Origin of the sequence: Paenibacillus sp. NFR01 (genome assembly GCF_900111565.1) — a bacterium.
GTDB lineage: Bacteria > Bacillota > Bacilli > Paenibacillales > Paenibacillaceae > Paenibacillus_AQ.
Genome location: NZ_FOIK01000001.1, coordinates 1,993,380 through 2,108,722, shown reverse-complemented (window position 1 = coordinate 2,108,722; position 115,343 = coordinate 1,993,380). Strand labels below are relative to the sequence as shown.

The window sequence follows — 115,343 nt, the reverse complement described above, 5'->3', positions numbered from 1 at the left end:
CTGGTATAGGCGTCCTGAAGCCCCGTGATTGCAATTACCGGTCGATAGATGGCGAACGGGGAGACCTTTGCATAATCGCCATAGGTTTCGTCCTGTCCATCCTTATTGATCACCGCCAAATTGGCGGCTTTGGAAGTAGCGAATGCGAACTTCAGGATAGATGCCGGCGTAATGCTGGAATCGATGGCGGTCAGACTGGCCACGGGAACCTGAAAATCAAGGAAATAATCGCCGTTCGCATCCTCGGTGACCCGCGCGCCGGGAACATTGTTCCCTGTATTATCTGTTTTGTTCAGCACATGCACCGCCGAACCGCTCCCGCTTGCGACATAAATGTAGTCCTCATGCGGGGATTTGCCGTTCAGGCCAATGACGGCTTTGGTTGCGCTGCCATCGGATACCTTCACGAGCCAGACGGAGGAGAGAAACCCGCCTTTGTCGTCCCGCGGATCGCCTAACAGCCGCATCCGGAAAAAGAGGTTCGAACCGTCGCCCGCCACGTAGAACGAGGGCAGGCTCCCTGCACCTTTCGTCAGCCCGCTTGAAAAGTCAACGTCGTCAGGGCTGATCCCCGGCTCATTTGCCGGATCGCTGATCACCTTGCCGGCGCTGTCCGTGTAGGCTGTGAAGCTGGAGGGCCAAGGTTGAATAGGTACGTTTTCGGCCTGCAGCACCGGTGCGGCCCGGGTGATTAAGGGCGGTGGCAGAATCGAAATACATAATAATAAAATGGCCAGGAATAATGCGACTTTGGATAATACCTTCTTGTTCTCCATCGTTTGACCTCTCTTCTGTGGTGTTATGAATCTTTGAACAATGTGATATTATTCATAGACTGGATTATTTACAGAATCTCACATATTTCCGCCAAAAACAAACATTATTTGCTAGAAAGGACTTGAGTTTTATAAATACGTCCCTTATTGCGCATAGACTTAACGGAATTCCGAGATTCTTGCCGTTCCGCTTCAGGCGGAAAACGGCATTATGCCATATAATCCGGTCATTGGATGATGTCTCCCCTAAGAGGTTTGGACTACAATAATAAGGCAGAGAAAAGAACATGGAGGGGAATCGATCATGCGTTATGCATTCGTGACGGGAGCCGACCGTGGCGTCGGACTTGGATTGGCGAAAGGATTGCTCGAACGGGGATTATATGTGTTTGCCGGGCAATTTGCCGAAGCCGGAGGCGAGCTTGCGCGGCTGGAGGAAGCCTTCGGGGGAAGGCTTAAAGTGATTCCGCTTGATATCGACAATGCAGAAAGCGTATCCAAAGCGATAGCAGCGGTATCTGGCATCACGGACCGGGTGGACATTCTGATCAACAACGGGGCGATTTTGGGCGACATCGAGGCGACGATCGAGGACGGGCTGGATTTTGAAGAGATGGACAAGGTGTTCCGCGTCAATGCGCTCGGCTCGCTGCGGATGTCGAACGGACTGATCGGGCCCATTCTAAACAGCGACAGCAAGCTTATCGTCAACATCTCCTCGGAGGCAGGCAGCATCGGAAGCTGCTGGCGGACCGCTTGTATGCTTATTGCATGTCAAAGGCGGCGCTGAATATGCAGTCCAGGCTGATTCATAATCAGATCGTGCCACAGGGAGGCAAGGTGATGGTCATCCACCCCGGCCATGTCCGGACCTACATGCAGGGCAAGCTCGATGAGGCGGGAAAGCTGACGCCGGACGAATCCGCCGGACATATTCTCGGGCTGGTGGACCAGCGGCTGGACCCCGGTTATTCCGGTGAAGGGCTTGCGCTCATTGATAATGAAGGCAATACGTTGCCTTGGTGAGCGCGAAGGGCTGCCATTAAATAAGAAGGAGGCAATAAACATGACCATTCGTACACTTCTAATCGGCACCGATATCGACGCGCCCTATCATCCGCTGGGGGCAGTTAAAGCGCGCCTTCTGAATATTTTGCGGGATACGGCGGAAGTAACCTCGGCGGAAGGGACGGGCTCCCTGCGGCCAGAGCACCTTGCGCCATATGAACTGTGCATTTCGTATACCGATAGATGGAACAAGGTACCGGCAGCCGAAGAGACGGCGGGGCTTTTGCAATTTGTGGCCGGCGGCGGCGGGCTGCTGGTCCTTCATAATGGCATTTCGCTGCAGGCGAGCCCGGAATTGGCTCAGCTGATCGGAGCGAGATTCACGGGGCATCCGGAATATACCGCGCTGCCTTTTTGCATTGCGGCCGCCGGCCATCCCTTGACGCAGGGGCTGGAGGCTTTTTCGCTGGAGGAGGAGCCGTACCGCTTTGAGCTGGACCCGCTGGCAGAGCCGACGATTCTGTTGAACTACTGTCATGAAGGGCAGGACTGGCCGGCGGCATGGGTGCGGAATTATGGGCTGGGCCGCGTCGCGTTTCTGATGCCGGGTCATCATTTGCCCTCGTTCGAGCATGGGACCTACGGGGAATGGATCGTGAATGCCGCGAAGTGGGCGGCGGGGAGATTGTAACGGGAGGCAACGGCTAACCGGAGAGATGAAGAGACCTTGAGCGATCAAGGTCTTTTTGAGTTTGGCCGAATACCGGAGAGTTTGTGTCCCTAACGTTCCTAATATTGGATGGATGCTTTTTCCGGCCGGCGTGACCCCACGCACAACCCTCCACCGCAAACGGTGTATATTCGAAGTTGTAGATTTCATTCTCTTTTCCAAACTTTCAAAATTTGATTTCAATCCTCCTTTTGCCCCCGGTGCCCATTATAGAATGAGGGTGTTGATAAACATTATCATTTGGAGGGCGAAGAGAGATGACCATTACCGATATTCAGATTGCCAAAGATACGTATTGGGTAGGTAAAATCGACGACCGGGAGGTTCCGTTCCATCGGCTGATTCTGACGAAAGGGACGACGTATAATTCCTATTTGCTGAAAACCGGCAAGCCGACGGTGATCGATACCGTGGATATGGAGTTTGGCCGGGAGTATGCGGAGCGCGTAGCCGAGCTGATCGATCCGCTGGACATTGCGTACATCGTGATCAACCATACCGAGCCGGATCATTCCGGAGGGCTGGCGGCGCTGGCGATGAAGGCCACGAATGCGACGATGGTGTGCACGGAGATTGCCGTACCGGAGCTGCAGGAAATGTACAAGCTGCACGGCCGTAATTTTCTCGCGGTGAAGGATGGGGACACGCTTGATATCGGCGGCAAAACGCTGCTGTTTAAAGAAACGCCATATCTGCATACTGCCGAAACCATGATCACTTATTGCGTGGAAGACCAAATTTTGTATCCTTGCGATATTTTCAGTACCCATGTTGCCGTGGACAAACTGTTCAGCGATGAGGCCGGGTTCGACATTACCGAGGACTTCAAAGGTTACTATAGCGCCATTATCCACCCGCACCGCAGATATGTCCGCACGCTGATGGAGGCGGTCAAGGATCTGGAGATTGCCATGATCGCCCCTTCGCACGGGTTCCTGATCCGCCGGGACGTCCGCAAATACATTGATCTGTACGCCGAGCTGAGCCGGGAGACGACCCAAGGGAAGAAAGCGGCCATTGTGTATACGACCCTAAAAAATAACACGAAAAAAATGGCGGGCATTCTCCAGTCCACGCTGCAGGAGAACGGCATCGAAGCCGAGGTCTGGGATGCGGATAAACATGAACTGTCCGTCATCCTGGACAGCATCGCCGCAGCGGATGCCGTCTTCATCGGCAGCTCGACCCGCTACGCCGATATGATCGGCAACCTTGAGCCGCTGTTGAAGGAACTTCAGCACATGGATCTGGAAGGCAAGCTGGCGGCGGCCTTCGGTTCATACGGCTGGAGCGGCGAAGCGATTGAGGTTATTCAGGACTATCTGAACGGCACGAACATGACCGTCCAAAGCACGTCCGATGTCATCAAAACCACCGGAATGACGCATGTGGAATTCCCAATCCGCGTCCGCTTCTCGCCAAAAGAGGCCGAGAAAACGCAAAAGATCAAGAACGCGGCCGAGTTCGTCTCCGACCTGCTCTTGAGCGCCATCTAAGGGGGGACAGCGATGAATAAGCATTATGTTATCGTTGGCAGCGGCGTTGCGGCGGTTCATGCCGCCAAGGCGATTCGCGACCAGGACGCAGAGTCGGAGATTACGATCTTCGGCGAGGAAAACCATCTGCCCTACAACCGCATCAAGCTGACCAAAGGTTTGTTCAGCGATCTGCATAGCGAAAAGGTGCTGATCAAGAAGGAGAAGTGGTACCGGGACAACCGGATTACGCTGCATACCTCGAGCCGGGTGGCGGCGATCCATCCGGAACGGCTGGAGATTGAAACGGCGGACGGCAAGGTGACGGCGTATCATAAGCTGCTGCTCTGCATGGGCGCGCGGAACCGGGCACTGACGGTGGACGGCGCAAGCTTGAACAATGTCCACACGATCCGCGGGCTGGGCGATGCCGACCGGTTGAAGGCGGAGCTGACCGCCGGTCAGCGCGTCGTCGTCATCGGCGGCGGCGTACAGGGATTGGAGACCGCTTGGGCGCTGCATGAAGGCGGCTATCCGGTAACCGTGGTCGAAGCAGCCCCCCGGCTGATGGCCAGACAGCTCGATGAAACTTCGTCGGAACAGCTGCATCTTGTGCTGGAGCAGTCTGGCGTGCAAGTGAAGCTCCATGCAGGCGTCACTGCCATTACAGGCGAAGAGTCCGTCTCCGGCGTTGTGCTGGATAACGGTGCGGAAATCTCTTGCGAGCATGTGGTCTATTCCATCGGCATCATACCGAATACCGATCTGGTAAAGGAGACAGGCATCCTCACCCGCTCCGGGGTATTGGTGAACCAACATCTGGAGACAAGCGCTCCGCATGTCTACGCCGCAGGAGATCTTGCCGAGCTGGACGGGCGGGTAGAAGGTTTGTGGGGCGGGGCCATCGAGCAGGGCAAGGTGGCCGGTACCAACATGGCGGCCGCTGAGCCTGCCGATTACCGCAGACCCGTACCGGTGACGCTTTTCAACGCGTTCGGTATCTCGCTGTTTTCCATCGGAAATACGGACGAGCGCGAATGCGACCGGTCGGTGGCCGGCGAACTGGATGGCGTGTATACGCGGATTTACATCAAAGACAACCGCATGGCAGGGGCGCTTGCCTGGGACGGCGCGGCAGCCTCGCTGCTCTATAAATCGGCCGTGGAGCAGGGCGTAAGCCTGGAAGGGCTGGACAGCGAAAGCTTCGGTCTGGAAGAGATCATGGCCGGCGTTGCGGCCCGGATTCAGTAAAAATTTTTCTATGAGAGCAGATTGAATATCACAGGAGGAATAACCATGACCAAATACATTTGCAAGCCTTGCGGCTATATTTACGACCCGGCGGTCGGCGACCCGGATGAGGACGTGGCGCCGGGTACGGCGTTTGAGGATCTGCCGGAGGACTGGGTTTGTCCGGTATGCGGGGAAGATACAAGCCATTTTGAGCCGATCGCGGACAAAGGGGCGGCTTCCTAAGAAGCCTGCTCCCGGGAAGCCGACTCCCGGTACAGCCGGCAAAAGAACCAAGGAGGGATAAGCTATGGCGGAACATTCCTGCCGGGACGCAGCGGAGCCTTGTACCCGCAAGGTGCCAATCTTCGCTTCGTTAAGCGACGGGGAACTCGGGCGGATCAGCGCGATGATCCGGCACCGGAAATATGCCAAGGGCCAGGCGCTGATTCTGGAAGAGCAGCCGACGGATACGCTTTATATCATCCAGCAGGGGCAAGTGAAGCTGTCCAAAATGACCCCTCAGGGCAAAGAGCAGATTCTGCATGTGCTGAGCAACGGGGAGTTTTTCGGCGAGCTGAATATCCTCAGCAGCGAAGAGCTGAGCAACTTCAGCGCTTATGCGCTGACGGATACCGCCATTTGCATGCTGACGCGGACGGATATGGAGCAGCTGATGGCGGAAAATCCGGACATTACGATCAAGCTGCTGAAGACCGTCGCCAAGCGGCTAGCCCACACGGAGAACCTGGCCCAGAGCCTCGCAACCAAGGACCCGGAGATCCGCATTGCCTCCATGATTCTGGAGCTGAGCGACAAATACGGCAAGCCGCGCGGCGGCGGGATTGCGGTCAAACTCCCGCTCTCCCGCGAGGAGCTGGCGAGCTACGTAGGCGTTACCCGGGAGACGATCAGCCGGAAGTTCGCCCGATTCGAGGATTTGGGCCTGATTGAGCTGGTTGGCAACAAACAGATGATCGTCAAGGACCGTCCGTCACTCGAAAAATACACAGTTTGAATTGAAGCAAGTTTGGGGCCGTTTCCGAATGTAATATTCGGAGGCGGCCTGTTTTTTTGATATACAACAATAGGCATTTCAGAGGAGAAAAGTTAATCCTCATTTACCAAAACAATATTTGTTCTCCCAAATGGAAAATCGTGGTAGAATAGGTCGGATGTCTGTTTTTTGGGACAAAAGAACTAATACATAAGGCATCAGAACACTGGGGGAGGATTTGAAAGTGAAAGTATGTTCGAATTGCGGCACGGAGAACGAGAATAAAAATTTGTACTGCGGCACATGCGGGGGGAAATTCGAAGAAAGCAATGACAGCGTTATGGAAGTAAGTCTCACCGAAACAGCAGCCGCCGAAGAAGAAATCGGAATTGAACCAATTGCGGAAGGCACCGTTGCTCCTATAGTTGCAGCCAAAAAGCTTTCCAACACGGTTAAGATTGCCATTGGCGGAGGAGCTTTTGTGCTGATTCTGGTAATATTGGCATTTGTCTATTCCCATTTTTATACCGTAAACGCGAAGGCTGAAGGGGTTGTAAACGATTACCTTCACGCCATGAAAAATGGGGAGTCAACCGATGCTTACAAGGAGTCGGGTGTCGATGATTTTATCAATGTGCTGGATTACAAGTTCCTGAGTGTGAAAGAGAAGACGAGGGAACCGGATGAAATCACGGTCGACGAGGATATGTACGATATGTTCTATGCCGAGGAATATCCGACCTTTGAAGATTGGAAGCAAAGCTTGAAGGATGCGTTCCGCGATTGGGAGGTCGTTTACGATGATTCATTTGAAATGCTGCTCCGATCCAAAACGGATATGCACGATAAGTTTACCTTGCTGTACGACGTCGATTTGACCAACGGGTTAGGGCAGGCCATCTACAAGAAAGTCACATTTACCGTCATGTATAATGATAGCGAAGATACTTATAAAGTAACCTCTATCGATTACTAAGGAGGCCGCATGGCAACAGTTTGGCCTGCCAAAAGAACTAATTTTTACTGTGGTATACGATGATTCCAAGGATGATTTTAAAATGAGCTCTGTTGATTACTAAGGAGGTAGCCATGAGCCATTCTGTCAAAGCCGTCTTCTTCGATCTCGATGATACGCTGTACGACCACTTTACACCGTTTCGGGAGGCGCTCCAGAATCAGTCGGCCGCTGCGGATGGAGTTGGCTCTCAAAGATTTTGGGATCACGGTCGACAAGGCCCAAACCGAACGGTTTGACGCGGATTTCAGTGAACGCCAGAAGCGCTTCGACCTGATCGAAGGCGCTAAAGATTATATGAAGCAATTGATAGAGACTGGTTATCGGGTTGGCATTATCACGAACGGACCTGAGGATTACCAGTGGAACAAGATTAGGGGGCTGGAGCTCGACCGGATGATTCCGGAAGACCGGATTTTCATCTCCGGCGCCCTTGGTATTGCCAAACCGGACCCGGAGATCTTCGCTTATGCGAACCGGAAGACGGGAACGGAGGCTCAGGCAAGCCTGTACATCGGAGACGCTATGGAAAAAGATATCGCCGGCGCATTGGCTGCAGGCTGGCAGGCGTATTGGTTTAATCCGCTCGGGCTGCAGCCGTCCACGGAGCACCAGCCGCATTTTGAATTCAGCAGTTATGCGCAAATCATGCAGCGTTCGTTATTTTGAAGTATAGGAAATTTCAGTTATACAAAAGCTCCCCCGCTTGCTCTGCTGGCTCTTGTGGTAATCTGTAACCAGGAATTGGGAAAAACAGGGTAAGGGGAGATGTGTATTATATGCCTATTTTAGATCGCACGAGCTATGAGCTTGTCCGTCCGCTGGTGACCAGCCGGAACGAGCTTTCGGTGTTTGCCGTCCTGGAGGGACGAATCGAAGGTGAAGTAATGGTGGATTCGGCGGAGCATCCGACGGCGGTTCTGATCCGGACGAGCGAGACAAACCTGTTGGCCGGGCGCACAGATAACGCGGTATTTAATGCGGCGGCCTTCGCGGAACTGGATTTCTGGGATCCGGCCACCCCCGACGACGAAGCTTGGCGGGCTGCGATTCCGTCCGTTCACGGCAACCGCTTTATCCGGGAGTATACGCGGCACCGCTACACGTTGAGCCGTCGACAATTCACACCTGCGGAGCATACTTTGCCTGAAGGCTACGTGCTGGAGCGGATTGATTTGCAGCATCTGCGGGACAAAAATTACGTCAATGCGAGCCGTCTTCTGGAATGGGCGGCCGGATGGGGGAATGAGGAGATGTATATCTCAGCAGGCTGCGGCAGTTACATTCGTCATCAGGATACCATCGTCAGTTGGTCGGTGGCCGATTGCAGTGCCGGAGACCGGATTGCCATAGGCATTCATACAGATGCGCGTTATCGTAAAAAAGGCTTGGCGAAACAGGTGGTTTCCGCGGTCGTTCAGGACTGCTTTGACAAAGGGTTCAGCGTTGTGGAATGGTCATGCGTTTCAAGCAACGCCGGGTCCAACGCGCTGGCCCGTGCGCTGGGCTTCAGGCTGGCGAATACGTATCCGGCATTTACCTCTTATGCGCCGATCGAGAACGTAACCGATCTGGATGCTGCCGGCTGGCAGGATTGGGGCGCCTATCAGGAGCAGGCAGCGGCGGAAGAACCCCGCTTGTACATCGAAAGCGTGTACGCTTACGTGAAGGCGAATGACGCCGGAAAGGTTATGGAGCTTATCCAGACCATGACCCGAGCGGGCCAGACTCTTGATTTGGCGGATCTGGACGGAGCCATCAAGTTTTTTCAATGCCAGGGTTTGTGCTCTGCATTTACTGCTCCCGAGTGGGAGCAGTTTATGGAGAGGGCCGTTTAAGGATCATAATCCGAATTTTTTGTTAAAACGGTTGCATATCTCTGTTCGTACTGCTGGCGGGAACATCAATCTCCGGCAAAGGCAATGCCCGTGTGTATGTACTGAACGGCACAGGAGGCATCGGGGAGCCGGGGACGTATCTGAAATAACCAGCGGCTTTTCGCCAAGCAAGGCGGCGGCTGCCTTATGCAGGGCATTACAGCGACAATGCTTTATTGGCGGTGGCCACATCCCCGGCAAGCAGCTTGGGGAGGTCATAGGAGGGATACAGCCCGCGCTCGAGCATGAAGTAGTAGACTTTTGCATGGAGCGCAATGCCGGCGTTTAATTGCTTTTGCAGCGTTTCGCGGAGCTTCGGCGTAGCTGTTTCGGTTATTCCGATGGCGTAGCTGCGGACGGCCGTTTTGGCAAAGCCGAGCAGCAATCCGGCATAAAAGGCGGTTTTATCGGCTTCATTGACATGGGCACGGGTGCCTTGGGGCGCCAACGGGTAAAACTGCAGCAGCTCTTTCAAATTTTGCTCGGTCCCCTTGATCGCTTCCAAATACAGCGCATGAAGCTGCGGGTCCTTAACGTCGTCATGGACCATTTTAAACAACATTAGCTGATTGCTTTGAAAAGCCGTCAGTTCATGAAGCTCCATCGTTTCGTGCCAGGCCAGATGGGCGTACTGCTGATTCGGTTGATTGGAATACATTCGAATCCCTCCTTCACAATATGCGTTAGCCTATGCCGGTGATGGGCGCAAGGTTCCGGATCCGTAAAAGGCGGATAAAATACGGCGGTTCTTCCCATAATAGGCAGATAAGGAGAGGAATCGAATGTGGTGGAACCTGCTGATCGGTTTTATACTCCCCTGGATTGCAGGTTATTGGTATTTGCGGGAGGATTTAACCGTTATCGTTCGCATAGGCCCGGTCGCCGGGTTGATTGCTTTTGCTTTCAACGAGATCGGGTATCAATCCGGGTGGTGGAGCGTAACGCCTTCGGGGGCAGGCATCCTGGGTATTCTTCCGTATAACTTCGGGATTTTCCCCGTTTTGGCTTGCGCCCTGTTGTTTACTCTGCAAAAGATCGCTGTGCGGCCGGTCGCTCTGATTCCTCTGTTCAGCGTGCTCAAAACCTTGCTGGAATCCATTCTGGTGGTGACGGGAAAAGTGGTCTACGACAACGGCTGGAATCTGCTCTGGACCTATGTATCTTATCTCATTGCCTGTTCGCTGACTTACGGAGCGTACCGGGTCGTGCATAAATACAGCTTGATCTCGTTTAAGCGAAGAGGTTAAAAAAGCCATGTCCATCCTGAAAAATGCTCGGGAGGGACATGGCTTTTTTAGCGGTTTGCCGGAGCGTTAGGCATGCATATCCTGCAGTCCGGGGCTGTGCTCATTCGGCATTTCCGGCATGACGGGAACAGGGAAGCCCTGCGGCGGCGGGGTTACCTGATATTCGCCTTTATTGCGGCTTGGCGAAGGACCGTTCAGGATTTCAGCCATCCGGTTCGGGTCGAGACTGAAATTGAATTGCACGTTATGGTAGCCAATTTCTACGTATTTGCGGCATTCCGGATACTTATTGATATCGTAGTTAGGGATAGGGAAGATATTGCCCCAATTCACACCGAGAGTCTCCAGCGCTTTGGCGAACGCATTCTGATGGGCATTGTCGCGTACGATAAGGAATGCCAGCGTTTCGCGGAACGTCTTGTTGGAGCTCATTTCGTAAATCCGGGTCTTCTGAAGCACGCCCGTCGATTCCAGCACGACATTATCGAGCAGGTCACTGATCAGATTGCCGTGGCTGTAGACATAGTTGCCCAGCCAGGGATTGCCCATTGCATCCACGGGCAGCGAGGCCTGCGCTCCCATGATGAAATGATGGGGATTGGCATGTTTAATCGCTTCGTTAAGCGGAGCATGGTCATTGCCCGCATTTCCGGCCTGCTCTTCGCCGGAGCCGTTCAGCAGCTGGTTAATCGTATGCTGCACCAGATCGACGTGGGCGATTTCCTCCAGGAACACCCCGCGGAACAAATCGCGGAACTGGGTATCTTTTCCCCGGAAATTGCTGCTTTGGAAAAAGTACTGCATCATCGTGCGCATTTCCCCATAATGGCCGCCGAGAATTTCCTGCAGTACCTTGGCCGCCGCGGGGTCCGGCTTGTCGACTACGATGTTATTGATCAATCCTTCTTTATAGAAGTACATCCAGCCATCCTCCATCAATTTTGATGTGTGAAATTATCTTCCGTAGTTTCCTCTGCAATCATGCTCTTTATACCCGGCACGCCGTTTTTGCAGGCCTATAATCAATTGCAGCTAATATCTCGGCAGGTCAGATCATTATATTCCAAAGGGATCTTGCAGATAGTTATCAAGAATATGAAGGGGCTCGTGTAACGCCTGGTTTGGAAACTTATGCGCGACCTTATAGCCTATTCTAGGAGGCACGGATACCGATAGTTTTTGAAGCACAAAATCCCCCATCCGCACCATATGTGCGCCAATCGAAGCGGGAATCGTCCATTGTCTGGCATCCGTCAAAAAAGTCGTGATAATTCCTGAGTTTCCAGATGAACACGGGAGGGGCAAAGGGGGTCCCTAGCGCTCTTTTTATCAATACCGCACGCAGCAGGATTGTCAACGAAAGCAAGCTCAATCAGCTATAATCGTTTTGGTGCAAAAAAACGGAGCTGTCCTAGGTGCCTAGCGAGTCCCCCGAGTCATATTTTTCTATGCGACGGTGGGCAAAAACTAAAGATTACTCGGCCGTATATTTTCGGAAAAACCATCCACACTGAATAAAGCATGCTCTAAAGAGCATGCTTTATTTTTTGACGTATACGCATAAAAGGGAGGTTGGACACAACATGACTGCAGATCTGACGAACGCCGGGTTGTTCGGCATTGCGGTTGCCGTGCTTTATGCGGCAAAAAAATATATGGTCCGGACGGAAATCCGAAAAATATCCAATGCCACAGGGCATGCACTGCAGCAGGACAGCCTGATTTACCGGGCGGCTGAGGCTTTTGCTGCAGGTCAGCCGGCCGAAGAGGTCCGGCAAATGCTTACCGGCAGCTTCCAGCTGAGTGAGGAGCAAAACGACCGGCTGCTGGAGCTGGCATTGCCCCATCGCGGGCAGCCGGACGGCGGATACGCCAGCTTCTTAAAGGCTGCCAACGACGTGCTGGGCACGGAAATTTATCAGGGGGCCGCCAATCTTAATGAGGCGGAGCCTATTCCTACTGCTTGAGTACCGCTCTAGCGCGCTGCGGAAGTGTCTGCCATCAGCTCGCTTACATCGCGGCGCATGCTCAGCGGCGCTTCTTTTTCCGCCCGCCCCAGGCGGACGAGCATCTGAATCGTGCCTCCGCCGGAAGCATAGTCCTTATGGATGGCGCGGTAAGGGGCCGCCATCTCCGGATATTCCTCAAGAACCTGGCTGAGCGGCTGCATGACCAAGCCCAGCCGATGGGCCTGGAGAATAAAGCGGCTATACGCCATGCCGCTGCGGACCTGGCTCTCCCGGCTGTTGTCCGGGGTGATGAACAGGGCATAGGAAGGCGTATGCTCGACGCCGGCACGCACCGAATCCACAAGCCGGTCGGCTGCTGCTTTTCCGCTGTTAAGCGAAGGGAATAAAGTGACCAGACCTTGCAGCAGATGTTTGTTAATCCCCGTGGTGCCTTGTCCTTCCACAGAGAATCCGTACCGGTAGCGATTTTTGGTGTATTCGTTCGGACGGAAAATGTCCTCGGTTTCTTTTGCCACGCTAGCCGTGCCCGCTTCGATGGATGCACCCTGCATGGCGTAATCGCCCAGTTTGGCGAGATCCTCCGGGTCCTGGACGATCCGGACCGCTACGTTCTCGTTCCCGATTTGCTCCAGCGCCCGGATCTCCGATTCCGTCAGCGGCTCCGGCAAATAGGAGCCCCGGTTCGTGTCCGGCAGAAACAGTGCATCATACAGCGGTGTTCCCTGAGGCGCTTGGGGCGTCAGCGTGATTTCGGCAACCGGTTTGGCATCCATGCTCTCCGCCAGTTTGCTCTCGTCGTAGGTTCCTTGCGGAAACAGCCGCAAATTGACCTTGTATCCGAGCGCCGGTCCGGCCACTTGGACATAATCGAGAAAAGTCCCTTGCGAAATCATCAGTTGCCGTGCCGGCGGATCGGCTGCAGGCGACATCCGCGTGCTGTCGGCATACAGCTCGAAGCTCATCGGATCGGCAGGGTCAAGCATCACCTTCCACGGCTGCATGTTATGCCCGCTGGCGGCGAGCAGGCCGTGCGCTGCCAATTGAACCCGCGGATCGCCGAATTGCGCCGCATATTTTTTGCTCCAGGGCTCGAGATATTCCGCTTTCTTAAAAATCCCGCTGACGATAAGCAGCACGGCGGCTACAATGACCAGGAGCCCCAAAACGACAATAAATGTAATACGCAACGGCCGTCCCGCCATGATGGATCTCTCCCCCTCAACCTTCATTTTTATGTCCGGAAGCCTTAAGGGAGCGGAGCAGGAACAGAAAGGCCTGGCGCACAAATTCCCCGGGGCTGATGTTGTAGTAGCTCTCGATGTAATTTTTCTTGATCCGTACGGTACTGAAGATGCCCAGTATGCTGGCCCACAGCATGACCGCGGCCTGCTCCGGCGCCAAATCGGCGCGGAAATCGCCGTCCCGGATGCCTTTATCCAGCGCCGTCTTCACGAATTGGAGCGCTTCTTCCCCCAAAGCATAACATTCATCTCTGGAAGCATCCGGAATGCCGTTCTGGAAATCGGCAGGGCGGTTCTCGTATTCCATGATCGCCTGAAAATGCTCCGGCTGCTCGCAGGAAAAAACATAATACACATGGGCAATGGCCCAAAGCTCCTCTTCGGCGGACAACGCTTGGGGCGTTTGAAGCACCTGCTGCAGCCGAAGCTTGAGCTGGCGGTAGCCCCGGATCATCATTTCGAAATAAAGCTGCTCCTTACTGCTGAAATAAGCATATAACGTCCGCTTGCTGAATTCGGCTTGCCTGGCGACGTCGTCCATCGTGGACCGTTCATATCCTTTGCTGAAAAAGACAACCTCCGCCGCAGCGATAATGTCGTTCCGCCGGATCTCCATCTCTTTGCTGCGCCGTGCTTCATTTCCCATCTTCAAGCCTCCACATTTCTCGAAATGCACTACAGTGAATTTAATTACACTCTCAGTTTACTTTAGTCTATTCGAACGTTATTCTGCTGTCAATGCGCTCATGAAAGGATGGACCATGCGGCATAAAAAAGACCTCTGATCCCACCATGCAGTGGAATTAGAGGTCTTTGTTTGATTAGTTTGCTCCGGCTGTCGTTTAATCTGCAGCCAGCACCGGCGTTGCCAAGCCTTCCGCCGCTTTCTCTGCTTCCGCCGGAGCGGCTGCGGCATTGGAGGTGCGCAGCGGCAGCTCTTTCAGGAAGAAGACGAGCACGAAGGCGACGGCGAGCACGATGGTGCCGGTCAGGAACACGATGGACAGCGTTTGGCCGAGAGCATCGCGGATGCCGTCCAGCATCTGGTTGAAGATCGCCAGCGCATCCGCCGGCAGGCTTGCTTTGGTCTGGTTCAGCAGCGGCTTGTTCATCAGCGCCTGCGGATTGGCGAAAGCGGCCATCTGCTGTGCCAGTGCCGGATCAAGTTTCGAGAAATCCGGTGCAGACGGCGAAGTCATCGCATCCTTCAGCTGATGGGTCAGGTTATTGGACATTACCGTACCCATAACGGCAATCCCGATTGTACCCCCAAGGTTACGGAACAGCTGGGAAGAAGCGGTCGCTGCGCCCAGGTCTTTATGCGAAACAGCATTTTGCGTCGCCAGCGAGAAGACCGGCATCCCGAGCCCAAGCCCGAAGCCGAAGACGATCATACTGAGCACTGCGGTCGGCACGCTGTTCATGAAGATCATGATCGCCATGCCGGCAACCATGATTGGAATGCCGATCAGCGCGAACCGTTTGTATTTGCCTTTTTTCGCCATCAGCTGGCCGGTAATGGAGCTGGACACGACCATCACGATCGACATCGGCATCGTTACATAACCGGCGTAAGTGGCGGAAATGCCCAGTACGCCTTGCACGAAGAAGGACAGGTAGATCATCGCGCCCATCATACCGAAGTTCATAATGAACCCGATCAGGTTGGAGATCGTTACGACGCTGTTCTTGAACAGATGCAGCGGCAGCACCGGATTCGATGCTTTACGTTCAATCAAGATAAAGATAAATGCAGAGACGACCGATACCGCAAGAAGACCGATAATCTGTGTGGAGCCCCAAGCATATGTTGTTCCCGCCCACGAGAAAGCGAGCAGCAGCGGAACGATGGTCGTTGTAATGAACAGCGAGCCCAGATAGTCGATGCCTTTGGATTCGCCGCGTTTGCCCTTTGGAAACAAAGCCAGGATCATGACGAAAGCGACGATGCCCAGCGGCAGGAAAATCCAGAACAGCCAGTGCCAATCCATATGGTCGACGAGATAACCGCCGAGTGTCGGTCCAAGTACGCTGGAGAAGCCGAACACAGCCATCATCAGGCCCATCCATTTGCCGCGTTCGCGCGGCGGGAACAGGTCGCCGACAGCGGTAAAGGCGGTGGACTGGATAATCCCGGCCCCGATCCCTTGAATTCCGCGGTACGTGATGAATTGGAATACGTTATCGGAGGTCCCGGTCAGGAACGCGCCGACCATAAACAGCAATATCCCGATGAGCAGGAACGGCTTGCGGCCGAACATGTCGGACAGCTTGCCGACGAGAATCGTCGCGATGGTCGAAGTCAGCAAATAAATGTTGATCGTCCAGGTATAGTAGTCCATGCCGTCCAAAATCGCGATAATCCGCGGCATGGCTGTACTTGTAATGGTTTGGTTGATCGCGGCGAACAGCATTGCGGCCATAATCGCAATCATGATGGTAAGCTTGCGCTTACTTGATAAATGTTCCATGATGTTTTTCCCCCACTAATTATTTTTTATCTAACTCTGCAATCAAGGTGTTAAAAATCCGCTTCAGATGCGCGATGTCTTCATCCGGCAGCACGCTGAAATGCGAATGAAGAAGCTCCTTCTGGCTCTTCTCCACCTCCTTGATCAGGCTGGCGCCTTCTTCGGTCAGCGTAATGTTGACGACACGCCGGTCGCCTTCCGCCCGTTCCTTCTTCACGTAGCCTTCGGCCAGCAGATGGTCGGTCACGCCGGTGATGGCCGCGGAGGTTAAATCAAGCGCATGCGCCAGCTGCGATACCATTTGCGGACCTTCCTTCGACAAGACGAACAGCGTCTTGAACTGGGTCTGGGTCAGCGGGCAGCCATGCTGATTCCATTTATGGGCTATTCCTTTCAGCAGCGTCTTGAATAAAGTGGAAAGCTCGAAATAATCACGCTCGGGCACAGGCTCACCTCCAAACTTATTTTTAAATTGATTAAGCGTTAATTAATTAAGAGGTAAATAGTTAAGAACTAAATTATTAAAGCATGAATCAAAATATACCACCGCTCATGAAATTCGTCAAGAAATAAACTCGAAAATTTTCAGTAAATTTTTGCGGGATTCCATGAAAAAATCCGCCGCCCGTAAGCGGGCAGCGGATCGGGGTGCGGCGTTGTGCGGCGCGTGAATCTTTGATTGGCGTCAGAGTTGAATTATGCTTACAGCTCTTCCAGCTCGCTCAGCCACAGCGCGGCAGATGCATCGCTCGGCATGCGCAGGTCGCCGCGCGGCGACAGGCTGACGGTGCCGACCTTCGGGCCGTCCGGCAGGCAGGAGCGCTTGAACTGCTGCGTGAAAAAGCGGGTGATGAAGACGCGCAGCCAGTCCTTGAGCTGCTGCTTCGTATACGCTTCGCCGAAGGCATGGCGGGCAAGATACAGGATTTTGCCCGGGGTCGCCCCGGTGCGCAGCATGTAGTACAGGAAGAAATCATGCACCGTGTACGGTCCAAGAATGTTCTCGGTCAGCTGGACGATTTCTCCGGTTGCCGAAGGCGGCAGCAGCTCGGGGCTGATGCCGGTATCGATGATACTGTGCAGGAAGCCTTTGACATTGTCGTCGGCTTCATGGTCGGCATACCACTGCACGACATACTGGATCAGCGTTTTCGGGATGCCCGAATTGACGCTGTACATCGACATATGGTCGCCGTTGTACGTGCACCAGCCGAGGGCCAGCTCGGACAAGTCGCCTGTGCCGATGACGATGCCGCCGTTTTTATTGGCAAGGTCCATCAGGATTTGCGTCCGTTCCCGGGCCTGCACGTTCTCGTAGGTCAAATCGTGGACATCCTTGTCATGCCCGATGTCCTTGAAATGCTGCAGGCAGGCATCCTTGATATCGACGACCATCAGCGACGCGCCGAGGCCCTTGATCAGTCCCACCGCGTTGTCGTACGTGCGGCTGGTGGTGCCGAAGCCCGGCATCGTCACGGCCAGCACGTCGCTGGCCGGACGGCCGAGCAGCTCCATGGCGCGGACGGCGACGAGGAAGGCCAGCGTGGAGTCGAGGCCGCCGGAGATGCCGATGACCGCTTGCTTCGTTCCGATGTGGCGGATGCGTTTCATTAGGCCGGAGGTCTGGATGGAGAGAATCTCCCGGCAGCGTTCGTCACGCTGCGCCGGATTGCCGGGAACGAAAGGGTTGACGGCAATGCTGCGCAGCAGCTCGCGTTCCGCGGCAGATTCACCTTCCGGAGCCGCGAAAAGAATCTCGCGGTAGTTGCGCCCGCCGCGGCCGGCACGGAACGTGCCCATGACGGAGCGGGAGTACTGCAGCCGCGGCACGTCGATGTCTGCGGCGGTGAGCCTCGTCTCGTGGGTGAACCGTTCCGATTCGGCCAGCAGCTGGCCGTTCTCGGCGATCAGCGAGTGGCCGCCGAAGACGACGTCGGTGCTGGACTCGCCGGTATTGGCGCCGGCGTACACATAGGCCGCCACGCAGGAGGCCGACTGGGAGGATACCAGCTGGCGGCGGTAATCCGCCTTGCCGACCAGCTCGTTGCTGGCGGACAGGTTAAAGAGCAGCAAGGCGCCCGCCTGGGCCAGCAGGCTGCTTGGCGGCACCGGCACCCACAGATCTTCGCAAATCTCGACGCCGAACGAGAGATTGGCGTCGTTCTCGCAGGCGAAGATGAGATCGTTGCCGATCGGCACGGTCTGGTCGCCGAGGCGCAGCTCGGACACCTCCAGCTCTTCGGCGGCCGCGAACCAGCGCGGCTCGTAGAACTCGCTGTAGCCGGGAATGCAGGTCTTCGGCACGAGGCCGAGAATGCGGCCGCTCTGAATCACGGCCGCGCAGTTAAAGATCCGGCCTTTGATCGACAAAGGCAGGCCGACGGCTACGACCAGGCGCAGCCCTGCGGTCGCTTCTGCGATCTGCAGCAGCGCTTTTTGCGCGGCGTCCAGCAGCTTATGCTGAAGGAACAGATCGGCGCAGGTATAGCCGGTGATGCACAGCTCCGGCAGGACGAGGTATTCGACCCGCTGAAGGGCGGCTTGTCCGATCACTTCGATAATTTGCGTCGCGTTAAACGCACAGTCCGCCACCTTAAGCTCGGGGGAAGCGGCGGCTACGCGCGCGAAACCGTAATTTTGCAATGAATTCACCTATCCTTTAACTGACAGTAATGTGTGGGCGTCAGCCGAGGTTGCGCTGGAATTTCGTGATGTCCCGGGCATAATGCGAGACGGTTCCGTCAAATTTTTTCAGCCGTACAACGTCCTCCGAGAACTTCTCGATCACTCCAAAGCCCACCCGGGAGTACATCCCGTCCGGATCACGCTGCAGCGCAGAAACGAAGGTTCGCGAGAGGGCGGCAACAAAAAATTCGACATCTTTAACAAGGGTTTGCGGCATGGCTGGAACCTCCGTGATCAGTCGGATTAGCTCGAATAAAAGCTTACGGATTATTGTACGGCAGGCGGAGGATTTTGCAAATGAGTTTTCAAAATATATCCCCTTCGTCGTTCCTTTCTTTTTATCAAATTTTCAAGTTCAATCTATATAGTTTGGTCTGGGACTAAGCTGGAGTATACTTATCTTACCCAAAAAAACGAATGGGAATAAAGGAGCTGGACTAGTGGCGGAACCTCTCAAGTCAATGTACAATGAATCTTTTTTGAACGGGCTGGCGGACAAGCTTGGACGGGCGTACCCCTCTTTTAATAGAAAAGAGTTTGTAGCGGCGGCGATGCGGGAGCCGTGGGAAGCGCTGGAGCTGAAGGAACGGATGCGGCGGATTACGCTGACGCTGGGCGATTTTCTGCCTCCGCGCTATGAAGACGCGCTGGCGGTCCTGTTTGCGATCGATGAGGAATGCCGGGGATTTCCGTATTTGATCTTCCCGGATTTTGTCGAAGTGTTCGGGCAGGCGGATGAACATTTCGAACTGTCGGTGGCGGCGCTGGAACGCTTTACGCCGAAGTCGTCAGCGGAATTTGCCGTGCGGCCGTTTCTGCTGCGGGAACCGGAGCGGATGATGGTACAGATGCTTGCCTGGGCCGGCCATGAAGACGAGCATGTGCGCCGGCTGGCCAGCGAAGGCTGCCGGCCGCGGCTGCCCTGGGGCCAGGCGCTCCCGATGTTCAAACGCGATCCACGGCCGCTGCTGCCGGTGCTGGAACGGCTCAAGGCCGACCCGTCGCTGTATGTGCGCAAGAGCGTGGCGAACAACCTGAACGATATCGCCAAGGACAACCCGCAGGTGGTCCTGGAGCTGGCGCGGCGCTGGAAGGGGCAGAATCCGCTGACCGACTGGATCGTGCGGCACGGCTGCCGCACGCTGATCCGCAAGGCGGAGCCCGAGGTGCTGGCGCTGTTCGGCTATGCCCAAGAGGCGGAGGAGACGCCGCTCGTCGTCCATGCCGAAATTACCGCATCGCCGCAGGCGCTGTGCATCGGCGACAGCGGCGAGCTGTCCTACCGCCTGCGCGTCCGCGAAGGCGAGGCCGTGCGCGTACGGATCGAATACGGCATTTACTTTGTCAAATCCGGCGGGAAGACTTCGCGCAAGCTGTTTCTGCTGTCCGACAAAACGGTACCGGGCGGCACGGCCTTAAGCGGTACGCGTACGCACCGCTGGGCCGATCTGACGACCCGGCGCCATTACCCGGGCAGCCACCGGATCGCGCTCCTCGTCAACGGGCGCGAGGTGGCCGAAGCGGCGCTGGAGCTGGCGCCGCAAGCAGATTAAGCGGAGCTTCGCAGGCAAGAGCGAACAGGGCAGCGTTCCTCCATAATGGAAGGAACGCTGCCCTGTTGTCACGGAAGGACAATCTCCAGATGGCGATTGTCCTTCCGCTCGCGCGCGGCCATGCCCAGCGCATAGCTGCGCATGCCGCCGGGCGGGGCTTCCTGCCAGAGGCGGAAGCCCTCGGAGGCGGTCACGGCGGCCATGTCTGTGTCCGCCGTTCCGGCGAAATAGATGGCGTTCAGCGCCCCGACCGCTTCCGCCATCGCCTTCAGCTGCGCGTCGGAATACCGGCTGTACGCAGCGTCTTCTTTCAGCCGGGAATATGTGCGGTCCGCGGATAAGGACGTAAAGCTGTCCGCGCTGTATTGCTTGAAGTTCAGCAGGTTCGGATCGCTGCTGCCGGAAGCCTTGGCCCACAGCTCGACATTCAGCCGCTCCGTACCATATACCAGCTTGCGCGCAGCAGGTTCGTATTGCAGCACGCCGTACTGCTGCGGATATACGGATAAGGCGCTGTCCGCGATATCGTAGACCGTACGGCCGTTTTCGCTATAGGAAGCAATGTCCTGGATATGGATATGCCCGCTTAGCACGGCAGGGACGCCGATGCTCATCAACACGCGGCCGGCTTGCTCATTGTTGTTCAACGTGAAGCCTTTGCGGATAAATTCGCTGTGGTTCAGCAGGCTATGGTGCATGACTGCAAGCAGCTGCGCACCGTTATCACGGGCTTTCGTCCCGCATTCGGCGATCCAGGCGAGCGTTTCGGGCCCAAGCTGCCCGTCCAGCTGCGGCGAGCCGAGCTTGGCGTTATCTGCATATTGGCTGGTGTCCAGCATGAGCAGCCACAAGTCGTCGGACGGCGCCGCCAGATAGCTGAGCGAAGCCGGGTCCCTGGATATCGCCTCGTCGTATCCGAACTCCCCGTAAATGCTGCGGAACTGCTTCGGACTGACCGGCTTGACCTTCACCTGCTTCTGCCCGGCAAATTTGCGCGCCCAGGGATTATTGATGTCATGATTGCCGGGAATGACGTAGACTTTGGTTCCGGCTTCGGCTTCGATCTGCCGCAAATGCTCCGCCAGCCCCAAATGGCTGGCCTTCTCGCCGTTGTTCGTAAGGTCGCCGCTGAGAATGAGAATGTCAGGACGTTTGACGGCCACTTCATAACCGAAGGCGCTCAGGAGCGCATCGCTGTATCCAAGCTCTTTGCCGTCTCCGTCCTCGACAAAACGCTGGAAAGCCGGACCGGAATCAGTCAATTCCGGAGCCAGATAGTGGGTGTCGGTTGCGGCAAACAGGGTCAGCGCATGGCCGGATTGAATCCGGTATTCGGCGTTCCCGCCATGCCCGGAACGGGTGCAGGAAGAGAGGGGGAGCAATAGAATCAATGAAAGAAAGATCGATAAAGGCTTTTTCATAGGGACACCTTCTCCGGTGAACGACAAAAGGCGCACCCCGGCGACTGACCGGGGCGCCCCCTTCGGAATCCGTTATTTTTTGACTTCCGTCACGCCCGTAACCTTGCCTTGATCGGATGCGGTGTAAGAAGCTTGATATTCGTCGCTGGCAAAGTAGACATTGCCCTGAATGGTGGCGTTGATGACCTTGAAGCCGTTGGCTTCCACATAGACATCCCCGACGAAAGTACCGCCTTGAATTTGCGTGTTTTCACTGCGGATCGTGATTTTCGGTGCGGTAAGCGTAAAAGAATTGGTGATGTTGTGGTCCGCATCCTGCGTATACAGGGCGATTTTACGCGCCGGAGCACCTTTGTTCGTAAATTGCCCGTCGACGACCAGATCCTCGGTAAAGGTCAGGTCCTTTAAGGTTGCGGCAATCCAGTGCCCCTGTGGGCTGATGGCCGTCTTGAACGCTTCGTTGTTGTCTACGACGGATACCGAGGTCACGGCATCGGTCGTTTGGTTCCCGGCTGCAGCGTTATTTGCGGCATTATTAGCTGCATTATTGGCTGCATTGTTCCCCGCATTGTTTGCGGCGTTGTTGTTATTGTTGTTTCCGCATCCCACGGTCAGGGTAAGCGCAATGGCTGTCAGAAACGCTGCGAATTTTCTCATGCGATAAGCCTCCTTGGTAAATGCTTAAATTTAATATAGAATGAATGGTGCGGAAAAGTTGTGATTTTGTTCACTTCACCTCCAAAATATTTACCGATCGTTCTACAAATGTTAAGATAAAGCCAGGAAGGAGAATGATTATGGCGCGAAGCAAGGAATTCGATATTGACCATGTGCTGGGTAAGGCGATGGCGATTTTCTGGCAGCAGGGCTACGAAAAAACCTCCATGCAAGATCTCGTCACCGGTATGGGCATTCATAAGCGCAGCATGTATGACACCTTCGGCGACAAGCATACCCTGTTCATGAAAGCGATGGAACGGTATGCCGAGCAGGTTGCGTCCCGGATGGAAGGGCGGGTTGCGGATGCCCCGTCGGCCAAAGCGGCGATCCGCCTGCTGCTTGAAGCAACAGTCTACCGGCAGAAGGAAGACCCGTACGGCTGTCTGCTCGTAAATACAGCGGTCGAGCTTTCTAACCATGATCCCGAAGCCAAGGATAAAGTAAACTTCGCATTCGAGGGCACGGAAAGACTGCTGGAGCGGCTGGTCCGGCAAGGCCAGGCATCGGGCGAAATCACTTCGCATCTGGCTGCCGCCGATCTTGCCGCATTTCTCCATAATACGTTTGTCGGCTTACGGGTATTGGTAAAAACGCTGGATAAGGATTCGGACAAGCTGCAATCCATAATCGATACGACGCTGGCGATGCTATAAAGACCTGGCGGGCTCCAGCGGAGCGGTGCTCCTGCGTTCCCTTGCGTATATTATGGCGCCTGCCCGGCACAATTATCCGGTGAAAATGGGCACATTTTGATATACAATAAATGTTTAGGCAAGATGAGCGTAGAAAGGGAGCGTTCGAGCATGGCAAAATCAAAATATTACGTAGTATGGGAAGGCAAGCAGCCGGGCGTTTACGCAACCTGGGCGGAATGCAAGGCGCAGACCGACCATTATACCGGGGCAAAATATAAATCCTACGAGTCGAAAGCGGAAGCGGAAGCCGCGTTTAAAGGCGGCTGGAAAGGCCGCTGGGGCCAAAGTCCGGCATCCGGTGCTGTTACTTCCGGCAAGAGTTCGCGCTTCGGATCGAAGAGCGCCTCTGCGGCGGACCCGGGCGAGATCGATTACGACAGCATTTCGGTGGATGTCGGCACCCGCGGCAATCCCGGGCCGGTGGAATATAAAGGCGTGGACACGCAGACCGGAGACGTTATCTTCTCCTGCGGGCCGATTGCCAAAGGAACGAACAATCTCGGCGAGTTTCTTGCCATCGTTCATGCGCTGGCTCTGCTGAAAAAGCAGGGAAGCTCTAAAACCGTGTACAGCGATTCCGCCAACGCCCTCAAATGGGTCAAGCAGAAAAAGGTGGCTACGACGCTGCCGCGCGACGCCTCGACACAGGAAATTTGGATGCTGGTCGACCGTGCGGAGCGCTGGCTTCAGCTTAATACATATGACAATAAAGTGCTGAAATGGCAGACGAAAGACTGGGGAGAAATCAAGGCGGATTATGGCCGCAAATAATGCTTTACCGGGTATATGGGGTAATAACCGGTAAAGAATGATATTACAGCAGATGCGGGGGAGACGGACATGTTGTTCGGCAACGATTGGGATGAAGTGCTTCAGGAAGAAACGCAAAAACCGTATTTTGAGGAGCTGCGTTATGCGCTGGCCCGCGAATACAAGCAGTACACGGTATATCCGCCGAAGGACCTGCTGTTTACGGCGCTTAAGCTGACGCCATACGGCGCGACCCGGGTAGTCATCCTGGGACAGGACCCGTATCACGGACCGGGCCAGGCGGAGGGGCTGAGCTTTTCGGTGAAGCCCGGTGTGCGCATCCCGCCGTCCCTGCGCAATATTTATACCGAGCTCCATGACGATACGGGAGCGAAGATTCCGAACAACGGCTCGCTGCGTCCCTGGGCGCAGGAAGGCGTATTGATGCTCAATGCGGTGCTGACCGTGCGCGAAGGACAGCCGAATTCGCATAAAGGGCTGGGCTGGGAGAGGTTTACGGATGCGGTCATGGAGAAGCTGAACGAACGCAAGGAACCGCTGGTCTTCATTTTGTGGGGCAGCCACGCCCAGGCGAAAGGGGCTTTTATCGATCCCGCTCGGCATCTGGTCATCCAGTCGCCCCATCCCAGCCCGTTTTCGGCACACCGCGGATTCCTCGGCAGCCGGCCGTTCAGCCGGGCCAACCGGTTTCTGGAATCTCATGGTATGACGGCCATTGACTGGTCCATTCCGGATCTGTAGTCCTAAGGCAATTCGTGAAAAGGGGTGGAGCCATGAAGCATTGGGTAGGCAGACCGGTAATTATGTATTGCGGGGACGAACCCTACACGATTATGAGAGGCGTGCTGCGCAAATGGGACCAGGCGGGTTCCATGGCGGTAATCGGGCATCAGGAAATCGCCGTGCCTTTTCAGGACATCGTCTACATCAAGGCGTTGGCTCCGAAGGAGCGGGCGTTCCCGCCGAAGCTAAATGCGGTAGGTTATGTCATGAAAGAACGCCAGCAGTTCGATAACGCTGTTTATTTCAAGTCCTCGGTAACCGTGTGGAAAGGCGATCAGCTGGTGGCCTTCAACACCACGATCATTTCGCATACCAAAGGCTCCGTTACCCTTGCCAGCGGTCAAAGCGTGCTGAAAGGCAACCATGTATTTGTGGTCCGTTCGCTCCGCGGGTAATTACGAAAAATTGATCGCTCATGAAAAGCTCATCCGAAAAGCGGAAAACCGCTTTAGGAGGGCTTTTTTATTATGGACATTTCGTGAACATGAATGGCTTTTGGCCTATTTTTCGGCAAATAATTCGCTGTTTCGGGAGGAAAAAGATCCCATGGGGAAGAATATATTTTTCTGTATATTATTGTAAAGGGATGATGGAATTGAGTTCTGTGGTAAATGTTAATGTACAAGGCTACGAGCAGTATGGCGGACCGCAGCAATCTTATTTTGACGGGGGATTGGCGCAGTACATTGGATGGAGAATTTTAGGGTTTCTGGTTACGGTGTGTACGCTGGGATTCTGTTATCCATGGGCATTCGTCATGATTTACCGCTGGAAGGTTGAGCATACCGTCATTGACGGCCGGCGCCAAACGTTTGACGGCACCTCGCTGCAGCTGTTCGGCAACTGGATCAAATGGTGGCTGCTTTGTCTGGTCACGCTTGGCATTTATTCATTCTGGCTGTTTATCAAACTGGAACAGTGGAAGGTCAAGCACACTCACTTCTAGTACATACAATTACAATAGCCCGCCTCCGTTCAAGGAGCGCGGGCTATTCTCTCTATCAGAGCGGCATTTCATCATCCTTTAGCACAGGCGCGGGGACCGGAGCGGCCTCCTCTGTCCGCTGGTTGACGATGATTTCATAGACGCGCAGAAAGATAATCTTGATAATCATATAGACCGGAAGGGCAATCAGCACGCCGATAATGCCGAAGAAATCGCCCCCCACCAGCACGAGCACCACCGTTGTCAGCGGATGCACATCCAGCGACTTACCGTAGATGATTGGGGACAGCACATTATCCTGAATCTGCTGGGCGATAAAAATCACGACGGCAGACCAGATCGCCATGGTCGGTGAAGCGATGAACCCGACAATGATGACCGGAATCGCTGCAAGCAGTGAGCCGACATACGGGATGAAGTTGAGCGGCACGGAAATGACCGCCAGCAGCAGCGAATAAGGCAGCCCGATGATGAGAAAGCCGATATACAGCATTACGCCGAGAATCACATTCAGCAGCACGCGGGTGACAATGAAGCCGCTAAGCGCACCGTCGATGGAACTCAGCATCTCATCGGCTTCCTTGCGGTATTTTCGCGGCACGAGACTGAGCAAAATGGGCGACAGCTTGTGGCCGTCCTTCAGCATATAGTAAAGAATGATAGGCAAGGTGGCGATCACGACGAAAATGCTGGATACGACGCCGATCAGGTTGGACATCGAGTTAGTGATCCAGTTAATGGCGTTGTTCAAATAATCCGAAAGCCGCTGAACGATGTCCGAATCGCTTTGGAAAAAGCGGGATAGCGACGGGTCATTCTGCAGCTGGTTAAACTGATTCTGCAGCCCTTGCACCAAATAGGGAGCATTGTCGATAAAATTTTGGAACTGCTCACGCAGAGTCGGCCAGACCAGCACCCAGAAGAGCACGAACAGCCCGGCAAAGCAAAGATAAATCAAGAGAATCGACAACGCACGGTTCAGCTTGCGGGCGACCAGAAAGTTGACCAGCGGGCGGAGCAAATAATACATAAAGCCGGATAGCATCATCGGAACCAGCAAAAGTTTGATGATGGCAACAATCGGGTTGAACAGAAACAGCACCTTGGAACCCAGATATAAAATCGTCAAAAATGCAATGATAGCCAAGCTTGTCCGAAAATACTTGCTTTGCAGCAACGAAAGTCCCCCCGTTTCACCAAATCTTCTATTCTATTCATTCTAACTGTATAACCGAAAGAAAGTAAAATGATTCAGCCGGGGTTTATGGTCCCTCCACGGCGGTTAATACGGCTGTACAGGAGGGGATGAACCATGACAGAACTGGTAGTAGGGGTATTTGGACATCGCAGCGACGCGATTCTCGCCATTGAATCGTTGCGTAGTCACGGGATTAAACCAGGGAGGATTTCGGTAGTGACGCGGCAAAAAAACGATGTGAAGGCCATCAGCCGCGATACGGGAATCGGAAAACCGCTGAGCGGTATCGGTAACGGAGGGCTGTTCGGTACGGCGCGGGAAATCGGCGTCGGTCTGGATATGATCGACGACACCGCTGTCGCCGCAGGACCCGCCGCCCAGAAGTTAGCCGGGGCGGACATGGAGACAGATGGGCTTGTTGTTAGTCTGATGTCGGTCGGCATCCCGCGGGCGGATGCCGAGCGGTATGCGGGACATGCGGAGCTGGAGCATATCGTAGTGATTGTGCAAGCGGACGCGGATGACCGCGAGGCAATCATTGAACTGCTGGAAGCGCACCATACGCTTCCGGCCGATCCCGGCGAAGCGCGATAAGCCTTGGCAGCGTTCCCGAACATTCAGCGCTGCGAACGGAGCCTGCGGCGTTTCGCCGCTTTTTTTCGCCCCTGGACAAACATGACGGGATCAATGGTGAGCGGGTCGACAGCCCCGCCGGTTTCTTCCGTGACCTGCTTAGCTTTCACCAGCGACAAGAAGGCGAAGAGCTCTCCGAGGACACTGAATCCCGCAGCGATAATTGCATAATCCTCCGAGGAGAGCTCCTGTGATTCCACGGGATTGCCGCTGCCGGATGTGCCGTTGCCGCTTTTTTTGGAATTGCCGTTGCCAATGGGACTAGGGGCCATCTGAGTTCACCTGCTTTTCGCCATATGTACTATAAAATATGTAGCACCCGGCGGAGAGGAAATAGGCGATTCGGTTTTATTTCGGTATAATTGAAAATATACATACCAAGAAGGCAAAGGAGCGAGCGAGATGATTCTGCACAAGGGGGAGATTCTGTTCCGCCAGGGCGACGCCTGCAATCATTTGTTCAGGGTAAAAAGCGGGCTGTTCAAGGTGACAAGACTGCACGAGAACGGAAACATGGTCTTGTTTAATCTGTTGTATTCCGGCGAGACGGTTCCCCACCATTCCCTCATTTCGCCAAAGGAGGCGCATGGCACGGCGGTGGCGATGATGAAAAGCGAGGTTGAACTGATTCCGGCGGCGGAATGGTACCGCGAGCTTCGCGAGGACCCCGACAAAGTGATGGAGATTGCGCTTTTACTGCAGGAGAAGGTACGCTTCATGCAGACGCGGATCGACCATTTGACCGTCGGGACCCCCGCAGAACGGCTGGCGCTGCTTAACCGCTGGATGAGCGAGCATTCACGCGGAGCACTGCTGACAGACCTACTGACCCAGGAAGAAATCGGCCAGCTGATCGGAGTACGGCGGGAGACGGTTAACCGGCTGCTGAACCAGCACGGTTAAATTTTTTGCTTTTTAATGGAAAGCTGTTTAGCCTTAGCTGTTTGCGTGGTATAATTTACTCAGTACCTATCAACTAAAGAAAGGATCAGGATACCATGTGTCCCCGAAGGACGAATCCCCAAAGGACGATTTGGAAACGTTATGATCTGTCTTATACTTAGCTTCCCTGTCAGAGTGTGCGCATAGCCGTCAGCTTATGGACAGCCGCCTCTAGACCGGGAAGGAGTACTGATTATGCGAAGGACCAGAACCTCATACCTTACCCGTCGTAGAGGCCGGTGGATTACGTAAGCCGCCACCACGATAAGGGGAGACTTGTATGAGGAAAGAAGACGGCGGTTTGAAATGGCCGCTGAGATTGACCGTCATTTTGTCCGGAACTTTGCTGCTTGCCTTTACTTATTATCACATTAACTATCAGTTTCATTTAACCGAGGGCGGTTTCGTCGGACTCTCGCTGCTCGGCAAGTATGTGCTTGGCGTTTCGCCTTCATTATCTATGTTGATTCTTGATATTCCGGTGCTGCTCATCGCCATGTTCTTCAAAGGAAGAGCATTTGTGATGAACACATGCATCTCCGTCGGAGCGTTCACGCTGTTCTACAGCCTGATGGAACGTTATTCCGGCATCGTCATCCCTCTTCACGGCAGTCTGCCGCTTGCGGCGCTGCTGTCGGGCCTCTTTACCGGGCTCGGTGCAGGGCTGGTGCTGCGCGGCGGCGGGGCCAGCGGCGGGGACGATATCCTGTCGCTCTTGATCAGCGAATGGAAAGGCATCAAGGTGGGTACGGTCTTTATCCTGATGGATGTAGCCGTTCTGGCATTGTCGCTCTTCTATATGCCGCTCAAGGAAACCTTGTATACGGTGATGGCTGTCGTTGTGGCCGGGTACGTGATTACCCTGACTACAACCCTCGGCAAACCCAAGCTCCGCAAAGCGCCGAAGCTCGGGACCGCGCTACGCGGGCCGCAGGATGGCACAGTAATGTGAATATAACATAAGCAAAGTTCCCCCCGGCGTATCCGGGGATCTGCAAAAAGATCAGTCCGGATATTCCGGCTGATCTTTTTTGTTGTTCCTGGCTGAAACCAAGGCCGCCGGAGCAGCGTATGTATCTCAATCAAAATGATCAATCACGATGAAGGTGGAGGTATGCAAATGGGAGCGCATGAAATCGATTATGTCATTAAGGGCGAGGAAATCCAGTGTGTCGAGGTGCAGCTTGATCCCGGGGAGAGCGTGATTGCCGAATCCGGCAGCTTTATGATGATGGACCAGGAGATCACGATGGAGACCGTTTTCGGGGACGGCAGCGGCCAGCGCGGAGGCGGCGGGGGCCTCATGGGCAAGCTGATGGGTGCAGGCAAACGGCTGCTGACGGGCGAAAGCCTGTTCATGACGGTGTTCACGCACAGCGGGCATTACGGCCGCAAGAGCGTGACCTTCGCCGCACCGTATCCGGGAAAAATCATCCCGCTCGACCTGACGCAATATGGCGGTAAGATCATCTGTCAAAAGGATGCGTTCCTATGCGCGGCCAAAGGCGTATCGATCGGCATCGAGTTTCAGCGCAAGCTCGGCGTTGGCTTCTTCGGCGGCGAAGGTTTCATTATGCAAAAGCTGGAAGGCGACGGCCTCTCCTTCGTTCACTCCGGCGGGTATGTATTTGAACGGACGCTGCAGCCGGGCGAAACGATCAAGCTGGACACCGGCTGTCTCGTTGCGATGACCGCAAATGTGGATTACAATATCGAATTTGTCAAAGGAATCAAAACCGCCGTATTCGGCGGCGAAGGCCTGTTCTTCGCGACGCTGCGCGGCCCCGGGAAAATCTGGGTGCAGTCGCTGCCGTTCAGCCGGATGGCGGACCGCATCCTGTCGGCGGCGGGAAACGCCGGCCGCAAAGAAGAGGGCAGCATTCTCGGCGGGCTGGGTAACCTCCTGGACGGACGGTAAGCTCGCTGCCGAACCTGGGAACGCCATAGCTTACCAACGAAACGCTCCTACCGGTGTAAACCGAGGGAGCGTTTTTTTACGTACGGACCGGATTGGGGTGGAGCTGCTGCGTTCGGTTGCAGGCAAGCTGGGCGTTCAAGCCGCTAAAAGAGAAATAGTAGCGAGGAGATGTCTTTGGCGTCGTGTTGAGGAACTGGTATCGCATGAACCTGAAGCTCCTTTCGGCGAGACTGGAGGGAGCTTTTGCCGTGTGCTGGGCTGTTTAGGTGGAGAATTTATGAGGGAGCTTGCAGAGATAGGGGTAAACGGGGGCTTTCTGGACCTGTGCTGCAAAAGGCCGGCGTTAACGGACACAGGAGCCGTTATTTTGGCAAATAGCCGCGAATCTGTAAAATAACGGACCTGAGCGCCGTTATTCATAACTGGAAGCACATACATAGCGGTTTTTCCATACAATAACGGCCCTCAGGTCCGCTAGTTTGGGAAATACCGTGTTTTTTTGCAAATAGCGGCTCTCAGGTCCGTTAGACTTGCAGCGATGATGCAGGCACCGGCTAAACGCGACTAAGTATAACTAAGCACAACTAGGCATAACCAAGCGCAACTGAGCACAGCTAAGAGCAACCAAGCATAACTAAGCACAACCAAGCGCAACTAAGCACAACTGAGCATAACCAAGCGCAACCAAGAGCAACTAAGCACAAACAAGCACAACTAAGTAAATCCAAGCAGGTAGCCAATACCGTTTATTCCCGAACCGCGCCTACCAGTAAAAACATCGGCCGGCGCAGCTCATCGCGCCATTCCGGATGCCGTTCCAGCGTCTCTGCCGTCAGCTTCAGTTCGGACATTCCGGTGATCCGGAAGCCGGCGTCCAGCAGGGCAGTGACGTAAGCGGAAACGGTGCGGTGGTATTTCACCACGTCATGCTCCAGAAACCGGGCGTTTCGCGGGCCTTCCTCGTGGTAATGGTCGACCGGCCAGTGGACCTTTTCGCCAGCTTCGTTATAATGCCAATCCTGCGCTGCCCGTGCGGTGAAGATCGGGTGCTCCACGGAGAAAACGAAGCTTCCGCCGGAACGCAGCATGTCGTAGACTTGCCCGCACAAGCCGGCGAAATCGTCGATATAATGCAGCGCCAGCGAGCTGAGCACCACGTCAAATTGCCCCGGCGGGAAGCGGACATCCTCCAGGGCAGCCTGAATATACTGAACGCCGGGGTCATCGGTCATCGCCTTCGCGCGGCCCAGCATGTTTTCCGACAGGTCTACGCCGATCACGCCCGCGGCTCCCTGAGCACGGGCGTAGCGGCAGTGCCAGCCGAACCCGCAGCCGAGATCGAGCACCTGCTTTCCGTTCAGTTCCGGGAGCAGGCTGCGAAAAACCTCCCATTCGCCTGCCGCCGCCAATCCGCCGGTCGAACGCGGCATTTCGCTGTATTTGCCGAAGAAATCCCGATCGTCGTATTTATTTTGCTTCATGGCCGTTGGCTCCTCCTCGATAACGCTTGCTTTTTACAGCGATTATACCGCAAATTTGACTCTCCCTCATGGACTGTATATATTATTGGGCAAAACCGCTGCCCTGCTTCAGGCGGCAACCGGAGGCCATTATGTTTAAAATCATGATCATTGAAGACGACGGCGGGCTGGTCTCGCTGCTGGAGGAGCATCTCCATAATTACGGTTACGAGACCCGCGCGGCTCAGGATTTCTCGGCGGTACGCGCGGAATTTGAAGCTTTTTCGCCGCATCTTGTGCTCCTGGACGTCAATCTGCCGAAATTTGACGGGTACTATTGGTGCCGGCAGATCCGCGCCGTATCGACTTGTCCGATTGTCTTTATCTCCGCCCGCGACGGTAAAATGGACCAGGTGCTGGCGCTGGAGAACGGCGCGGATGATTATATTACCAAACCGTTTGATTACGAGCTGGCCACCGCCAAGATTCGCAGTCAGCTGCGGCGCGCGTACGGCTCCTATGCCTCGGGCGGCAATGAGCGGGTGCTGAGCGTGGCCGGATTAACGCTGGATGTGGAGCGGCTGACGCTCTCAAAAGGCGAAGACCGGGCCGAACTCAGCCACACCGAAGCAAAAATCCTCGACGAGCTGATGAAAAAAGCCGGCATGACTGTCTCGCGCGACAGGCTGCTGGAGAAGATTTGGGACGACCAGGTGTTTGTCGACGATAACACGCTGAACGTATACGTTACCCGCGTACGCAAAAAGCTTGCCGCTCTCGGTGTCGACGAAGGTCTGCAAACGGTGCGCGGCCAAGGCTACCGGCTGGTGCAGAACTGGGGGAGCGAGGCATGAAGCTGTTTATCCGTGAGCATGTCCCTTTGATTACGGTGTACGCGGCGCAATTGCTGCTCATTACACTGGTGTACCGGTTGGACGGAGGCAGCGGCCGGAGCGTCAGCTTATACGCTGGGCTGCTCAGCCTCTGCCTGCTCTTGGCCTATTTGGCGTACCGCTACATGACGCACCGTGCCTTCTACGAGCGGCTGAGCGAAACCCCGGCATCGCTGGAGGACTCCGGAGGGCCGGCGCAGCATGCGCCGCTTGCGGAAAGCCTGCGCACGCTGCTGGCACGTTATTTTCATCTGTACCAGAACGACTTGCACAGCTACCGGCACAAGCTGGAGGAGCATATCCATTTCATCAACCAATGGGTGCACGGCATGAAGACGCCGCTCTCGGTCATCCATCTGCTGATCCAGGACAAGGACGGACCGCCTTTTGCAGCGATATCGGATGAGCTTGACCGGCTCAAGAAAGGGCTGGAGACCGTGCTTTATACGGCGCGGCTCGATACGTTCGAGCATGATTTCTACGTGGAACGACTGGAGCTTGGAGCGGTGGTGCGCGCGGTTACGTCGGAGCAGAAGCGCCTGTTTATCCGCAAACGCGTGTTTCCGGCTGTGGATATCGAGGAGGGGCTGGACGTCGCCTCCGATGAAAAATGGCTGTCGTTTATTCTGACGCAGCTGATTACGAACGCACTGCGCTACACGGTCGACGAGGGCAAGGTTGTTACATTCCGCGGCTACAAGCGGGAAGACGGGATAGCTGTGCTTGAAGTCCGAGATGCAGGCGTCGGCATCCCGCCGGGGGATCTGCCGCGTGTCTTCGATGCTTATTTTACCGGAGTGAACGGAAGAAGCTTTCAGGAATCGACGGGTATGGGCCTTTACTTGGTCAAACAAATATGCGACAAGCTTGGGCATCACGCGGAGATCGAATCGGAGATGGGAGTGGGCACAACCGTCCGCCTGCTGTTCTAGTCGGGGTTAACATAAAATACATGATGATGCTTAAAGCCCAAAGCCCCGCTTTGTGGCGTTATCTATGGCTTACAATACTGTAAGCTGACTGTAAGTTTCTGAAATGGCGGGCAGGCGTGACGCATCGATATACTAAAAATAATCCAAGCGGAAGGGGGAGCGCCGTTGTCCCTGCTGGACGTTAGGCAATTATCCAAAATTTATGCGGGCAAGGTTGCAACACGCGCGCTTCATCATATCGACTTCACGGTGGAGCCGGGCGAATTCGTCGGCATCATGGGTCCTTCGGGCAGCGGCAAAACGACGCTGCTCAACCTGATCGCCACCGTCGATGAGCCCACCTCCGGCGAGGTGCTGATTGAAGGCCGCAACCCGCACCTGCTTCCGCGCCGGGAAAAGGCGCTGTTCCGGCGCAGCCGGCTCGGGTTTGTCCATCAGCAGTTTAACCTGCTGGATACGCTGACGATTGAAGAGAATATTCTCCTGCCGTTAACGCTTGCCGATACGCCGCTATCGGAGATGGCGGAGCGGCTTGGCAGCGCGGCGGAGAGGCTGGGGATATCCGGCCTGCTGGCCAAACGAACGCGGGAAATCTCCGGCGGGCAAATGCAGCGGGCGGCAATTGCCCGGGCAGTTATTCACCGCCCGGCGCTGATCCTGGCTGACGAGCCGACCGGCAGCCTCGATTCGCAGGCCGCGGCTGAGGTGATGGGGCTCCTTGCGGAGATCAGCGAAGCGGAAGGACGGACGGTGCTGATGGCGACGCATGATGCGGTCGCCGCCAGCTTTTGCCACCGTGTCATCTTCATCAAGGACGGCCGGTTCTACAACGAGATTTACCGGGGCGGCAGCCGGAACGCTTTTTTCCAGAACATTATCGACATGCTGTCGCTCCTGGGAGGCGCGGGTTATGACCTTTCGGCAATTCGCCGCTAGAAACGTCCTCCGGAACATCCGCAAATATGCCGCGTATTTCGTCAGCAGCGCGTTTTCGGTCATGGTGTTTTTTCTCTGTGCCCTGTTTGCCTTTCATCCGGCGATTAAAGGGGACTTTATCCTGCGCACGGCGGCAAATACGATGCTGGTGGCCGAAGGCGTTATTTATCTCTTCTGCTTCCTGTTCGTGCTCGTATCGGTCGGATCGTTCCTGCAGTCGCGGCGGCTGGAGTTCGGCTTGCTGCTGATGCACGGAATGACGAAAAGGCAGCTGCACGCCATGATCTTTTTGGAAAATATGCTGATCGGCAGCGCGGCAATCCTTACGGGAACGCTGCTTGGCCTGCTGCTCGGCAAGCTCTTCCTCATGATCGGCTCCGCTTCTCTCGGCATCGCGCCGATGCCGTTCTACCTGACTTGGCAGGCGCCGGTACTCACCGTAAGCAGCTTTGCGCTGCTGTTCGTGCTGATCTCGCTGGCCTCCTTTGCGCTGCTGCGCAGCGGCCCGCTGCCGAAGCGGATGCACGAGAGCCGGGACAATGGGGCCCCGGCGCCGCGGGCTTCGGGTCTTGGTGCGGCGGCGGCCGTGCTGCTGCTGGCGCTGGGTTATGTCCTGGCGGCCCGTACCGGTGCGGCGCTGGTGGAGTTTATGATGTTTCCGGTGGTGGCCATTACCGTCGCCGGAACCTATCTCTTTTATACGCAGCTCAGCTTGTATGCCGTTCAACTGCTGCGGCGCATCCGCCGCTTCTATTACCGCCGGATGAACATGGTGACCTTCTCCGGCCTGGCACACCGCTGGAAAGATAACGGCCGGATGTTCTTCCTGGTGACCATCGTGTCGGCGGTGTCCTTTACCTCGGTCGGCGTTTTTGCCTCGATCCACACCTTGTCCGGCGAGCTGGAGCTGGATTATCCGGCGGCGGTCGGCTATGTGGCAAAAGGTGAACAGGACAAGGAGGAAACGGAGCATCTGGCCCAAATCCGCAGCGAGCTGGAAGCGCGGAAGCTGGCATTCGAGACGCTTAGCGTTGATATCAAATACGCCGCAGTCGCTTCCCAAACCGGGCCGGACCGAACGGAGCGCCTGCCGCTCATTGCGTTCAGCGCCTATAAGCAGGCGGTGGAGGCGGCGGGGTTTGCCTCGCCCGCCGCCGGGCCCTCCGGTACCGACGGGTGGGTGATGATCGGCTCCCAGCGCGACAAAAGCCTGGTTCCGGTCCGGCACCGGGCGGTCTACACGCTGGAGCAGGGCATTTCGGTCCGCGAGAGCGATTATACGCCGCAGGTGCCGATTGCCGAGTATTTGCTGCCCGAGCTGGACGGCCGGATCGGCGGCGATTTCAGCGGGCTCGTCGTCAGCGATGAGCTGTATGCGGCGGTCCGGCCGCAGCAGACCGACCGGTATACCGGCTTCTACACACCGGATCTGCATGGCACGGTCGGTATCGCCGCAGGCCTGGCGCGAAGCGGCAAGTCGGCTTATGAGGAAACCGCGCCATATGCGCTGGTGGTCAGCGGAACGCTGTTTGAGATCCAGCGGACGCAGTACAGCGCGATGCTGCTGGCATCGCTGCTTGCCGGCACTGTCTTTTTCATTGCGGCGGGGAGCTTCCTGTATTTCCGGCTGTACATGGATTTGGAGCATGACCGGCAGGAATACGCGGCGTTGTCGAGGATGGGGTTGACCGACCAGGAGCTGGACCGCTCGGTTACGCTGCAGCTGGCCCTGCTGTTTTTTGTGCCGGTGCTGCTCGCAATCGTTCACAGCCTGTTTGCTTTTATCGCGCTGCAAAAGCTGTTTTATTTGTCCATCGCGGCGCAGACGGGTACGGTGCTCGGCGGATATCTCGCCGCTCAAGGCTTGTATTTTTGGCTGATCCGAAACCGGTACTTGCGCAATCTAAAGAAAAACCTGATCTGAACAAGGAGGAAAGACCATGGACTTGCTGAACCTGATCAAAGCCCTGATTCTGGGGATCGTGGAAGGACTGACCGAATTTGCTCCCGTATCCTCGACGGGTCATATGATTATTGTCGACGACATGTGGCTGAAGTCGATGGACTTTCTGGGGAAATATACTGCCAACACGTTCAAAATTGTCATTCAGCTCGGCTCGATTCTCGCGGTGGTGGTGGTGTTCCGCAACCGTTTCATCGATTTGCTGGGCCTGAAGCGGCTGAGCCGCAAGGAGCGGACACCGGTTCCGGAAGGCGAGGACGCCGTTGCCCCGTCCGGCAGCCGGCTGAAGCTGGCCCAGGTGCTGGTCGGCCTGATTCCGGCTGGCGTGCTCGGCTTTATTTTCGACGATTATATCGATGAGCATTTATTCTCGACCCGGACGGTGCTGATCGGGCTGGTGCTGGGAGCGATCCTGATGATTCTGGCCGACCGTTTCGCTCCGAAAAAAACGACGGCGGAGACCGTAGACCAGATTACATATAGACAGGCGCTATCGGTCGGACTCGTGCAATGCCTCTCGCTGTGGCCGGGATTTTCGCGCTCCGGTTCGACCATATCCGGCGGGGTGCTGCTCGGGATGAGCCACCGCGCCGCGGCGGATTTCACCTTCATCATGGCCGTGCCGATCATGGCCGGGGCCAGCCTGATTTCACTGCTGAAGAACTGGCAGTATTTTACGCTCGACGCGCTGCCGTTTTTTATCGTCGGCTTTCTCAGCGCCTTTGTCTTCGCGCTTTTATCCATCCGTTTCTTCCTGAAGCTGATCAACCGCATCAAGCTCATGCCTTTTGCCATATACCGGATCTTGCTGGCGGCCGTCGTGTATCTGGTCTGGTTCTGAGGCTGGCCGAATAACCTGCAGAAGCCCATTTGCCCTTATTTGCTATAGACAATATGTATAACCTGGACCCCCGGTTTTCCCTTGCGGACACCCTGGGGTCTTGTCGTATGATGACCTCAGATTACAGGATGAGGGGCGAAGGACAATGAGCACAGTGAAAACGAGCAATCTCGGATACCCGAGAATCGGCAGGAACCGGGAATGGAAAAAACGGCTGGAAGCGTTCTGGGCCGGAAAAATCGACGAGCAGACGTTCCGTGCGGACATGGATGAGATCCGGCTCGGCCATCTGCTGGACCAGCAGGCGGCCGGCATCTCGCTGATCCCGGTCGGTGACTTCACTTTTTATGACCATGTGCTGGACGCCGCGGTGATGTTCGGCGCGATTCCGCAGCGGTACGCCTATGACGGCGGGGCGGTTTCGCTCGATCTCTACTTCTCGATGGCGCGCGGCAGCCAAACCGCCCCGGCCTGCGAAATGACGAAATGGTTCAATACCAACTACCACTATATCGTGCCGGAGCTGGGCAGCGGCTGGACGCCCCGCCTGACGGAGAACAAGCCGCTGGAAGCCTACCGTTTCGCCAAGGAGCGGGCGGGTATCGAAGGCAAGCCGGTCCTTATCGGCCCGTATACCTTTCTGAAGCTGTCCAAAGGTTTTCCGGCGGCGGAATTGGCGGGCCAGGCACGGCGCCTGCTGCCGGTCTATATCACCGTACTGCAGCAGCTGCAGGCTGAAGGCGTCCTCTGGGTACAGATCGACGAGCCGGCTGTCGTGACCGGTCTGCCGGAGGCCGAACTCCGGCTTCTGGAGGAGCTGTACACGGAGATCGCCGCAGCCGTTCCGGAATTGAAGCTGCTGCTGCAGACGTATTTCGAGGCCGCGGAGCCGCTGGAGGTTCTGCTGCGTCTGCCGGTCGCAGGCCTAGGCCTGGATCTGGTCCATGACGGCGGAGCGAACCTGGCCGCGATCGAGAAGCTGGGCTGGCCGCAGGACAAATGGCTCGGCGCCGGCCTGATCGACGGGCGCAACATCTGGCGCGCCGATCTCGACGCGAAGCTGGCGCTGGCCGCGCGCCTGCTCCGCCAGGTGCCGCAGGAGCGGCTGCTGCTGCAGCCATCCTGCAGCCTGCTGCATGTGCCGGTATCCGCCGCCGGCGAAACCGGCCTGAAGCCGGCCGTGAAGGGCGCGCTCGCCTTCGCGGAAGAGAAGCTGGGCGAGCTGCGCTTGCTCGCCGCCGCCCTGGAAGACGGCGCGGACCGGCATGCCGCCGCGCTCGAAGAGAGCCGCGCGGCGCTGGCCGCCTTCCGCGCGCTGCCGGAGCGCCGCCGCGAGGATGTGGCGGCGCAGCTTGCGGGGCTGCGGCAGCTTGAGGGCCGTCGCAGTGCGCCTTTCGCCGAGCGCGCGGCGCTGCAGCGGCGCAAATGGCGTCTGCCGCTCCTGCCGACGACGACGATCGGCAGCTTCCCGCAGACGCCGGAAGTGCGCCAGGCGCGGCTGAAATGGCGCACCGGCGTGTGGAGCCAGACGCGGTACGACCGCTTCATCCGCGAGCAGATCGAAGCCGCTATCCGCTTCCAGGAGGAGATTGGGCTCGACGTGCTGGTGCACGGCGAATTCGAACGCACGGACATGGTGGAATTTTTCGGGGAGAAGCTGGACGGCTTCCTGTTCACCCGCGGGGGCTGGGTGCAGTCGTACGGCTCGCGCTGCGTGAAGCCGCCGGTCATCTACGCCGATGTGGCCTATGTCGAACCAATGACGGTGAAGGAGAGCGTCTATGCTCAGTCGCTGACGGAGCTACCGGTTAAGGGTATGCTTACCGGTCCGGTGACCATTCTGAACTGGTCGTTTGTCCGCGACGATCTGGGCCGTGACGAGGTGTCCAGACAGATCGCACTGGCGCTGCGGCATGAAGTCCGGGCGCTGGAGGAAGCCGGCATCGAGATGATTCAGGTAGATGAGCCGGCGGTGCGTGAAGGCCTGCCGCTTAAAGCGGAGGACCATAAAGCTTATCTGGACTGGGCCGTTCAGGCGTTCCGTATTGCGGCGCATCCCGTGCACAGCGAAACGCAAATTCATACCCATATGTGCTATTGCGAATTCAGCGATATGATCGCTTCCATAGCCGATATGGATGCCGATGTCATTTCAATAGAAACCTCGCGCAGCCATGGCGAGCTGCTGACGGCTTTTGAAGAACAGGGCTATGAGAAGGGAATCGGTCTGGGCGTTTACGATATCCACAGTCCGCGGGTACCGGGAGTGGAAGAGATCGGGAGGAACATCGAACAGGCGCTTCGGGTGCTGGATGCGGAGCAATTCTGGATCAATCCGGACTGCGGGCTGAAGACCCGGGGCTGGGAAGAGACCGGCGCCGCGCTGCGGAATATGGTTGAAGCAGCCAAGCAGGCGAGGGAGAAAACAATTCTGCAAAATGCTTGATAATAATTCTCAGTGCTGTTAAAATGGAAAAAGAAAAGAAGGAACCGTGGAGGGCTCCTTCTTTATTCCGGCTATTTGCTTTCGAATGTTTTACAGTCCGTTTCTTCGGACTTCTTAGGCTCCTGGGAGCTGTGGTAAGCAACAAAAATGGATTCTGCGTTGCATTTGTTGTTTTCTGCCCAATACGTGCAGGAGTTTACAGCACACAATACGTCTTTTGCCATGAGGTTCACCTCCCCATTCCGTGGATTGCATCGTAATTAAGATGAACGTTAGCAGGCTGTTCAGACAAGGTGGAGCTTGTCCGAGCAGACATGACCCTCATTTCCAGCGAATTGAGGGTTTTGTGTCCGTATAGACACCTAAATTGTAGCAAATGAAGCACTTTTTCGCAAACAAAACCATTCCGTGAGGGATGGTTTTTTGTGTTGCATCTTTTATTTTGCGCGATAATTCTAAGAAATAAACCGGTTCCCGGCATTTGCTGCAACCTTCCAGCATTTGGTTCGTCTGAGAAGGATATATAACAATTACCATTTCAGCAATGGAGGGTTTGTATGAGAAAACGGGGGCTCTACATTTTCATTGGATTTATGGTAATGATGCTCATGCTGGCAGGTTGCGGGGCGGCCTCGGACAACGATGCGGCTGCGGACACGGGCTCGTCTGATGCAGCGGCGATGACGGAGGCGGCGGAAGCGCCTGCGGCTGCACCGCTCGCAGGAGCGGATGAGCAATTTTCGGCGTCAGTGGCAGATTCCGGTCAAACCGCTGCCGCAGCGGATACTTCCAAGACAAGCTCGTCCGTTCTGGAGACCGAGAAGGCGTCCGAAACTGCCGCCGGATTCACGGGCAGCGCCGAAACCGCGGACGGATTAAACAAAAAGCTGATCTACAAGGCGAATCTCGCCATGGAAGTCAAGGACTACGGCGCTGCGCAAACCGAGGTGCGGAATCTCATTACATTGGCAAACGGTTACATCGTTGAGTTCAACGAAAACACGTCGGAGTATGAGCAAGGCGGAACCTTTGTGCTGAAAGTGCCGGCGGGCGGCTTTTCTTCGTTCCTGAACAAACTGGAGCAGGTGGAGCATAAAAGCATCCAGCGCAGCATCCAGGGACAGGATGTATCCGAGGAATATGTCGATCTGGGATCGCGGCTCAAAGCCAAGCAGCTCATGGAAGCCCAATATGTCGAATTTATGAAAAAAGCGACCAAATCCGCCGACCTCGTCGCATTCGCCAACCAGCTCGGCGCCATCCAGGAGGAAATTGAGACCCTTAAAGGCCGGATGCGCTACATCGATCAGAACGTCTCGTTCTCCACGATCGAGCTTCGCCTGTACCAACCTGAGGTCAAAACAGCGGCAGTCGATGATGAAAAAGAAGCAAAGCCGCTGTCCGAACGCGTATCCGATGCGCTGAACGGTAGTCTGAACGCAATTTCCGTTACCTTCCAGTGGCTGGTCATCGTTTTGGCCGGCGCACTGCCGATCCTTATTCTTGCCGGGATCGTACTGGCAATATTCCTTGCCATCCGGAGAAAAAGCAAACCGCGCGGCAACCGGCTGGAACGGTTCGCTCCGGCGGAGGAAGGGAGCTTAACCGCCCCGCTTTCTCCGAGCGGCCCTGCTCCCCACAAGGTAGCCGGTAAGACGGATGATGTTGAGCCGGAGCCGGAGGATACCGGCAAGTAGAGGAACGCTAAAAACCGCCCCGGGCAGCTGATCATTCGGCTGTCCCGGGGCGGTTTTTTTGTGAAATGGCGATCGCGCGTCAGCTGCGGCGAACCTCTCATTTTATGCGAATTAGTGGGAGGTTAGGCGAAGTGTGACGGAGCCGAAACGGAATGCGGCAGCATCGCGATTGTTCCCGCGTGCCTCCACCGCAGTCCGTGTCTCCGGGCATTTCAGTCAAACAGCACCTTATACTCTCCATAGCCTTCCTTCTCCAGTTCCTCTTTTGGAACGAAGCGAAGCGCAGCCGAGTTGATGCAGTAGCGCAGCCCCTCCGGCCCAGGACCGTCGGGGAAGACGTGACCAAGGTGCGAATCGGCCGTCTTGCTGCGAACTTCCGTCCGCACCATGAAGTGGCTGACGTCGGTTTTTTCCTTCACCGCATACTCGCGGAGCGGCCGGGTAAAGCTCGGCCAGCCGCAGCCGGAATCGTATTTGTCGAGCGAGCTGAACAGCGGTTCGCCGGAGACGATGTCGACGTAGATTCCGTCGCCGTGATGATCCCAGAAGTCGTTGCGGAACGGCGGTTCGGTGGCATTATTTTGCGTCACCTCGTACTGCAGAGGCGTCAGGCGCGCTTTCAGGCTGTCTTTGTCCTCATTATGCGTCCAGTGTTTTTCGATAAACGCTTCCCGGCCCGAGCCTTTGCGGTAACGTTTGTAGTGGGCGGGATTTTTATGATGGTACCCCTGATGGTAGGTCTCGGCAGGGTAAAAGGTTGCAGCCGGCAGAATCGGCGTCACAATCGGCTTGTCAAAGCGGCCGCTTGCCGCCAGCTCCGCTTTGGAAGCTTCCGCTTCCCGCCGCTGCTCATCCGACTGGACAAAGATCGCCGTCTGGTAGGATGAACCGCGGTCATGGAATTGTCCGCCGGCATCGGTAGGATCGATTTGCTGCCAAAACAGCTCGACCAGCTTGCGGTAAGGAAAGATATTAGGGTCAAAGGTAATCTGAACCGCTTCTACATGCCCCGTTGTCTCCGAGCATACTTCCTCGTAAGTCGGATTAACCGTATGTCCGCCGGTATAGCCGGATACGACCTCGATAATCCCCGGCAGTTCTTCAAACGGCGATACCATGCACCAGAAGCAGCCGCCGGCAAAGATTGCCTTCTCCGTTTTTTGTTTATATTCAGCTTGTTGTTCGCTCATTGAAGTCCCTCCAAATCGCGCATTATAATCACGCAATGAAATTTATCGCAATTTAATTATAATTTAAACTATTAACATTCGCCAGCAATAGCCGGGACAAAGATCCGGCACTGAGAATAAGATCAGCCGACCCCGCCATTTATTTCGCGCGGAAAGCCCGAGGCACCAGCGCAAAGCCTGCCGCCAGCAGGACCGCACCGTAAGCCGCCACCGCCATCACCGCGCTGCGCGGATGATGGAACATTTCCCCGCCGAGGAAAGCATACAGCGAGATCCCCGGGATTTTTCCCAGCGCCGAGGCGCCCAGGTAACTCCAAAACCGTAAGCCGGCGACACCGGCATAAACGTTGACCGCGGTTTGGGGAATGATAGGGGTCAGCCGGGCTAGCACGATAGACAGAAAGGGGCGTTTTTTCACCATTGCCGTAAATTTACCGAGCGCGGGAACGGCGGCCAGATAAGCTTTCGCTTTTTGCTGAAAGGCCGATTTAACCAACCCGTAGATCAGCGCAGAGGCCAGCGTCGATGCGGCCCAGCAGATGAGCGCAGCCGTCAGGCTTCCGTAAGCATATCCCAGCAGGCCGATCACCAGCTTGTAAGGCAGCACGGGAAACAGTGCCAGGAGTGCGGCAGCCCCCGCGGTAAGCGGAAGATGGCGGCCTTCCTGAAGCCAGCCGAGAATCGGAGTCCTGTATAAGAACACTGTGCAGGCTCCGCCGATATAAATGAACAGGATCAGCCATTTTTTCATGCCACTCCGCCCTTTCTGCGTCTTTTATCCATCATACTGAAAAAAATGCCGTAAATGAAGCAAAGATCATTGTCGCCGCCATTTGCGGCGTTATAATACATTTATATAGCATCCGACAAGCGGGAACCGTGCGGATGAAGGAGGTGCAGCAATGAGAGTTCCCGAACGCAAACGAGTTGCCATGATCGGAATCGGGGATATTGCCCGCAAGGTGTATTTGCCGCTGTTATCCCGGCATGATCAGGCAGAGGTCATCGGCATTTTGAGCCATTCCCCGCAGACCGTACGCACGGCGGTATCCTCGTACCGTTTCCCCAAAGGTACCACGGAGCTGGACGAGCTGTTGTCCTGGAGGCCGGATGCGGTGTTCGTCCATAGCCCGACGCCGACGCATTTTGATATTGTCATGAAATGCCTCGGGAACGGCGTGTCTGTATATGTGGATAAGCCGCTGTCCTACGATTTGGACGAAGCGGAGCGGATGGCTGCGCTGGCGGCGGACAAAGGTTTGCTGCTGGCTGTCGGCTTTAATCGCCGGTATGCGCCGATGTATGTCGCTGCCAAAGCCTGGCTGGAGAAAGCGGGCGGCATTAGCCACTGCCAGGCGGTCAAGCACCGGACCCGGACGCAAAGCGCAACGAGCCGGGAGACGGTATTCGATGATTTGATCCACATGCTGGATTTGCTCCTGTGGCTTTGCGGCAATGATTATGATTTGCTGAAACATTCGCTTTATGCGGATACTGAAGGAAGACTGCTGCGGGCTGCCGGGATGGTCGGCTGGAGCGGCGGAGTCTCGGGCGTTTACAGCATGGTGCGCGATGCCGGCGCCGATCTCGAGAAACTGGAGCTGCACGGTAACGGACGTTCGGTCGAAGTGGCCGATATGGAGCGGGCAGTCTTGTATGAAAAAGGCGCACTCCCGCGCACGCAGTCCTTCGGAAGCTGGGATACGGTATTGGAACGGCGGGGATTCAGCGGGGTGGTCGGCCATTTTTTGAATACGCTGGATACGCCGGAGCTTTGCCAGGTCTCCGCAGCTGCTGTACTGCCAAGCCACAGGCTGGCCGCGGCGCTGGCGGATGGCGTATAGAGAGGAAGAGACAACATGGACGATTACCGCAAGGAAGTCGAGGAACGAATTATCGAAAGCTACAAACAGGAAGAAGAAATGATGATTCTGGTGTTTGCGCAGTGGTGCGTGAACAACGGGCTGGATCCGCAAAAGCTATATCTGCAGGCCTACCCGAACCAGGAGCATAACCTCGCGCTGGCGAGAGCGCTTGCCCTGACCGTATCCGCCGAGGAAGCCGGGGATATTTCGGACGATACGGTACTCGGCGTGCTGTCGCTGTTCGGCAACGATGATCTGGCATTCGTAGTGACCGAGGCCATTGCCGCAAGGCCGTCATCTGCGGGGCGGGAGTAACGAAATCGACACGGATTTTATAGGCAGTTGACTTTTTTTTGACAAAACGATGTTCAACAGGTAATAAATGTGGTAAAATTATATATACTAACTAATTGTAAGCTTAGTGGGCGAGAGGTGAGAAGAATGGAACAACATCAATTGACGATGTGCCCAAGATTTGAAACGGCTTTTTCTTTTTTGGGAAAACGCTGGAACGGTCTGATTATTCAGACCCTGATGAGCGGGCCAAAGCGGTTCAAGGACATTTCCGGATTGATCCCATCCATGAGCGACAAAATGCTGTCCGAACGGATGAAGGATCTGGAATGCGAAGGCATTCTGGTCCGGCATGTATTCCCGGAAACGCCGGTGCGCATTGAATATGAATTGACGCCGAAAGGCCGCGCACTGGAGCCGGTCATGCAGCAAATCCAATCTTGGGCAGAAAGCTGGGTTAAGTAATTCCCGGCCGGTCTGCTTTTATTTAGCCTCCTTTCAAGGCCTTACCGGTCATTGGAAGGAGGTTTTTTTGCTAAAAAACGCACCGAGGTTGACAGAATGTAATATAATAGAAAAAATTAAAAGACCGCCGCCGGAAGCGCTATCATGATCGGTTGTGGCTTTCGAAGCCAGTTTTGTCGATGCTCACTCGTAGAAGGTTATGCTTACAAAACTTAAGCCCACGCTTTCGAAGCCAGTTTTGTCGATGCTCACTCGTAGAAGGTTATGCTTACAAAACTTAAGCCCATGCTTTCGAAGCCAGTTTTGCCGATGCTCACTCGTAGAAGGTTATGCTTACAAAACTTTTAGGAGGCGAAATCATGACAACCACCCTGTTTTCCCGGGAAATCGTATATGGAAAAAAGGATGTCGCCCTGCTGGAGCACGCTTCGGTCAACGTACAGCTGATCTACGACAAGACCCTGCATATGCTGCACAACCATCTTCCGGATTTTCTGTGGGAAGCATGGATCGGTGTACCGTATGACATCATCTCCTCCTTGTATAAGGGCGACAACGACAGCGGCAGCGTTTTTCAGAAATGGATCCAAAGTCCGGACGGCTGGAAATGCATCGGCTGTGAGCGTCATTGTCTGGAGCCGGGGGAGACCCGTGACGGAAACAAGCCCGGCGCTGCGCGGACCTTCACGTTTCATAACGGCATCCGGCAAAGCATGGTGCTGCAGGCGATGGTGTGGTCGATGTACGAGAATACGCGGCTTTTGGAGCCGTATCTCGGAGACGGGGCGTTTTTGGACGAACGGGACATGGAGACGATCGCGGCCCATTTTGTCCCTACCTACTTGCACAAGGAACGTTTAGCGGCGGCCAATCAGCCGATCAAGGAATATACGGAGAAAAATATCCGCGTCTACCAGCAGTGGATTTCCGCGCCTGACCTGGTGCTGAAATGGAACGGCGGACTAACCGAAGGACGCTGGATGACCGGCGTGTACGTGGACCATTCCCGGTTTGCCGGGCTCGGCCCGTATTTAAAGGATGCTGCCGGCAAACGCACCTATATGCGGGCGACGGTGGAATAAGGAAACCCTGTTCACCAATCGCCACACCTCCAGTGCGCGTAATCACTACGCGGCGCTCCCGCCCGGGTTAAGGTGTATAGGTAAGCAATACCTACCACACACCTTTGAGGAGGGCAAACATGACGACTAATCATGTGCAAAATACAGCAGCAGAGCTGCAATTTACCGGCGAAGAGCTGGTTCGTGACATCGTGCTGAAGTTTCCAAAATCGGCGGACTATTTTAAAAGCAAACGCATCGATTTCTGCTGCGGCGGAGCCAAACCGCTTGCGGAAGTAACGGCAGAGAAGGATATGAATACCGAGGCGGTGCTGGAAGACCTGCATGAGCTGGCGAAAAATCATCCGGTGCTGGAAAGCGATACGGCTTGGGTCGGCGCATCCAGCCAGGAGCTGATCGACTTTATCGTAAACAAACATCACCACTACCTGCGCGAAGAACTGCCGCTCATTGCGCAAAACGTTACGAAAGTGTTCCGGGTGCACGGCGAGGATTCCCCGCATCTGGCCGAGATGTACCGCCTGTTCCACCTGCTGCGCGAGGATCTGCTGAAACATACTGCACAGGAAGAAGAAACCGAGTTTCCGAAAATGCTGGCCTATGAAGCGCAGCCGACTGCGGACGGCTTGAACGAACTCCGCGGCTTGCTGCGCGGGCTGGAAGAAGAGCATGACGGCGCGGGCGAAATTCTGCGCGAGCTTCGCCGGATTACGAATGATTACACCCCGCCGGAGCATGCCTGCACGACCTACCGTCTGACATATGCCCGCCTGGAAGAGCTGGAAGGCATGACCTTCGAGCATGTGCATCTGGAGAACAATATCCTGTTCCTGCGTTACCAATAAGCTTTTTTTGCTATAAAATGCCTCACCCAAGTCCCCTCGGGGACTTTTTTGTTTGATGTGCACCGCCTGAATGCGTTATGCTAAAAACAGTATTAATGCATGCTGGAGTTCCTGCCCGCAAGCCTGGGGCAGAACCTAAAAAAGGCGGTGCGGGTTTGTCCACAAGGCTGTTATGGCGTTTGCTACTGGGAGTTATCATCATATGGACGGCCGGCGGCTGCGCGGCGGACCTTGGGAACGGCGACAGCGGAAGCGCTGCCGGGAGCCAGGGGCCGGCTTTTTCGTTAATGATCGGAGATGCGGAGCGGTCCGGAAGCTCGGCCAGGCAGGTCGGCGAAGCCTACATGCACGGCATTTCGCTGATGGAGCTGCTGAAGAGCAGCGGCATCGTTACGTTTGAGGGCAATGAAATCAAGGAGGTTAACCGGATATCTTTGACCGGCGGATTTGAATGGGAGATACAGCTCAATGGCAAAAAGACCTCCAACTGGAACGCAGGCATCAGCCGTGACGACAGCATAACGATTGTGGCCTTGCCGGATGCATACCACAAGGATGCCCGGCCGGTTATACTCACCGTAAATGGGGGAAGCGGGCAGCTGGAGCTGACGCATTCCTATGTCTACCCTTATACCGACGATCTGACGGTACGGGGACTCTTGAAGAACAGCGGTATTGTTGCTTTTGACGAGTCGGGGAAAACGGTGGCTCAAGTGCTCGATTACAGCCCGCTTACCACTGAGCGCTGGAAGCTGAAATTAAACGGCAAGGGCTTGCTGGACAGCGGCATTGACATGAAGCTGCGTCCGCAGGACGAACTGGAGATCGCTTTGGTCCCGCGTTAACTTTACAAGAGATTCAGCGCAAGCCGGATTCTGCCGCAAGGCAGGCCGGCTTTTTTTGATCTAGTATTGAAGATTATGAATATAAAAATTTGTGAAAGTATTCACATTGGGTGTGATTGCAGTCACTCTTGCCCTTTCTCAATAAAACGTATAATTCGACTATGAGATAAAAATCACAAAGTCCAGCACGTTGAGGAGGGCCATTAGATGCCTAAAGGAAAAGAGAAGTTGGTATTGATCGGGAACGGCATGGCAGGGATCGGCACCATAGAACAGATTATTAAGCTCGGCGGAGCCTACGATATTACCGTATTCGGCAGCGAGCCTTATCCGAATTACAACCGGATTATGTTGTCCTATGTGCTGGAAGGCAGCAAAACGATCGAAGACATTATTTTGAACGACCGTAAATGGTATGAAGACAACAAGATTACGCTGCACACGAGCTGCGCAGTGGCCCGCATTGATACGGAGGCCCGGCAAGTCATTGCCGAAGACGGCACCAAAGTTCCTTATGACAAAGTCATCGTAGCGACAGGCTCCACCTCCTTTATTCTGCCGGTACCGGGCAGCGACAAGGAAGGCGTCGTCGGGTTCCGCGATATCGCAGATTGTGACGCGATGGTGGAGGCAGCCGGTGTGTACCGCAAAGCAGCGGTCATCGGCGGCGGTCTGCTTGGACTGGAAGCAGCCAAAGGCCTGGTTAATCTCGGCATGGACGTTACTGTGGTCCACCTGCTGGAAGACCTGATGGAACGCCAGCTTGACCGAAACGCTTCCTCTATGCTGCAGGCAGAACTGGAGCGTCAAGGCGTTAAATTCGCCATGGGCAAGCAAACGGCGGAACTGACCGGCGATGCCCGGGTGACAGGACTGCGTTTCAGCGACGGGACCGAACTTGAAGCCGATTTTGTCGTAATGGCTGTCGGCATCAAAGCGAACACCGCCGTTGCGCGGGAGAGCGGCATCGCCGTGAACCGCGGGATTGTCGTAGACGACTTTATGCGTACTTCGGTACAGGATGTATATGCAGTGGGCGAATGCGCCGAGCACCGCGGCACGGTTTATGGCCTGGTAGCTCCGCTGTTTGAGCAAGGCATGGTTCTCGCTAAAGTGCTGTGCGGCGCTCCGACGCAGCCGTATGAAGGTTCGGTGGTCTCCACCAAGCTGAAAATTTCCGGAGTAGACGTGTTCTCCGCCGGCGAATTCACAGAAACCTCCGAGCATACCGTCATCTCGGCTAAAGACGACTGGAAACGTACCTATAAAAAGATTCTCCTGAAAGACAACAAAATCGTCGGCGCCGTGCTGTTCGGCGACGTCAGCGATTCGGCAACGCTGCAAAAGCTGGTCAAGCAAGGCGCAGAAATGACCGATGACCTCTACGCTGAAGTCATGGGCACCGGCTGCTGCGGAGGCGGCGAGAAAAAGAAGGGCCTCTCCGTCGAAGCGATGGCCGATGAAGAAATCGTCTGCGGCTGTAACGGGGTCACCAAAAAGGCTATCGTCGATGCCGTAACCGAAAACGGCTTTACGACGGTCGACGAGATCAAAGCCCATACCGGAGCTACCCGTTCCTGCGGCGGCTGTAAGCCGATGGTTGAACAAATCCTGCAATTCGTACTCGGCGACGGCTTCCAGCAATCGGCCAAGCAAGGCATTTGCGGCTGTACGACGCTCAGCCGTGATGAAATTGTTGCCGAAATTCAGGCCAAAGGCTTGTCGACCACCAAGGAAGTCATGAATGTGCTTGGCTGGAAACAGCCTGAAGGCTGCTCCAAATGCCGTCCGGCCGTCAACTACTACCTTGGCATGCTGAATCCGGACACGCATGAAGACGAGAAAGAATCGCGTTTCGTCAACGAACGGATGAGCGCGAACATTCAGAAGGACGGCACGTTTACCGTCGTTCCGCGGATGTACGGCGGGGTTACGACGCCGGAGGATCTTAAACGGATCGCCGATGTTTCGCTCAAATATGACGTCAAAGTCGTTAAGGTTACCGGCGGACAACGTCTTGACCTGATCGGCGTCAAAAAAGAAGATGTGCCGAAGGTTTGGGAAGAACTCGACATGCCGTCCGGCTATGCCTACGCCAAATCGCTGCGCACGGTCAAAACCTGCGTCGGCTCGCAGTTCTGCCGCTTCGGCACCCAGGATTCCATGGGCATGGGCGCATTGCTTGAACGCAAATACGAACGGCTCGACTTCCCGGCCAAGTTCAAAATGGCGGTTAACGGCTGCCCGCGCAACTGTGCGGAATCCTGCACTAAGGACATCGGCATCGTCGGCAACGACGGCGGCTGGGAGATCTTTATCGGAGGCAACGGCGGGATCAAGCCGCGGATTGCCGACTCGTTCTGCAAGGTGAAGACCGACGAAGAACTGATTGAAATCTGCTCCGCCGTCATGCAGTTCTACCGCGAGACCGGCAACTACCTGGAACGCACCTCGGAATGGGTGGAACGCATGGGACTGGAGAAGATTCAAACCGTTATCCTGAATAACGAAAATAACCGCAAAGAACTCGCCGCCCGGATGGAATTCGCGCTTTCGCAGGTCTCCGATCCATGGCAAAAGATGCTCGGCGACGAGGACACGCGGACAGCACTGTTCGAGAAAACACAAGCTTAAACGAGGGGCGGATGAGAAACATGGAACTGACCGAAAAAGTATTCAAAGTTGGCGCGGCGGAAAGCTTTCTGCCGCAGATCGGCCGGGTTGTGCAGGCCGGCGAAATCGAGCTTGCCGTATTCCGCATTTCGGACGGCCGCTTCTTCGCCGTAGAGAACAAAAATCCTCATCCGAAAGGCGGGCCGCTCGCCGAGGGGATCGTCTCCGGCAAGTATTTGTACGACCCGCTGTATGACTGGAAAATCGATCTTGAGACCGGCGACGTGCAGGCGCCGGACCACGGCAAGGTACGGACGTTCCCGGTACGCCTGGAAGAAGGCGCGGTAATTATTGCAGTATAACAATTTATTAAGAATGGCGGGGAAACGATGTTCACACAAAACGTGGAAACCATTGTAGAAACGGCGGTAGGCAAACGGGATAAGATGAATGAAAGCTTACCCAAATACTTCTTGGCCGCACTGCTGGCCGGCGCTTATGTCGGAATCGGCATTATCCTAATTTTCACGCTCGGCGCGCCGCTGGCCGCCATCAAATCGCCGTTTCAGCCGCTCGTCATGGGGACGTCCTTCGGGATTGCCCTGACGCTGGTCGTGTTCGCAGGCTCGGAGCTGTTTACCGGCAACAATATGTTTTTTACCGTCAGCACGCTGGCGGGCCGAACAAGCGTCTGGGACACGCTGAAGAACTGGATTGTTGTTTTCCTCGGCAATGTGGCCGGAGCTGTCGTCCTGGCGCTGCTCATTCAGGGAACCGGCCTGTTCAAAGCCGCCCCTGCCGAGCACTTGATCTTCGTAGCGGCGGCAAAAAAGATGACGCTGCCGTTCTCTGAGCTGTTTTTCCGCGGCATTCTGTGTAACTGGCTTGTCTGTCTCGCCCTGTGGATGTCCTCGCGCGCCAAAAGCGAAAGCGCCAAGCTGGTGCTCATCTGGTGGTGTCTCTTCGCTTTCATCGCCAGCGGTTATGAGCACAGCGTCGCCAATATGACGCTGCTGAGCGTAGCGCTGCTGCTGCCAAACCATCCGGACACCATTACCCTTGCCGGCTGGATGCACAATATGCTGCCGGTCACACTGGGTAACATCGTCGGCGGCGGAGTATTCGTCGGCATGGCATACTGGCTGATTTCGCCGGTACGCAGCAAAAATAAGTAACAGCAAGCAAAGAGCAAGCACCTTACTGATTGCCGTTCTGTGGCTCCCTGGAGCCGTGGAGCGGCTTTTTTGCGTCCCGAAGACCGGTTAGGGGACAGTCTACTCCTCTAATTTTGCAGAACCAACATCCCAATGCCAACGCAAACACGCCAACGCCCCAACACCGACCCCAACGTGCCAATACCAACATTCCGACCCCTTGGCGCGTCCCTTACGGACCTGAGAGCCGTTATTTGCCTTCCAACTACTGATTTTCAGCATTTTGGCGGCCAATAACGGCTTTGATGTCCGTTGCAGCAGGAAATAGGCGTATTTCCCGTAAATAGCGGCGCTCATGTCCGTTAGGGCGTCGCATGAAGGACACTATGCAATCTCTTAGGCACCTGTTACCAGCAAAAGGTCACGCGACATCATCCGAGGACCAACAATGCGAGACTCGGTTCCTCCTTTTGGGATGTGATGTGCAGCGGGAAGCCTGGGAAGGCGCCGGCAGGGATGGGAGTCAGAAGCGAGCCCAGGCACGGATGGCGCAAAAAAAAGACGCCGCGCGGGCGTCTGTGACCACTCTATTATTTTTTTGAATATGCTAGGGTCAAATATGTTTCATTGAGGAGAATAGAGGGTAAGATGAATAAGGAAACTAAATCCGGCAGATTTCGTTCGGACACAGCTCGCAGTGGCAGATGTCCTGCAGCATGCCGAGGTCCTTGATAACGATCATGCCGTTTTCGTATTCCACCGCATCCTTTTTACGCAGATCGCTGAGCATGCGGTTGACGCTCTCACGGGTGGCACCGATCATGTTGGACAGATCCGTATGCGTAATCTTTTTGTTGATCAGAATGCTTTCGCCGTTCTTCTCGCCGTACGTGTTGCCGAGACGGATCAGCGTGGAGCAAAGCGCGCCGGGTTTGCCGTACATCATCAGATCGCGGAACTTGGTTTGGGTCAGCCGGTGATGGATGCCCATCCATTTCATAAAGTCGATGGCAAAATCGCAATGCTGGCAAATCAGGATCTCCAGATCCTTTTGTTCAATAACGCCGACTTCGCTTTCTTCGATGACTTCGGCGGTAAAGCTGTGTTTCGTGCTGAAGAACGGGTCTGCCTGACCCACCATGTCGCCGGCTTGATACATATAAAGAATCAGTTCTTTGCCTTCGTCAGTCGATTTGGTCAGCTTCACGCGGCCGCGTTTGAGATAGAACAGTTTATCCGAATAGTCACCTTCCCAGAAAAGATGCGAGCCTTCCGGAACGGTGCGTTCTTTCATCGTGACCAGCAGTCGGTTGAAATTCTGTTCGGAGAAACAGTTCGTATTCCCGTGGGCTTCGATAACATTGTAGTATTCCTTTATCATAATCGATATCCCCTTTATTCCCTCAGTTTTTCAGTAAATTTTAAATTAATTATACATTGAAATCCCTCATTATGGTTAAGAATTTTCGCGAAAAAGTGTCGAAATTTCAACATTGTGATTATTTTCACTTCTAATGTGTGAGATTTGATATGTTTTACGTGGCGGAAGTCTCCGGGGTTTCAAAAAAAAGCAGCGTTCTCGTGCAGTTGTCGCGGGATAAGCTGCTTATTTGGCGTACATCCGTTTGCGTTTTAGGCCACCATGATATAGATCATATCTGAAACCGCCGTTTCTTTCAACTCCGTAAAAATGCACATAACTCTGTTACAGCCTGACATTGGCCTCGGCTACGGTGCGGGCTAATCTAGGAGGTGAGCGTCCGGAAAGCTTGCGCGCCGCGCGGGCATCCCCGGAAATACCTCGGGAGAAGGAGAAATCAGAGATGGCAAAAGTAGCGGACAAATATTTAAAGGTAGATCCGTGGGCAGTAATTGAGGAAGGTTTTGATCCACAGCGGAACCGGGTGTCGGAATCGATTTTTTCGCTCGGCAACGAATATATGGGCGTCCGCGGGTATGCGGAGGAAGGCTATGGAGGCGACATGCTGCTCGGCAGCTATTTCAATGGCCTATTTGAGGAAAATCCGGTAACCAACCATTATAAAGGCATCATCCGTTTCCTGCGCTACATGGTCAGTGCGGTGGACTGGCTGTACACTCGGATTACGGTGGACGGAGAACAGCTCGATCTCGCCTCCAGCAGCGTCAGCGGCTACAAGCGTACGCTGGACTTCCGCACAGGCACGTATACGCGCGAATTCGTCTGGAAGCTGGGCAGCGGCAAAGAGCTGAAGCTGCGTTTTACCCGGCTGGTCAGCATGACGAACGCCAATCTGGGGCTGCAAAAGATCGAGTTTGAGCCGTTGAACTTCTCGGGCGAAGCCGACATCGTTTCCGGCCTAGATTTTGGCACGATTCATGAAGAGCGGCATCAGTGCATGTGGAACGAGCTGCGCGGCGCAGCATCCGGCGCGGTGTCTGCGATCATGGCCGAGACCTTGACCACGAAGAACCGGCTGTTCTCCGCGTTCACGCTGAAATCTTCCCAGGCGATTGACGCGCAGGAGGTCCGGCGGGATAAATTTATCGGAAAAAGCTTTAAGCTGAAGCTGACCGAAGGCGAGACTGCGGATTTTGCCAAGCTGGCATTCAACTATTCCGCAGCCGTAAGTCCGCTTAAGGATGACGCGCTTTGGACCGAAGGCCTTAAGCTTGCGGAAGAAGCGGTAAAAGCCGACCCGGCGCAGGTGATTGCCGATCAGGCCGCTTATTGGAAAGGCATCTGGGAATCCAGCGACATCGTCATCGACGGCGATCCGGAGAACCAGCAGGGCATCCGCTTCTGCATTTTCCAGCTCTACCAGACCTATCACGGGGATCATCCGGGCTTCAATATCGGAGCCAAGGGTTTGACCGGCGAAGCATACCGCGGACTGGCTTTCTGGGATACGGAGGCGTACTGCCTGCCGTTCTACCTGTTCAATAATCCGAAGGCGGCCAAAAGCCTGCTGGAATTCCGCTACAAAACGCTGCCGCAAGCGATGGAACGGGCCAAGGCCGTTGACTGCGAAGGCGCCTGCTACCCGATTTCCACGATCGACGGCACGGAAAGCTGCGACCTGTGGCAGCACTCCAACCTGCAGCTGCATGTCGGCACCGCGATTTCCTACGGCATCTGGCATTATGTGAAGAACACGGGAGACCGTGAATTCCTTCATGAAAAAGGAGCCGAAATGCTGATCCAGATCAGCCGTTTCTATGCAACCCGCGGCCAATGGGGGCAACGCAGCGGCGAATACGGCTATTTTGGCGTTATGGGGCCGGACGAATTCCAGCTCATGGTCAACAACAACTGCTACATCAACCTGATGGCCAAAAAATCGTTCGAATACACGCTGGTCACGTTGTCCGAAATGAAGGAGCAGGCACCCGAGCTGTACGCACAGCTTGCGGCCAAAACCGGGCTTCAGGCCGAGGAACTTCAGAACTGGAGCAATCAGGCGGAGCATATGCGCATTCCACTGGAAGAGGCAACCGGCGTATACGAAGAGCATGACGGATTTTTCGATCTGCCGCATATCGACATCCATTCGATTCCGGTTACGGAATTCCCGCTGTACTCCAACTGGTCTTACGACCGCTTGTACCGCTACGACATGATCAAGCAGCCGGATGTGCTGATGTTCATGTTCCTGTACAGCAGCGAATTCACGGAAGAAGCGAAACGGATCAACTACGAATATTACGAGCCGAGATGCATTCATGAGTCGTCGCTTTCGCCGTCCATTCATTCGATCATTGCCAGCGAGATCGGCAAACATGAGGAAGCCTATAATTTCTTCGAATTCGCGACCCGTCTGGACCTGGACAACTACAACCGCAATACCCGCGAAGGCCTGCACACGACTTCGATCGCGGCAGCCTGGATGAATATCGTATACGGCTTCGGCGGCATGCGATCCGACGGCGAACGCCTGAGCTTCCAGCCGTCGCTGCCGGAACGGTGGAGCTCGTACAGCTTCAACGTAACCTGCGAGGGCGTGCTGCTGAACATCGCCGTCACCAAAGACATGGTGATGATCACCGCGCCGCAAGGCGGCAGCACAGAGATCGTCGTTTACGGCCAAACGGTGAAAGTGGATGCGGAAGGCGCCAAGCTGGCCCGCCGCGAAGGGACGGTTGTTCTATGAGCTGGACGGTCAGCGACACTTCGTATGAAGAACGTCTGATTACGACGAACGGCAACAAATACATGACCGGCAACGGCTACCTGGGTTACCGGGGCACGCTGGAGGAATACGGCAAGGCGCAGCTCACTGCCGTGACCCTGGCCGGCCTATACGACAAAGCCGGCGATAAGTGGCGCGAGCCGGTCAACGTGCCAAACGGTTTGTTCACCGTGCTCCGCTATGGTGAGCAGAAGCTTAGCGTGCTTGAGCACGCACCGCTCGAACACGTGCAGGAGCTGGATATCCGCAGCGCGGTACACCGCCGGGAGACGGTGTACGCGCTGGAGAACGGAGGCCGGCTGACTTTTGCCGCCGAACGTTTTGCCAGCATGGAGCTGCTGCATATGCTGGCCAGCCGGTTGACCTTGCAGGCGACGCACGACTGCAAGGTTGTTATCGAGACAGGGATTGATAGCGACGTCTGGGATATCAACGGTCCCCATCTGTTCGGCCGGCAGGAAGAGCTGCAGGGCGAGACGCTGGTATCGAGCGCTATTACCGGCGAGCTGAAACTGCCGGTGGCCGTCGCCGAGCGGACCGTATGCAGCTTCGGCGAAGCGGTGGCCTCCGCAGCGGGAACGCGCCGGATCATTACCGCCGAACTGAAAGCCGGCGAAACATATGAATGGTTTAAATACGCGGCCGTATACACCGGCCTGGATGCGGAGGAGCCTGTTACCGCTGCCGTGCATGCGGTGACGGCCGCCGCGGAAGCCGGTTACGGCAAGCTGCTTGCCGCACACCGCCAAGCCTGGGAGGACCGGTGGGCGCACAGCGACTGCCGGATTGAAGGGGACGATGCCGCGCAGTTTGCGCTGCGCTACAGCATCTATCAGCTGCTGATCATCGCGCCGACCGGGTCAGAGAAGGTGTCGATTCCGGCCCGCGGTTTGTCGGGCCAAGTGTATAAAGGCGCTGTGTTCTGGGATACGGAAATGTTCATGCTGCCGTTTTTCCTTCATACCGATCCCGCCGTTGCCCGCAACCTGATGATGTACCGTATCCACACGCTGGACGGGGCGCGCCGTAAGGCGGAGGAATACGGCTATCTGGGCGCTTTCTATGCCTGGGAGAGCCAGGACAGCGGAGACGACGCCTGTACGCTGTTCAACGTCAACGACGTGTTTACCGGACGTCCGATGCGCACGTATTTCCGCGACAAGCAGGTGCATATCAGCGGGGATGTCGTGCACGGCCTGTGGCAATATGTAACCTTCACCGGCGACGACAGCATCCTCCGGGACGGCGGGGCGGAAGTTATTTTCGAATGCGCGCGTTTCTTCTATTCCTATGCTTACTACAATCCGGTTAAAAAACGTTTCGAAATCCTTGATGTTACCGGCCCGGACGAATACCATGAAAGAGTGAACAACAACGCCTTCACGAATGCGCTGGTCCGCGAGACGCTGGACATCGCGCTGCAGACGGCGCAGTTAATGAAGGCGAAATATCCTGAAGCCTGGAATACCCTGGAGTCCCGCTTTGCCGGTGGCCCGTTCCTTGGCGAGTTCACGGAAATGCTGGAGCAATTCTATATGCCGCAGCCGGACCCGCAGTCGCTTGTCATCGAGCAGTTTGACCGTTATTCGACGCTGGAGGATGTGGCGCTGCCGGATCTGAAAGCCCGGGTCATTCATAAGAACGAATACTGGGGCGGCGGCAACGGACTGGCGACCACCACCAAGATTCTGAAGCAGGCCGACGTTGTGCTGATGCTTAATCTGTTCAAAGGCTCTTTCAGCCAGGAAGTTAAAAAAGCCAACTGGGAATATTACGAGCCGCGGACGGAGCATGGCTCCAGCCTCAGCCCGTGCATTTATGCGCTGGTTGCGGCGGATGTCGGTATGCCGGATTGGGGTTACCCGTATTTCATGCGGACGGCGACGGTGGACTTGACCGGCGAGTCGAAGCAATACGTCGGCGACCTGTACATCGGCGGCACGCATCCCGCCGCGAATGGCGGCGCGTGGATGGCGGCGGTGCTCGGCTTTGCCGGCCTGCAGTTCGACGGCATTGCGGTACGCCTGAACCCGTCTCTGCCGAAGGCCTGGACGGCGGTGGAACTGCCGGTCGTGCTGCGGGGCAACATCTACCGGCTGCGCGTCAGCCGCGAGGCGGTGACGGTAACCGCAGCGGCGGAGAATACCGAAGCGCTCGCGTTCGGGTTGACCGGGACCGAGCCAACGCCGTGTAAACCTGGCGCGGAGCTGAACCTTTATACAGCGGCGGCAGAACATAAATAAACGATAAAAGGGAGAACGTACATGCTGGAGCAAATGAAAGGTGCAATTTTCGATCTGGACGGCGTCATCGTCGACACCGCCAAATACCATTTTCTCGCTTGGCGCTCGCTGGCGGAGGAGTTGGGTTTTGTATTTACGGAAGAGGACAACGAACGATTGAAAGGCGTCAGCCGGATGCGTTCGCTCGATATCCTGCTGGAGATCGGCGGCCTCACCTTCTCCGACGACGAGAAGCTGGCGATGGCGGACAAGAAAAACCGCCTCTACGTTGATTACATCTCGCGCCTGGATGAATCAGAGCTGCTGCCCGGCGTGCGGACGTACCTGCAGTCGCTGCGGAAGCAAGGGATTGGCATCGCGCTTGGCTCGGCCAGCAAAAATGCGGAGTTCATCTTGGATAAGCTGAACATCACCGGACTGTTCGACGTCATTATCGACGGCAATAAGGTCTCCAAAGCCAAGCCCGATCCCGAGGTGTTCGTAAAGGCGTGCGAGGAGATGAAGCTGACGCCGGCTGAGTGCGTCGTCTTCGAGGATGCCGAGGCGGGCGTTGAGGCCGGCAAAGCCGCCGGTATGCAGGTGGTCGGCATCGGCAGCCCGGAAATCTTAAAGCTGGCTGATTACGTCGTGCCGGGATTGTTCGCATTGAACGTCTGATTTCTTGAATTGAAAAATGCCGTTTGAATCTTCATCCAAACGTCCCGCTGCACATGGCCCCGCCATCGTCGGCGGGGCGTTTTTGTGCGCTGCCCCGAGCATCTGCCTGAAGATATCAAATAAGCGAGCTTATTTTAACCTGAATTAAAAATGCGTACAAATAAACATAATCATCTTTAAAATAAACCTATGTAAGCGTTTCGCCGTTTGGTATATTATTTATCCTGGAGGTGTATCCAGTTTGTTGTCTTCATTAATGAAACCGCTGCTCCGGCTGAACGTCAAGCAGCAGCTGATTTTGCTGTTCGTCATCATGCTGACGCCGATCATCATATTGAACAGCTATGGCAACTATAAGGCGGAGCAGATCCTGAAACGGCATGTGACGAACGCTTACGTTGAGCTGAACAAGCAAAACTTTGCCATTATCAACCGGGATATCGATACCGTCAGCAAAATCACGAGCACCGTCATCCAGAACCCGATGATCCAGCAGCTCAACATGTCCGGCGATGATGAAATTCTGGAACGGCTTTCCCGCTATGAGAGCATTGAGAAGCTGCTGCTCAGTTATTCGCAGGGGGCGGAACGGGGAGACGGCATCTATTATTCGCTCTACGTGTATGATCCCGACAACTACTATTTTTTCGCGCCGAATTTTCCGCAGGTGAAGAAAGCGGGAGTCTATTTTTTCTCGAAGGATGAAAAGCCCGTCTGGTTCGATCAGGTGGTGGAGAAGAAAGGGCGCGGTTACCTGATGTTCACCGAACGGCTCAGCGATCAGGCCGAAGCCGGCAAAACGCTGACCTATGTGCGGGCCGTCAACAATATTTACAAGGCGTCCAAAACAATCGGCGTGCTGGTCGTCACCAAGATGGACACCAAAATCGGCGAGTCGCTCAAATCGGTCTCCCTGCCTGAAGGGGAAATTTACCTGACCGACCTGAACAACCGGGTGCTGGCAGCTACGAATAATTCCACCGGCGACGTGATCGACTTGCCGACTGGCGCCGAAAGCGGCGATCCCGATGGAACCCATGATGTCATTACCAGCGACTTTATTTACGTCGTGAACAACAATCATGCGCTGGGCCAAAAGCTGGTCTATAAAATCCCGGTCAAAGCGCTTTTGCAGCAGCAGAGCGAAATGAAACGGGTCATTCTGTACATAACCATCGCCTATGCGCTGTTCGGCTTGGTGATTATTACGTATTTCTGGCGCTCGCTGATGATGCCGCTGCAGAAGCTGGCCTTTTTCGTCCGCAAATATGAGCCGGGCCACCGTGTGCCGGAGACGCCTCGCCGGGGCAGCAACGATGAGGTTAGTCTGCTGATCTCTTCCACCTACGACATGGCCCGCCGGTTGAACGACATGATCCTCTATAAATACCAGATGGAGCTTAAGCAGAAGGAATCGCAGCTGCAGTTGTTATATCAGCAGATCAATCCGCATTTATTGTACAACACGCTGGAGAGCATCTATTGGAAAAGCTCGCTGGAAGGAAACGCCGAATCCGCGGAAATGATCAAGGAATTGTCCAAGCTGATGAAGATCAGCCTGAGCCGCGGACGGGAGCTGATTACGCTGGAGGAAGAGCTGGAGCATGCGAACGCCTACGTCAAATTGCAGCAGCACCGTTATGAGTACGCCTTCTCCGTGAACTGGCAGATTCAGCCGGATACGCTGACCAACCTGATTCCGAAGGTGTCGCTCCAGCCGCTGATCGAAAATGCGATGATCCATGGCGTCAAGAATATGGAGGAAGACGGCGAAATTCTCATACGCGCCCGAACCGAAGAGGATACCGTTATCGTTACAATCGAAGACAACGGCTACCGCAAGGTAGATTATGAAGCGATCGAGCGGGTGCTCCGCGACGAGAACCCGGGCAGCGGCTATGGCATACGAAACATCAATCAGCGTATCCAGCTGCATTTCGGGCCGGAATATGGGCTGAGGTACGCCGCGCGTGACGGCGGGGGGACCGTGGTTACCATAAGACTGCCGCGGTCGGACCAAACGAACTAGAGAGGGGATAATGTCATGTTCAACATTCTCGTTGTGGACGATGAGCCGCTGATTTGCAAGGGGCTGAGCAGCCTGCTGGCTTCTTCGGGCCTGGAGATTGATCATATCTATACCGCGAGCAGCGGATTCGAGGCGCTGGACTGCATCCGCATGGAGGAGATCGACCTGCTCGTGACGGATATCCAGATGGGAGCTATGAGCGGCATCGAGCTGATGCAGCATGCTAAATTGATGAAGCCGTGGATGCAGACCATCGTCATCTCCGCCCACGAGACGTTCCAATACGCCCAGATGGCGGTCCGGCTTGGAGCCAAAGATTATTTGATCAAACCGCTGAACAGCGAGCAGTTTCTCGACTCCGTGCGCAGCGTCCTGCTGAAGATGGACAAGAAGACGCCCGAGCTGGCCAGCTACATGGCCGGATTCGGGGACAATTTCCGTCTGGAGGAGACGCATCCGAAGCTGAACAAGCTGCTCAGCGAGCTTTTGGAGGAACCGGAGACCGTTCTGAATGATCCGAAACGTGCGCCCGAGCTGGCCGATTTGAAGCTGAAAGGCCCCTTTTTCTCGGTGCTCAAAATCAAGGTGCCGCTGCCGGAGCATATTCCGGATAAAAGCTACTCCGAACGCGACCGGGAACTGTTCAAATACGCCGCGCTGAATATTGCCAAAGAACTGCTCGACCAGGAGTGGAACTCGCTGGCCTTTTATTCTCCGGACGGGCTGATTACCGCCGTTATCCAGTGGAATGAAAAAGAATACGAGGAGTCCTCCTCCGGGCAGATCAGCCGGCTGGACGTGCTGGGGCGGAGCCTGCATTTCAATATCCACAAATACCTGCATTTGAACGCGGTCATCGGCATTAGCCAGATCCTGAAGGGACTGTCGTTTATGGAAGTGCTGAACCGGCAGGCCTCCAAAGCCATCCTGTGGAACCGCGAGCACAGCGACCATTATGTGTTTTACTACGGCGATTTCAATTGGAACAACTACGCCGCCGATCCTTCCGACGAAGAACTGCACACGCGCAGCAACCAGATCGTGCAGAAGGCCAAGGAATATATCGAAGAGAATTATGCGCAAAAGGGGCTTACGATCCACGAGGTCGCCAAGAAAAACCATGTCAGCCCCAACTATCTGAGCTATCTTTTTAAGAAAAATACCGGCCATAACCTGTGGGAATACGTTATCAAGCTGCGCATGGAGGAGAGCCGCGAGCTGATTTTGGGCACGGATCTGCGCCGTTACGAGATTGCCGAACGGGTCGGCTACGAATCTCCCGAGCATTTCAGCAAAATCTTCAAAAAGTATTACGGCATCAGTCCCAGCGAGCTGAAGAAGTAAGAACGCTTACGACTTCGATAGAACTGCACATGTTCAGCGCCTCCCGCTTTTTCTAGAATTAAGGTAGGAGGCGCTTTGCTTTGTCCGCGCGCTGAAAGACGATAAGAAAGAGGGAGACTGATGAGCCAAACCGCTGTAATGGAAAAAGACGTACAGGCGAAGTTGAAAGGCATGCCGTACAAAGAGAAACGATGGAAAAAACATTTATGGGGCTACCTGTTCCTTGTACCCGCACTGGCCATTTTTATCATGTTCATGTGGGTTCCTATTTTTAAAGGCTTTTTGTACAGCTTTTATACTGTGGATTTTGTCAAAGGCAACACCTTTGTCGGCTTTGACAATTATCATAGAGCCTTGACCGACCCGGATGTATGGACGGCCTTGAAGAATACCTTCTACTATATGGGCCTTTGTTTGATCATCGGCTTTTGGGTGCCGATCGCCTTTGCGATCGCGATTTCCGAGCTGAGAAAATTCGGCGGTTTCGTACGCGTCGCGGCTTATTTGCCTTACGTGATGCCGGCCGTCGTGCTGTACGGCCTCTGGAGATGGCTGTATGACCCGGTAGGCCCGATCAATGCCCTGCTGGGCTCGCTGGGACTGGACAATGTTGCTTTTCTAACCGACAGCAGGTGGTCCATGATCTCGCTTGTCTTTATGGAGACGTGGCAGCAGTTCGGTTCCGGGATGCTGATTTATTTGGCAGCCGTGCTGAGCATCCCGCGCGACTGGTACGAGGCGGCTGAGATCGACGGCGCAGGCGTCTGGGCGCGTATCCGCCACATTACACTGCCTTCGATGCGCAACCTGATTATTTTGATGCTGATCCTGCAGATCATCAGTACCTCCCAAGGGTATCAATCGCAGATGGCCCTCCTTGACGGCGGTCCGAACAATACGACGTTGACCTACGCGCTGCTGATCGTGAAATATGCGTTTACCAGACTGGATTACGGCACGGCGACGGCGCTCGGCATGCTGATGTTTGTTGTCCTGGGCGGTTTGGGCATCTTACAGTTCAAGCTTAACAAGGAGGACAACTAAAATGAGCAGCTTTGAAAGAGGAATTCTGTCGGAACACGATCTGAAAAAGACCGGCAATAAGGTCGTTTACGGAATTATGGTCTTATTCATCGCATTGATGGTGTTCTCCATGTTGTATCCGATTCTGATGACGATGTTCAACGGCCTGAAGTCCAACCAGGAGGTTAATTCCTTTCCGCCGCATTTCTTCCCGAAAGAATGGCATTTCAACAATCTGAAGGAAGGCTTGAATTATATCGACCTGCTGATGTTCCTGAAGAATACGTTCTTTATTTTCGTCGGCAATATGGTCATTACGCTTGTGGTGCTGGGGATGTCGTCCTTCAGCATTTCGCGGATGAATGTCCCGGGTAAGAAAGTATTCTATTTCTTCTTCCTGATGACGCTGTTCATTCCGGCGGCCAGCTATATGATTCCGAACTTCGTCAACCTGAAGGAGCTCGGCCTGCTGAACCAATATGCAGCGTTCTGGCTGCCTGCGGGGGCGAATACATTCTACTTCCTGCTGCTGAAGAACTTCTTCGACGGTCTGCATCCCGAAATCTTCGAAGCCGCGCGGATCGACGGCGCTTCGGAGCCGAGAAGCTTCTTCACGATTGCCGTTCCGCTGTCGGTGCCGATTTTTGCCACGCTGGCGATCTTTATTTTCTCCACCGCATGGAACGACTGGTTCTGGCCGTCGCTCGTCATGCACAGCGAAGACAAGTACACGCTGGCTACGGCAATTTATAAATACGTCATTAACGTCAAGGCTTTGAACAATAATATCAAGTTTGCGATCCTCTTCATGGTTTCGGTGCCGCCGATTCTCGTATTCCTGCTCTTCCAGAAATTCATTATGCGCGGCGTATCATTGTCTGCGGTAAAAGGGTAAAATCAGGTGTTGGTTTTCACTCTGCTAAATCGTAAACCTGCACATGGAAGAAGTAAAAATACACCTCGTTTGTAAACGGTTTCTCTTTTAATATAAATTTGTAAGCTAAAACTGAATTGAAAAGGGGAGTAACAATGCGTAAATTCTCGAGCGCACTGGCATGCCTCCTTGTGGCCGGTTCCTTGTTGTCCGCTTGCGGCAACAACAACAATAACAACGGCAACGCACAAGGAAATACGGGAGGGGAAGCTTCGCCGGCGGCAACCAATGCCGGAACCGACAATGGCGGAAATACAACAAATGCGCCAGCGGACGATATCACCCAAAGAAAAGTAACCATTAAAATTCACTATCCGACGCCTGACCTTACCGAAATGCGGGCACAGGAAGACGACAAGATCAAGCGTTTCCAGGAAGTGTATCCGAATGTTGAAATCGTCAAGGACGACTGGCAGTATAACGTCAGCGAAATCGGCGTAAAAATGGCAGCCAACGAAGCGCCAACTTTCTTCAACACTTATGCGACCGAAGCGAAATTCCTCGTGGAAAAGGGCTGGGTTGCCGACATTACCGATCTCTGGAACAACTATGAATACAAAGATCAAATCAACCCTGTGCTGCAAAATCAGTTCATCATCGACGGCAAGGTATATGGCGTAACGCAAAAAGGTTATGTCACCACGACGATGATCAACAAAAAAATGCTGGACGACAAAGGCGTAGCCGTTCCACCGCTTGACTGGACCTGGGACGATATGCTGAATACCGCCAAAGGCGTAGCCGACGCCAAAAAAGGCATCTCCGGCATCGCGCCGATGGGCAAAGGCAATGAAGCAGGCTGGAACTGGACCAACTTCCTGTTCGAAGCCGGCGGCGAAATCCAAAGCACCGACACAGGCAAAGTTGTTGCAACCTTCAACAGCGACGCCGGCATCAAAGCCCTGGACTTCTACAAGAAGCTGAGATGGGAAGCCAATGCGATTCCGCAAGACTGGGCACTGGGCTGGGGCGACGCGGTTGGCGCGTTCCAACAGCAACGTACGGCAATGGTTATGGCCGGATCTGACGGCGTAATCGAGCAAGCGCTGAACCAAGGCGGTCTGAAACCGGAAGACGTGCTGACCTACCCGATGCCTGCAGCTGAAAAAGGCGGCAAACATACCGGCGTACTCGGCGGCGACTATCTCGTCATCAATCCGAATGCGACTAAAGACGAACAAGAAATGGCATTCCGTTATATTACATTCGACTACTTCTCCGACAAAGGCCTTGACGCGCTGGATGCGATCCTGACGCAACGCCAAGCCGACGGCAAATACTTCATTCCGCCGCTCCTTGACTACTTTGCTTCCGATTCCGAATTCGGCAAGAAAACGCAAGCCGTATACGACAAGCATCCGGGCGTAGTCTACAAATACGATGAAGCGATCATGCCGCTGCTTGACGGCAAGCCTGAAGCGCAATACAACACGCAAGATTACTATGCGACCATGTCGAACGTGATCCAGGAGCTGTTCTCGAAGAAAGGCACCGACTCCAAGGCGCAGCTCGACGATGCAGCAAAAACCGTTCAAACGAAATTCTTTGACGCCATCAAAGTGGAGTAGACCCGAACGAAAACAAGCATATTTTTGAAAAAATCGCCCTGCAGGCATGAGGAATGCTTGCAAGGGCGATTTTTTTGAATATAGAAAGTTCTTATAACATGGAAATAACGTGAAATGAAAGCGCTTATTGAAAATAAATCAAAATTATTTAAACTATGTGAAAAAATTCACTATACAACTCGCAGAGGATGTGCTAATATAAAACACGTAGAGAGAATAACTTAATTCTTGACAGGAGGACGAGAGAAATGGCAGTGAAGAACGAGGTAGCTACGCAAGTGAAACAAATCACAAGCGAAGAGTATATCCAAGGATTGGTGGATAAAGCTAAGGTCGCGCTGAGCGAATTCATGAAACTCGATCAAGAGCAAGTAGACAAGATTGTTCACGCAATGGCATTGGCCGGACTCGACAAACATATGTATCTGGCAAAACTGGCTGTAGAAGAAACAGGCCGCGGCGTATACGAAGACAAAATCACGAAGAACATCTTCGCAACTGAATATATCTGGCACGGAATTAAATACGACAAAACTGTAGGCGTCATTGAAGACAACGTATATGACAGCTACCAAAAGATTGCCGAGCCGGTCGGAATCGTTATGGGTATCACACCGGTAACCAACCCAACATCCACCACGATGTTTAAAGCACTGATCGCCGCTAAGACACGTAATCCTATTATATTCGGTTTCCACCCGTCAGCGCAAGAGTGTAGTGCCGCTGCCGCCAAGATTCTCCGCGACGCAGCCGTAAAAGCAGGCGCTCCTGAGAACCTGATCCAATGGATCGAGCAACCGACCATGGACAAAACAAACGCACTGATGAACAACAACGATGTAGCCCTGATCCTGGCAACAGGCGGCGGCGCAATGGTTAAAGCGGCTTACAGCTGCGGCAAACCGGCTCTGGGCGTAGGCCCTGGTAACGTTCCGGCCTTCATCGAGAAGAGCGCTGACATCGACCAAGCAGTTAACGATATTATCCTTTCCAAGACTTTCGACAACGGCATGATCTGCGCTTCCGAACAAGCGGTTATTATTGAAGAAGCGATCTTCGACCAAGTGAAGAAGAAAATGATCGCCAACGGCTGCTACTTCGTCAACAAAGAAGAAGCTGCCAAGCTGACCAACGGCGCAATGAACGTTGAGAAATGCGCGGTTAACCCGGCAATCGTCGGCCAATCCGCTGTGAAGATTGCTGAAATGTGCGGAATCCAAGTTCCAGCCGGAACGAAAATTCTGGTTGCCGAAATCGAAGGTGTAGGTCCTAAATATCCGCTGTCCGCTGAAAAATTGAGCCCGGTTCTCGCTTGCTACAAAGTGAAAAACGCGGATCAAGGCATCGAACGCGCAGCAGAAGTTGTTGAATTCGGCGGCATGGGCCACAGCTCGGCCATCCATTCGAACAATGAAGAAGTTATCATGAAATTCTCTGACCGTCTGCAAACCGGACGTATTCTGGTGAACTCGCCATCGACGCACGGCGCCATCGGCGACATTTACAACACCAACATCCCTTCGCTGACACTGGGCTGCGGATCTTACGGACGCAACTCGGTATCGCAAAACGTGACTGCCATCAATCTGATCAACGTGAAAAGGGTGAACCGTCGTACCGTGAACATGCAATGGTTTAAAGTGCCGGATAAAATTTATTTCGAAAAGAACTCGACGCAATACCTGGCTAAAATGCCGAACATCACACGCGTTGCAATCATTACTGACCCAATGATGGTGAAACTGGGCTATGTTGAAAGAGTTGAGCACTACCTGCGTCAACGCCAAACACCGGTTGCCATCGAAGTCTTCTCCGAAGTTGAACCGGATCCATCGACAACAACGGTTGAAAAAGGTACGGCTATGATGAACCGGTTCCAACCGGACTGCATTATCGCACTCGGCGGCGGTTCGCCAATGGACGCAGCAAAAGGCATGTGGCTGTTCTATGAGCATCCGGACGTAGACTTCAACAACCTGAAACAAAAATTCATGGATATCCGCAAACGGGTATACAAATATCCAACGCTGGGCAAAAAAGCGAAATTCGTTGCCATCCCTACAACATCGGGTACGGGTTCGGAAGTAACTTCGTTCGCGGTAATCACCGACAAAACTGGCGGCGCAAACACCAAGTATCCGCTGGCTGACTACGAGCTGACTCCGGACGTTGCGATCATTGATCCAGAGTTCGTATACAGCTTGCCTAAAAATGCTGTAGCTGATACAGGTATGGACGTTCTGACCCATGCGATCGAAGCTTATGTTTCGGTAATGGCCAGTGACTACACCGACGGACTGGCAATCAAGGCGATTCAACTGGTATTCCAATACCTGGAGAAGTCCGCTCTGACCGGCGACCGCTTGGCTCGCGAAAAAATGCACAACGCATCGACTTTGGCCGGTATGGCTTTCGCGAACGCGTTCCTGGGCATCAACCACAGCTTGGCGCATAAATGGGGCGGCCAATACCACACCGCTCATGGACGCACCAACGCCATCCTGATGCCGCACGTTATCCGTTACAACGCTAAGAAACCGACGAAGTTCGCTTCGTTCCCTAAATACACGCATTTCGTAGCCGACGAACGTTATGCCGAAATCGCCCGCATCCTGGGATTGCCGGCTCGCACGACGGAAGAAGGCGTCAACAGCCTGATCAACGCCATCCGCGAAATGAACAAAAAGCTGGGCATCGAGGAATCGTTCTCTGCGCTTGGCTTCGATCCGAAGGACTTCGAATCCCGTGTCGACTACCTGGCTGACCGCGCATTTGAAGACCAATGCACCACAGCTAATCCGAAGCTGCCGCTCGTTTCCGAGCTTGCCGACGTTTATCGTAACGCCTTCTACGGCAGATTCGACAACTAATAACAGATTGTTTGGCGTAAGATAAGGGTATTTACGTTATATAGATGAAAATGGTCGAAAAAACTTGTGACAAATATCACCCAGAGTGATATTTGTCACAGTTCATTTTCAGAAAATAAACTAAAATGTATGTATAAAGCACGGTCCCATATGCAGAGCCGATTGTGAATTTTAGAACAACTGGACATGCGCGCGGGATCACGAGACACGGGATCAACCTTCAAGCCCGCGATCTCTACTAATATAAATATATATGGAGGGATTTAGCATGTCGGTGATTGAAAAAGAAGTACAAAACGTAAAATCGGGATGGCGCAATTTTGTTAACGGTAAATGGTCCAAAAAAGTTGACGTTAACGAGTTCATCTCCAAGAACATCCAACCTTATGAAGGAAACGAAGATTTCCTCGCAGGCCCAACAAGCAACACTACTGAGCTGTGGAAGATTATTTCCCAACTGAGCAAGGAAGAAAGAGAAAGAGGCGGCGTATGGGATGTATCCCTGGATACTGTCTCCACTATCACTTCCCACGCTCCAGGCTACATCGACAAGGACAAGGAACAAATCGTAGGCGTGCAAACCGACGCTCCGTTCAGACGTTCCATCCAGCCGTTCGGCGGCATCAAGATGATGATCGACGCTACGAAAGCTTACGGCTTCGAGCTTCCTAACAACATCATCGAAATGTTCACGAATATCCGCAAAACGCATAACCAAGGCGTATTTGATGCATATACACCGGAAATGAGAGCTGTGCGTAAATCCGGCGTTATCACTGGTCTTCCTGATGCTTACGGCCGCGGCCGCATCATCGGCGACTACCGCCGCGTTGCTCTGTACGGTATCGACTTCCTGATCAAAGACAAGAAACAACAACAAGCCGAGCTTGAAGTGGATTCCATGACTGAAGAAGTAATCCGTCTTCGCGAAGAGCTGTCGGAACAAATCCGTGCTCTGGGCGAACTGAAAGAAATGGCTGCCGCACACGGCATGGACATTTCCAAACCGGCTAACAACTTTAAAGAAGCTACACAATGGGTATACTTCGGTTACCTGGCAGCCGTTAAAGAACAAAACGGTGCCGCAATGTCCCTGGGACGCGTATCCTCTTTCCTTGATATCTATGCACAACGCGATTTCGAAGAAGGCACGCTCACAGAAGAACAAGCGCAAGAAATCGTTGACCATTTCGTAATGAAACTGCGTATCGTGAAATTCCTGCGTACGCCTGACTATAATGACCTGTTCTCCGGCGACCCTACCTGGGTAACGGAATCCATCGGCGGTATGGCTGAAGACGGAACAACCCGCGTTACTAAGAACAGTTTCCGTTTCCTGCACACCCTGTACAACCTGGGTCCAGCTCCAGAACCAAACTTGACGGTTCTCTGGTCCGAAAGACTGCCTGAAGCGTTCAAGAAATTCTGCGCCAAAGTATCGATTGAAACAAGCGCAATCCAATATGAGAACGATGATGTAATGCGTCCATATTGGGGTGAAGATTACGCGATTGCTTGCTGCGTATCCCCAATGCGTATCGGTAAACAAATGCAGTTCTTCGGCGCTCGCGCCAACTTGGCGAAAGCTCTGCTTTACGCGATCAACGGCGGCGTGGATGAAAAATCCGGCGCGCAAGTAGGTCCTGAATTCCCGGCGATCACTTCCGAATATCTGGATTACAACGAAGTGATGAAACGCTTCAAACCAATGATGGAATGGTTGGCTAAGACTTATGTCAACACCCTGAACATCATCCACTACATGCATGACAAATATTCTTACGAACGCATTGAAATGGCGCTGCATGACCGCGACATTCTGCGTACGATGGCTTGCGGTATCGCTGGTCTGTCCGTTGCTGCCGACTCCCTGAGCGCAATCAAATACGCTAAGGTTAAACCGATCCGCAACGAACAAGGCATCGCAATCGACTTTGAAACCGAAGGCGAATTCCCTTGCTACGGCAACAACGACGATGCTGTTGACAGCATCGCAGTTGAACTGGTTGAAACCTTCATGAGCATGATCCGCAAACACAAAACTTACCGTGATGCAATGCCGACTCAATCGGTATTGACCATCACTTCGAACGTAGTATACGGCAAGAAAACAGGTACTACACCTGACGGACGTAAGAAAGGCGAACCATTTGCTCCAGGTGCGAACCCAATGCACGGACGCGACAAGAAAGGTGCGCTGGCTTCCCTGAACTCGGTTGCCAAACTGCCTTACTCCGACGCTCAAGACGGTATCTCGAACACGTTCTCCATCGTGCCTAAGGCACTGGGTAAAGACGAAGAATCCCGTAAGTCCAACCTGGTGTTCATGATGGACGGTTACTTCCACAATAACGCTCAACACTTGAACGTTAACGTATTTAACCGCGAACAACTGATCGACGCCATGGATCATCCTGAGAACTACCCGCAATTGACGGTTCGCGTATCCGGTTATGCGGTTAACTTCATCAAGCTGACCCGCGAACAACAGCTGGACGTTATCAACCGTACGTTCCACAGCTCCATGTAAGATTATTCTTGATCATTAAGAACCAATATAGATTTAAGAGCTGCCGCCCTTGCAAGAGGGCGGTAAACTCTTGCTTAAAATTCGTTAAAATTTTAAGTTTTCGAAAGGATGACCTCTTATGCTTAAAGGACATATCCACTCTTTGGAGACGTTTGGAACGGTGGATGGCCCGGGGATCCGTTTCGTGTTGTTTATGCAAGGATGCCTGCTGAAATGTCAATATTGCCATAACCCGGATACATGGGGACTTAATGAAGGCAAGGAAATGACCGTTGAAGAAGTGCTGGCGGAAATTGAACCTTACCTGAATTATTATAAAACTTCCGGCGGCGGTCTTACCGTATCGGGCGGTGAACCTACGCTGCAAGCGCATTTCGTGAAACAGCTGTTCACGGAAGTGAAGCGGCGCTGGAACCTGCATACTACACTGGATACCAACGGCTACAATGACGGCTCGAAAATCAGCGATCTGCTTGACGTAACCGATCTGGTGCTGCTCGATCTGAAGCATATCGATGACGAAGCGCATATAAAGCTGACCGGCAAATCGAATGAACGTACGTTGAAGCTGGCCCGCTGGTTGTCCGACAATAACCGCAAAATGTGGATCCGCCACGTTTATGTGCCCGGCATCCATAATAAAGAGGAAGATTTGGTGAATCTGGGACGTTTTATCGGTACGCTGAACGGCGTGCAGAAATTTGAAATTTTACCGTACCATCAAATGGGGATTTACAAGTGGCAGGAACTCGGCCGGCCATATGAGCTGGAAGGCGTGCCGTCGCCTTCGGACGAAGAAGTGCAACGCGCCTACCGTTTGATCGAAGAAGGACGCAAGCAGACAGCGCTTGTCTGATGTATAATGGGAATATCGGAAGCCGCTTTGCCAGCCGGGTTGCTGCGAGGCGGCTTTTGTTGTGCAATGAATACCGCATAAGAGGAGGCATACGTATGTTTGAACGGACGGACCGGAGGCTGGTCAAAGGCTATTTGCGGGCCGAGGGCCGTAAGGTGGTTAACGGAGACGGCAATGAGATTGTTCTGGCCGGTTGGGGACTGGGCAATTGGCTGCTGCCCGAAGGCTACATGTGGCTCGCCAGCGGCACGCGATTTGACCGTCAGCGACGCATGGAGACGGTAATTCGGGAACTGGCGGGCGAGGAATATGCCGGGCGTTTTTGGAAGGGCTTTCGTGAACGCTATGTGACGCGGGAAGATATTCGCCGGATGGCGGAGCTCGGGTATAACTCGGTGCGAATCCCGTTCAATTGGCGGGTACTCATGGAAGAAGCACCAGGCATAAACTTCAAGGAAGACGGGTTCCGCCTGCTGGACCGCTGCCTGGATTGGTGCGAAGAGTTCGGGATTTATGCCTTCCTGGACATGCACGGCGCCCCTGGCGGTCAGACGGGAGCCAATATTGATGATTCGGTAGATGAATTTCCGCGCCTTTATACGGATGGGGACAGCTGGCATAAGGCCATTGAGCTGTGGAAAGAGATTGCCCGCAGATACAAGGACCGCTGGATCGTCGGCGGCTATGATCTGCTTAATGAACCTGTCCGGCCGGGCCTGATGGAAGGCACGCATGAGATCTATCTGGTGCAGCGCCTGGTAGACTTCTATGAAACGGTAATCCCGGCGATCCGCGCGATCGACCCGCTTCATCTGCTGTCGGTGGAGGGACATCACTGGGCGACACAGACGGGAATCTTTTACAAACGGTATGACGACAACATGGTGATCCATTTCCACCGTTATGCCTGTCCGCCGGGTATGGAGGCGTTCCGCTCATTCCTGGAAGTCTCTGAAAAGCTGGATCAACCGCTGTGGCTCGGGGAATCGGGGGAGAATCTGACCGAGTGGTTCGCCGCATTGTTTCCGCTGTCCGTTTCGCTGGGGATCGGATATAATCTGTGGCCTTGGAAAAAGATGGAGAGCTTCAATTCGCCGCTGTCCGTACGTAAACCGGAAGGCTGGGATGAGTTTTTGGCTTATACGACAGGCGGTCCGCATCCGGGCTTTGAACGTGCGCAGCAGATTTTGGATCAATATCTGGAGCATATGCTGGCCGAGAACTGCGTGCCGAACCCAACCATGACGAACGTGGTCTTCCGTCAGCCGGGAACCCGCCTGCGGGCAACCGATTTCGATCAATTCCCGGGGAAAGGTCATTCCTATAGCGGCCGGCATAGGGAAGGCAATTTGTACGGCTACCGCGCGGATACCGGAATGCGGATTGTGCCGCTGAATCACACGCCGGCGTCCAAACGATTTTTCTTTGACTGCGGCTGGGATCTGCTGGCGCTTGAGCTAGGGGCGGGTGAATATGCGGCGTATTCTTTCACAGGTGCTGCCGCTGGAATAGAAGGCAAGCTGGAATTGGTTTGCAAGGAAGATGCACTGCTTACCGTTCAGCAGAACGGCGTGGAGATTTTGCATACTGAGCTGACCGCAGAAGCTGGGAGCGAAGGAGAACAGGGAAGAAAAACACTGGTGTATCAGCTAATCGAAACCGGTTCAGGTGATGCTGTGATCAACGTGGCGGTCGAACGCGGAGTCATTGAGCTTCATTCCGTCAGCCTGGGATAACGGGCGTATGCGTATTGCCTTCGGCATTTGCCGGAGGCAGTTTTTATAACTGGAATATCTGTGATGAAAAATAGGATGAAAATAAAGCGGATTTTACGGCAAGTAACATTACATATATACGTTTTCAAAAAAGCGCCTTATAGTAACTATGTAATAATACATAACCTATTTGTGTAAGGAAAGACAAGTGTATCCGCTTACATTAGAGGTTTTTATCCCTCTTTTAGATGAATGTTAACCTTACGGGAAGGGGAGTGGATTCTTATAATTAAACTTGTAAGAGAACAAATAAACGATAATTAACGAGGAGGTCATCCCCACATGAAAAAAGGCTTGACGCTGCTTCTGTCTCTAACGTTTGTCAGTTCCATGCTCTTGGCCGGCTGCGGCAACAACAATAACAATGCGGCTGACAATGCGAACGCCACATCCGATCCCGGCAACACAACCACTGCAACCAACGCGCCTGCGACGGAAGCACCGGTTAACGATGAACCATTTGAAATGACCATCCGCCATACCCAAGTAGGCGCGGACAAACAGAAACGCCTCGCCATCCTGCAGGACGTAGTCAACAAAGTGCAGGAAGAAGTTCCCGGCCTGACGTTCAAGCTCGACGGCGTGGATTCGGACGTGAACCGCAAAGAGAAGCTGCGCGGGGAAATGGCCGCCGGCAACCCTCCCGAAATCTTCGATCTGTTCGGCAGCCCGGACTCCAAAATCTATGCCAAAGAAGGCAAACTGCTTGACCTGACGCCGATCCTTGAGGAACTGGGCATCAAAGATAAATTCTCCAACCTTGATCCGTTCACTTATGAAGGCAAAATCTACGGCCTGCCGCTCGGCGGCTCGGGCGAAGGTTTCTTCTATAATAAAGAATACTACGACAGCAAGGGCTGGAAGGCGCCTACCACCTTCGCCGAGCTGGAACAGCAACTGGCTGACATCAAAGCCGACGGCAAGGTACCGATGGCCGGCGCTTCCAAAGCGGGCTGGGTACCGCTGATGCTGGCGAACCATTTGTGGTCCCGGTATGCCGGACCGGACGTCACCGCCAAATTCGCAACCGGAGAAGCCAAATGGAGCGATCCGAACGTCGTGAAAGGCTTCCAGAAATATCAGGAATGGGTGGATAAAGGCTACTTCAAGAAAGGCGAACTCGGCTTTGAGTACGCAGAATATACAACCCAATTCACCAGCGGCGAAGCCATTCTGATGTATGACGGCACCTGGAAATCGTCCGTCTTCAAAGAAGGCCAATCCGGTGAAGGCTTGATCGGCAAAGTCGGCTTCTTCAATATGCCTCCGGTGGACGGCGGCGTGGGTGACCAAACCGCATTGATGCGCGACGTGAACAACGGTTACGGCTTCTCGGCTTCCGTTGCGGATGACGAGCGACAACTGGCTGCGGTCAAATCCTTCATCAAAAACCTGTTTAACGAAGATATGCAGCTGCGCGGATTGGTCGAAGACGGCGTTCTGCCGGCGATGAAGATTGACCAAAGCGTGTTGAATCAAAATATTACCGACGGCTTGATGAGCGAAATCGTGGCTGTTCTGAACAGCGCGCAATCCTCCTTCCCGGCATTCGATTCGCTCGTGCAAGCGGATGTAACGACTGAAATCAGCAACATTCAGATCCAAAAGCTGATCGGCGGTCAAACCACTCCGGAAAAAATGGGCGCAGCACTGCAAAAGGTTCAAGAAGAAGCCAACGCGGCAGTTGAATAAGAAGCGGCGGTAAACTGAATGTACCCTGGTGCTTGCTCCAGGGTACATTTTTGTAACTCCAAGAAGTCTTAGCAACCGGAGGTTATCTGTTCATGAATAAATCGCTTAGAAATCCCGTGGTTTTCTTTTTGTTTATCCTGCCCGCGTTTGTGCTCTTCATCATGTTTTTCATTTATCCGATCTTCAGCTCGCTTTATTACAGTTTCACCAGCTGGAACGGCGTATCCGATACGGTGAAATCAGCTGGTTTAGCCAACTTCCGCAAAGCGCTGGGCGATGACCGTTTCTGGGTGTCAGTCAAGAACAACGGCTGGTTCATCCTGTTTTCGGTATTTATCCAGGTTCCGCTGATCATCCTGTTTTCGCTTCTTATTGCCCACGTCAAAAAGCTCAAAGGGCTGTATAAGACCGCAGTCTTTATGCCGTCGATCATGTCTACCGCGGTCATCGGCATTTTGTGGGGGTTCATTTACGAGCCGAATATCGGCCTTTTCAACAAGCTGCTCGGATTGTTTGGTGTCGAACCGGTCTACTGGCTGTCGGATGAGCGGTTTGCGATGCTGTCGATTTTGATTACGAACGCCTGGCAGTGGACCGGGTTCTACATCGTCATGGTACTCGCGGCAATCATCTCCATTCCGAGCGAACTGGAAGAAGCGGCAGCCATCGACGGCGCATCCGGATTCCAGCGGGCCACGCGGATCACCCTCCCGCTGATCGTGCCGATCATTTCCGTCGTAATTATGCTCTCCATCGCAGGCGCGATGAAAGCTGCGGATATCGTCATCGTAATGACCAAAGGCGGGCCGGCCGGCTCCACCGAGGTTATGGCTACGTACATGATCAAATATGCGATCACCAACTTCAAATACGGGTATGGCAACTCCATCGCAGTGTTGATTTTTGCTTTTACACTCGTGGTAACTGTCCTGTACCAGCTGCTCTTCGCCCGTCGCAACGAAAGGATTGAATACTGATGCCGCGCTCTGTGAAGAAGATTCTGCCGCATGCCATTTTGCTCCTGTATTTGCTGGTCATTCTGTTTCCATTCCTGTTCGTTTTGTTCTCTTCGGTGAAAAAGGACAACAACTCCATTGCGCTGAATCCATTCGGGATTCCAAAGGAGTTTGTGTTCCATAACTATGTGGAGGCGTGGGTCAACGCGAAGATCAGCACGTATTTTTTCAACAGCTTATATATTGCCGTCTTTTCGGCGGTCGTATCGATATTGTTCGGCGCGATGTTTGCTTTTGCGGTTACGCGGATGCGCCACGGCGTATGGAATAAACTGCTGTACTCTCTGGTCGTCGTCGGCATGCTGATTCCGAACAACGCCTTGATGCTGCCGATCTATACGATTGTTCGCAAGCTGCATATCCTCAATACCCACTGGGCGCTGATCATTCCGTATATCGCGAATGCGATACCGTTCACCATTATCATATTGGCTGCGTTTATGCGCTCTCTGCCCAGCGAAATTGAAGAGGCTTCCGTCATGGACGGCTTGAAGGCTCCGGGCATCTTTGCTAGAATTATTTTACCTTTGACAGTTCCTGCCATGGTCACGGTCTTTATCGTTAATTTCCTGGGAAATTGGAACGAGTTCCTTCTTGCGAACTACTTCCTCTCCAACGATGAACTGCGCACGCTTCCGGTCGGAATGGTGCAGTTCCGCGACCAATACCAGATGAACTATGCGCAAATGTCTGCGGGCATCGTCTACAGTGTGCTGCCGGTTGTCGTCATATATGCGATTCTGCAGGAGAAGATCATTGAAGGCGTCACGGCAGGCAGTGTAAAAGGGTAATTTCATTTCTGTCAGGAGCTGCAGCCGATGAATTTGCGCTACAAATTGTTTACGGCGTTTCTGGGCCTGATCATCATTCCGCTTTTTATTCTTGGCATGATCATGTTTTTCGTTACCTATAATTCCATTGAAAAAAAGTACAGTCAGCAGTCCGAATATTCGCTCAAAGCGATCAGCTACAGCATCTCCAATGTGTTCAAGGACATGAACAATGTAACGGATAACGGGATCGCCACCTCGGTCTTTCACATGGCGCTGAACGCCGAAGACCCGACCAAGCAGGATTTGACCGATGCCGAACAGCTCAGCCTGAACAACAGCCAGCGTAATTTCCGCAGCCTGCTGTATAACCATCCTTCGATCAGCTATGCGTTTTTGTATAACTTTAACGGAAAAGGCAACTCGGAGATTGTCTCCATCTTCAATAAGGAGAACTTTCAGCCGTTGTCCTACGACACCTTTAAGGGAAGCGAATTGTACCAGGAAGTCATGAAGCTGAACGGCGTGCCCAAATGGGTAGCGCCGCATGAATACCCGGAGCTGACCGGCACCGAGCCGGTGTTCACGCAAATTCGGCTGGTCAAGGAGCTCAGTTATTTTCAGAACATCGGGATTCTCGTCGTGCAGATCAAAAACTGGGAATTCGAATCGATTTTCCGCAATCTGAAGATCGGGGACAGCAGCCAGAAATTGAGCTTTATGCTCGTTAACGACAACGGCATGATTTTATTCGATCCGGACGGAGAGCATGATGGGCAGAACATCAGCGAATACACCCCGAAGAAAATCCAATTTCAGCAGGGCTTTCAAAGCTTCAGAACACAGTTTGACGGGGAGCGGAGCATTTTATCCGTGTATCATTTGAAGGATTACCCGTGGAGTCTTGTCTCTGTGACCTCATGGGGCGCTTTGTCGCATGAAGTGACGGTATTTGCCCGTTGGTTCGTCGGCGTTATCCTGCTCTGTCTGCTGGCAGCCATTATATTCAATCTTTTCTTCATGAACCGGATTACGGGCGGGATTGCCGTCATCGTGAGGTTCATGCGCCGGGTAGAGGACGGTGACCTGACGTCCCGTGTCGAAGAGCGCGGCAACGACGAGATGACGCTGCTGGCCAAAGGCGTCAACGATCTGATGAATAAAATCAACAGCCTGTTCCGCAGGGTTCAATTTGAGCAGCGGCGAAAAAACCAGGCGGAGCTTCGCTTGCTGCAAGCGCAAATCAAACCGCATTTCCTGTTCAATACGCTTGAATCGATTAACGTGCTGGCCGTGCAAAACGAAGGCCGCAAGGTCAGCGAGATGGTGTACCGGCTGGCAAGCATTCTCCGCATCAGCATCCAGGAGCGGGAAGAAATTACCCTGGAAGAAGAAATCACCCACCTGCGCAATTATCTCGATATTCAGAAATTCCGCTTCGAGGATTTATTTGATTACGAGATTGAAATCCCGCATGAGCTTCACAGCTGCGGCATCCTGAAGCTGACGCTGCAGCCGCTGGTGGAGAACAGCATCCAGCATGGCTTCGAGGGGATCGAATACAAGGGTAGATTGATCATTAAATGCTGGGAGCGGCAGGGCAATTTGATTCTGCGGATCGAAGATAACGGCATCGGCATGGGGCCGGCCCAACTGTCCAAATTTCAATACATGGTGAACGATGGCGGCGAAGGGAACGATGAAGCCGCGCTAGAGGGCCATGTGAAGCATCTGGAGCGGCGGGGGCTCGGCGTACGGAGCGTCGCGGACCGGATCCGGATTGAATACGGCGAGCTGTACGGTATTTTTATCTGCTCCAGTCCGGGCGAAGGAACGGTTATCCAATGCGTCATCCCGAAATACATGCAGGGGGAGGATCATTATGCTAAAGGTATTATTAGTTGACGATGAGGCCCCGATCCTGAACAATTTGAACAAAGTGCTGCCGTGGCAGGAAATGGGCATGGAGGTTACCGGCATGGCCCGCAGCGGCATGGAGGCGCTGCGGATTGCCGAGACGCAGGCGCCGGACCTGGTGCTCTGCGATATCCGGATGCCGGTGATGGACGGCTTGACGTTTGTCGGCAAGCTGCGGGAAATGGGGCTGGAGAGCGAAGTGCTGCTCTTGACCGGTTACCAGGAGTTTGATTACGCCCGTGAAGCGATCCGGCTCGGCGTCAAGGAATATATCTGCAAGCCGATCCATTACGAGGAGCTTGGTCATAAGGTGCGGCAAATCGGCGCGCAGATCCGCAGCAGGCAGTTCAAGGATAAGTTATACAACAGCATCCCGTTGTTCCATGAGGTTCCGCCCGCCGAGGATACCTCCAAAAAATCGGCGGAGCATCTAATGAATATGACTGTGCAAATCATTTCCGAATGTTTGGGGCATGATCTCGGCATCGATGAAGTGGCCAACCGGCTCGGCATCAGCAGCAGTTATTTTTGCCTGCTGTTCAAAAACCGGTTCGCCATGACCTTTGTGGAGTATGTGACTCAGCAGCGGATCGAAGCGGCCAAATTCATGCTCGCCAGCAGCGACAAGAGCATTACTGCGATAAGCGCCGGCGTGGGTTATCAGGAGCGGCGATATTTTACCAAAGTATTTCAGAAACAGACGGGCATGACGCCGAAGGAATACCGGGATCAATTCCGGCCGGAAAGCGCACTGCAGGCAGCGCAGCATCCGCTGCATTGAAATCGGGTCTAGCGGACAAATAAACGATCGATAGAGGCCTCGTACCTGCCGGCGGCGGGCGAACGGAGGGCCTCTTTGACGTTGCCGGCAATAAAGTGATCGGAAACCGATCTTTTTTTTACATATAATGAAACTTTTTAGGGTCTCGCGCGTCTAATACAGTGTTTTGTAAAAGGAACGTGGCAAAATTTGTGCGGTTTGGTAACCGGAGCCGGCATGATTTTGCGGGGACTATAAGGTTCAGAAAGAGAGTGTACTGCCTTATACGTTACAAATGGGAGCAGAAGGAGTCATACTATGAATTGGAAGAAACTAACGTTGGCAGCTGTCTTAGCCGTTTCACAGGCTGCAGCGGCGGTCCCGGTATTTGCCGAGTCCGCAACCGGAACAAATGTAACAGGATCGGTGTACGGCTCGAATACCCCGGATGTAACGGGAAGCGGCGCGGCTGCGCCTGCAGCCACGCCTGATCCGAATGCGGCGTCATCCTTGAATAACCCGCAGGCTACCCCTGTAACCGCAGTGCAATCGGTGTACAGCGCGGGCGGCAATCAGCTCATCCTGATGATGAACAGCAACAAAATGTACGTAAACGGCGTGCCCTATCTGGCGAACCAGCCGATGGCCGTCAAGAACGGCGTATCCTACGTATCCATCCGGGCCATGGTGGAGCGGGTAGGCGTGAAGTACATTTATGATGCCAAGACCAAAGAAGTCGTTGTCACCAGCGGCAGCAATGTGATGCGCTTCAAGACTGACAGCAAGATCTACACCGTAAATGGCAAACCGACGACGATGAAAGGTCCTGCCTACCAATACAAAGGCACGTTCATGATTCCGCTGACCTCAATTACGGCGGCGCTGAACATTCCTTATACGGTGGACAATGTGCAAAAACGCGTCATTTTGACGCTGAACACGAAACCTTCGGCTTCGTTCACGATTCAGCCGACGGAGATTTATGCCGGTCAAACATATGTCACGTTTACTCCATCCAGCTCTTCGCCAAGCGGAACGCCGATCGTCGATGAGCGTTGGGAAGGCAAACAGGACATTTATACGGAGCCGGGTCTTTACACCGTAACGTATTCCGTTATGGACGCGAACGGTCAATGGAGCAATCCGTATGCGATGAGCTTCCAGGTTCTGAAGCCGAACCAGCCGCCGGTTGCGAATTTTACAACGGATAAAGACGAATACCAAATGGGCGAGCCGATCACGCTGACCGACCTCAGCTATGATCCGGAAGGCGAAGCGCTTACCGCCGAATGGACGAACCGCGCGCTCGCGTTCTTTAATCCCGGCCCGGTATCCATTCAACTCAAGGTAACCGATAAACATGGCCTCAGCAGCACCTTTGAGAAAACGATCAACATCACTTCTCAGCAAATGTATACCCGGGAAGAAGTTGAACGGCTGTTCACGCCGCCGGGAGATGTCATCTCCATGGACGGCGGGTCGATTCCGGCGCTTCCGAACCTCAATTATGCGACGTCCTCCGAGCCGTACATGCTGATTCGCAGCAACAGCCCGGAAACCGTCAACCAGGAGGGCATTTTGTACCGTGAATCCGCGGTCGGCGCCACCCGGTTCCTGATTCACCACATGAACAATATGTCGACCCGTCAGAAGCTCTATTTAATTGCAACCAACAACAACATTTATCCGACGACGATTACAACCCAATACGCAGGCATTGCCGGTCCGGCGTCTTCTCCGGAGTATACCGGTAAAATTTCGATCCAGAAATATTACAATTCCATGCTGAACAATTCGGCTTACGGCAATATCGTCCTGCAGCCGGGAGAAAGCAAAGCGATCTTTACCGATTTGAACAGCATTGCAATGAAGCCGGGTGAGGTTCTTTCGCTGAGCGCCGATGTATACAGCGATCTGAACGTCCAATACAACGTGGTGATGGTGGAGCAGTCGAAAGATCCGATTGCGCTGCTGCCGACGCTGCCGCTGCTGGACCGCGACGGCGTGCATAACCGCGGCACGTATCCGAATTCTACCCGGACCATCACCGTCAGCGACGTGGTCGGCACGAGCCAGTCGAAGCTGATCCTGGGCGACAATAGAAACGATCCGAATCTGATGGGCTTTGATACGACGGTGAACTCGGAAGCCTCCAACTCCGGCAATTTTGGCGTACTGTACAAAATCAAACTGGAGCATGTCGCTGCCAACACGCTGATTACCTTTAATCCGCGCGGAGGCAACTATCTCGGTTCCGTGCTGGTCAACCAATCGACGATTGTCAACCTGCCGAACTCCGGCAGCCTGACCAAAAACGACATGAACGCCGTCGTCTATCGGACCGGCAACTATGACGGACCGGTTGAACTGACCTTTGCAGTAGCTTCAGGCAGCAACCTGCCTGTGAACTTCGTGTTCACGCCGCTGCCGCCTAAGAGAAATTAACGGCTTGCGTTGCCTGACCGGCGGCGGTTCCCAGAGCGGAACCGCCGCCGGTTTTATTTTTTCGCCGGAGAAAGAAATAGGGGAAAGGGAGCGAAGGTTTGCCGCTCAGCTCCATGATGCCGTGCAGGAAGCCGCTTCATTGACGGACGGACCGGTTTTGGGGCATTATAAAGAGAGCAACAATCGTAAAAGAGTATAAGTATGGGAGATGGGCGAATGCTGTCGACAGAACAAATCCTGGAAGCAATGTCGGGGCAGGGGCTGCGAATTACCGATCAGCGCAAGACGCTTGCCAAGCTGTTTGGCGAAAATACCGGTTATTTATCCGCCAAGGATGTTTATGATTATATGTGCCGCAAGTACAGCGGACTGAGCTTCGATACGGTCTACCGGAACCTTCGGGTAATGGAGGAGCTGGGCGTACTGGAGCAGGTGGTGTTTGAGGAAGGCGTTAAGTTCAAGGCCAGTTGCAGTCAGGATCACCATCACCATCATATGATCTGCCTGCAGTGCATGAAGACGTATCCGATTAACTTCTGCCCGATGAATTTGACGGACACGCCGGACCAGTTCCGGGTGGTCAAGCATAAATTCGAAGTATTCGGTTATTGCAAGGACTGCGAGCCCGGGCGGGAAGAAGAGGCGTTGGCCGCGTCCCCCGGACACAGTCACGAAAGGAACTAAGCCATGAGCATCGCCAGAAAAACGGTTCAGGCACCGATTCGCGTCTACCGGAAGTGGATTTCGCCGTTGAAGCCGGCGACCTGCCGCTTTTACCCGACCTGTTCGGCGTATGCGCTGGAGGCCATCGAGGTGCATGGCCCGCTGAAAGGCTCCTGGCTGGCTGCGCGGCGGATTGCCCGCTGTCATCCGTTTCATCCCGGGGGGCTGGACCCGGTCCCGCCGCGCAAGGAGAAGCCGGCACCGGGCGTCAAAGAGCGCACAACTTGACATTTGCGCCGATTATTGGGTATATTTTGGATACTATATATATTTTCCGAAGAATGGATGAGTAGATCGGGAAGGCCAGAGCAGAGAGCCGGGGCAGGTGAAAGCCGGTATGGCTGGAAGGGTTGAAGATGGTCCGGGAGGAACTGCATGCGAGCGAGGGCATTTGCTGCCGGCGTAAGTGTGCGGCGTGTTCCAGCGTTAATGGGCAGTTTCCGCAAGGAAACTGACAAAGCCCGCCTTCTGCAAAGGAGCGGGAAATTTGGGTGGTAACGCGTGAGTATACTCTCGTCCCATACGGGGCGGGAGTTTTTTGCGTCTAACAGGCGCGACCATACGAAAGGATGATTAAAGTTATGAGCGACAAGAAGACGTTTTATTTGACTACCCCGATTTATTATCCGAGTGACAAGCTGCATATCGGCCATGCCTATTCCACGGTCGCCGGCGATGCGATGGCGCGTTACAAGCGGTTGCGCGGCTATGAGGTCCGTTACCTGACCGGTACGGACGAGCATGGACAGAAGATTGAAGAGAAGGCGGCCAAAGCCGGAAAAACACCGCAGGCGTTCGTTGACGACATCGTGGCCGGCATTCAGGAGCTGTGGCGCAAGCTGGATATTTCGAACGACGATTTTATCCGTACTACACAGGAGCGCCACAAAACCGTCGTGGCTGACATTTTCGACCGGTTGCTGAAGCAAGGGGATATTTACAAGGGCGAATATGAAGGCTGGTATTGCATTTCCGACGAAACGTTCTACACCGAAACCCAGTTGGTCGATGTGGTGCGGAATGAAGCAGGCGAAGTCATCGGCGGAAAAAGCCCGGACAGCGGCCATCCCGTTGAACTCGTCAAAGAGGAAAGTTATTTCCTGCGGTTGAGCAAATACGCCGACCGGCTGCTGAAATTCTACGAAGAGAATCCGGAATTTATCCTGCCGGAATCGCGCAAAAACGAAATGATCAACAACTTCATCAAACCGGGGCTGGAGGATCTGGCCGTTTCGCGGACGACGTTCGATTGGGGCATTAAGGTCAAAGGCGACGACAAGCATGTCGTCTACGTCTGGATCGATGCGCTCTCCAATTATATCACTGCCTTGGGTTACGGCTCTGCGGACCGCAGCCTGTACGACCAATTCTGGCCGGCGGATGTGCATATTGTCGGCAAGGAAATCGTGCGGTTCCATACGATTATCTGGCCGATCATCCTGATGGCGCTCGGCGAACCGCTGCCGAAGAAAGTATTCGCGCACGGCTGGCTCTTGATGAAGGACGGCAAAATGTCCAAATCGAAGGGCAATGTAGTCGATCCGGTGACGTTGATCGACCGTTACGGCCTGGATGCGCTGCGCTACTACCTGCTGCGCGAGGTTCCGTTCGGTTCCGACGGCACCTTTACGCCGGAAAGCTTCGTCGACCGGATTAACTACGATCTGGCGAACGATCTCGGGAACCTGCTGAACCGGACCGTGGCCATGGTCGATAAATATTTCGGCGGCGTGCTGCCGGCTTATGAAGGCCAAGTTACCGCGTTTGACGGTGAACTGGAAGCGGCGCTGAATAACACCTATGCCAAGGTGGAAGAAGCGATGGAAAAAATGGAGTTCTCCGTTGCCCTCACCGTCATCGGCGCATTTATCAGCCGCACGAATAAATATATCGATGAGACCCAGCCTTGGGTACTGGCCAAGGATGAAAGCAAGACCGGCGAACTGGCTTCGGCCATGAGACATCTGGTTGAGTGCCTGCGCACGGCGTCGATTCTGCTTCAGCCGTTCCTGACTAAAGCGCCAAGCAAAATCTGGGCGCAGCTGGGCCTTGAACCGGGCGAGCTGACCACCTGGGATAGCGGCCGGACGTTCGGCCTGATCCCGGCCGGAACGCAGCTCGTCAAAGGCGATCCGATCTTCCCGCGCCTCGACGTGGCGCAGGAAGTAGCCTACATCGCCGAAGCGATGGGGGCCGGCAAGCCTGCCGAGGCGGCACCGGCGCCTGCTGCGGAAGCCGCGCCTGCTTCCGCGGACGCCTCTGCTGCGGGCGAAGCCGCAGCGGAAGTGGAACACAAGGACGAAATCGGCATCGACGATTTCGCCAAAGCCGAGCTGCGCGTCGCGCAGGTCATCGCCGCCGAGCCGGTGAAGAAGGCCGACAAGCTGCTGAAGCTGCAGCTTGACCTTGGCTACGAGCAGCGGCAGGTCGTCTCCGGCATCGCCAAGTTCTATACACCGGAGGAGCTGGTTGGCCGCAAGGTCATTTGCATCGTCAACCTGAAGCCGGTGAAGCTGCGCGGCGAGCTGTCGCAAGGCATGATCCTGGCCGCCTCCCAAGGCGACCAGCTGAGCATCGCAACGGTGCCGGACAGCATGCCGAACGGCGCGATCGTAAAATAACCCCGCCAGCTGATGCCGGGTTGAACCGGCCGCGAAGCGGCAACAATGAGAAGTGTCTTCCCGGCAGCGATGCCGAGCGGGACGCTTCTCTTTTTTTCGCAAAGGTTATTGACTTATCGTAACCATTACTATTATACTCTGATAGTAAAGTTTACGATTTAAGGAGGATATCATACTGTTTATGAAGAAACTACACAAGAGACTGCTGCCTGTTATGGTTTTGGCCACCGGGCTGCTGCTGGCGGCCTGTGGCGCGAAGAGCAGCGGCACGATAGAAGAAGGCAAAGTGAATGTCATTACGACCTTTTATCCGATTTATGAATTCGCGACGGAAATCGGCGGCGACGATATCCATGCGATCAATCTGCTCCCGGTAGGCGTGGAGCCGCATGACTGGACGCCGCGCAGCCAGGATATCGTCAATACCTCCAAAGCGCAGCTGTTCCTGTACAACGGGGCGGGGCTGGAAGGCTGGGTGCCGAACTTCCTCAAGAGCCTGGACAGCGACAGCAAAGTGATCGCGACTGAAGTCAGCAAAGGCGTGGATCTGATCATGACCGACGAAGAAGACGAGCACGGACACGGCGATGCGAGCGGGAACAATAGCGGGCACGCAGAAGAGACGGCTGATGGCTTACATACCGATCCCCATACCTGGGTAAGCCCCAAATCGGCGCTGACAATGGCGGAAAATATCAAGAACAGCCTCATCTCCGTCGATCCGGATCACAAAGCGGGCTACGAGGAGCGTTACAATCAGCTGGCCGACAAGCTGAAGGCGCTGGATGCTGAGTTTACCGCTGAGCTGAGCAAGCTGCCGAACAAGGAAATCGTCGTGTCCCATCAGGCCTTTGCTTATCTGGCGCGGGATTACGGCCTGACCCAGCATGCGATTATGGGCTTGTCCCCGGATGCCGAGCCGCGCGGGCAGGATCTGGTCGAGCTGGCGAAAACGGTGAAGGATGAGAATATTCATTATATTTTCTTCGAGGAATTGGTCTCCGACAAGCTGGCTAAAACGCTGGCAAACGAAACCGGCGCTTCGACGCTTGTACTGAATCCGGTGGAAGGCCTGACGAAGGATCAGGAGAAAAACGGGGACAATTACTTCACGCTGATGGAGAAAAATTTGCAAAATCTGAAACTGGCCTTACAATAGGAAGGACAGCATATATGAAAGGCGGTGGGCGCTTATGTTGCCTTCCCTCCAGGACTGCCATCAGCATATCATCGAGATCGACAATCTCTGCTTCTCCTACGGCGACCAGCAGGTGATTTCCGGATTGAATTATACGGTAAAAGAGCGGGATTTCCTCGGCATCATCGGTTCGAACGGCGCGGGCAAAACAACGCTGCTGAAAATGATCGTCGGCCTGCTTCCGGCCACGAGCGGCGATATCAAGCTGTTCGGCCAATCCGTCCGCAAATTCAAGGATTGGGAACGGATCGGTTACGTGCCGCAGAAAAACGCGTTTAACCCGTTGTTTCCGGCAACCGTGCGCGAAGTGGTCATGTCCGGACTTTATAACAATAAAAACCTGATCCGCCGCGTCACCAAGGCGCAGCACCGCCAGTGCGACGACGCGCTTGAAGTGATGCGAATCCAGGATATCGCCGACAAGCGGGTCGGCCAGCTGTCCGGCGGCCAGCAGCAGCGGGCCTTCCTGGCCCGGGCGCTGATCAATCATCCCGACCTGCTTATCCTCGATGAGCCAACCGTCGGCATCGACGCCGAGACACAAGCCGGATTCTTCGATCTGATCACGCATATGCATGCGCATCATCACATGACATTCCTGATGGTCTCGCATGACATCGATATGATCCAGAACTACCTCGGCAGCGAGCCGGTCCAAAAAAGCGGCAAGATCAATTTCTTCTGCCGCCATTCCCACGAGGTGCAGAATTGCACCGTGGATAACCTGCAGCACACCCTGGTCTAAAATTAGCTCTATATCTTCATATGTTTTAGGGAGGTCATCCATTTTGCACCGCATAGGATGACCTCTGGATGTTTGGTTAAGTCTTAAGGTTTAAGGTTTAAGGTTTAAGGTTTAAGGTTTAAGGTTTGAGGTTTTTGGATTTGAGGGGTCATCCATTTCGCACCGCATAGGATGACCTTTAGGGTTTTAGTTTTAGTTTTTGTTTTTGTTTTTGGTTTTGGTTTTGTTTTTGGTTTTGGTTTTGTTTTCCCCCGTATCTAGATACAACAGACGTTAAGCGTATCCCGCCAGGGACGAAAAGCGATCCTTATACATAGTTGCCAAACACCGCCCAAGCCACCTCCATAGCTACGGTTCTAAGAAGGCGGGTGTCCAGAGGGTGCAACCCTTGGGGCCCTCCCTTGGCGAAGGGAGGGTTTGGGAGGGATCGAAAAAAGACTTTATAAGGGGTTTAATAATTTTGGATATCATTTATAGCGACTTTTTTCAGCGGGCGCTCGCCGGTGGCCTGATGATCGGCATTACGGCGCCGCTGATCGGCGTATTTCTGGTGCTGCGGCGCCTGTCGATGATCGGCGATACGCTGGCGCATGTCACGATTGCCGGGGTTGCGCTCGGCTTTCTGACCGGTTTTTATCCGCTGGGCGCAGGCCTGATCTTTGCGGTTGTGGCCTCCTTCGGCATCGAAAAGCTCCGCAAGGCCTATAAAAGCCTGGCGGAGCTGTCGATCGCCATCATTATGTCCGGCGGCGTGGCGCTGGCCTCGCTCTTTTTTACGCTGGGCAAAGGGTATAACGCCGATGTCATGAGTTATTTATTCGGAAGCATTTATACGCTGGATAACACCGATCTGCTCGTTGTGGGCGCGGTCACGCTGGCGGTCGTGCTGGTGGTGACGCTCTTTTTCAAAGAATTTTTCCTGCTCAGCTTTGAAGAGGATGCCGCAAGCGTCAGCGGCTTGCCCGTAAAACTGCTCAACATGCTCATTACGGTGCTGACTGCGCTGGTCATCAGTACGGCGATCAAAATCGTCGGATCCTTGCTCGTCTCGGCGCTGCTGACCATTCCGGTCGCGACCAGCCTGCTGCTCTCGCGCAGCTTTAAAACATCCGTTATTTTATCGGTTGCCATTTCCGAGATCGCCGTGATCGGCGGACTGGTGGTAGCGGGGGTATGGAATCTCGCGCCCGGCGCAACGATCGTTCTGCTGCTGATTGCGCTGCTCACGCTGACCCTGATCGGCAAAAAAGGGCTGCCCGCGTAAGGCAGCCCAACCCGCAGAAACATGTGCATTTGATCTGACCACAGGAAGGAGCGGAGCGCGTTGTCCAACTTGAACGCCGGAATCGCTTTTGCCGCAGGTGTGGCCTCATTTATTTCTCCATGCTGTCTGCCGCTTTACCCGTCCTATTTGTCTTATATTACCGGCTTGTCGGTTCAACAGCTCAAGGGCGGCGGGGAACGCAAGGATGTCCGTTTGCGGACGCTGACCCATACACTGGCGTTTATCCTTGGTTTTTCCGCCGTTTTCTATACGCTGGGCTTCGGGGCCGGCCTGTTTGGCCAGTTCTTTAACGAGCAGCGCGATTTGATCCGCCGCCTGTCGGCGATCCTGATCATTGCGATGGGGTTATTCCTGCTCGGTATTTTCCAGCCGCAGTTCCTGCTGCGCGAACGAAAACTGAATCTGAAGTGGAAGCCCGCCGGTTATGCGGGTTCATTCATATTCGGCATCGGCTTCTCCGCCGGCTGGTCGCCCTGCATCGGACCGATCCTGACGGCGATCGTGGCGCTTTCCGCCAGCGATCCCGGTGCCTGGTTTCCGCTGATTACGGCGTACAGCCTCGGGTTTGCCGTACCGTTTTTCATTCTCGCGTTTTTCCTGGGCGGAGCAAGAAAGATATTGAAGTATTCCGGGACGCTGATGAAGATCGGCGGCGTGCTCATGGTGTTCATGGGAATCCTGCTGTTTACGGACCAGATGTTCCGGATCACGATCTGGCTGCAAAGCTATACGCCCAAGTGGATGATTTTTTAGCTTTAAGTAAAATAATCGATCCCGGCTTCGGGGAAATGTTCAAAGATCCGCTCTGTGATGAATTCGCGCAGGGCGGTTTGCTGTTCATCCGGATATACATATTTGTTCTGGCCGTATTTGCCCCATTTCTTTTTGCGTTTTTCGATATCCATTTCCAGCTTGGTTTTCGGATATCTTTTCTCGATGACGGCTTTGGCTGTTTTCGTAAAACGGTGCTGGATCATCTCAAAAGTGAGCCCCCGGCCGCCGTCCTCCGGAAGTGCGCGGGCCAATTTCTCCAGGAGCTCGGCATATCCTTTTTCCCAGCCTTCATGCCAAATAATCGGCGCGATGATGAAACCGAGCGGATATCCGGCGCGGGCGATTTTTCCGGCGGCCTCGATCCGTTCCTCGAAACGGGCGGTCGCCGGCTCGAAATTGCGGATGACGTAATCGGCGTTGACACTGAACCGCACACGGGTATGGTTGTTGTGGGGCAGCGCCAGAAGCGGGTCCACATGCTGGTATTTGGTAACAAAGCGCAGGCGTCCAAGCGGCTGCTGGCCCATATAGGTGATCAGTTCCGCGAGCGAGCCGGTGATGTGCTCCAAACCAAGCGGATCGGAGGTACAGGCGGCTTCAAAGGTGGTGATTTCCGGCGCACGCTCGGCGATGTATTTGCTGGCGGCATCCATGATGTCCATCGTATTGACGTACACGCGAATGTAGGGCTTTGCACCCAGTGTCGTCTGCAAATAACAATAATGGCAGTGGCCCATGCAGCCGGTGGCAATCGGAATGGCATAATCGGCGGACGGTTTGGACTGCTCGAATTTCAGCGTTTTGCGCAGGCCGACGACCAGCGTCCGTTTGGCGATCTTGTACTGCTCCAGTTCGGTTTCGCCCGGCAGGTTCGTAATCCGGTTATGCGAGGTTGTCATACGGTAAGGGATTCCCTGGTCTTTGACCCAGGCCATAATTTTTTCGCCTTTCGGGTAGTTCAGCGCATCCGGCTCGAAAAAAACCAGCTCGGGCAGGAACAGGCCGGTCGGCTTGCGCACGCCAGCCCTGCGGGGGCGTTCCGGCGCGATGGTGGACATGCGGCCACACTCCTTTTTGAACAGAATAAAAGCTTCATTTAGTGTGCCGCTCCGCCTCCGGGTCCACTCCTGGCAAACATCGCTAGCCGGGCGGTTCGCAAGCCTGGGACTTGCCAAGTCGCGGCGATAACATGTATCATTGGTAGAGCAAGGCCACCTCGCGCCACGCTCATTACAGAAAAGAGGTAAAGTGAATGCCAACGCCCAGCATGGAGGATTATTTGGAGCGCATATACAAACTCATTGATGAGAAAGGATACGCGCGGGTCTCGGATATTGCCGAGGGACTGGAAGTGCACCCCTCCTCTGTGACCAAAATGATCCAAAAACTGGATAAGGACGAATATCTCATCTATGAGAAATATCGTGGGCTTGTCCTGACAAGCAAAGGTAAAAAAGTGGGGAAACGGCTCGTCGACCGCCACCAGCTGCTGGAGGAATTCCTCAGCCTGATCGGCGTGCAGCAAGAGAACATTTACAAAGATGTCGAAGGCATCGAACATCATTTGAGCTGGGATTCGATCACGCGGATTGAGACGCTTGTGGAATACTTCCGCCGGGATGAGTCAAGAATCCAGACCCTATATGCGATTCACTCCGAACTGGCCAGCGATTCTTAAACCGGCCCTCAACTTTGAACGCGAACGGATTTTATTTGATTTTTACCGCAACCTTTCCAGTTTTTTTACGTCATAACGGGTAGTGTGCTTGTACGCAAGGCCCGTTTATCAAAAGATGGCGGCCGTCTCCCTGATGTTAAGGAGAAGAGGCCGCCATTTTTTGTTGGGTACAAATCTATTCTAGCGATTTTACGGGGAGGAACTATGAAGATTCGGAAATGGACCCTGGGGATGCTGGTGCTGCTGCTTTGCCTGCCGCTATGGTCCACAGGAGCGGGTGCCGCAGAGAAGACGATTACGATTGAGCTGGACGGAAGTTCACTGGCGAGCGATGTGCCGCCGTACATTACGGGATCAGGCGTAACGATGGTTCCCGTTTCGGTTATCAGCCAAGGACTAAGCGCGAATGTGCAGTGGAACCAGAGCAGCAAGACGGCGACCATCAGCAAAGGATCGAATGTGCTGCAGCTGCAGAACGGGAAGAAGACGGCAACCGTCAACGGGGAATCCGTAGGGCTGGAGACTTCCGTGCAGATCAAGCAGGGCCGGGTGATGGTGCCGCTGCGTTTCGTCAGCGAGCAGCTCGGGCTGCAGGTCGTCTGGAATCAGGCGGCGAAACATATCGCGCTGTATTCCAATACGGAGATCACCGGACCGAGCACGCCTGCGACGCCTTCGATTCCGACCGTACCGACGCCAAGCGTGCCTACCGTGCCAACTGTGCCGGGTCTCAAGTCAGGGAAGGCGATGAAAGGCGTGTGGATCTCCACCGTCTTTAACCTCGACTATCCCTCGACGGCCTCGGCCGGAAATGCCGACAAGCAGAAAAAAGAGTTTGATACGCTCCTGGACAAGCTGAAGGCGACGGGCTTCAACGCGGTATTCGTGCAGGTCCGGCCGGCTGCCGACAGCCTGTATCCCTCTCAGCTGATGCCGTGGTCCAAGGTGCTGACCGGCAAGCAGGGCAAAGATCCCGGCTATGATCCGCTGGCCTACATGGTGTCTGCCGCCCATGCGCGGGGCTTGGAGTTCCATGCATGGTTCAATCCGTTCCGCGCCACGACGGATGCGAGCGATGCCACGATCAAGAGCCTGGCACCGAACCATGTCGCCGTGCTGCATCCCGACTGGATTGTCAAAGCCGATAACAAGCTTTACATAAATCCCGGCATTCCCGAAGCCCGCCAGCAAATCATCGATACCGTCCTGGAGGTTGTCCGCGGTTACGATATCGACGGCGTGCATCTGGACGACTATTTCTATCCTTCCGGCGTAAATTTTGCGGACGATGATGCCTACAAGGCTTACAATCCAGGCAGCATCGGGAATAAAGCCGACTGGCGGCGGGACAACATCAATACCTTTATCCGCGAGCTGGGAACGGCCATTCATACCCTGAAACCGGCCGTCAGCTATGGCGTCAGCCCGTTCGGCGTCTGGCGAAACATCAAGAAGGACAGTACCGGATCGGATACGACGGCAGGCGTCAGCGCCTATGATGACATGTATGCCGATACCCGGACCTGGATCCGCAGCGGCTGGATCGACTATATTGCGCCGCAAATCTATTGGAGCCTTTCATTTACCACGGCCCGCTACGATAAGCTGGTGGACTGGTGGGTCAATGAAGTCAAAGGCACGAACGTGAAGCTGTATATCGGCCAGGCCGGTTATAAGGTAGGCGATAAAGCCCAAAGCGCCGAATGGCAAAGCGGCGAGCAGATTATCAACCAGCTGAAGTATAACGATAAATACGAAGAAGTGGCGGGCAGCATCCTGTTCCGGGCCAGCGACATCGTGGTCCGCGATCCGTTCGGATTGTCCAGTCTGCTGACCTTCTTTTTCAAGTCATGAAAAACCCCCCGTGTTCATAGATACCAGTAAGGTTCTATGGAACGGGGGTTGTTTGATTTATGGAGATCAATGCGGTGTTTGAAGGCGGAGGCGTCAAAGGCATTTCGCTTGCGGGTGCAGTGGAAGCGACGGAGCAGGCGGGACGGCGGTTCAACCGGGTAGCGGGAACCTCCTCAGGCTCCATTATCGCCTCCATGCTGGCTGCCGGTTATGACGGCGAAACGATGAGCCGGGTGATCAAGGCGACTTCCTTTTCTTCATTTTTGAAAAGAGGAACGTTCTACAATGCGGCACTGGTGGGGCCGGCGCTCCGGGTGCTGATCAAAAAAGGGCTTTACTCCGGCGAGGCGCTGGAGACCTGGATCGGCACGGTGCTGCGGAACAAAGGAATCGTAACCTTCAGCGATCTGCCCAAAGGGAAGCTGTCGATCATCGCCTCCGACATTACGAACGGGCGGCTGGTCGTGCTTCCGGACGATTTGAAGAACTACGGGATCGCGCCGCATAGCTTCGAGGTGGCCAAGGCGGTACGGATGAGCTGCAGCATTCCGTATTTCTTCGATCCGGTAATGCTGCGGCTCTCAGGCAAAGCTGCAAGAGGCAAGCCATTTCGCGAGCAGTTTGTGTATTTCGTCGACGGGGGGCTTCTGAGCAATTTTCCCCTTTGGTTATTCGAGGAGAAGAAGGACGGCTTCGCGGACAAAAGCTTGCGGACGCCGACTGTCGGATATCAGCTGATCGGCAAAACGGATCCCCAGCCCCATAAAGTAACCGGGCCGTTCACCATGCTGCAGGCATTGGTAGGTACGATGCTGTCGGCGCATGACGAGCGTTATATCGAGACGGAAAAATTCGCCCGCACGGTCAAAATCCCCACGCTGGGGATCTCCACGACCGATTTCCATTTATCCAGTGAGCAGAGCGACAGTCTGTATGCCGCCGGGTATGAAGCGGGGACCGAGTTCTTCAAGCACTGGCGGCCGAAATTTCAGAGTTGAGCCTTATGAAGGCGTTTGAAGCGGCATGAAAAAGCCGGCCTAAAGTCATAATGACTAAGGCCGGCTTTTTTTTTAGTGATATTTAGGCAACTGGTCGTCGCTTTTGCCTTTGCTGCCCTCAATGACCTGGAACGGATAGCTTTTGCGTTTGCTTGGCGAAGAATCGCTTTTGCGGAGCGCAGCTACCTTGTTCATCGTCTTTTGCGAAGGTTTCACTTTTACCTTGGACCGGGACGGGCCGCGGCTGCGGCTCGGTGCGCCGGGGGCGACGCGGTAAGCATAATACAGCAGTGCGAACAGCACCAGCGGGAAAATCAGCGATTGCAGAGAAGAAAGTCCTTCTCTCATCAGTCCGGTCACAAGACCAAGGACCGCTAGCGATACCGAAATCCAAAAAATCAAAGCATGCCTGATCATAGGCCACTCATCCTTTCGCAGGATCCAATATGCCGCCCGACACACTTGCCTCCATGTAAGTTCCCGCTTCGATTGCGGCATCCAGCTCCCGCATCCGGTTAAACGAGGCAATCGAAACTTCAACCATATCGTCTTTCGGTTCTTTGGTCGTCAGAAGCTGCAGCCACAGCCCCGGATAACCGAGATACTTGAGGCCCGGAATGTCGCGTACGGCATTGGTTCCTTTCAATACTTCAAAAGAAACGGCGATGACCACCGGCAGCAGAATCAGGCGCTGTACCACACGTTCCACCATATTGTCCCACGGAACGAGGGAATAAATGATAATGCCGAGCACGATGGTGAGCATCATGAAGCTGCTTCCGCACCGGTAGTGCAGGCGGCTGTACTTTTGTACATTGGCAACCGTCAATTCCTCGCCGGCTTCAAACGCGCTGATCACCTTATGCTCTGCGCCGTGATACTGGAACAGGCGTTTGATGACCGGCGTTTGGGAGATAGCCCACAAATAGACAAGCAGCAGTACCAGCTTGATTGCGCCTTCTACCAGGTTGTGCAGGATATAGTTGTCAAATGCATTCTTGAACAAGAAATTTTCGACGAATACGGGAACGAGCGTAAATACGACTTTGCCGAATACAAAGGATAAAATCCCCATCACCGCAACGCCGAAAATCATGCCGAGGCTCCAGCCTTCTTCCTTCTTCTTGGCCTTCTCCTGCAGCTTGGCGCGATCTTCCGGCTCCGTCTCGTCCTCGGCATAGGATTCCGCCGAAAAATTCAGATGCTTGGAACCCTTGGCACTGGAATCTATAATACTGACAATGCCGCGAAGCAGCGGAATCTTGCGCAGCTTGCGTACCCAGGCCTTATCGCTTCTCGGCACCTCCAAAAATGTAATCTCTTGATTCTTCCTTCTTACGGCAGTTACGTTGATATGCTTGCCGCCGAACATGACGCCTTCAATGACGGCTTGGCCGCCGTAACTTGGAGTTTCCTGGGACAACCAATTCACCTTCCCGTGTAGTAAATGATGTAGTTCTACAACCATTGTAACGAATTTAGGCCCACTTTGCTAGTTGGATTGGCGCTTCGGGGCATACTATGCCAGACTACCCATGAAAGTGAGGCGCGTTCCTTTTGAGTCCATCCAAACAACAGCGTTCGAACCATACCAATCCTGTGACTTTTGCTCTAGAGCTCGGCATCTTCGCCGGCCTAATTTGGGGAGGAATCCGCTGGCTGATGTACACCCTGCATTTTACGAAGGTACTGCCCGGGTTTCTGGGCGAGCCCTTTTTCAAGCATTCTTTTCTGGTCAAGGCGCAGGGGCATCTGGCCGGATACCTGCTGTTCATCGGCTTTTCCGTCGTGGCTTCCCTGATCTATGTGCTGATCTTCCGCAAGCTGAAGGGACCGTGGCCGGGTATGCTGTACGGCGTGCTGTGGTGGGCGGTGATTTTTCTGGCTTACTCCAGAACATTCCTCATGCAGCCGCCGATGAAGCTTCCATGGAATTCCGCCATCAGTGAATTTTGCCTGTTCGTGCTCTGGGGGCTGTTTATCGGGTATACGGCGGCCATCGAATACACCGATGAGCGGAAACGCGACAAACCGGCGACAAAGCTAGCGTAAGTGCCGGAAAAAACTTCTCAAGGGCATATCCCTATGTTAAAATACAATGTGGCTATTTTCGAGAGGAGAATGATCATGGGCAACAAGCGCGTCTCCAAACTGCAGGCGGTCCTGCAGGCGCAGGGATTGGATGCGATGTTAATAACCAGCGGCGTGAACCGCCGTTATTTGAGCGGATTTACCGGCTCTTCCGGTTATGTGCTCGTCACCGGCGACGAAAGCTACCTGCTTACCGATTTCCGGTACATGACACAGGCGGCCGATCAGTCCCAGGGACTGAAAGTCGTCCAGCACGAGCCGAAGTTTATCGATTCCGTACGTGAGTTGCTCCCTAAGGGCGGCAAGGTCCGCGTCGGCTTTGAACAGGACGATGTTACGTTCAGCGCGTATACGTCATACGCTGCGGCACTGCAGCCGGCAGAGCTGGTTCCGGTATCCAAAGTTGTGGAAAATCTGCGGATGTTCAAGGACGAGGACGAGCTTGCCGTCATGCGGCGCGCGGCCGATCTGGCGGATCGCACATTCAGCCATATCCTGAATGTCATCAAGCCCGGCATGACCGAGCGCGACGTCGATCTGGAGATGGAGTTCTACATGCGCTCCCACGGCGCGACTTCATCGTCCTTCGACACGATTGTTGCCTCCGGCGAGCGTTCGGCCATGCCGCATGGCGTTGCCAGCAGCCGCGTCATTCAAGGCAATGAACTGGTGACCTTCGACTTCGGAGCGCTGCTGGACGGCTATTGCTCCGACCTTACCCGGACCATCGCGCTCGGCACACCGGCGCCGAAGCTGAAGGAAATTTACGATGTCGTGCTGGAAGCGCAGCTTCACGCGCTGGCGCATATCAAACCAGGCATGACCGGACGGGAAGCCGATGCACTGGCACGGGATGTCATCACCCGTTACGGATACGGCGAATATTTCGGCCATAGCACCGGACACGGTTTGGGCATGGAGGTTCATGAATGGCCTCGCCTGTCCAAGGTGGGCGATGAAATTCTCGAACCGGGCATGGTTGTGACCGTAGAACCGGGCATTTATCTGGCCGGCCTCGGCGGCGTGCGGATCGAAGACGATATTGTCATCACCGATAGCGGCATTTCGCTGCTCACGCATTCGTCCAAAGAGTATTTGTCATTGTAAAATTGTTAACTATTGCATTCAGGAGGGATTTTTAGTGATTTCAGTAAATGATTTTAAAACAGGCTTGACCGTAGAGGTGGACGGCGATATCTTCACCGTCCTGGATTTCCAGCACGTAAAACCGGGTAAAGGTGCGGCGTTTGTCCGCTCCAAGCTGAAAAACTTGCGCAACGGCAACACCGTTGAACGCACGTTCCGCGCCGGCGAAACCATTGGCCGTGCCATCATCGAAAACCGCGGCGTACAATACCTGTATGCCAGCGGCAGCGAACATGTATTCATGGACAACGAAACTTACGACCAATTCGAATTGTCCGAGAAACAACTGGAATGGGAACTCAACTTCCTCAAAGAAAACATGACGGTAAACATTGTCAGCTACCAAGGCGAAATTCTCGGGATCAACCTGCCGACTTCCGTCGAGCTGAAAGTAACCGAAACCGAACCGGGCGTTAAAGGCAACACCGCCCAAGGCGCGACTAAGTCCGCTACGGTTGAAACCGGCCATACCGTGCAAGTGCCGCTCTTCATTAATGAAGGCGACGTGCTTCTGATCGATACCCGCGAAGGTAAATACATCTCCCGCGCGTAGTTTCTGACTGCGCCGGACAAGCTAAGCCCTCTCCGCTCCGGCGGAGGGGGCTTTTTGCTATTTTTTTATGAAATCATTAACGCATGGCGTAACTTTCGTATTATACTGATTTAAAGTGTGAAACTAAATAAGAGCTACATGAGCGAAATAGGGAGTGAGTGGGACTTTGTCACTTTATGTCATGAAATTCGGAGGCAGCTCCGTCGGCGATATCGAACGCATGAAACGCGTTGCGAAACGTATTGCCGAGAAGCAGGATGAAGGACATCGCTGCGTTGTTGTCGTGTCCGCCATGGGGGATACGACGGATGATCTGATCGACCAGGCCAAGCTGCTGAACGATCAGCCGCCGGCAAGAGAAATGGATATGCTGATGACTACGGGCGAGCAAATTTCCGTAGCGCTCCTGGCGATCGCCCTGAGCGGCATCGGCCGCAGCGCCGTGTCCTATACCGGCTGGCAGGCCGGCTTCCGCACGGATGAAACGCATGGCCGAGCCCGGATCAACGAGATCGTGCCGCGCCGGGTGCTGGAAGCGCTCGAACGCGAGCAGATCGTCATTGTGGCCGGGTTCCAGGGCATGACCCTGGACGGCGAGATTACGACGCTGGGCCGCGGAGGCTCGGATACGACGGCTGTAGCGCTGGCTGCCGCGATCAAAGCGGATGTCTGCGAGATCTATACCGATGTGGACGGCGTCTATTCGACCGATCCTCGTATCGTCAAGACGGCGCGCAAGCTGAAGGAAATCTCGTATGACGAGATGCTGGAGCTGGCGAATCTGGGAGCGGCGGTACTGCATCCGCGTGCGGTGGAATACGCGAAACGCTATCAAGTAAAGCTGGTCGTGAGATCGAGTTTTAACCATAATGAAGGTACTGTCGTGAAGGAGGAAGCAAGCATGGAGCAGGGAGTAGTAGTTAGCGGGATCGCATATGACAAAAACGTGGCACGGATCAGCATACTGGGAGTGCCCGATGTTCCGGGCGTGTTGGCCCAGGTCTTCGGCAAACTGGCCGCGCAAGGCATCGACGTGGACATTATCGTACAGAGCGGCGTGCAGAACGGTACGGCTGACTTCTCCTTCACCCTGGGACTCGGCGATATCGACCGGGCCAAGGCAGTGATCGAAAGCCTGCATGCGGAGCTGCCTTACCGCGAAGTGACCTCCGAGGACAATCTGGTCAAGGTGTCCATCGTCGGCGCAGGCATGGTCAGCCATCCGGGCGTCGCGGCTCAAATGTTCGACGTTATTTCCAAACAAGGCGTCAGCATTAAGATGGTCAGCACTTCCGAGATTAAAGTGTCCTGCGTGATTGAAGCCGGGAACCTGCCGCAGATCATCCAGGCGCTGCATACCGCCTACAATCTCGATACCGCCGAGCAGGCTTTCGTCGGCGGGCCGCAAGACCGCCGTTAATCGCTAAACCATACCGATCCGAGGGAAGTTCGGCAGCATGAATAGACAGGAGATTCCGCTTGGCGTCAGCCGCTGGAATCTCCTTTTTTTTTTGCCTGAATTCAAAAAAAGGAGAGAGAACCAATGAAGCAAGGCAAATGGGGCTACTGGGCAATACCGCTGATCCTTGTCCTGAGCCCGCTGCTCATTTACGCATTGCTGCATGTACAACATCCGTCGCTGCAGGAAGAAACTGCCGAGGTAGCCGTCCTTAAGGCGGAGAAAGCAGCATTGAAAGCGGAGATTTCGGTAAAGGACCAGCAAATCAGCGGCCTGGAGCACTTGTTTCCGCAATATGAACGGGAAGCACGGGCGATCCTGGAGCAAACGGCCGGAAATCTACCGAACCTGAAATGGAAGACGGAAGAAGAACGGGCCCTTCTTACCGCCGTGAAGGAATGGATTCAGGCGCGGGGAACGCTCACGGACGATGGCCTGTACCTGCTTGCCGGCCGGCGCGTGATCCTGAGCCTTACGCCAGGCGGAGCACAAGTTGACGGCACCCAGGTTGTCGAAGCCATGTACTACGAGCTGCCCGCAGACACCGCCGCAGCGGCGCGAGAAACGAGCGGGGAAATCTACCCGAGGCCGATCGGCAAAGAGTACATCGGAATGGCGCAGTTTACGGTGAGGCAGACGGATGGTAATTGGGCGGTGGAGAAGTACACGGACTCCTTTTGAATACCGATTCGAAAAAAAAAGCGGCAAGGAAGCGGGGGGAACCGCGTTTCCTGCCGCTTTTTCATTTGTAAAAGAGTACCTTGCTATTTCAGCCGCTTGAACCGGCCGACGATCTCGACCGTCTCCAGCACGTTGACGAACGCCTTCGGATCGGTCTCGAGGATCGTCCGGCGCAGCTCGGCCAGCTCGTAGCGGGTTGTGACGGTCATCAGCATAGTGTTGCCCTCGTGGCTGTACCCGCCCTCTGCATTGACGACCGTGACGCCGTGGGGCAGCTTGCACAGACGGGAGAGCATGAGGTCGCGCTCCTTGGTGATAATGAACGCCGTCAGCTTGACGTGGCGGATATGGATCATGTCCACGACACGGCTTTTCACAAAGATACAGAGCATGGCGTACAGCGCGGAATCCCAGCTTTTGAAGAAGCCCAGGCTGAGGATGACAATTCCGTCGAGCAGGAACATGACATTGCCGATCGGTACATCCCGCTTGCGCGTGATGATGGACCCCAGAATATCGAAGCCCCCCGAAGAGCCCCCTACCCGCAAGGAGAACCCTACGCCCCCTGCAATGATAACCCCGCCGAAAATGCTGGCCAAAATCGGATCATGCGTGAGCTGTACCAATGGAATGATGTTCAGAAACCAGGTGGTGCACACGACCGACAGGATGCTGAGACCGATATATTTTTTACCTACCGCTATGAAACCCCAAATCAGGATCGGCAGATTGATACCAAAATAAATGAGCGATATGTACTTCGGATCCGTCAAATACCCGATGACCGAAGCCGCCCCCGCCACCCCGCCGCTGAGCAGCTGATGGGGGATAAGGAACAGGCGCAGCCCGCTGGCTACCAGAAAAGCCGAAAAAATGATGACGGCGGCATCTCTCGCCTGTTTGGCCAAATTCCTTGTGGTGATCGGTTGTGCAATGTTGCGAACTTGCATAGCTGTGATTCCTCTCTTTTGCGCTGGACGCTTTTTTTTCTGTTGCTCCCTAGAATGTACAATAATACGCAAAAATAAATTTATCAACCCGATTGTATTTTTTTATACACGCGGCAACTATGATATCCTTCACACCTTTTGTAAGAAAAAAACATCGTCTTTCTTTCTCCCTTTTATTCACGCAATTGGCCTGTCTAAAGCGGAGGATTTTCGCATATCCATGGATAACAACGGATCCCCCGGGGAGCCCACCCTGTCTGATTCGGGAAGAATATAAAAAAGGAGTGGAATCGATTGGACAAGTACGTAAGCTGGATGGCGACACTGCGGCTGCTGTCGGGCAGCATCGAGATCGCGGCGGCGCTGCTGATGCTGCGGCTGAATCAGGTGGACAAGGCGCTGGTTGTCAATTCCGGGCTGGCGCTGGTCGGACCGAGTGTTCTGATATTGACCACGGCAGTCGGCTTGACCGGCATGGCCCAGCAGCTGTCGTGGGGCAAGTTCGCCTGGATCGCCTGCGGCGTCACCTTTCTCTTAATCGGGATTTTGAAAAAATGATAGATGATAGGCATAAAGATCAAGTACAAGCATAAATATGGTACAAAGCTGTTAAATAGAGACAACCTGGGGGTACGCGGTATGGCTAACGAATGGCTGCTTTTGTTTCCCGAAAAGATCCGCGCGCTGCTTGTGGGCCTGTCTCCCGCGCTGCTGGAGAAGCTGGAAGAAATCCGCGTGCGCGAAGGACGGCCGCTGGAGATCAACTATTCCGGCAAATACCATTTCATCGCCGGAAACGGCAAGCTGACTTTAAATCCGGATGAAGCGTACAAGCCGGGGCGCGAGGACGCACACCGGCTGCTGGATCTGATCAGCAATCATTCCCTGTATACGATGGAAGAAGAACTGCGCAAAGGCTTCATCACCATCCCCGGCGGGCACCGCATCGGCCTGTGCGGACGGGCTGTCCTCAGCGGCGGCCATATCGAGCATCTCCGCGATATCACCGGCTTTAACATGCGGATCGCGCGCGAGGTCAAGGGCATCGCCGACGGCCTGCTGCCCTACCTGCTTGACCGGGGACGGCAGCGGGTGCTGCACACGCTGATCCTCTCCCCGCCGCAGCATGGCAAAACGACGATGCTGCGTGACCTGGCCCGCCAAATCTCGGCGGGCGGACAGCGGGAGCGGGAAGCCAACCGCCCCGGTCTGAAGGTTGGCATCGTCGACGAGCGCTCGGAGATCGCCGGCAGCCGCCGGGGCGTCCCGGCTTTCGACGTCGGGCCGCGGACGGATGTGCTCGACGGCTGTCCGAAAGCCGAGGGCATGATGATGATGATCCGTTCGCTATCGCCCGACGTGCTGGTCGCAGATGAAATCGGGCGGCCGGAGGACGCCGCCGCCGTGACGGAGGCGCTGCATGCCGGAATTTCCGTAATTGCCACGGCGCACGGCAAGGAAGTGGCCGAGCTGGCCCGGCGGCCCGGGCTCGGCAATCTGCTGGAGCAGCGCATGTTCGAGCGCTACGTCATCCTGCACCGCACGGAGGCGGGAACCAGCTTCCGCGTGCTGGACGGGCAGAAGCGCGGGCTGCTGCCCGTACCGGTAGAAGCGAAGCTGGGCGGTGAGCGCCATGCTTAAGCTCCTCGGCGCCGTACTGGTCATTCTCGCCGGAACGCTCGGCGGCTTTCGGCGGGCCGCGCAATACGCCGAGCGCCCCCGCCATATCCGCGGGCTCATCGCGGCGCTCCAGCGGCTGGAGACGGAAATCCAGTACGGCTTTACCCCGCTGCCGGAGGCGCTGCGCCGGATCGGCCAGCAGTCGAAGGAGCCGCTCAAAGCCTTGTTTGTGAGCGCGGCCGATGCCATGAGCCCGCCGCTGGAGCACAGCGCCGAGGAAGCCTTCGAGCAGGCGATGAACAAGCACTGGAAGGCCGCTTCGCTGAAATCGGCGGAACGGGAGATTCTCCGGCAGCTCAGCTGCACGCTCGGCACCAGCGACCGGTCGAATCAAAGCACGCATATCACACTCGCCCTGCAGCAGCTCAAGCAGGAGGAGACCGTGGCCAGGGAGGATCAGGGCAAATATGAAAAGATGAGCAAAAGCCTGGGTCTGCTGCTTGGAGCATTGATCGTAATATTGATCTTTTAGCGAGGTGCCAGGAATGAATATTGAAGTCAACGCGATTTTTCAAATTGCCGGCATCGGCATCATCATTGCCATGATTCATACCGTGCTGAAACAAATGGGCAAGGAAGAGATCGCACACTGGGTGACGATCGTCGGGTTCATCATCGTGCTGTTCATGGTCATCCGCATGCTCGACGGCCTGCTGCAGGAAATCAAAACGATCTTTCTTTTCCAATAGGCAGGCCTTATGGAAATCATTCAAGTGGTAGGCATAGGGCTATTGTCGACGGTGCTGATTCTGGTGGTCAAGGAACAGAAGCCGATGTTCGCTTTCCTGCTGACCACCGCCGCGGGCATACTGATATTTCTTTTTCTGATCGGCAAAATCGGTACCATTCTCGGAACGCTGGAGCGGGTGGCCGAGTCGTCGGGAATGGAAATGATCTATATCAAAACGGTCTTTAAAATCATCGGCATTTCTTACGTTGCCGAATTCGGGGCGCAAATCGTGCGGGACGCCGGGCAGGAGTCCATCGCTTCCAAAATCGAGCTGGCCGGCAAGGTGCTTATCATGGTGCTGGCGGTGCCGATCATCAGCATCATTATCGAGACAGTCATGAAGCTGCTGCCCGCGTAAACGAGCGCGAAGCGGCAAGAACTTACGGAGAGACGGGAGGAGCCTATGGGTACACGCAGTGTGTTCAGGCCGCCAAGATGGATGAAGCCGCTGCTGCTCCTGCCGCTGCTTCTGCTCATGCTTTTGCTGCTAGGCGCAGGCGCCGTCAGCGCTTCTCCGGCCGGAGGGGACGGATCGGCGGCGCAAAGCGGACAGCCCTCCGGGGACGGGTCTTCCTCGGCTGTGGACAAGTGGGTCAAGAGCCAGGTGCAGAACCTGCCGATGGATGGGGTCGAATCGTATTGGGACCAGCTGATGCGGGAGTACGGGGGATTTTTTCCTGACGGTAAAACACCTTCGCTGATGGAGATGCTGCTTCCGGGCAAAGACGGGCTCAGCCTGCAAAGCGTCCTGTCCGGCATCGGCAACTTCATGTGGCATGAAGTGCTGTACAACGGCAAGCTGCTGGTGACCATCGTTATGATCAGTGTGCTCAGCATGATTCTGGAGACGCTGCAAAGCGCCTTTGAGCGAAAAACAGTCAGCAAGATCGCCTACATGCTCTGCTACATGGTCGTGCTGGTCATCGCCGTCAACAGCTTCAATATTGCGATCGGCTACGCCAAAGATGCCATCGACCGGATGAGCGATTTCATGCTGGCGATGATTCCACTGCTGTTCGCCCTGCTGGCGTCGATGGGCAATATCGTGACCGTATCGGTGACGCATCCGCTGATCGTCTTCATGATCCACACCATCAGCTCGCTGATCCACACCGTTGTTTTTCCGCTGCTGTTCTTCTCGGCTGTGCTGCATCTGGTAAGCGCCATTTCGGATAAATACAAGCTGACCCAGCTGGCCAACCTGCTGCGCAACGTCGGAGCCGGCCTGCTCGGCATCCTGCTCACCGTTTTTCTCGGGGTCATCTCGGTGCGCGGGATCACCGCATCGGTTACGGACGGCGTGACGATCCGGGCAGCCAAATACATTACAGGCAATTTCGTGCCGGTCATCGGCAAAATGTTCGCGGACGCCACCGACACCGTCATCTCGGCATCGCTGCTCGTCAAAAACGCCATCGGGCTGTCCGGCGTCATCATCATTCTCTTTCTTTGCGCGTTCCCGGCGATCAAAATCCTCGTGCTCGCGCTGATCTATAACGTCGCCGCCGCGGTCATGCAGCCGCTCGGAGACACGCCGATCGTGTCGTGCCTGCAGACGATCGGCAAAAGCATGATTTACGTATTCGCCGCGCTGGCGGCGGTATCATTGATGTTCTTCCTCGCCGTAACGATCATGCTGACCGCCGGCAATGTCACGGTCATGATGCGGTGAGGCGGTGGTAACAGAGGAGGGGGAGCGGGATGACCTGGCTGGGAGATTGGCTGCGGGAACTGATCCTGGTCGTGCTGATGGCCGCCTTCGTCGAGATGCTCCTGCCGGGCAAATCGATGGAGCGCTACGCCCGCCTGGTGCTGAGCCTGCTGGTGCTCCTCACGATGCTGAACCCGGTCATCTCGCTGCTGAAGGGCGACGCAAGCAAGGAGCTGGGGTTAGCGCTGGCGGAGCAGGAGAAGTCCGCCGGAGGGCTCGCCGGGGCCGGAGGCTCGTCGCTGGAGAAGATTCTCGCCGACGGGCGGATGCTGGCCGCAGGCGTCACCGAGCAAAGCCTTCAGCTTGCCGCGGAGGAAGTCGCCGGGCAGATGAAGGAGAGCATCGCTTCCGGCGCCGGCATCCGCGGCGCCAAGGTGACGGTAACGCTGCGGATGAAGACGGCCGCAAGCGGCGAAGAAACGCCGGTGATCGCGGCGGTGGACGTAGCCCTGCCCGACCGGCAGGACGGGCAGGCGGCGGATGCCGGCGAAGAAGGCAGCGGCGGAAGCGCGCCGATCGTCATCGAGCCGGTGAAACCGGTGCAGATCCACGTCGGCGGGGACGACGACGGTACGCAGGTTGGCACCGAAGCCGAAGGCGGTGACGGAGCCGCTGCTGCATCCGGCAGCCCGGCTGCCGCCGGAGACGCTGACAGCGAAGCGGTGGCAAAGCTGCTGGCGCAGAACTGGAATCTTGATCCGGATACGATACAGGTACGAAAGACAGGCGGCGGAGCAGGCAAACTGTAATTTGCAGCTCGCGGCAACACGGGAGGAGGATGAGACATGGGCAATTGGCTGAAAAAGCTGGAGCAGTGGGCGGGGGGCGGACCGGGCAGTCCGAAAAGGAGTCATACGTTCCGCTGGCTGATCATTTTGGGACTGCTGGGCGTAGCCATCATGCTGTTCAACTCATTCGTTCATGTCAAGAAGCTGGATACTGAAAATACGGGACGGGAACCGCCTGCAGAGAGCTCACAGGCTACATTGCAGCAGGGGACCCTTACAACGCCAAATTCCTTTGACAGCATCGAGCAGGCGATGGAGGCCCGGACCAAGGAAATTCTGGAGAAAATCGTGGGCGTCGGCACGGTGGACATCATGGTGACGGTCGATTCCACGGAAGAAATCGTCGTCCAGCGCAATATGGACGACTCCCAGCAGCGCAGCGAAGAGACGGATGCCAGCGGCGGCAAGCGGGAAACGACGCAGTATACGCGCAACGGGGAAATCGTCACCTACAGCCAGTCGGGGGACGAGACGCCGATTATCACGAAGCGGATCAAACCGCAGGTTCGCGGCGTGCTGATCGTGGCCAAAGGCGCGGAGAACAAGGTGGTCCGCAGCTTGATTGAAGAAGCGGTACAGAAAGGGCTAAACGTGCCGAGCTACCGGATCTCCGTTGTTCCGCGCAAAACGGAATAGTTCCTGAATTCATTTAAAATCCATTTTATTATAGGAGGAATTGAACGATGAAAGGCAAAAGACAAACGATATGGTTGGTTTCGATGCTCAGTCTGATGGTGGTATTGTCGGCGTATTACCTGTTTACCGAGGATTCGGGGACTTCGCTGCCGCAGAATACGGCCGGAAGCATCCAAGTGGACAACGCATCGAAAGATGCCGCCGGTTCCGGCGACACGGCGCAGGGCAACGGCCTGGTCGTGAACGAAGTAGAGACAGGCGACGTCTCCCTGGACAGCGGCGCTACTGCGCTGAACGATGATGCAGGCGCCGTAACGGACGACAGCGCTAGCGCAGCTGTAACGGAAGATGGCACCGACGCTGCCGCAGCGCCGGATACCGCCAAGGACACCGCGAAGGACACGGCAAAAGACACCGCGAAGGACACGGCAAACGACTCCGGCAAAGAGACTTCCAAGGACAGCGCCGCCGCTTCCGCTACCGCAGACAGCAAGGATGGCGGTAAAGACGCTGCAGCCAGTACCGTTTCCAAGGATGACGAAGCGGTGCTGGACGAAGTTGCCGCGCAAAGCGCTTCGGCCAGCAGCATGTTCACCGATTATCTCTTTGAACGCGATCAGCAAAACCTGAAAGACCAAAACGACCTGCTTGCCCAAATCAACGATATGAGCAAAACGCCGTCCGAAACGGCAATGGCCCAGGAACAGCTGAGCAAGCTGGAAGAAAAGGAATCGAAGATCCAGGACATCGAGACCAAGCTGCAGCAGCAGTACGGCCAAGCCATCGTTAGAGAAGAAGCCGGCGATGCTTATACCGTCCTGGTGCTCAGCGACAAGCTGGACGTGAAGCAAGCCGTCGGCATCGTAGATCTGGTCATGAAAGAACTGAGCGTTACCCAGAACAAAATTAAAGTCCAGTACGTTTCGGAGCAATAAAAAGAATGCAAAAACATGCATAAATTGCCGAAAGAGCTCGGGTTGTCCCGGGCTCTTTCCATTTCTAGCGTTTGTGATATAATACATAAAGTTATCATGGAGATTGGGGAATTCCCGATATCCGTGCCAGGGTCAAAGATCTGAAAACGATTAAAATTTGCAAGAGGCTTCGAGAGAAAGCTGAAGGAGTGAACGAATATAATGTTCAAGTTAAGCGAAATTAAGGAATTGATTAAATTGCTGGACCAAACCTCCTCCGTACACGAACTGGAGATTGAAAGCGAAGGGATGAAACTGGCGATCCGCAAGCCGGACCGTTCCGAAGCGGACGGGGCGGCGGTTCATGCGGCTCCTTACGCGTATCCTTTTGCGCCTGCCCCGCAGCCCGTACACAGCCAGCAGCCGGTACAGCAGTCTTCAGCGGCCATTGAAGCTGCCGCCCAAGCGCCGGTGCAAGCCAACCCGTCTGAAGGCAGCTTACATAAAATCGTATCTCCGATGGTCGGAACCTTCTATACCGCCGCTTCTCCGGACACTCCGGCGTTCGTCAAAGTGGGCGACCGTGTGAGCGAGAAATCGACCGTGTGCATTATCGAAGCAATGAAGCTGATGAATGAGCTGGAAGCGGAAATCCGCGGCGAGATCGTCTCCGTGCTCGCGGAGAACGGACAGCTTGTGGAATACGGACAGCCGCTGTTCCTGGTGAAACCGGAATAATAAAAGGCTTCGTTAACTTTGGGAGGAAAAGCATGAACATTCAAAAAGTGTTGATCGCCAACCGCGGCGAAATTGCCGTACGCATTATCCGGGCCTGCCGCGAACTGGGCATATCCACCGTGGCGGTATACTCGGAGCCCGACCGGGAATCGCTGCATGTGCGGCTGGCCGACGAAGCTTACTGTATCGGACCTATGCCGTCCAAGGACAGCTATTTGAATTTTACTAATATTATGAGTGTGGCTACGCTGACGGAATGCGACGCCGTTCATCCGGGATACGGATTCCTGGCCGAGAATGCCGACTTCGCCGAAATCTGCGAATCCTGCAATATTACCTTTATCGGCCCTTCGCCGGATGCCATTACACGCATGGGCGATAAAGCCGTAGCCAAAGACACGATGAAACGCGCCGGCGTACCGGTCATTCCGGGCTCGGACGGCCTTGTCGAGGACGTAGAGGAAGCCGTGATGCTGGGCCGCGATATCGGTTATCCGGTGATCATCAAAGCAACGGCCGGCGGCGGAGGCAAGGGTATCCGCATCGCGGAGGACGAAGAGTCGCTGGTGAAGCAGATTACTGCCGCACAGCAGGAAGCCCAGAAAGCGTTCGGCAACGCCGGCGTTTATCTGGAGAAATTCCTGACCGGCATGAAACATGTCGAGATTCAAATTATCGCCGACAAGCACGGCAACGTCGTGCATCTCGGCGAACGCGACTGCTCCGTGCAGCGCCGCCGCCAGAAGCTGGTGGAGGAAGCGCCTTGCTCGATTCTGTCCCCGGAGATCCGCGAAGCGATGGGCCAAGCCGCCGTTCGCGCCGCGCAGGCCGTGAACTATTCGGGCGCCGGTACGCTGGAATTCCTGCTGGGTCCGGACGGGAACTTCTACTTCATGGAAATGAATACCCGTATTCAGGTGGAGCATCCGGTTACCGAAATGGTTACCGGCGTCGATCTGATCAAGGAAATGATTTCGGTCGCCGAGGGCAATCCGCTTTCGTTCACCCAAGAGGACATTTCCATCAACGGCGTATCCCTGGAGTGCCGGATCAATGCGGAAGACCCTGAACGCAACTTTATGCCGTCTCCGGGCAAAATCGGCTTCTACCTGCCGCCGGGCGGTCCTGGCGTTCGTGTCGACAGCGGCGCTTATCCGGGCTACACCATCTCGCCGTTTTACGATTCCATGATCGCCAAGCTGATCGTGTGGGCGCCGACGCGGATGGAAGCCATCGCCAAGATGAAACGCGCGTTGTCCGAATTTGCAGTAGAGGGCATTCACACCACCATTCCGTTCCATCAGAAGCTGCTGGAGCATCCGGTTTTCCTGGACGGGGATTTTGATATCAAATTCCTCGAAGAGCACGAAGTTTAGATAAAAGCACATTGTTTGTCATAAAGTTCGGCAAATGATATAGTATGTTTAATAAGACGTGCCTCTCGCGGCTGAGAGATAAGAGAACAACTTATTGGTGAAAGGTGTGAAGTTTAGATGAGCACATTGCCGACAGAATTTGAACGCACGGAGATCGGCGAAATCCAGATCGCTCCGGAAGTGATTGAGGTCATCGCAGGTCTTGCAACCGTTGAAGTCAGAGGCGTGGCCGGCATGAGCGGCGGATTCGCCGGCGGAATTGTCGAGCTTCTCGGACGCAAAAATTTGTCCAAAGGCGTCAAGGTTGAAGTAGGTCAGCGCGAAGCGGCCGTGGACGTATCCGTCATCATCGAATACGGATTCCGTCTCCCGGAGGTGGCTTCGGAGATCCAGCGCAACGTCAAGCGTTCGATCGAAACGATGACTGGCCTGACCGTGGTGGAAGTGAACGTGCATATCCACGATGTGCAGTTCAAGAACACCAGCGGTTCGGACAAAAACGAAGATACCGAAGCGGTTCACCGCGTGAAATAAGGGCTATCGTTATTCAAGTAAACCCCCGACTGCACCGTCGAGGGTTTTCTCTAATTTAAGGAGGTCGGTACCTCGTGGCAAAAATTTTGGACAGGCTTCTGCTGTTCATTTACAGCCTTAGCATCGGAATACTATCTGTTATTGCCATACTCCTGCTCAGCGATGCGATCCCGGACGCGGAGGACAAGCTGGACGGACCCGCGGTATACATTACCGCCATTGCCGTCGCGGTCGTGCTTTTCCTGCTTAGCATCCGGTTCTTCTATATCTCCCTGCGCCGTGACCGCTCATCCAGCCCTTCGGTGGACCAGCGGACGGAATACGGAGACATTCAAATTTCGATGGAGACCATCGAAAACCTGAGTTTGAAGGCCGCGGGCAAAATCAAAGGCATCCGGGACCTGAAATCGCGCATCCGCGTATCCCAGGCCGGGCTGGAAATTATGATCCGCGCCGTGGTGGACGGCGAGCATTCGCTGCCGCTTTTGACAACAGAGGTACAGCGGAACGTGCACGACTTTGTGCAGGAGACGACCGGAATCCCGGTTGCCGACGTGTCCGTTTATATTGCCAACCTCTCCCAGGCACCAAGCTTTAAAAGCCGCGTGGAATAGAGGTGAATTTCCCTTATGCTCTGGAAAGAAATATGGGAACGTTATGCTGGAAGGATTACTGGCACCGCGTTCGGCGCAGTGCTCGGCCTGATTTACTTGATTAGCGGTTTTTGGGATATGCTGTTCTTTGCACTGGTTGTGTTCATCGGATATACGCTTGGCAAACGGAAAGATGCTGCGCTGCCTTCACTTTTTCAATGGGAAGAGTGGGCAAGCAAGCTGTCCGGACGCTGGCGTCCCTTCAAGTGAACCGCGATAGGTCTGCCTTTCGGAGCCTGGAACCGCCCTGTGCTTGTCCCGACCGCCGAAGGTTGACCTGCCGCGGTTTTTTGTTTGCAAAGTTTGAGAAATATCATGTACGACAAGAAAAGGTTGGTTTCATACCGCTTTTGGTTAAAATAACCCCCAAACGGTTGATAAAGCAAGGCCGGCACAGGCCGGCGACAACAGATTGTAGGAGGAACCCATGAAGAGACGTCTGGCAAGAGAAATTATTGTCCAAAGCCTGTACCAAATGGAAATGAACGAAGTGGAAAGCGCGGATGCGGTTGAAATGCTGCTTGAAGAGGCTTCCGAGGAAAACGAGACCGAACGCGTCATCACCGATGAAGTCGAGCTTAAAAATTACGTCCTGGCGCATGTCAACGGCATCAACGAAAATAAAGCTGCCATCGACGACATGCTGGAGCATTACTTGAAAGGCTGGCAAATGAGCCGCCTGTCCCGGGTGGACCGGCAAATTCTGCGTCTGGCAGCATACGAAATGGTGTTTGGCGGAGGGGATGTGCCGGCCCGTGTCGCTGTCAATGAAGCGATCGATCTGGCGAAGCATTTCGGCACCGATGACTCGGGTAAATTCGTTAACGGCGTGCTTGGCAAAATGATTCAGGAACTGGACACGCTGAAGCCGTAACCTGCACCAAAAAACGCAGTATTCAACATACAAAAAGGGGAGAGGTATTCATGACAGCAGCATTGATCAGCGGTAAACAAGTAGCAGAGGAAATCCGCGCGGACATCGCACGGGAAGTGCAAGAACTTGCGGAAAAGGGAATCAAGCCAGGGTTGGCCGTTGTCCTTGTCGGTGAAGACCCGGGCTCCCAGGTATACGTGCGCAGCAAGGAAAAAACGAGCACCGAGCTGGGCTTCCACTCGGAAGTGTACCGCCTGGACGCCTCCACGTCCCAGGAGGAATTGCTGGCGCTCGTGAATGATCTGAACCGCCGCGATGAGATCGACGGCATTCTCGTGCAGCTTCCGCTGCCTAAGCATATTGAAGAAAAAGCGGTCATCGACGCCATTGCCGTGGAGAAGGACGTAGATGGCTTCCATCCGGTAAACGTCGGCAACCTCGTCATCGGCGACGACAGCCTGCTGCCGTGCACGCCTGCCGGCGTAATCGAACTGATCAAACGCACAGGCATGGAGATGGCCGGCAAACATGCGGTCGTCATCGGCCGCAGCAACATCGTCGGCAAGCCGGTTTCGCTGCTGCTGCAGCGTGAAAATGCAACCGTAACGATGTGCCATTCGCGCACGGCCAACATGGCCGAGCTGTCCCGCCAGGCCGATATTCTCGTCGTAGCGATCGGTCGCGCGAATTTCATCGATGCTTCGTACGTCAAGCCTGGCGCGGTTGTAATCGACGTTGGCATGAACCGGCTGGATAACGGCAAGCTGGCTGGCGACGTCGATTTTGAAAGCGCCAAGGAAGTGGCCGGCCATATCACCCCGGTACCAGGCGGCGTGGGCCCGATGACGATCGTTATGCTGATGAACAATACGCTGACTGCAGCGAAGCGCCGCCGCGGGCTGTAATTGCCGATGGCAGCGGAGCGGCAGATTTATTCGATCAAGGATTTGAACCGCTATATCCGGATGAAGCTCGATTCGGACATCGTGTTGTCGGATGTCTGGATTCGCGGGGAAATCTCCAATTTCACCCATCACGGCAGCGGGCATATGTATTTCACCCTGAAGGATGAGAGCAGCCGGATCAAGGCGATCATGTTCGCCTCCCATAACCAGCGGCTGCCTTTCGTGCCGAAGGAGGGCACCCGTGTCATCGCACGCGGGAATGTGACAGTGTACGAGCGGGACGGGCAGTACCAGTTCTATGCCACGCAGATGCAGCCGGACGGTATCGGCAGCCTCTATATGGCTTACGAACAGCTTAAAGCCAAGCTGGAGCGCGAAGGCCTGTTCGCCGCTTCCCGCAAGCGGCCGATTCCGCGCATGCCCCGTACGATCGGCGTCATCACTTCGCCGACGGGGGCTGCCGTGCGCGATATCATTACGACCCTGCATCGGCGGTTTCCGCAGGTCGCCATCGTGCTGTACCCCGTACTGGTGCAGGGCAAAAGCGCAGCGCCTTCCATCGTGAAGGCGATCGAGACGCTGAACGCGATGGGCGAAGCCGACGTGCTCATCGTCGGCCGCGGGGGCGGTTCATTGGAGGAGCTCTGGGCCTTCAATGAAGAGGTTGTGGCCCGGGCGATCGCGGCTTCGCGGATTCCGGTCATCTCGGCCGTCGGCCATGAGACCGACTTCACGATCGCCGATTTCGCCGCCGATCTGCGGGCGGCGACCCCCACGGCCGCTGCGGAGCAGGCCGTGCCGAGCGCTGCCGACCTGGCCGCGCACCTGCGCGCCGCCGAAGAGCGGCTGCGCCAGGCCCTCGGCCGCCGGCAGCGCGCCGGCGGCGACACGCTCGCCGCGCTGCGCCGGCGCCTCGCGCTGGCCGGCCCGAGCCGGCAGCTCGCACAGCACGCGCAGCGGCTGGACATGCTGCGGGCTGGGCTCCGCCGCGCAGCGGAGAACCGGCACGGCCGGGCGCGCGAGCGCGAAGCCGTGCTGCGGCACAGCCTGGCGCGGTTCCACCCGCAGGCTGCCATCCGCGAAGCCCGCCAGCGCACGGCGGGCCTGACGCGCGAGCTCGGCGCCGCGATGCAGGCGCGGCACGCGGAGAAGCGCGCCCGGTTTGCCGCCGAGGTGCGGCATCTGGACGCGCTCAGCCCGCTCAAGATTATGTCGCGGGGCTACAGTCTCGTGTACGACGAGCAGGAAGAACATCTTATCAAATCGCTCGGTGATGTGGAGCTGGGCGATATTGTCAATATCCGGCTGAACGACGGCCGATTAAGCTGTCAGGTATGGGGAATGAAGGAGGATGGCGAGAACGATGACGAATGAAGCGGAATTGGATTTTGAAGGCGCGATGGAACAGCTGGAGGAAATCGTACGCGAGCTTGAGCATGGCGACGTGCCTCTGGAGAAAGCGATCGATTTGTACCAGCAGGGCATGAAGCTGTCGCAGCTGTGCGGCAGCAAGCTGGAGCAGGTGGAGCGCAAGATCGAAATGATTTCCCTCGAGGACGGGGAATTGCGCAAGAAGCCGTTCGGCGCCAAGCTGGAAGGGGATTCGGATGACATCCTTTGATCAGGCGGCGGACAGCGCCGCACGTGAGCCGCTGTCCGATTATATTTCAGGCGTTAGCCTGCTGATGGCCGATGTGCTGGGCGGCTGTTTGCCGGACCACTGGGCGGTTCCGGCGGTGCTGAAGGAAGCGATGCACTATTCGCTGGAGGCCGGCGGGAAGCGGATGCGTCCGCTGCTCGTCATCGCCGCCTGCGAAGCGGTCGGCGGCAGCCGCGAAGCCGCACTTCCGGTAGCGGCGGCCATCGAAATGGTTCATACCTATTCGCTGATCCATGACGATCTGCCCGCGATGGACAACGACGATTACCGCCGGGGCAAGCTTACGAACCATAAGGTGTTCGGGGAAGCGATGGCAATTTTGGCCGGCGACGCGCTGCTGACCCATGCCTTCTATAGCGTGGTCCAGTCCGCCCGCCGCTACGGCGTGCCGGCGGAGCAGGCGCTGTCCATCGTCGAGGACCTGGCGGAGATGGCCGGCCCGCGCGGCATGGTCGGCGGCCAAGTCGCCGACATGCAGGGCGAGCAGGGCTTGACCGATTTGGAGCAGCTCCAGTATATCCATCGCCACAAGACAGGCGATCTGATCGTCTTTTCGCTGCTGGCCGGCGGCCGGATCGCCGGTGCGGATGAAGCGCAATTGCAGGCGCTGCGCGAGTTCGGAACATACATCGGCCTCGCTTTCCAGGTGCAGGACGACATTCTTGACATGATCGGCGATGAGAGCAAGCTCGGCAAAAAGACGGGCAGCGATGTCAAGCAGCATAAGGTCACCTACCCTTATTTTATCGGACTGGAGGCGTCGCAGCAGGAGGTTGTCCGCCTGACGGAAGCCGCCCGCGCTGCCCTGAACGGCGCCGGTTTCGCAGATCCTTCACGGCTGCTGGAGATCGCGGATTATCTCATGGCCCGCGACCATTAGCGGAGTTTAAGAAACGGCTGTATTTCGGCAGCCGTTTCGTTTGTGTTATAATGAGTTTTATATTTTACAACAACCAGGAAAGCGGGG

112 protein-coding genes (1 of these 112 only partly in view) are annotated in these 115,343 nt (G+C 54.8%); 90 read left to right on the top strand and 22 right to left on the bottom strand.

Features of this window, described 5'->3' with window-relative positions; genetic code table 11:
• Positions 1-776: the beginning of an S-layer homology domain-containing protein gene (locus tag BMW84_RS09815; protein ID WP_091067194.1), read on the bottom strand. It extends 4,291 nt beyond the left edge of the window; the window shows 776 of its 5,067 coding nt (coding positions 1-776); the start codon lies at positions 774-776; the stop codon falls past the left edge of the window.
• Positions 777-1,080: 304 nt separating this feature from the next.
• On the opposite strand from BMW84_RS09815, the gene BMW84_RS09810 reads away from it, so the two are divergent.
• From BMW84_RS09810 to BMW84_RS09770, 10 genes are all read left to right on the top strand, one after another.
• Complete coding sequence (locus BMW84_RS09810; protein WP_254772910.1) at positions 1,081-1,566, top strand: SDR family NAD(P)-dependent oxidoreductase; 486 nt, start codon at positions 1,081-1,083, stop codon at positions 1,564-1,566.
• A gap of 2 nt (positions 1,567-1,568) precedes the next feature.
• Complete coding sequence (locus BMW84_RS25025) at positions 1,569-1,802, top strand: Rossmann-fold NAD(P)-binding domain-containing protein (protein WP_254772909.1); 234 nt, start codon at positions 1,569-1,571, stop codon at positions 1,800-1,802.
• 40 nt (positions 1,803-1,842) lie between these two features.
• Entirely contained in the window at positions 1,843-2,475 is a 633-nt protein-coding gene (locus BMW84_RS09805) for a ThuA domain-containing protein (protein ID WP_091067192.1), read from the top strand.
• Positions 2,476-2,771: 296 nt separating this feature from the next.
• The gene (locus BMW84_RS09800; RefSeq protein WP_091067190.1) at positions 2,772-4,010 is read left to right on the top strand and encodes an FprA family A-type flavoprotein; all 1,239 of its coding nucleotides are present in this window, start codon (positions 2,772-2,774) and stop codon (positions 4,008-4,010) included.
• A gap of 12 nt (positions 4,011-4,022) precedes the next feature.
• Complete coding sequence (locus BMW84_RS09795; protein ID WP_091067187.1) at positions 4,023-5,240, top strand: NAD(P)/FAD-dependent oxidoreductase; 1,218 nt, start codon at positions 4,023-4,025, stop codon at positions 5,238-5,240.
• A 45-nt stretch (positions 5,241-5,285) separates the two neighbouring features.
• Complete coding sequence (rd, locus tag BMW84_RS09790; RefSeq protein WP_091067186.1) at positions 5,286-5,465, top strand: rubredoxin; 180 nt, start codon at positions 5,286-5,288, stop codon at positions 5,463-5,465.
• Positions 5,466-5,529: 64 nt separating this feature from the next.
• Positions 5,530-6,237 carry a Crp/Fnr family transcriptional regulator gene (locus BMW84_RS09785; protein WP_091067183.1) on the top strand — a complete coding sequence of 236 codons (708 nt, stop codon included), beginning with the start codon at positions 5,530-5,532 and terminating at the stop codon, positions 6,235-6,237.
• Between the two features lie 223 nt (positions 6,238-6,460).
• Positions 6,461-7,192 (top strand): zinc ribbon domain-containing protein, encoded by a 732-nt coding sequence (locus tag BMW84_RS09780; RefSeq protein ID WP_091067181.1) that lies wholly within the window; start codon positions 6,461-6,463, stop codon positions 7,190-7,192.
• A 222-nt stretch (positions 7,193-7,414) separates the two neighbouring features.
• Positions 7,415-7,900: an HAD family hydrolase gene (locus BMW84_RS09775; RefSeq protein WP_175498717.1), complete on the top strand. Its 486-nt coding sequence runs from the start codon at positions 7,415-7,417 to the stop codon at positions 7,898-7,900.
• 110 nt (positions 7,901-8,010) lie between these two features.
• Complete coding sequence (locus BMW84_RS09770; protein WP_091067174.1) at positions 8,011-9,069, top strand: GNAT family N-acetyltransferase; 1,059 nt, start codon at positions 8,011-8,013, stop codon at positions 9,067-9,069.
• A gap of 196 nt (positions 9,070-9,265) precedes the next feature.
• On the opposite strand, the gene BMW84_RS09765 is transcribed toward BMW84_RS09770, so the two are convergent.
• A complete protein-coding gene (locus BMW84_RS09765; RefSeq protein WP_091067172.1) occupies positions 9,266-9,766 on the bottom strand; it encodes a spore coat protein in 501 nt (166 codons plus the stop codon).
• A 124-nt stretch (positions 9,767-9,890) separates the two neighbouring features.
• Between BMW84_RS09765 and BMW84_RS09760 the strand changes: the two genes are divergently transcribed.
• Positions 9,891-10,355, top strand: coding sequence for a hypothetical protein (locus BMW84_RS09760; protein WP_091067170.1), 465 nt, complete (start codon positions 9,891-9,893; stop codon positions 10,353-10,355).
• A 66-nt stretch (positions 10,356-10,421) separates the two neighbouring features.
• On the opposite strand, the gene BMW84_RS09755 is transcribed toward BMW84_RS09760, so the two are convergent.
• Positions 10,422-11,276 carry a manganese catalase family protein gene (locus tag BMW84_RS09755; RefSeq protein ID WP_091067167.1) on the bottom strand — a complete coding sequence of 285 codons (855 nt, stop codon included), beginning with the start codon at positions 11,274-11,276 and terminating at the stop codon, positions 10,422-10,424.
• A gap of 662 nt (positions 11,277-11,938) precedes the next feature.
• Here BMW84_RS09755 and BMW84_RS09745 point away from each other — a divergent pair.
• A complete protein-coding gene (locus tag BMW84_RS09745) occupies positions 11,939-12,322 on the top strand; it encodes a hypothetical protein (RefSeq protein ID WP_091067165.1) in 384 nt (127 codons plus the stop codon).
• Between the two features lie 8 nt (positions 12,323-12,330).
• Here BMW84_RS09745 and BMW84_RS09740 read toward each other — a convergent pair whose 3' ends face one another.
• The 6 genes from BMW84_RS09740 to BMW84_RS09715 all read right to left on the bottom strand — a co-directional run bounded on the left by BMW84_RS09740 (position 12,331) and on the right by BMW84_RS09715 (position 18,939).
• Entirely contained in the window at positions 12,331-13,527 is a 1,197-nt protein-coding gene (locus tag BMW84_RS09740) for an Acg family FMN-binding oxidoreductase (RefSeq protein ID WP_091067163.1), read from the bottom strand.
• A 16-nt stretch (positions 13,528-13,543) separates the two neighbouring features.
• The gene (locus BMW84_RS09735) at positions 13,544-14,212 is read right to left on the bottom strand and encodes a TetR/AcrR family transcriptional regulator (protein ID WP_091067160.1); all 669 of its coding nucleotides are present in this window, start codon (positions 14,210-14,212) and stop codon (positions 13,544-13,546) included.
• A 196-nt stretch (positions 14,213-14,408) separates the two neighbouring features.
• On the bottom strand, positions 14,409-16,037 hold the full coding sequence (locus BMW84_RS09730; RefSeq protein WP_091067159.1) for a DHA2 family efflux MFS transporter permease subunit: 1,629 nt from the start codon (positions 16,035-16,037) through the stop codon (positions 14,409-14,411).
• Positions 16,038-16,056: 19 nt separating this feature from the next.
• Positions 16,057-16,482, bottom strand: a complete 426-nt coding sequence (locus BMW84_RS09725; protein WP_091067156.1) for a MarR family winged helix-turn-helix transcriptional regulator — start codon at positions 16,480-16,482, stop codon at positions 16,057-16,059.
• A 257-nt stretch (positions 16,483-16,739) separates the two neighbouring features.
• Positions 16,740-18,689 carry an NAD(+) synthase gene (locus tag BMW84_RS09720; protein ID WP_254772908.1) on the bottom strand — a complete coding sequence of 650 codons (1,950 nt, stop codon included), beginning with the start codon at positions 18,687-18,689 and terminating at the stop codon, positions 16,740-16,742.
• A gap of 31 nt (positions 18,690-18,720) precedes the next feature.
• Positions 18,721-18,939 (bottom strand): hypothetical protein, encoded by a 219-nt coding sequence (locus BMW84_RS09715; RefSeq protein WP_091067152.1) that lies wholly within the window; start codon positions 18,937-18,939, stop codon positions 18,721-18,723.
• Between the two features lie 223 nt (positions 18,940-19,162).
• Between BMW84_RS09715 and BMW84_RS09710 the strand changes: the two genes are divergently transcribed.
• On the top strand, positions 19,163-20,275 hold the full coding sequence (locus BMW84_RS09710; RefSeq protein ID WP_091067150.1) for a DNA alkylation repair protein: 1,113 nt from the start codon (positions 19,163-19,165) through the stop codon (positions 20,273-20,275).
• A gap of 68 nt (positions 20,276-20,343) precedes the next feature.
• On the opposite strand, the gene BMW84_RS09705 is transcribed toward BMW84_RS09710, so the two are convergent.
• Complete coding sequence (locus BMW84_RS09705) at positions 20,344-21,696, bottom strand: metallophosphoesterase (protein WP_091067147.1); 1,353 nt, start codon at positions 21,694-21,696, stop codon at positions 20,344-20,346.
• Between the two features lie 72 nt (positions 21,697-21,768).
• Complete coding sequence (locus BMW84_RS09700) at positions 21,769-22,353, bottom strand: hypothetical protein (RefSeq protein ID WP_091067145.1); 585 nt, start codon at positions 22,351-22,353, stop codon at positions 21,769-21,771.
• A gap of 140 nt (positions 22,354-22,493) precedes the next feature.
• Here BMW84_RS09700 and BMW84_RS09695 point away from each other — a divergent pair, with 140 nt between their 5' ends.
• From BMW84_RS09695 to BMW84_RS09675, 5 genes are all read left to right on the top strand, one after another.
• Entirely contained in the window at positions 22,494-23,069 is a 576-nt protein-coding gene (locus tag BMW84_RS09695) for a TetR/AcrR family transcriptional regulator (protein ID WP_091067142.1), read from the top strand.
• A 150-nt stretch (positions 23,070-23,219) separates the two neighbouring features.
• The gene (gene rnhA, locus BMW84_RS09690; RefSeq protein WP_091067140.1) at positions 23,220-23,882 is read left to right on the top strand and encodes a ribonuclease H; all 663 of its coding nucleotides are present in this window, start codon (positions 23,220-23,222) and stop codon (positions 23,880-23,882) included.
• A 72-nt stretch (positions 23,883-23,954) separates the two neighbouring features.
• Entirely contained in the window at positions 23,955-24,623 is a 669-nt protein-coding gene (locus BMW84_RS09685; protein ID WP_091068238.1) for a uracil-DNA glycosylase, read from the top strand.
• 32 nt (positions 24,624-24,655) lie between these two features.
• Positions 24,656-25,060, top strand: a complete 405-nt coding sequence (locus BMW84_RS09680) for a hypothetical protein (RefSeq protein WP_091067138.1) — start codon at positions 24,656-24,658, stop codon at positions 25,058-25,060.
• A 200-nt stretch (positions 25,061-25,260) separates the two neighbouring features.
• Entirely contained in the window at positions 25,261-25,611 is a 351-nt protein-coding gene (locus BMW84_RS09675; RefSeq protein WP_254772907.1) for a DUF898 family protein, read from the top strand.
• 55 nt (positions 25,612-25,666) lie between these two features.
• Here BMW84_RS09675 and BMW84_RS09670 read toward each other — a convergent pair whose 3' ends face one another.
• Positions 25,667-26,788, bottom strand: coding sequence for an AI-2E family transporter (locus BMW84_RS09670; RefSeq protein ID WP_091067135.1), 1,122 nt, complete (start codon positions 26,786-26,788; stop codon positions 25,667-25,669).
• 135 nt (positions 26,789-26,923) lie between these two features.
• On the opposite strand from BMW84_RS09670, the gene BMW84_RS09665 reads away from it, so the two are divergent.
• On the top strand, positions 26,924-27,403 hold the full coding sequence (locus BMW84_RS09665; RefSeq protein ID WP_139209604.1) for a general stress protein: 480 nt from the start codon (positions 26,924-26,926) through the stop codon (positions 27,401-27,403).
• Positions 27,404-27,426: 23 nt separating this feature from the next.
• Here the strand turns inward: BMW84_RS09665 and BMW84_RS09660 are convergent, their stop codons facing one another.
• Positions 27,427-27,714 carry a hypothetical protein gene (locus tag BMW84_RS09660; protein ID WP_091067131.1) on the bottom strand — a complete coding sequence of 96 codons (288 nt, stop codon included), beginning with the start codon at positions 27,712-27,714 and terminating at the stop codon, positions 27,427-27,429.
• Between the two features lie 130 nt (positions 27,715-27,844).
• Between BMW84_RS09660 and BMW84_RS09655 the strand changes: the two genes are divergently transcribed.
• The 3 genes from BMW84_RS09655 (at position 27,845) to BMW84_RS09645 (ending at position 30,302) form a co-directional block, all read left to right on the top strand.
• Positions 27,845-28,345, top strand: coding sequence for a Crp/Fnr family transcriptional regulator (locus tag BMW84_RS09655; RefSeq protein ID WP_091067128.1), 501 nt, complete (start codon positions 27,845-27,847; stop codon positions 28,343-28,345).
• A 319-nt stretch (positions 28,346-28,664) separates the two neighbouring features.
• The gene (locus BMW84_RS09650; protein WP_091067125.1) at positions 28,665-29,336 is read left to right on the top strand and encodes a YitT family protein; all 672 of its coding nucleotides are present in this window, start codon (positions 28,665-28,667) and stop codon (positions 29,334-29,336) included.
• Positions 29,337-29,504: 168 nt separating this feature from the next.
• The gene (locus BMW84_RS09645) at positions 29,505-30,302 is read left to right on the top strand and encodes a TIGR00266 family protein (protein WP_091067122.1); all 798 of its coding nucleotides are present in this window, start codon (positions 29,505-29,507) and stop codon (positions 30,300-30,302) included.
• Between the two features lie 746 nt (positions 30,303-31,048).
• On the opposite strand, the gene BMW84_RS09640 is transcribed toward BMW84_RS09645, so the two are convergent.
• Positions 31,049-31,783, bottom strand: coding sequence for a class I SAM-dependent methyltransferase (locus BMW84_RS09640; RefSeq protein WP_091067120.1), 735 nt, complete (start codon positions 31,781-31,783; stop codon positions 31,049-31,051).
• A gap of 131 nt (positions 31,784-31,914) precedes the next feature.
• On the opposite strand from BMW84_RS09640, the gene BMW84_RS09635 reads away from it, so the two are divergent.
• From BMW84_RS09635 to metE, 6 genes are all read left to right on the top strand, one after another.
• Positions 31,915-32,616, top strand: a complete 702-nt coding sequence (locus tag BMW84_RS09635) for a response regulator transcription factor (RefSeq protein WP_091067118.1) — start codon at positions 31,915-31,917, stop codon at positions 32,614-32,616.
• Complete coding sequence (locus BMW84_RS09630; RefSeq protein ID WP_091067116.1) at positions 32,613-33,587, top strand: sensor histidine kinase; 975 nt, start codon at positions 32,613-32,615, stop codon at positions 33,585-33,587. Before BMW84_RS09635 ends, BMW84_RS09630 begins: the two co-directional genes overlap by 4 nt.
• 165 nt (positions 33,588-33,752) lie before the next feature.
• Positions 33,753-34,523, top strand: a complete 771-nt coding sequence (locus tag BMW84_RS09625; RefSeq protein ID WP_091067114.1) for an ABC transporter ATP-binding protein — start codon at positions 33,753-33,755, stop codon at positions 34,521-34,523.
• On the top strand, positions 34,498-36,447 hold the full coding sequence (locus BMW84_RS09620; protein WP_091067111.1) for an ABC transporter permease: 1,950 nt from the start codon (positions 34,498-34,500) through the stop codon (positions 36,445-36,447). The genes BMW84_RS09625 and BMW84_RS09620 overlap by 26 nt, the downstream gene beginning before the upstream one ends.
• 16 nt (positions 36,448-36,463) lie before the next feature.
• Entirely contained in the window at positions 36,464-37,327 is an 864-nt protein-coding gene (locus BMW84_RS09615) for an undecaprenyl-diphosphate phosphatase (RefSeq protein WP_091067109.1), read from the top strand.
• Positions 37,328-37,472: 145 nt separating this feature from the next.
• Positions 37,473-39,773 (top strand): 5-methyltetrahydropteroyltriglutamate--homocysteine S-methyltransferase, encoded by a 2,301-nt coding sequence (gene metE, locus BMW84_RS09610; protein WP_091067106.1) that lies wholly within the window; start codon positions 37,473-37,475, stop codon positions 39,771-39,773.
• A 71-nt stretch (positions 39,774-39,844) separates the two neighbouring features.
• On the opposite strand, the gene BMW84_RS09605 is transcribed toward metE, so the two are convergent.
• Positions 39,845-39,997, bottom strand: coding sequence for a DUF1540 domain-containing protein (locus BMW84_RS09605; protein WP_091067104.1), 153 nt, complete (start codon positions 39,995-39,997; stop codon positions 39,845-39,847).
• A 333-nt stretch (positions 39,998-40,330) separates the two neighbouring features.
• Here BMW84_RS09605 and BMW84_RS09600 point away from each other — a divergent pair, with 333 nt between their 5' ends.
• On the top strand, positions 40,331-41,470 hold the full coding sequence (locus tag BMW84_RS09600; protein WP_091067101.1) for a DUF4349 domain-containing protein: 1,140 nt from the start codon (positions 40,331-40,333) through the stop codon (positions 41,468-41,470).
• 212 nt (positions 41,471-41,682) lie between these two features.
• On the opposite strand, the gene msrB is transcribed toward BMW84_RS09600, so the two are convergent.
• The gene (gene msrB / locus BMW84_RS09595; RefSeq protein WP_091067099.1) at positions 41,683-42,660 is read right to left on the bottom strand and encodes a peptide-methionine (R)-S-oxide reductase MsrB; all 978 of its coding nucleotides are present in this window, start codon (positions 42,658-42,660) and stop codon (positions 41,683-41,685) included.
• A 139-nt stretch (positions 42,661-42,799) separates the two neighbouring features.
• Complete coding sequence (locus tag BMW84_RS09590; protein ID WP_091067097.1) at positions 42,800-43,411, bottom strand: TVP38/TMEM64 family protein; 612 nt, start codon at positions 43,409-43,411, stop codon at positions 42,800-42,802.
• Positions 43,412-43,562: 151 nt separating this feature from the next.
• Between BMW84_RS09590 and BMW84_RS09585 the strand changes: the two genes are divergently transcribed.
• The 9 genes from BMW84_RS09585 to BMW84_RS09545 all read left to right on the top strand — a co-directional run bounded on the left by BMW84_RS09585 (position 43,563) and on the right by BMW84_RS09545 (position 51,844).
• The gene (locus BMW84_RS09585) at positions 43,563-44,504 is read left to right on the top strand and encodes a Gfo/Idh/MocA family protein (protein ID WP_091067094.1); all 942 of its coding nucleotides are present in this window, start codon (positions 43,563-43,565) and stop codon (positions 44,502-44,504) included.
• A gap of 15 nt (positions 44,505-44,519) precedes the next feature.
• Positions 44,520-44,840 (top strand): hypothetical protein, encoded by a 321-nt coding sequence (locus BMW84_RS09580; RefSeq protein WP_091067091.1) that lies wholly within the window; start codon positions 44,520-44,522, stop codon positions 44,838-44,840.
• Positions 44,841-44,966: 126 nt separating this feature from the next.
• Positions 44,967-45,284, top strand: coding sequence for a winged helix-turn-helix transcriptional regulator (locus tag BMW84_RS09575; protein WP_091067090.1), 318 nt, complete (start codon positions 44,967-44,969; stop codon positions 45,282-45,284).
• A gap of 359 nt (positions 45,285-45,643) precedes the next feature.
• Entirely contained in the window at positions 45,644-46,366 is a 723-nt protein-coding gene (locus BMW84_RS09570) for a hypothetical protein (protein WP_091067087.1), read from the top strand.
• 119 nt (positions 46,367-46,485) lie between these two features.
• Positions 46,486-47,211 (top strand): iron-sulfur cluster repair di-iron protein, encoded by a 726-nt coding sequence (gene ric / locus BMW84_RS09565; protein ID WP_091067085.1) that lies wholly within the window; start codon positions 46,486-46,488, stop codon positions 47,209-47,211.
• A gap of 179 nt (positions 47,212-47,390) precedes the next feature.
• A complete protein-coding gene (locus tag BMW84_RS09560) occupies positions 47,391-48,056 on the top strand; it encodes a hypothetical protein (RefSeq protein WP_139209603.1) in 666 nt (221 codons plus the stop codon).
• A gap of 207 nt (positions 48,057-48,263) precedes the next feature.
• On the top strand, positions 48,264-50,690 hold the full coding sequence (gene nirB, locus BMW84_RS09555; protein ID WP_091067080.1) for a nitrite reductase large subunit NirB: 2,427 nt from the start codon (positions 48,264-48,266) through the stop codon (positions 50,688-50,690).
• Positions 50,691-50,710: 20 nt separating this feature from the next.
• Positions 50,711-51,031 (top strand): nitrite reductase small subunit NirD, encoded by a 321-nt coding sequence (gene nirD / locus BMW84_RS09550; RefSeq protein ID WP_091067078.1) that lies wholly within the window; start codon positions 50,711-50,713, stop codon positions 51,029-51,031.
• Positions 51,032-51,058: 27 nt separating this feature from the next.
• A complete protein-coding gene (locus BMW84_RS09545; RefSeq protein WP_091067075.1) occupies positions 51,059-51,844 on the top strand; it encodes a formate/nitrite transporter family protein in 786 nt (261 codons plus the stop codon).
• A 640-nt stretch (positions 51,845-52,484) separates the two neighbouring features.
• On the opposite strand, the gene BMW84_RS09535 is transcribed toward BMW84_RS09545, so the two are convergent.
• Complete coding sequence (locus tag BMW84_RS09535; RefSeq protein ID WP_091068234.1) at positions 52,485-53,201, bottom strand: Crp/Fnr family transcriptional regulator; 717 nt, start codon at positions 53,199-53,201, stop codon at positions 52,485-52,487.
• A gap of 445 nt (positions 53,202-53,646) precedes the next feature.
• On the opposite strand from BMW84_RS09535, the gene BMW84_RS09530 reads away from it, so the two are divergent.
• The 25 genes from BMW84_RS09530 to BMW84_RS09405 all read left to right on the top strand — a co-directional run bounded on the left by BMW84_RS09530 (position 53,647) and on the right by BMW84_RS09405 (position 89,746).
• Positions 53,647-55,953 (top strand): glycoside hydrolase family 65 protein, encoded by a 2,307-nt coding sequence (locus tag BMW84_RS09530; protein ID WP_091067069.1) that lies wholly within the window; start codon positions 53,647-53,649, stop codon positions 55,951-55,953.
• Positions 55,950-58,235, top strand: a complete 2,286-nt coding sequence (locus BMW84_RS09525) for a glycosyl hydrolase family 65 domain-containing protein (RefSeq protein WP_091067066.1) — start codon at positions 55,950-55,952, stop codon at positions 58,233-58,235. The genes BMW84_RS09530 and BMW84_RS09525 overlap by 4 nt, the downstream gene beginning before the upstream one ends.
• Positions 58,236-58,256: 21 nt before the next feature.
• The gene (gene pgmB, locus BMW84_RS09520; protein WP_091067064.1) at positions 58,257-58,892 is read left to right on the top strand and encodes a beta-phosphoglucomutase; all 636 of its coding nucleotides are present in this window, start codon (positions 58,257-58,259) and stop codon (positions 58,890-58,892) included.
• A 256-nt stretch (positions 58,893-59,148) separates the two neighbouring features.
• A complete protein-coding gene (locus BMW84_RS09515; RefSeq protein WP_091067061.1) occupies positions 59,149-60,921 on the top strand; it encodes a cache domain-containing sensor histidine kinase in 1,773 nt (590 codons plus the stop codon).
• Between the two features lie 15 nt (positions 60,922-60,936).
• On the top strand, positions 60,937-62,265 hold the full coding sequence (locus BMW84_RS09510; protein WP_091067058.1) for a response regulator: 1,329 nt from the start codon (positions 60,937-60,939) through the stop codon (positions 62,263-62,265).
• A 138-nt stretch (positions 62,266-62,403) separates the two neighbouring features.
• The gene (locus tag BMW84_RS09505; protein ID WP_254772952.1) at positions 62,404-63,309 is read left to right on the top strand and encodes a carbohydrate ABC transporter permease; all 906 of its coding nucleotides are present in this window, start codon (positions 62,404-62,406) and stop codon (positions 63,307-63,309) included.
• A gap of 1 nt (position 63,310) precedes the next feature.
• A complete protein-coding gene (locus tag BMW84_RS09500; RefSeq protein WP_091067052.1) occupies positions 63,311-64,183 on the top strand; it encodes a carbohydrate ABC transporter permease in 873 nt (290 codons plus the stop codon).
• A 134-nt stretch (positions 64,184-64,317) separates the two neighbouring features.
• The gene (locus tag BMW84_RS09495; protein WP_091067050.1) at positions 64,318-65,790 is read left to right on the top strand and encodes an ABC transporter substrate-binding protein; all 1,473 of its coding nucleotides are present in this window, start codon (positions 64,318-64,320) and stop codon (positions 65,788-65,790) included.
• Between the two features lie 248 nt (positions 65,791-66,038).
• Positions 66,039-68,660 carry a bifunctional acetaldehyde-CoA/alcohol dehydrogenase gene (gene adhE / locus BMW84_RS09490; RefSeq protein WP_091067047.1) on the top strand — a complete coding sequence of 874 codons (2,622 nt, stop codon included), beginning with the start codon at positions 66,039-66,041 and terminating at the stop codon, positions 68,658-68,660.
• A 268-nt stretch (positions 68,661-68,928) separates the two neighbouring features.
• Positions 68,929-71,190: a formate C-acetyltransferase gene (gene pflB / locus BMW84_RS09485; RefSeq protein ID WP_091067044.1), complete on the top strand. Its 2,262-nt coding sequence runs from the start codon at positions 68,929-68,931 to the stop codon at positions 71,188-71,190.
• A 118-nt stretch (positions 71,191-71,308) separates the two neighbouring features.
• Positions 71,309-72,046 (top strand): pyruvate formate-lyase-activating protein, encoded by a 738-nt coding sequence (pflA, locus tag BMW84_RS09480; protein WP_091067041.1) that lies wholly within the window; start codon positions 71,309-71,311, stop codon positions 72,044-72,046.
• A gap of 95 nt (positions 72,047-72,141) precedes the next feature.
• Positions 72,142-73,782: a glycoside hydrolase family 5 protein gene (locus tag BMW84_RS09475; protein WP_091067039.1), complete on the top strand. Its 1,641-nt coding sequence runs from the start codon at positions 72,142-72,144 to the stop codon at positions 73,780-73,782.
• A 321-nt stretch (positions 73,783-74,103) separates the two neighbouring features.
• On the top strand, positions 74,104-75,513 hold the full coding sequence (locus tag BMW84_RS09470) for an ABC transporter substrate-binding protein (protein ID WP_091067036.1): 1,410 nt from the start codon (positions 74,104-74,106) through the stop codon (positions 75,511-75,513).
• Positions 75,514-75,605: 92 nt separating this feature from the next.
• Entirely contained in the window at positions 75,606-76,490 is an 885-nt protein-coding gene (locus BMW84_RS09465; protein WP_091067034.1) for a carbohydrate ABC transporter permease, read from the top strand.
• Complete coding sequence (locus BMW84_RS09460) at positions 76,490-77,320, top strand: carbohydrate ABC transporter permease (protein ID WP_091067032.1); 831 nt, start codon at positions 76,490-76,492, stop codon at positions 77,318-77,320. Before BMW84_RS09465 ends, BMW84_RS09460 begins: the two co-directional genes overlap by 1 nt.
• Positions 77,321-77,347: 27 nt before the next feature.
• Complete coding sequence (locus tag BMW84_RS09455) at positions 77,348-79,204, top strand: cache domain-containing sensor histidine kinase (RefSeq protein ID WP_091067030.1); 1,857 nt, start codon at positions 77,348-77,350, stop codon at positions 79,202-79,204.
• Complete coding sequence (locus BMW84_RS09450) at positions 79,182-79,997, top strand: response regulator transcription factor (RefSeq protein WP_091067028.1); 816 nt, start codon at positions 79,182-79,184, stop codon at positions 79,995-79,997. The genes BMW84_RS09455 and BMW84_RS09450 overlap by 23 nt, the downstream gene beginning before the upstream one ends.
• A 297-nt stretch (positions 79,998-80,294) precedes the next feature.
• A complete protein-coding gene (locus tag BMW84_RS09445; RefSeq protein ID WP_091067025.1) occupies positions 80,295-82,421 on the top strand; it encodes a stalk domain-containing protein in 2,127 nt (708 codons plus the stop codon).
• 216 nt (positions 82,422-82,637) lie between these two features.
• Positions 82,638-83,105 carry a Fur family transcriptional regulator gene (locus BMW84_RS09435; RefSeq protein WP_091067020.1) on the top strand — a complete coding sequence of 156 codons (468 nt, stop codon included), beginning with the start codon at positions 82,638-82,640 and terminating at the stop codon, positions 83,103-83,105.
• A gap of 3 nt (positions 83,106-83,108) precedes the next feature.
• Complete coding sequence (gene yidD / locus BMW84_RS09430) at positions 83,109-83,372, top strand: membrane protein insertion efficiency factor YidD (RefSeq protein ID WP_091067018.1); 264 nt, start codon at positions 83,109-83,111, stop codon at positions 83,370-83,372.
• 341 nt (positions 83,373-83,713) lie between these two features.
• Positions 83,714-85,765 (top strand): methionine--tRNA ligase, encoded by a 2,052-nt coding sequence (metG, locus tag BMW84_RS09425; protein WP_091067016.1) that lies wholly within the window; start codon positions 83,714-83,716, stop codon positions 85,763-85,765.
• 181 nt (positions 85,766-85,946) lie between these two features.
• On the top strand, positions 85,947-86,924 hold the full coding sequence (locus BMW84_RS09420) for a metal ABC transporter solute-binding protein, Zn/Mn family (RefSeq protein ID WP_217646120.1): 978 nt from the start codon (positions 85,947-85,949) through the stop codon (positions 86,922-86,924).
• A gap of 34 nt (positions 86,925-86,958) precedes the next feature.
• Positions 86,959-87,708 (top strand): metal ABC transporter ATP-binding protein, encoded by a 750-nt coding sequence (locus tag BMW84_RS09415; RefSeq protein WP_091067014.1) that lies wholly within the window; start codon positions 86,959-86,961, stop codon positions 87,706-87,708.
• A gap of 460 nt (positions 87,709-88,168) precedes the next feature.
• Positions 88,169-88,972, top strand: coding sequence for a metal ABC transporter permease (locus BMW84_RS09410; RefSeq protein WP_175498716.1), 804 nt, complete (start codon positions 88,169-88,171; stop codon positions 88,970-88,972).
• A 60-nt stretch (positions 88,973-89,032) separates the two neighbouring features.
• The gene (locus BMW84_RS09405) at positions 89,033-89,746 is read left to right on the top strand and encodes a cytochrome c biogenesis CcdA family protein (protein WP_091067011.1); all 714 of its coding nucleotides are present in this window, start codon (positions 89,033-89,035) and stop codon (positions 89,744-89,746) included.
• Between the two features lie 2 nt (positions 89,747-89,748).
• Here the strand turns inward: BMW84_RS09405 and splB are convergent, their stop codons facing one another.
• On the bottom strand, positions 89,749-90,825 hold the full coding sequence (splB, locus tag BMW84_RS09400) for a spore photoproduct lyase (protein WP_091067008.1): 1,077 nt from the start codon (positions 90,823-90,825) through the stop codon (positions 89,749-89,751).
• A gap of 194 nt (positions 90,826-91,019) precedes the next feature.
• Here splB and mntR point away from each other — a divergent pair, with 194 nt between their 5' ends.
• The 3 genes from mntR (at position 91,020) to BMW84_RS09385 (ending at position 94,297) form a co-directional block, all read left to right on the top strand.
• Positions 91,020-91,445, top strand: a complete 426-nt coding sequence (gene mntR, locus BMW84_RS09395) for a transcriptional regulator MntR (protein WP_091067006.1) — start codon at positions 91,020-91,022, stop codon at positions 91,443-91,445.
• 204 nt (positions 91,446-91,649) lie between these two features.
• Positions 91,650-93,299: a family 10 glycosylhydrolase gene (locus tag BMW84_RS09390; RefSeq protein ID WP_091067004.1), complete on the top strand. Its 1,650-nt coding sequence runs from the start codon at positions 91,650-91,652 to the stop codon at positions 93,297-93,299.
• Between the two features lie 59 nt (positions 93,300-93,358).
• Complete coding sequence (locus tag BMW84_RS09385) at positions 93,359-94,297, top strand: patatin-like phospholipase family protein (protein ID WP_091067001.1); 939 nt, start codon at positions 93,359-93,361, stop codon at positions 94,295-94,297.
• A gap of 72 nt (positions 94,298-94,369) precedes the next feature.
• Here the strand turns inward: BMW84_RS09385 and BMW84_RS09380 are convergent, their stop codons facing one another.
• Together BMW84_RS09380 and BMW84_RS09375 are read right to left on the bottom strand one after the other, a co-directional pair.
• The gene (locus BMW84_RS09380) at positions 94,370-94,714 is read right to left on the bottom strand and encodes a hypothetical protein (RefSeq protein ID WP_091067000.1); all 345 of its coding nucleotides are present in this window, start codon (positions 94,712-94,714) and stop codon (positions 94,370-94,372) included.
• A gap of 7 nt (positions 94,715-94,721) precedes the next feature.
• Positions 94,722-95,720: a DUF1385 domain-containing protein gene (locus BMW84_RS09375; RefSeq protein ID WP_175498715.1), complete on the bottom strand. Its 999-nt coding sequence runs from the start codon at positions 95,718-95,720 to the stop codon at positions 94,722-94,724.
• A gap of 134 nt (positions 95,721-95,854) precedes the next feature.
• Between BMW84_RS09375 and BMW84_RS09370 the strand changes: the two genes are divergently transcribed.
• The 5 genes from BMW84_RS09370 to BMW84_RS09350 all read left to right on the top strand — a co-directional run bounded on the left by BMW84_RS09370 (position 95,855) and on the right by BMW84_RS09350 (position 100,227).
• A complete protein-coding gene (locus BMW84_RS09370) occupies positions 95,855-96,349 on the top strand; it encodes a YqhR family membrane protein (protein WP_091066997.1) in 495 nt (164 codons plus the stop codon).
• A gap of 75 nt (positions 96,350-96,424) precedes the next feature.
• The gene (locus BMW84_RS09365) at positions 96,425-97,495 is read left to right on the top strand and encodes a M24 family metallopeptidase (protein WP_091066995.1); all 1,071 of its coding nucleotides are present in this window, start codon (positions 96,425-96,427) and stop codon (positions 97,493-97,495) included.
• Positions 97,496-97,529: 34 nt separating this feature from the next.
• On the top strand, positions 97,530-98,087 hold the full coding sequence (efp, locus tag BMW84_RS09360) for an elongation factor P (RefSeq protein ID WP_091066992.1): 558 nt from the start codon (positions 97,530-97,532) through the stop codon (positions 98,085-98,087).
• Between the two features lie 166 nt (positions 98,088-98,253).
• Positions 98,254-99,507: an aspartate kinase gene (locus tag BMW84_RS09355; RefSeq protein ID WP_091066989.1), complete on the top strand. Its 1,254-nt coding sequence runs from the start codon at positions 98,254-98,256 to the stop codon at positions 99,505-99,507.
• Positions 99,508-99,630: 123 nt separating this feature from the next.
• Positions 99,631-100,227 carry a hypothetical protein gene (locus BMW84_RS09350; RefSeq protein WP_091066986.1) on the top strand — a complete coding sequence of 199 codons (597 nt, stop codon included), beginning with the start codon at positions 99,631-99,633 and terminating at the stop codon, positions 100,225-100,227.
• Positions 100,228-100,310: 83 nt separating this feature from the next.
• Here BMW84_RS09350 and BMW84_RS09345 read toward each other — a convergent pair whose 3' ends face one another.
• On the bottom strand, positions 100,311-101,177 hold the full coding sequence (locus BMW84_RS09345) for a YitT family protein (protein WP_091066983.1): 867 nt from the start codon (positions 101,175-101,177) through the stop codon (positions 100,311-100,313).
• 315 nt (positions 101,178-101,492) lie between these two features.
• Between BMW84_RS09345 and BMW84_RS09340 the strand changes: the two genes are divergently transcribed.
• The 19 genes from BMW84_RS09340 (at position 101,493) to BMW84_RS09250 (ending at position 115,256) form a co-directional block, all read left to right on the top strand.
• Positions 101,493-101,735, top strand: coding sequence for a YqhV family protein (locus BMW84_RS09340; RefSeq protein WP_091068223.1), 243 nt, complete (start codon positions 101,493-101,495; stop codon positions 101,733-101,735).
• Positions 101,736-101,816: 81 nt separating this feature from the next.
• Entirely contained in the window at positions 101,817-102,818 is a 1,002-nt protein-coding gene (gene spoIIIAA / locus BMW84_RS09335; RefSeq protein WP_091066981.1) for a stage III sporulation protein AA, read from the top strand.
• Positions 102,811-103,329, top strand: a complete 519-nt coding sequence (gene spoIIIAB / locus BMW84_RS09330) for a stage III sporulation protein SpoIIIAB (protein WP_091066978.1) — start codon at positions 102,811-102,813, stop codon at positions 103,327-103,329. Before spoIIIAA ends, spoIIIAB begins: the two co-directional genes overlap by 8 nt.
• 13 nt (positions 103,330-103,342) lie before the next feature.
• Positions 103,343-103,546 carry a stage III sporulation protein AC gene (gene spoIIIAC / locus BMW84_RS09325; protein ID WP_091066975.1) on the top strand — a complete coding sequence of 68 codons (204 nt, stop codon included), beginning with the start codon at positions 103,343-103,345 and terminating at the stop codon, positions 103,544-103,546.
• Positions 103,547-103,555: 9 nt separating this feature from the next.
• Complete coding sequence (spoIIIAD, locus tag BMW84_RS09320; RefSeq protein ID WP_091066972.1) at positions 103,556-103,945, top strand: stage III sporulation protein AD; 390 nt, start codon at positions 103,556-103,558, stop codon at positions 103,943-103,945.
• Between the two features lie 45 nt (positions 103,946-103,990).
• Positions 103,991-105,259 (top strand): stage III sporulation protein AE, encoded by a 1,269-nt coding sequence (gene spoIIIAE / locus BMW84_RS09315; RefSeq protein WP_091066970.1) that lies wholly within the window; start codon positions 103,991-103,993, stop codon positions 105,257-105,259.
• A gap of 29 nt (positions 105,260-105,288) precedes the next feature.
• Positions 105,289-106,047 (top strand): stage III sporulation protein AF, encoded by a 759-nt coding sequence (gene spoIIIAF / locus BMW84_RS09310; protein WP_091066967.1) that lies wholly within the window; start codon positions 105,289-105,291, stop codon positions 106,045-106,047.
• 36 nt (positions 106,048-106,083) lie between these two features.
• Entirely contained in the window at positions 106,084-106,722 is a 639-nt protein-coding gene (gene spoIIIAG, locus BMW84_RS09305) for a stage III sporulation protein AG (protein WP_091066965.1), read from the top strand.
• Between the two features lie 47 nt (positions 106,723-106,769).
• A complete protein-coding gene (locus tag BMW84_RS09300) occupies positions 106,770-107,657 on the top strand; it encodes a SpoIIIAH-like family protein (RefSeq protein WP_091066964.1) in 888 nt (295 codons plus the stop codon).
• 201 nt (positions 107,658-107,858) lie between these two features.
• A complete protein-coding gene (accB, locus tag BMW84_RS09295; protein WP_091066962.1) occupies positions 107,859-108,374 on the top strand; it encodes an acetyl-CoA carboxylase biotin carboxyl carrier protein in 516 nt (171 codons plus the stop codon).
• Between the two features lie 32 nt (positions 108,375-108,406).
• On the top strand, positions 108,407-109,750 hold the full coding sequence (gene accC / locus BMW84_RS09290) for an acetyl-CoA carboxylase biotin carboxylase subunit (protein WP_091066961.1): 1,344 nt from the start codon (positions 108,407-108,409) through the stop codon (positions 109,748-109,750).
• A 117-nt stretch (positions 109,751-109,867) separates the two neighbouring features.
• Positions 109,868-110,284: an Asp23/Gls24 family envelope stress response protein gene (locus tag BMW84_RS09285; RefSeq protein WP_091066959.1), complete on the top strand. Its 417-nt coding sequence runs from the start codon at positions 109,868-109,870 to the stop codon at positions 110,282-110,284.
• Positions 110,285-110,358: 74 nt separating this feature from the next.
• A complete protein-coding gene (amaP, locus tag BMW84_RS09280) occupies positions 110,359-110,898 on the top strand; it encodes an alkaline shock response membrane anchor protein AmaP (RefSeq protein WP_091066957.1) in 540 nt (179 codons plus the stop codon).
• Positions 110,899-110,913: 15 nt separating this feature from the next.
• Positions 110,914-111,147 carry a DUF2273 domain-containing protein gene (locus BMW84_RS09275; RefSeq protein ID WP_091066955.1) on the top strand — a complete coding sequence of 78 codons (234 nt, stop codon included), beginning with the start codon at positions 110,914-110,916 and terminating at the stop codon, positions 111,145-111,147.
• Between the two features lie 217 nt (positions 111,148-111,364).
• Positions 111,365-111,811 carry a transcription antitermination factor NusB gene (gene nusB / locus BMW84_RS09270; protein WP_091066953.1) on the top strand — a complete coding sequence of 149 codons (447 nt, stop codon included), beginning with the start codon at positions 111,365-111,367 and terminating at the stop codon, positions 111,809-111,811.
• Between the two features lie 50 nt (positions 111,812-111,861).
• Positions 111,862-112,716: a bifunctional methylenetetrahydrofolate dehydrogenase/methenyltetrahydrofolate cyclohydrolase FolD gene (folD, locus tag BMW84_RS09265; RefSeq protein WP_091066950.1), complete on the top strand. Its 855-nt coding sequence runs from the start codon at positions 111,862-111,864 to the stop codon at positions 112,714-112,716.
• A gap of 6 nt (positions 112,717-112,722) precedes the next feature.
• Positions 112,723-114,090 (top strand): exodeoxyribonuclease VII large subunit, encoded by a 1,368-nt coding sequence (gene xseA, locus BMW84_RS09260; protein ID WP_091066949.1) that lies wholly within the window; start codon positions 112,723-112,725, stop codon positions 114,088-114,090.
• Complete coding sequence (xseB, locus tag BMW84_RS09255; protein ID WP_091066946.1) at positions 114,080-114,337, top strand: exodeoxyribonuclease VII small subunit; 258 nt, start codon at positions 114,080-114,082, stop codon at positions 114,335-114,337. Before xseA ends, xseB begins: the two co-directional genes overlap by 11 nt.
• Positions 114,324-115,256, top strand: a complete 933-nt coding sequence (locus tag BMW84_RS09250; protein WP_091066944.1) for a polyprenyl synthetase family protein — start codon at positions 114,324-114,326, stop codon at positions 115,254-115,256. Before xseB ends, BMW84_RS09250 begins: the two co-directional genes overlap by 14 nt.
• Positions 115,257-115,343 lie beyond the last annotated feature (87 nt).

What these genes read in the sequence shown, in the direction of transcription:
- BMW84_RS09810 (WP_254772910.1), top strand. Translation starts at nt 1,081, where the DNA reads ATGCGTTATGCATTCGTGACGGGAGCCGACCGTGGCGTCGGACTTGGA.
- BMW84_RS25025 (WP_254772909.1), top strand. Translation starts at nt 1,569, where the DNA reads ATGCAGTCCAGGCTGATTCATAATCAGATCGTGCCACAGGGAGGCAAG.
- BMW84_RS09805 (WP_091067192.1), top strand. Translation starts at nt 1,843, where the DNA reads ATGACCATTCGTACACTTCTAATCGGCACCGATATCGACGCGCCCTAT.
- BMW84_RS09800 (WP_091067190.1), top strand. Translation starts at nt 2,772, where the DNA reads ATGACCATTACCGATATTCAGATTGCCAAAGATACGTATTGGGTAGGT.
- BMW84_RS09795 (WP_091067187.1), top strand. Translation starts at nt 4,023, where the DNA reads ATGAATAAGCATTATGTTATCGTTGGCAGCGGCGTTGCGGCGGTTCAT.
- rd (WP_091067186.1), top strand. Translation starts at nt 5,286, where the DNA reads ATGACCAAATACATTTGCAAGCCTTGCGGCTATATTTACGACCCGGCG.
- BMW84_RS09785 (WP_091067183.1), top strand. Translation starts at nt 5,530, where the DNA reads ATGGCGGAACATTCCTGCCGGGACGCAGCGGAGCCTTGTACCCGCAAG.
- BMW84_RS09770 (WP_091067174.1), top strand. Translation starts at nt 8,011, where the DNA reads ATGCCTATTTTAGATCGCACGAGCTATGAGCTTGTCCGTCCGCTGGTG.
- BMW84_RS09765 (WP_091067172.1), bottom strand. Translation starts at nt 9,766, where the DNA reads ATGTATTCCAATCAACCGAATCAGCAGTACGCCCATCTGGCCTGGCAC.
- BMW84_RS09760 (WP_091067170.1), top strand. Translation starts at nt 9,891, where the DNA reads ATGTGGTGGAACCTGCTGATCGGTTTTATACTCCCCTGGATTGCAGGT.
- BMW84_RS09755 (WP_091067167.1), bottom strand. Translation starts at nt 11,276, where the DNA reads ATGTACTTCTATAAAGAAGGATTGATCAATAACATCGTAGTCGACAAG.
- BMW84_RS09745 (WP_091067165.1), top strand. Translation starts at nt 11,939, where the DNA reads ATGACTGCAGATCTGACGAACGCCGGGTTGTTCGGCATTGCGGTTGCC.
- BMW84_RS09740 (WP_091067163.1), bottom strand. Translation starts at nt 13,527, where the DNA reads ATGGCGGGACGGCCGTTGCGTATTACATTTATTGTCGTTTTGGGGCTC.
- BMW84_RS09735 (WP_091067160.1), bottom strand. Translation starts at nt 14,212, where the DNA reads ATGGGAAATGAAGCACGGCGCAGCAAAGAGATGGAGATCCGGCGGAAC.
- BMW84_RS09730 (WP_091067159.1), bottom strand. Translation starts at nt 16,037, where the DNA reads ATGGAACATTTATCAAGTAAGCGCAAGCTTACCATCATGATTGCGATT.
- BMW84_RS09715 (WP_091067152.1), bottom strand. Translation starts at nt 18,939, where the DNA reads ATGCCGCAAACCCTTGTTAAAGATGTCGAATTTTTTGTTGCCGCCCTC.
- BMW84_RS09705 (WP_091067147.1), bottom strand. Translation starts at nt 21,696, where the DNA reads ATGAAAAAGCCTTTATCGATCTTTCTTTCATTGATTCTATTGCTCCCC.
- BMW84_RS09700 (WP_091067145.1), bottom strand. Translation starts at nt 22,353, where the DNA reads ATGAGAAAATTCGCAGCGTTTCTGACAGCCATTGCGCTTACCCTGACC.
- BMW84_RS09695 (WP_091067142.1), top strand. Translation starts at nt 22,494, where the DNA reads ATGGCGCGAAGCAAGGAATTCGATATTGACCATGTGCTGGGTAAGGCG.
- rnhA (WP_091067140.1), top strand. Translation starts at nt 23,220, where the DNA reads ATGGCAAAATCAAAATATTACGTAGTATGGGAAGGCAAGCAGCCGGGC.
- BMW84_RS09680 (WP_091067138.1), top strand. Translation starts at nt 24,656, where the DNA reads ATGAAGCATTGGGTAGGCAGACCGGTAATTATGTATTGCGGGGACGAA.
- BMW84_RS09665 (WP_139209604.1), top strand. Translation starts at nt 26,924, where the DNA reads ATGACAGAACTGGTAGTAGGGGTATTTGGACATCGCAGCGACGCGATT.
- BMW84_RS09660 (WP_091067131.1), bottom strand. Translation starts at nt 27,714, where the DNA reads ATGGCCCCTAGTCCCATTGGCAACGGCAATTCCAAAAAAAGCGGCAAC.
- BMW84_RS09655 (WP_091067128.1), top strand. Translation starts at nt 27,845, where the DNA reads ATGATTCTGCACAAGGGGGAGATTCTGTTCCGCCAGGGCGACGCCTGC.
- BMW84_RS09650 (WP_091067125.1), top strand. Translation starts at nt 28,665, where the DNA reads ATGAGGAAAGAAGACGGCGGTTTGAAATGGCCGCTGAGATTGACCGTC.
- BMW84_RS09645 (WP_091067122.1), top strand. Translation starts at nt 29,505, where the DNA reads ATGGGAGCGCATGAAATCGATTATGTCATTAAGGGCGAGGAAATCCAG.
- BMW84_RS09640 (WP_091067120.1), bottom strand. Translation starts at nt 31,783, where the DNA reads ATGAAGCAAAATAAATACGACGATCGGGATTTCTTCGGCAAATACAGC.
- BMW84_RS09635 (WP_091067118.1), top strand. Translation starts at nt 31,915, where the DNA reads ATGTTTAAAATCATGATCATTGAAGACGACGGCGGGCTGGTCTCGCTG.
- BMW84_RS09630 (WP_091067116.1), top strand. Translation starts at nt 32,613, where the DNA reads ATGAAGCTGTTTATCCGTGAGCATGTCCCTTTGATTACGGTGTACGCG.
- BMW84_RS09620 (WP_091067111.1), top strand. Translation starts at nt 34,498, where the DNA reads ATGACCTTTCGGCAATTCGCCGCTAGAAACGTCCTCCGGAACATCCGC.
- BMW84_RS09615 (WP_091067109.1), top strand. Translation starts at nt 36,464, where the DNA reads ATGGACTTGCTGAACCTGATCAAAGCCCTGATTCTGGGGATCGTGGAA.
- metE (WP_091067106.1), top strand. Translation starts at nt 37,473, where the DNA reads ATGAGCACAGTGAAAACGAGCAATCTCGGATACCCGAGAATCGGCAGG.
- BMW84_RS09605 (WP_091067104.1), bottom strand. Translation starts at nt 39,997, where the DNA reads ATGGCAAAAGACGTATTGTGTGCTGTAAACTCCTGCACGTATTGGGCA.
- BMW84_RS09600 (WP_091067101.1), top strand. Translation starts at nt 40,331, where the DNA reads ATGAGAAAACGGGGGCTCTACATTTTCATTGGATTTATGGTAATGATG.
- msrB (WP_091067099.1), bottom strand. Translation starts at nt 42,660, where the DNA reads ATGAGCGAACAACAAGCTGAATATAAACAAAAAACGGAGAAGGCAATC.
- BMW84_RS09590 (WP_091067097.1), bottom strand. Translation starts at nt 43,411, where the DNA reads ATGAAAAAATGGCTGATCCTGTTCATTTATATCGGCGGAGCCTGCACA.
- BMW84_RS09585 (WP_091067094.1), top strand. Translation starts at nt 43,563, where the DNA reads ATGAGAGTTCCCGAACGCAAACGAGTTGCCATGATCGGAATCGGGGAT.
- BMW84_RS09580 (WP_091067091.1), top strand. Translation starts at nt 44,520, where the DNA reads ATGGACGATTACCGCAAGGAAGTCGAGGAACGAATTATCGAAAGCTAC.
- BMW84_RS09575 (WP_091067090.1), top strand. Translation starts at nt 44,967, where the DNA reads ATGGAACAACATCAATTGACGATGTGCCCAAGATTTGAAACGGCTTTT.
- BMW84_RS09570 (WP_091067087.1), top strand. Translation starts at nt 45,644, where the DNA reads ATGACAACCACCCTGTTTTCCCGGGAAATCGTATATGGAAAAAAGGAT.
- ric (WP_091067085.1), top strand. Translation starts at nt 46,486, where the DNA reads ATGACGACTAATCATGTGCAAAATACAGCAGCAGAGCTGCAATTTACC.
- nirB (WP_091067080.1), top strand. Translation starts at nt 48,264, where the DNA reads ATGCCTAAAGGAAAAGAGAAGTTGGTATTGATCGGGAACGGCATGGCA.
- nirD (WP_091067078.1), top strand. Translation starts at nt 50,711, where the DNA reads ATGGAACTGACCGAAAAAGTATTCAAAGTTGGCGCGGCGGAAAGCTTT.
- BMW84_RS09545 (WP_091067075.1), top strand. Translation starts at nt 51,059, where the DNA reads ATGTTCACACAAAACGTGGAAACCATTGTAGAAACGGCGGTAGGCAAA.
- BMW84_RS09530 (WP_091067069.1), top strand. Translation starts at nt 53,647, where the DNA reads ATGGCAAAAGTAGCGGACAAATATTTAAAGGTAGATCCGTGGGCAGTA.
- BMW84_RS09525 (WP_091067066.1), top strand. Translation starts at nt 55,950, where the DNA reads ATGAGCTGGACGGTCAGCGACACTTCGTATGAAGAACGTCTGATTACG.
- pgmB (WP_091067064.1), top strand. Translation starts at nt 58,257, where the DNA reads ATGCTGGAGCAAATGAAAGGTGCAATTTTCGATCTGGACGGCGTCATC.
- BMW84_RS09515 (WP_091067061.1), top strand. Translation starts at nt 59,149, where the DNA reads ATGAAACCGCTGCTCCGGCTGAACGTCAAGCAGCAGCTGATTTTGCTG.
- BMW84_RS09510 (WP_091067058.1), top strand. Translation starts at nt 60,937, where the DNA reads ATGTTCAACATTCTCGTTGTGGACGATGAGCCGCTGATTTGCAAGGGG.
- BMW84_RS09505 (WP_254772952.1), top strand. Translation starts at nt 62,404, where the DNA reads ATGGAAAAAGACGTACAGGCGAAGTTGAAAGGCATGCCGTACAAAGAG.
- BMW84_RS09500 (WP_091067052.1), top strand. Translation starts at nt 63,311, where the DNA reads ATGAGCAGCTTTGAAAGAGGAATTCTGTCGGAACACGATCTGAAAAAG.
- BMW84_RS09495 (WP_091067050.1), top strand. Translation starts at nt 64,318, where the DNA reads ATGCGTAAATTCTCGAGCGCACTGGCATGCCTCCTTGTGGCCGGTTCC.
- adhE (WP_091067047.1), top strand. Translation starts at nt 66,039, where the DNA reads ATGGCAGTGAAGAACGAGGTAGCTACGCAAGTGAAACAAATCACAAGC.
- pflB (WP_091067044.1), top strand. Translation starts at nt 68,929, where the DNA reads ATGTCGGTGATTGAAAAAGAAGTACAAAACGTAAAATCGGGATGGCGC.
- pflA (WP_091067041.1), top strand. Translation starts at nt 71,309, where the DNA reads ATGCTTAAAGGACATATCCACTCTTTGGAGACGTTTGGAACGGTGGAT.
- BMW84_RS09475 (WP_091067039.1), top strand. Translation starts at nt 72,142, where the DNA reads ATGTTTGAACGGACGGACCGGAGGCTGGTCAAAGGCTATTTGCGGGCC.
- BMW84_RS09470 (WP_091067036.1), top strand. Translation starts at nt 74,104, where the DNA reads ATGAAAAAAGGCTTGACGCTGCTTCTGTCTCTAACGTTTGTCAGTTCC.
- BMW84_RS09465 (WP_091067034.1), top strand. Translation starts at nt 75,606, where the DNA reads ATGAATAAATCGCTTAGAAATCCCGTGGTTTTCTTTTTGTTTATCCTG.
- BMW84_RS09460 (WP_091067032.1), top strand. Translation starts at nt 76,490, where the DNA reads ATGCCGCGCTCTGTGAAGAAGATTCTGCCGCATGCCATTTTGCTCCTG.
- BMW84_RS09455 (WP_091067030.1), top strand. Translation starts at nt 77,348, where the DNA reads ATGAATTTGCGCTACAAATTGTTTACGGCGTTTCTGGGCCTGATCATC.
- BMW84_RS09450 (WP_091067028.1), top strand. Translation starts at nt 79,182, where the DNA reads ATGCTAAAGGTATTATTAGTTGACGATGAGGCCCCGATCCTGAACAAT.
- BMW84_RS09445 (WP_091067025.1), top strand. Translation starts at nt 80,295, where the DNA reads ATGAATTGGAAGAAACTAACGTTGGCAGCTGTCTTAGCCGTTTCACAG.
- BMW84_RS09435 (WP_091067020.1), top strand. Translation starts at nt 82,638, where the DNA reads ATGCTGTCGACAGAACAAATCCTGGAAGCAATGTCGGGGCAGGGGCTG.
- yidD (WP_091067018.1), top strand. Translation starts at nt 83,109, where the DNA reads ATGAGCATCGCCAGAAAAACGGTTCAGGCACCGATTCGCGTCTACCGG.
- metG (WP_091067016.1), top strand. Translation starts at nt 83,714, where the DNA reads ATGATTAAAGTTATGAGCGACAAGAAGACGTTTTATTTGACTACCCCG.
- BMW84_RS09420 (WP_217646120.1), top strand. Translation starts at nt 85,947, where the DNA reads ATGAAGAAACTACACAAGAGACTGCTGCCTGTTATGGTTTTGGCCACC.
- BMW84_RS09415 (WP_091067014.1), top strand. Translation starts at nt 86,959, where the DNA reads ATGTTGCCTTCCCTCCAGGACTGCCATCAGCATATCATCGAGATCGAC.
- splB (WP_091067008.1), bottom strand. Translation starts at nt 90,825, where the DNA reads ATGTCCACCATCGCGCCGGAACGCCCCCGCAGGGCTGGCGTGCGCAAG.
- mntR (WP_091067006.1), top strand. Translation starts at nt 91,020, where the DNA reads ATGCCAACGCCCAGCATGGAGGATTATTTGGAGCGCATATACAAACTC.
- BMW84_RS09390 (WP_091067004.1), top strand. Translation starts at nt 91,650, where the DNA reads ATGAAGATTCGGAAATGGACCCTGGGGATGCTGGTGCTGCTGCTTTGC.
- BMW84_RS09385 (WP_091067001.1), top strand. Translation starts at nt 93,359, where the DNA reads ATGGAGATCAATGCGGTGTTTGAAGGCGGAGGCGTCAAAGGCATTTCG.
- BMW84_RS09380 (WP_091067000.1), bottom strand. Translation starts at nt 94,714, where the DNA reads ATGATCAGGCATGCTTTGATTTTTTGGATTTCGGTATCGCTAGCGGTC.
- BMW84_RS09365 (WP_091066995.1), top strand. Translation starts at nt 96,425, where the DNA reads ATGGGCAACAAGCGCGTCTCCAAACTGCAGGCGGTCCTGCAGGCGCAG.
- BMW84_RS09350 (WP_091066986.1), top strand. Translation starts at nt 99,631, where the DNA reads ATGAAGCAAGGCAAATGGGGCTACTGGGCAATACCGCTGATCCTTGTC.
- BMW84_RS09345 (WP_091066983.1), bottom strand. Translation starts at nt 101,177, where the DNA reads ATGCAAGTTCGCAACATTGCACAACCGATCACCACAAGGAATTTGGCC.
- BMW84_RS09340 (WP_091068223.1), top strand. Translation starts at nt 101,493, where the DNA reads ATGGCGACACTGCGGCTGCTGTCGGGCAGCATCGAGATCGCGGCGGCG.
- spoIIIAA (WP_091066981.1), top strand. Translation starts at nt 101,817, where the DNA reads ATGGCTAACGAATGGCTGCTTTTGTTTCCCGAAAAGATCCGCGCGCTG.
- spoIIIAB (WP_091066978.1), top strand. Translation starts at nt 102,811, where the DNA reads ATGCTTAAGCTCCTCGGCGCCGTACTGGTCATTCTCGCCGGAACGCTC.
- spoIIIAC (WP_091066975.1), top strand. Translation starts at nt 103,343, where the DNA reads ATGAATATTGAAGTCAACGCGATTTTTCAAATTGCCGGCATCGGCATC.
- spoIIIAD (WP_091066972.1), top strand. Translation starts at nt 103,556, where the DNA reads ATGGAAATCATTCAAGTGGTAGGCATAGGGCTATTGTCGACGGTGCTG.
- spoIIIAE (WP_091066970.1), top strand. Translation starts at nt 103,991, where the DNA reads ATGGGTACACGCAGTGTGTTCAGGCCGCCAAGATGGATGAAGCCGCTG.
- spoIIIAF (WP_091066967.1), top strand. Translation starts at nt 105,289, where the DNA reads ATGACCTGGCTGGGAGATTGGCTGCGGGAACTGATCCTGGTCGTGCTG.
- spoIIIAG (WP_091066965.1), top strand. Translation starts at nt 106,084, where the DNA reads ATGGGCAATTGGCTGAAAAAGCTGGAGCAGTGGGCGGGGGGCGGACCG.
- BMW84_RS09300 (WP_091066964.1), top strand. Translation starts at nt 106,770, where the DNA reads ATGAAAGGCAAAAGACAAACGATATGGTTGGTTTCGATGCTCAGTCTG.
- accB (WP_091066962.1), top strand. Translation starts at nt 107,859, where the DNA reads ATGTTCAAGTTAAGCGAAATTAAGGAATTGATTAAATTGCTGGACCAA.
- accC (WP_091066961.1), top strand. Translation starts at nt 108,407, where the DNA reads ATGAACATTCAAAAAGTGTTGATCGCCAACCGCGGCGAAATTGCCGTA.
- BMW84_RS09285 (WP_091066959.1), top strand. Translation starts at nt 109,868, where the DNA reads ATGAGCACATTGCCGACAGAATTTGAACGCACGGAGATCGGCGAAATC.
- BMW84_RS09275 (WP_091066955.1), top strand. Translation starts at nt 110,914, where the DNA reads ATGCTCTGGAAAGAAATATGGGAACGTTATGCTGGAAGGATTACTGGC.
- nusB (WP_091066953.1), top strand. Translation starts at nt 111,365, where the DNA reads ATGAAGAGACGTCTGGCAAGAGAAATTATTGTCCAAAGCCTGTACCAA.
- folD (WP_091066950.1), top strand. Translation starts at nt 111,862, where the DNA reads ATGACAGCAGCATTGATCAGCGGTAAACAAGTAGCAGAGGAAATCCGC.
- xseA (WP_091066949.1), top strand. Translation starts at nt 112,723, where the DNA reads ATGGCAGCGGAGCGGCAGATTTATTCGATCAAGGATTTGAACCGCTAT.
- xseB (WP_091066946.1), top strand. Translation starts at nt 114,080, where the DNA reads ATGACGAATGAAGCGGAATTGGATTTTGAAGGCGCGATGGAACAGCTG.
- BMW84_RS09250 (WP_091066944.1), top strand. Translation starts at nt 114,324, where the DNA reads ATGACATCCTTTGATCAGGCGGCGGACAGCGCCGCACGTGAGCCGCTG.